Annotated in this window: 126 protein-coding genes and 1 riboswitch (2 of these 127 only partly in view); of the genes, 75 read left to right on the top strand and 51 right to left on the bottom strand. The window is 41.4% G+C overall.

Annotated elements, in window-relative coordinates; translation table 11 throughout:
* Positions 1–257 carry the 3' portion of a YuzD family protein gene (locus tag QUF78_RS25235; RefSeq protein ID WP_289326844.1) on the top strand. Its footprint begins 73 nt before the window's first position, so the window shows 257 of its 330 coding nt (coding positions 74–330); its start codon lies off the left edge, out of view; the stop codon is at positions 255–257.
* A gap of 95 nt (positions 258–352) precedes the next feature.
* Here the strand turns inward: QUF78_RS25235 and QUF78_RS25230 are convergent, their stop codons facing one another.
* A complete protein-coding gene (locus QUF78_RS25230) occupies positions 353–1,420 on the bottom strand; it encodes an NAD(P)/FAD-dependent oxidoreductase (protein WP_289314511.1) in 1,068 nt (355 codons plus the stop codon).
* 306 nt (positions 1,421–1,726) lie between these two features.
* Between QUF78_RS25230 and QUF78_RS25225 the strand changes: the two genes are divergently transcribed.
* Entirely contained in the window at positions 1,727–1,960 is a 234-nt protein-coding gene (locus QUF78_RS25225) for a YuzB family protein (protein WP_289314512.1), read from the top strand.
* A gap of 354 nt (positions 1,961–2,314) precedes the next feature.
* Positions 2,315–2,677, top strand: a complete 363-nt coding sequence (locus tag QUF78_RS25220; RefSeq protein WP_289326843.1) for a HesB/IscA family protein — start codon at positions 2,315–2,317, stop codon at positions 2,675–2,677.
* A 68-nt stretch (positions 2,678–2,745) separates the two neighbouring features.
* Here the strand turns inward: QUF78_RS25220 and QUF78_RS25215 are convergent, their stop codons facing one another.
* On the bottom strand, positions 2,746–3,387 hold the full coding sequence (locus QUF78_RS25215) for an SDR family oxidoreductase (RefSeq protein WP_289326842.1): 642 nt from the start codon (positions 3,385–3,387) through the stop codon (positions 2,746–2,748).
* A gap of 154 nt (positions 3,388–3,541) precedes the next feature.
* The gene (locus tag QUF78_RS25210) at positions 3,542–4,534 is read right to left on the bottom strand and encodes an NAD(P)/FAD-dependent oxidoreductase (RefSeq protein WP_289314514.1); all 993 of its coding nucleotides are present in this window, start codon (positions 4,532–4,534) and stop codon (positions 3,542–3,544) included.
* Between the two features lie 476 nt (positions 4,535–5,010).
* Between QUF78_RS25210 and QUF78_RS25205 the strand changes: the two genes are divergently transcribed.
* The 4 genes from QUF78_RS25205 (at position 5,011) to QUF78_RS25190 (ending at position 8,164) form a co-directional block, all read left to right on the top strand.
* Positions 5,011–6,228 (top strand): NAD(P)/FAD-dependent oxidoreductase, encoded by a 1,218-nt coding sequence (locus QUF78_RS25205; RefSeq protein WP_289326841.1) that lies wholly within the window; start codon positions 5,011–5,013, stop codon positions 6,226–6,228.
* A gap of 208 nt (positions 6,229–6,436) precedes the next feature.
* Positions 6,437–6,919, top strand: coding sequence for an NUDIX domain-containing protein (locus QUF78_RS25200; RefSeq protein WP_483313872.1), 483 nt, complete (start codon positions 6,437–6,439; stop codon positions 6,917–6,919).
* Between the two features lie 107 nt (positions 6,920–7,026).
* Positions 7,027–7,344: a YuiB family protein gene (locus QUF78_RS25195; protein WP_289326839.1), complete on the top strand. Its 318-nt coding sequence runs from the start codon at positions 7,027–7,029 to the stop codon at positions 7,342–7,344.
* A 127-nt stretch (positions 7,345–7,471) separates the two neighbouring features.
* On the top strand, positions 7,472–8,164 hold the full coding sequence (locus tag QUF78_RS25190) for a 3D domain-containing protein (protein WP_289326838.1): 693 nt from the start codon (positions 7,472–7,474) through the stop codon (positions 8,162–8,164).
* Positions 8,165–8,251: 87 nt separating this feature from the next.
* Here the strand turns inward: QUF78_RS25190 and QUF78_RS25185 are convergent, their stop codons facing one another.
* Together QUF78_RS25185 and QUF78_RS25180 are read right to left on the bottom strand one after the other, a co-directional pair.
* Positions 8,252–9,040: a cobalamin-binding protein gene (locus QUF78_RS25185; protein WP_289326837.1), complete on the bottom strand. Its 789-nt coding sequence runs from the start codon at positions 9,038–9,040 to the stop codon at positions 8,252–8,254.
* 9 nt (positions 9,041–9,049) lie between these two features.
* Positions 9,050–9,532 carry a divergent PAP2 family protein gene (locus tag QUF78_RS25180; RefSeq protein WP_289314519.1) on the bottom strand — a complete coding sequence of 161 codons (483 nt, stop codon included), beginning with the start codon at positions 9,530–9,532 and terminating at the stop codon, positions 9,050–9,052.
* Between the two features lie 276 nt (positions 9,533–9,808).
* Here QUF78_RS25180 and QUF78_RS25175 point away from each other — a divergent pair, with 276 nt between their 5' ends.
* Positions 9,809–11,314 carry a leucyl aminopeptidase gene (locus QUF78_RS25175; RefSeq protein WP_289326836.1) on the top strand — a complete coding sequence of 502 codons (1,506 nt, stop codon included), beginning with the start codon at positions 9,809–9,811 and terminating at the stop codon, positions 11,312–11,314.
* Between the two features lie 60 nt (positions 11,315–11,374).
* On the opposite strand, the gene QUF78_RS25170 is transcribed toward QUF78_RS25175, so the two are convergent.
* Positions 11,375–11,749 (bottom strand): YuzC family spore coat inner layer protein, encoded by a 375-nt coding sequence (locus QUF78_RS25170; protein WP_289326835.1) that lies wholly within the window; start codon positions 11,747–11,749, stop codon positions 11,375–11,377.
* A gap of 275 nt (positions 11,750–12,024) precedes the next feature.
* On the opposite strand from QUF78_RS25170, the gene QUF78_RS25165 reads away from it, so the two are divergent.
* From QUF78_RS25165 to QUF78_RS25140, 6 genes are all read left to right on the top strand, one after another.
* Positions 12,025–12,774: a GTP cyclohydrolase II gene (locus tag QUF78_RS25165; protein WP_289326834.1), complete on the top strand. Its 750-nt coding sequence runs from the start codon at positions 12,025–12,027 to the stop codon at positions 12,772–12,774.
* Between the two features lie 13 nt (positions 12,775–12,787).
* Positions 12,788–13,888, top strand: coding sequence for a bifunctional diaminohydroxyphosphoribosylaminopyrimidine deaminase/5-amino-6-(5-phosphoribosylamino)uracil reductase RibD (gene ribD, locus QUF78_RS25160; RefSeq protein WP_289326833.1), 1,101 nt, complete (start codon positions 12,788–12,790; stop codon positions 13,886–13,888).
* A 17-nt stretch (positions 13,889–13,905) separates the two neighbouring features.
* Positions 13,906–15,003 (top strand): FAD-dependent monooxygenase, encoded by a 1,098-nt coding sequence (locus QUF78_RS25155; protein WP_289326832.1) that lies wholly within the window; start codon positions 13,906–13,908, stop codon positions 15,001–15,003.
* Between the two features lie 15 nt (positions 15,004–15,018).
* Positions 15,019–15,582: a 5' nucleotidase, NT5C type gene (locus QUF78_RS25150; RefSeq protein ID WP_289326831.1), complete on the top strand. Its 564-nt coding sequence runs from the start codon at positions 15,019–15,021 to the stop codon at positions 15,580–15,582.
* Between the two features lie 132 nt (positions 15,583–15,714).
* Positions 15,715–16,107, top strand: coding sequence for a hotdog fold thioesterase (locus QUF78_RS25145; protein ID WP_289326830.1), 393 nt, complete (start codon positions 15,715–15,717; stop codon positions 16,105–16,107).
* Positions 16,108–16,229: 122 nt separating this feature from the next.
* Positions 16,230–16,949, top strand: coding sequence for an MOSC domain-containing protein (locus QUF78_RS25140; protein WP_289326829.1), 720 nt, complete (start codon positions 16,230–16,232; stop codon positions 16,947–16,949).
* Between the two features lie 55 nt (positions 16,950–17,004).
* On the opposite strand, the gene mnhG is transcribed toward QUF78_RS25140, so the two are convergent.
* The 7 genes from mnhG to QUF78_RS25105 are packed head-to-tail and all read right to left on the bottom strand — an operon-like array spanning position 17,005 to position 22,733.
* Positions 17,005–17,343 carry a monovalent cation/H(+) antiporter subunit G gene (mnhG, locus tag QUF78_RS25135; RefSeq protein ID WP_289326828.1) on the bottom strand — a complete coding sequence of 113 codons (339 nt, stop codon included), beginning with the start codon at positions 17,341–17,343 and terminating at the stop codon, positions 17,005–17,007.
* Positions 17,327–17,563 (bottom strand): Na(+)/H(+) antiporter subunit F1, encoded by a 237-nt coding sequence (locus QUF78_RS25130; protein WP_370017115.1) that lies wholly within the window; start codon positions 17,561–17,563, stop codon positions 17,327–17,329. Before QUF78_RS25130 ends, mnhG begins: the two co-directional genes overlap by 17 nt.
* A 47-nt stretch (positions 17,564–17,610) precedes the next feature.
* Positions 17,611–18,087 (bottom strand): Na+/H+ antiporter subunit E, encoded by a 477-nt coding sequence (locus QUF78_RS25125; protein ID WP_289326827.1) that lies wholly within the window; start codon positions 18,085–18,087, stop codon positions 17,611–17,613.
* A 6-nt stretch (positions 18,088–18,093) separates the two neighbouring features.
* Entirely contained in the window at positions 18,094–19,575 is a 1,482-nt protein-coding gene (locus QUF78_RS25120) for a Na+/H+ antiporter subunit D (protein ID WP_289326826.1), read from the bottom strand.
* Complete coding sequence (locus QUF78_RS25115; protein ID WP_289314532.1) at positions 19,568–19,909, bottom strand: Na(+)/H(+) antiporter subunit C; 342 nt, start codon at positions 19,907–19,909, stop codon at positions 19,568–19,570. Before QUF78_RS25115 ends, QUF78_RS25120 begins: the two co-directional genes overlap by 8 nt.
* Positions 19,909–20,331: a Na(+)/H(+) antiporter subunit B gene (locus QUF78_RS25110; RefSeq protein ID WP_289326825.1), complete on the bottom strand. Its 423-nt coding sequence runs from the start codon at positions 20,329–20,331 to the stop codon at positions 19,909–19,911. Before QUF78_RS25110 ends, QUF78_RS25115 begins: the two co-directional genes overlap by 1 nt.
* A complete protein-coding gene (locus QUF78_RS25105; protein ID WP_289326824.1) occupies positions 20,328–22,733 on the bottom strand; it encodes a Na+/H+ antiporter subunit A in 2,406 nt (801 codons plus the stop codon). The genes QUF78_RS25110 and QUF78_RS25105 overlap by 4 nt, the downstream gene beginning before the upstream one ends.
* 330 nt (positions 22,734–23,063) lie before the next feature.
* On the opposite strand from QUF78_RS25105, the gene QUF78_RS25100 reads away from it, so the two are divergent.
* Complete coding sequence (locus tag QUF78_RS25100) at positions 23,064–23,621, top strand: DUF5366 family protein (RefSeq protein ID WP_289326823.1); 558 nt, start codon at positions 23,064–23,066, stop codon at positions 23,619–23,621.
* 37 nt (positions 23,622–23,658) lie between these two features.
* Here the strand turns inward: QUF78_RS25100 and QUF78_RS25095 are convergent, their stop codons facing one another.
* Entirely contained in the window at positions 23,659–25,518 is a 1,860-nt protein-coding gene (locus tag QUF78_RS25095) for a transglycosylase domain-containing protein (protein WP_289326822.1), read from the bottom strand.
* A 285-nt stretch (positions 25,519–25,803) separates the two neighbouring features.
* Between QUF78_RS25095 and kapD the strand changes: the two genes are divergently transcribed.
* A complete protein-coding gene (kapD, locus tag QUF78_RS25090; protein ID WP_289326821.1) occupies positions 25,804–26,427 on the top strand; it encodes a 3'-5' exonuclease KapD in 624 nt (207 codons plus the stop codon).
* A gap of 40 nt (positions 26,428–26,467) precedes the next feature.
* Here kapD and kapB read toward each other — a convergent pair whose 3' ends face one another.
* Positions 26,468–26,854 (bottom strand): kinase-associated lipoprotein KapB, encoded by a 387-nt coding sequence (kapB, locus tag QUF78_RS25085; protein WP_289314538.1) that lies wholly within the window; start codon positions 26,852–26,854, stop codon positions 26,468–26,470.
* 178 nt (positions 26,855–27,032) lie between these two features.
* Here kapB and QUF78_RS25080 point away from each other — a divergent pair, with 178 nt between their 5' ends.
* From QUF78_RS25080 to QUF78_RS25065, 4 genes are all read left to right on the top strand, one after another.
* Positions 27,033–27,623 carry a peptidylprolyl isomerase gene (locus tag QUF78_RS25080; protein WP_098371439.1) on the top strand — a complete coding sequence of 197 codons (591 nt, stop codon included), beginning with the start codon at positions 27,033–27,035 and terminating at the stop codon, positions 27,621–27,623.
* 135 nt (positions 27,624–27,758) lie between these two features.
* On the top strand, positions 27,759–27,983 hold the full coding sequence (locus QUF78_RS25075) for a hypothetical protein (RefSeq protein WP_289314539.1): 225 nt from the start codon (positions 27,759–27,761) through the stop codon (positions 27,981–27,983).
* 197 nt (positions 27,984–28,180) lie between these two features.
* Positions 28,181–28,657, top strand: coding sequence for a GNAT family N-acetyltransferase (locus QUF78_RS25070; protein ID WP_289326820.1), 477 nt, complete (start codon positions 28,181–28,183; stop codon positions 28,655–28,657).
* Between the two features lie 39 nt (positions 28,658–28,696).
* Positions 28,697–29,311, top strand: coding sequence for a PH domain-containing protein (locus QUF78_RS25065; RefSeq protein WP_289326819.1), 615 nt, complete (start codon positions 28,697–28,699; stop codon positions 29,309–29,311).
* A 41-nt stretch (positions 29,312–29,352) separates the two neighbouring features.
* Here QUF78_RS25065 and QUF78_RS25060 read toward each other — a convergent pair whose 3' ends face one another.
* Complete coding sequence (locus QUF78_RS25060) at positions 29,353–30,210, bottom strand: manganese catalase family protein (protein ID WP_289326818.1); 858 nt, start codon at positions 30,208–30,210, stop codon at positions 29,353–29,355.
* Positions 30,211–30,353: 143 nt separating this feature from the next.
* Here QUF78_RS25060 and QUF78_RS25055 point away from each other — a divergent pair, with 143 nt between their 5' ends.
* Positions 30,354–31,109: a TraR/DksA C4-type zinc finger protein gene (locus tag QUF78_RS25055; RefSeq protein WP_289326817.1), complete on the top strand. Its 756-nt coding sequence runs from the start codon at positions 30,354–30,356 to the stop codon at positions 31,107–31,109.
* Between the two features lie 39 nt (positions 31,110–31,148).
* Here QUF78_RS25055 and QUF78_RS25050 read toward each other — a convergent pair whose 3' ends face one another.
* Positions 31,149–32,333, bottom strand: coding sequence for a MalY/PatB family protein (locus tag QUF78_RS25050; RefSeq protein WP_483313871.1), 1,185 nt, complete (start codon positions 32,331–32,333; stop codon positions 31,149–31,151).
* A 93-nt stretch (positions 32,334–32,426) separates the two neighbouring features.
* Between QUF78_RS25050 and QUF78_RS25045 the strand changes: the two genes are divergently transcribed.
* Positions 32,427–32,687, top strand: a complete 261-nt coding sequence (locus QUF78_RS25045) for a DUF1871 family protein (protein WP_289314545.1) — start codon at positions 32,427–32,429, stop codon at positions 32,685–32,687.
* A gap of 37 nt (positions 32,688–32,724) precedes the next feature.
* On the opposite strand, the gene QUF78_RS25040 is transcribed toward QUF78_RS25045, so the two are convergent.
* Positions 32,725–33,567 carry an alpha/beta fold hydrolase gene (locus QUF78_RS25040; protein WP_289326815.1) on the bottom strand — a complete coding sequence of 281 codons (843 nt, stop codon included), beginning with the start codon at positions 33,565–33,567 and terminating at the stop codon, positions 32,725–32,727.
* Between the two features lie 294 nt (positions 33,568–33,861).
* Here QUF78_RS25040 and QUF78_RS25035 point away from each other — a divergent pair, with 294 nt between their 5' ends.
* The gene (locus QUF78_RS25035; RefSeq protein WP_289326814.1) at positions 33,862–34,362 is read left to right on the top strand and encodes an Lrp/AsnC family transcriptional regulator; all 501 of its coding nucleotides are present in this window, start codon (positions 33,862–33,864) and stop codon (positions 34,360–34,362) included.
* The gene (locus tag QUF78_RS25030; protein WP_289326813.1) at positions 34,359–35,528 is read left to right on the top strand and encodes an aminotransferase; all 1,170 of its coding nucleotides are present in this window, start codon (positions 34,359–34,361) and stop codon (positions 35,526–35,528) included. The genes QUF78_RS25035 and QUF78_RS25030 overlap by 4 nt, the downstream gene beginning before the upstream one ends.
* 161 nt (positions 35,529–35,689) lie before the next feature.
* Here QUF78_RS25030 and QUF78_RS25025 read toward each other — a convergent pair whose 3' ends face one another.
* Positions 35,690–36,043, bottom strand: a complete 354-nt coding sequence (locus QUF78_RS25025; protein ID WP_289326812.1) for a helix-turn-helix domain-containing protein — start codon at positions 36,041–36,043, stop codon at positions 35,690–35,692.
* A 139-nt stretch (positions 36,044–36,182) separates the two neighbouring features.
* The gene (locus QUF78_RS25020) at positions 36,183–37,526 is read right to left on the bottom strand and encodes a sodium-dependent transporter (protein ID WP_289326811.1); all 1,344 of its coding nucleotides are present in this window, start codon (positions 37,524–37,526) and stop codon (positions 36,183–36,185) included.
* Between the two features lie 346 nt (positions 37,527–37,872).
* Here QUF78_RS25020 and yugI point away from each other — a divergent pair, with 346 nt between their 5' ends.
* Positions 37,873–38,277, top strand: a complete 405-nt coding sequence (gene yugI / locus QUF78_RS25015) for a S1 domain-containing post-transcriptional regulator GSP13 (protein ID WP_061143894.1) — start codon at positions 37,873–37,875, stop codon at positions 38,275–38,277.
* 194 nt (positions 38,278–38,471) lie between these two features.
* On the opposite strand, the gene QUF78_RS25010 is transcribed toward yugI, so the two are convergent.
* Positions 38,472–38,705, bottom strand: coding sequence for a DUF378 domain-containing protein (locus QUF78_RS25010; RefSeq protein WP_076368106.1), 234 nt, complete (start codon positions 38,703–38,705; stop codon positions 38,472–38,474).
* Between the two features lie 207 nt (positions 38,706–38,912).
* On the opposite strand from QUF78_RS25010, the gene QUF78_RS25005 reads away from it, so the two are divergent.
* The 3 genes from QUF78_RS25005 (at position 38,913) to QUF78_RS24995 (ending at position 42,371) form a co-directional block, all read left to right on the top strand.
* Positions 38,913–40,076, top strand: coding sequence for an iron-containing alcohol dehydrogenase (locus tag QUF78_RS25005; RefSeq protein WP_289326810.1), 1,164 nt, complete (start codon positions 38,913–38,915; stop codon positions 40,074–40,076).
* A gap of 147 nt (positions 40,077–40,223) precedes the next feature.
* Positions 40,224–41,570 carry a glucose-6-phosphate isomerase gene (locus QUF78_RS25000; protein ID WP_289326809.1) on the top strand — a complete coding sequence of 449 codons (1,347 nt, stop codon included), beginning with the start codon at positions 40,224–40,226 and terminating at the stop codon, positions 41,568–41,570.
* Positions 41,571–41,966: 396 nt separating this feature from the next.
* On the top strand, positions 41,967–42,371 hold the full coding sequence (locus tag QUF78_RS24995) for a YugN-like family protein (protein WP_289326808.1): 405 nt from the start codon (positions 41,967–41,969) through the stop codon (positions 42,369–42,371).
* Here QUF78_RS24995 and QUF78_RS24990 read toward each other — a convergent pair.
* Complete coding sequence (locus QUF78_RS24990; protein WP_289326807.1) at positions 42,368–43,360, bottom strand: potassium channel family protein; 993 nt, start codon at positions 43,358–43,360, stop codon at positions 42,368–42,370. The two genes, QUF78_RS24995 and QUF78_RS24990, sit on opposite strands and share 4 nt — an antisense overlap.
* Positions 43,361–43,624: 264 nt before the next feature.
* Positions 43,625–44,908 carry a glycoside hydrolase family 18 protein gene (locus QUF78_RS24985; protein WP_289326806.1) on the bottom strand — a complete coding sequence of 428 codons (1,284 nt, stop codon included), beginning with the start codon at positions 44,906–44,908 and terminating at the stop codon, positions 43,625–43,627.
* 169 nt (positions 44,909–45,077) lie between these two features.
* On the opposite strand from QUF78_RS24985, the gene QUF78_RS24980 reads away from it, so the two are divergent.
* Positions 45,078–45,287 (top strand): alpha/beta-type small acid-soluble spore protein, encoded by a 210-nt coding sequence (locus QUF78_RS24980; RefSeq protein WP_034310322.1) that lies wholly within the window; start codon positions 45,078–45,080, stop codon positions 45,285–45,287.
* 59 nt (positions 45,288–45,346) lie between these two features.
* Here the strand turns inward: QUF78_RS24980 and QUF78_RS24975 are convergent, their stop codons facing one another.
* Positions 45,347–46,132: a glycerophosphodiester phosphodiesterase gene (locus QUF78_RS24975; protein WP_289326805.1), complete on the bottom strand. Its 786-nt coding sequence runs from the start codon at positions 46,130–46,132 to the stop codon at positions 45,347–45,349.
* A 111-nt stretch (positions 46,133–46,243) separates the two neighbouring features.
* Between QUF78_RS24975 and QUF78_RS24970 the strand changes: the two genes are divergently transcribed.
* From QUF78_RS24970 to QUF78_RS24955, 4 genes are all read left to right on the top strand, one after another.
* Complete coding sequence (locus QUF78_RS24970) at positions 46,244–47,071, top strand: undecaprenyl-diphosphate phosphatase (protein WP_289326804.1); 828 nt, start codon at positions 46,244–46,246, stop codon at positions 47,069–47,071.
* A 376-nt stretch (positions 47,072–47,447) separates the two neighbouring features.
* Positions 47,448–48,770: an APC family permease gene (locus tag QUF78_RS24965; protein ID WP_289326803.1), complete on the top strand. Its 1,323-nt coding sequence runs from the start codon at positions 47,448–47,450 to the stop codon at positions 48,768–48,770.
* 149 nt (positions 48,771–48,919) lie between these two features.
* Positions 48,920–50,113: an MFS transporter gene (locus tag QUF78_RS24960; protein ID WP_289326802.1), complete on the top strand. Its 1,194-nt coding sequence runs from the start codon at positions 48,920–48,922 to the stop codon at positions 50,111–50,113.
* A 99-nt stretch (positions 50,114–50,212) separates the two neighbouring features.
* Positions 50,213–50,542, top strand: coding sequence for a hypothetical protein (locus QUF78_RS24955; protein WP_289326801.1), 330 nt, complete (start codon positions 50,213–50,215; stop codon positions 50,540–50,542).
* Positions 50,543–50,630: 88 nt separating this feature from the next.
* On the opposite strand, the gene QUF78_RS24950 is transcribed toward QUF78_RS24955, so the two are convergent.
* Complete coding sequence (locus QUF78_RS24950; protein WP_289326800.1) at positions 50,631–50,774, bottom strand: hypothetical protein; 144 nt, start codon at positions 50,772–50,774, stop codon at positions 50,631–50,633.
* Positions 50,775–50,918: 144 nt separating this feature from the next.
* On the opposite strand from QUF78_RS24950, the gene QUF78_RS24945 reads away from it, so the two are divergent.
* The 3 genes from QUF78_RS24945 (at position 50,919) to QUF78_RS24935 (ending at position 55,146) form a co-directional block, all read left to right on the top strand.
* Positions 50,919–51,782, top strand: a complete 864-nt coding sequence (locus QUF78_RS24945; RefSeq protein ID WP_289326799.1) for an STAS domain-containing protein — start codon at positions 50,919–50,921, stop codon at positions 51,780–51,782.
* Positions 51,783–51,985: 203 nt separating this feature from the next.
* Complete coding sequence (locus tag QUF78_RS24940) at positions 51,986–52,420, top strand: hypothetical protein (protein WP_289326798.1); 435 nt, start codon at positions 51,986–51,988, stop codon at positions 52,418–52,420.
* Between the two features lie 356 nt (positions 52,421–52,776).
* On the top strand, positions 52,777–55,146 hold the full coding sequence (locus tag QUF78_RS24935) for a penicillin acylase family protein (protein ID WP_289326797.1): 2,370 nt from the start codon (positions 52,777–52,779) through the stop codon (positions 55,144–55,146).
* A gap of 53 nt (positions 55,147–55,199) precedes the next feature.
* Here QUF78_RS24935 and QUF78_RS24930 read toward each other — a convergent pair whose 3' ends face one another.
* Positions 55,200–55,418, bottom strand: coding sequence for a hypothetical protein (locus QUF78_RS24930; RefSeq protein WP_289326796.1), 219 nt, complete (start codon positions 55,416–55,418; stop codon positions 55,200–55,202).
* Positions 55,411–56,034, bottom strand: coding sequence for a sigma-70 family RNA polymerase sigma factor (locus tag QUF78_RS24925; RefSeq protein WP_289326795.1), 624 nt, complete (start codon positions 56,032–56,034; stop codon positions 55,411–55,413). The genes QUF78_RS24930 and QUF78_RS24925 overlap by 8 nt, the downstream gene beginning before the upstream one ends.
* Positions 56,035–56,211: 177 nt before the next feature.
* Between QUF78_RS24925 and QUF78_RS24920 the strand changes: the two genes are divergently transcribed.
* The 3 genes from QUF78_RS24920 to QUF78_RS24910 all read left to right on the top strand — a co-directional run bounded on the left by QUF78_RS24920 (position 56,212) and on the right by QUF78_RS24910 (position 58,069).
* Positions 56,212–56,355, top strand: coding sequence for a YvrJ family protein (locus QUF78_RS24920; RefSeq protein WP_197281884.1), 144 nt, complete (start codon positions 56,212–56,214; stop codon positions 56,353–56,355).
* A 390-nt stretch (positions 56,356–56,745) separates the two neighbouring features.
* The gene (locus QUF78_RS24915) at positions 56,746–57,594 is read left to right on the top strand and encodes a GNAT family N-acetyltransferase (protein ID WP_289326794.1); all 849 of its coding nucleotides are present in this window, start codon (positions 56,746–56,748) and stop codon (positions 57,592–57,594) included.
* Between the two features lie 16 nt (positions 57,595–57,610).
* Positions 57,611–58,069: a DinB family protein gene (locus QUF78_RS24910; RefSeq protein WP_289326793.1), complete on the top strand. Its 459-nt coding sequence runs from the start codon at positions 57,611–57,613 to the stop codon at positions 58,067–58,069.
* Positions 58,070–58,348: 279 nt separating this feature from the next.
* Here the strand turns inward: QUF78_RS24910 and QUF78_RS24905 are convergent, their stop codons facing one another.
* Positions 58,349–58,834 carry a DUF2798 domain-containing protein gene (locus tag QUF78_RS24905; protein WP_483313870.1) on the bottom strand — a complete coding sequence of 162 codons (486 nt, stop codon included), beginning with the start codon at positions 58,832–58,834 and terminating at the stop codon, positions 58,349–58,351.
* 635 nt (positions 58,835–59,469) lie between these two features.
* Between QUF78_RS24905 and QUF78_RS24900 the strand changes: the two genes are divergently transcribed.
* Entirely contained in the window at positions 59,470–63,288 is a 3,819-nt protein-coding gene (locus QUF78_RS24900; RefSeq protein WP_289326791.1) for a bifunctional 2',3'-cyclic-nucleotide 2'-phosphodiesterase/3'-nucleotidase, read from the top strand.
* Between the two features lie 251 nt (positions 63,289–63,539).
* On the opposite strand, the gene QUF78_RS24895 is transcribed toward QUF78_RS24900, so the two are convergent.
* Positions 63,540–64,022 carry a TspO/MBR family protein gene (locus tag QUF78_RS24895; protein ID WP_289326790.1) on the bottom strand — a complete coding sequence of 161 codons (483 nt, stop codon included), beginning with the start codon at positions 64,020–64,022 and terminating at the stop codon, positions 63,540–63,542.
* A gap of 120 nt (positions 64,023–64,142) precedes the next feature.
* Here QUF78_RS24895 and QUF78_RS24890 point away from each other — a divergent pair, with 120 nt between their 5' ends.
* Positions 64,143–65,006, top strand: a complete 864-nt coding sequence (locus QUF78_RS24890) for a DUF4349 domain-containing protein (protein ID WP_289326789.1) — start codon at positions 64,143–64,145, stop codon at positions 65,004–65,006.
* Between the two features lie 52 nt (positions 65,007–65,058).
* Here the strand turns inward: QUF78_RS24890 and QUF78_RS24885 are convergent, their stop codons facing one another.
* The 4 genes from QUF78_RS24885 to QUF78_RS24870 all read right to left on the bottom strand — a co-directional run bounded on the left by QUF78_RS24885 (position 65,059) and on the right by QUF78_RS24870 (position 69,495).
* Positions 65,059–66,426, bottom strand: a complete 1,368-nt coding sequence (locus tag QUF78_RS24885) for an amino acid permease (RefSeq protein WP_289326788.1) — start codon at positions 66,424–66,426, stop codon at positions 65,059–65,061.
* Positions 66,427–66,740: 314 nt separating this feature from the next.
* Entirely contained in the window at positions 66,741–67,898 is a 1,158-nt protein-coding gene (locus QUF78_RS24880; protein ID WP_289326787.1) for an endonuclease, read from the bottom strand.
* Between the two features lie 206 nt (positions 67,899–68,104).
* Positions 68,105–68,452, bottom strand: coding sequence for a phage holin family protein (locus QUF78_RS24875; protein ID WP_289314575.1), 348 nt, complete (start codon positions 68,450–68,452; stop codon positions 68,105–68,107).
* 152 nt (positions 68,453–68,604) lie between these two features.
* Positions 68,605–69,495, bottom strand: coding sequence for a TetR/AcrR family transcriptional regulator (locus tag QUF78_RS24870; RefSeq protein WP_289326786.1), 891 nt, complete (start codon positions 69,493–69,495; stop codon positions 68,605–68,607).
* Positions 69,496–70,145: 650 nt separating this feature from the next.
* Here QUF78_RS24870 and katA point away from each other — a divergent pair.
* The 4 genes from katA to QUF78_RS24850 all read left to right on the top strand — a co-directional run bounded on the left by katA (position 70,146) and on the right by QUF78_RS24850 (position 73,686).
* A complete protein-coding gene (gene katA, locus QUF78_RS24865; protein ID WP_289326785.1) occupies positions 70,146–71,600 on the top strand; it encodes a catalase KatA in 1,455 nt (484 codons plus the stop codon).
* A 488-nt stretch (positions 71,601–72,088) separates the two neighbouring features.
* Positions 72,089–72,229: a hypothetical protein gene (locus QUF78_RS24860; RefSeq protein ID WP_289326784.1), complete on the top strand. Its 141-nt coding sequence runs from the start codon at positions 72,089–72,091 to the stop codon at positions 72,227–72,229.
* A gap of 1 nt (position 72,230) precedes the next feature.
* The gene (locus tag QUF78_RS24855; protein WP_289326783.1) at positions 72,231–72,407 is read left to right on the top strand and encodes a hypothetical protein; all 177 of its coding nucleotides are present in this window, start codon (positions 72,231–72,233) and stop codon (positions 72,405–72,407) included.
* Positions 72,408–72,492: 85 nt separating this feature from the next.
* The gene (locus QUF78_RS24850) at positions 72,493–73,686 is read left to right on the top strand and encodes a M14 family metallopeptidase (RefSeq protein ID WP_289326782.1); all 1,194 of its coding nucleotides are present in this window, start codon (positions 72,493–72,495) and stop codon (positions 73,684–73,686) included.
* Between the two features lie 443 nt (positions 73,687–74,129).
* Here QUF78_RS24850 and QUF78_RS24845 read toward each other — a convergent pair whose 3' ends face one another.
* Positions 74,130–74,456, bottom strand: coding sequence for a hypothetical protein (locus QUF78_RS24845; RefSeq protein WP_289326781.1), 327 nt, complete (start codon positions 74,454–74,456; stop codon positions 74,130–74,132).
* A gap of 274 nt (positions 74,457–74,730) precedes the next feature.
* Between QUF78_RS24845 and purT the strand changes: the two genes are divergently transcribed.
* The 10 genes from purT to rpsN all read left to right on the top strand — a co-directional run bounded on the left by purT (position 74,731) and on the right by rpsN (position 82,208).
* The gene (gene purT, locus QUF78_RS24840) at positions 74,731–75,891 is read left to right on the top strand and encodes a phosphoribosylglycinamide formyltransferase 2 (RefSeq protein ID WP_289326780.1); all 1,161 of its coding nucleotides are present in this window, start codon (positions 74,731–74,733) and stop codon (positions 75,889–75,891) included.
* 451 nt (positions 75,892–76,342) lie between these two features.
* A complete protein-coding gene (locus QUF78_RS24835) occupies positions 76,343–77,710 on the top strand; it encodes an alkaline phosphatase (RefSeq protein ID WP_289326779.1) in 1,368 nt (455 codons plus the stop codon).
* Positions 77,711–77,732: 22 nt separating this feature from the next.
* Positions 77,733–78,380 (top strand): DUF4352 domain-containing protein, encoded by a 648-nt coding sequence (locus QUF78_RS24830; RefSeq protein WP_289326778.1) that lies wholly within the window; start codon positions 77,733–77,735, stop codon positions 78,378–78,380.
* A 103-nt stretch (positions 78,381–78,483) separates the two neighbouring features.
* Positions 78,484–78,636 carry a YpzG family protein gene (locus QUF78_RS24825; protein WP_072272311.1) on the top strand — a complete coding sequence of 51 codons (153 nt, stop codon included), beginning with the start codon at positions 78,484–78,486 and terminating at the stop codon, positions 78,634–78,636.
* Between the two features lie 205 nt (positions 78,637–78,841).
* A complete protein-coding gene (locus tag QUF78_RS24820) occupies positions 78,842–79,222 on the top strand; it encodes a nucleotide excision repair endonuclease (RefSeq protein WP_289327401.1) in 381 nt (126 codons plus the stop codon).
* Between the two features lie 164 nt (positions 79,223–79,386).
* Positions 79,387–79,557, top strand: a complete 171-nt coding sequence (locus QUF78_RS24815) for a hypothetical protein (RefSeq protein ID WP_181762212.1) — start codon at positions 79,387–79,389, stop codon at positions 79,555–79,557.
* Positions 79,558–79,991: 434 nt separating this feature from the next.
* Positions 79,992–81,185, top strand: a complete 1,194-nt coding sequence (locus QUF78_RS24810) for a GTP-binding protein (protein WP_289326777.1) — start codon at positions 79,992–79,994, stop codon at positions 81,183–81,185.
* Between the two features lie 19 nt (positions 81,186–81,204).
* Entirely contained in the window at positions 81,205–81,354 is a 150-nt protein-coding gene (gene rpmG / locus QUF78_RS24805) for a 50S ribosomal protein L33 (RefSeq protein ID WP_034310390.1), read from the top strand.
* A 186-nt stretch (positions 81,355–81,540) separates the two neighbouring features.
* Positions 81,541–81,789 carry a hypothetical protein gene (locus QUF78_RS24800; RefSeq protein ID WP_289326776.1) on the top strand — a complete coding sequence of 83 codons (249 nt, stop codon included), beginning with the start codon at positions 81,541–81,543 and terminating at the stop codon, positions 81,787–81,789.
* A gap of 149 nt (positions 81,790–81,938) precedes the next feature.
* Entirely contained in the window at positions 81,939–82,208 is a 270-nt protein-coding gene (rpsN, locus tag QUF78_RS24795; protein ID WP_289326775.1) for a 30S ribosomal protein S14, read from the top strand.
* 479 nt (positions 82,209–82,687) lie between these two features.
* Here rpsN and QUF78_RS24790 read toward each other — a convergent pair whose 3' ends face one another.
* Both QUF78_RS24790 and QUF78_RS24785 read right to left on the bottom strand, forming a co-directional pair.
* A complete protein-coding gene (locus tag QUF78_RS24790; protein ID WP_483313869.1) occupies positions 82,688–84,340 on the bottom strand; it encodes an alkaline phosphatase in 1,653 nt (550 codons plus the stop codon).
* Between the two features lie 283 nt (positions 84,341–84,623).
* Positions 84,624–85,010, bottom strand: a complete 387-nt coding sequence (locus QUF78_RS24785; RefSeq protein WP_289326774.1) for a VOC family protein — start codon at positions 85,008–85,010, stop codon at positions 84,624–84,626.
* Positions 85,011–85,370: 360 nt separating this feature from the next.
* Between QUF78_RS24785 and QUF78_RS24780 the strand changes: the two genes are divergently transcribed.
* From QUF78_RS24780 to QUF78_RS24770, 3 genes are all read left to right on the top strand, one after another.
* Positions 85,371–85,640 (top strand): DUF1292 domain-containing protein, encoded by a 270-nt coding sequence (locus tag QUF78_RS24780; protein WP_289326773.1) that lies wholly within the window; start codon positions 85,371–85,373, stop codon positions 85,638–85,640.
* A gap of 226 nt (positions 85,641–85,866) precedes the next feature.
* The gene (locus tag QUF78_RS24775; protein WP_289326772.1) at positions 85,867–86,295 is read left to right on the top strand and encodes a cell wall hydrolase; all 429 of its coding nucleotides are present in this window, start codon (positions 85,867–85,869) and stop codon (positions 86,293–86,295) included.
* A gap of 147 nt (positions 86,296–86,442) precedes the next feature.
* Positions 86,443–87,909, top strand: a complete 1,467-nt coding sequence (locus QUF78_RS24770) for a PAS domain-containing sensor histidine kinase (protein ID WP_289326771.1) — start codon at positions 86,443–86,445, stop codon at positions 87,907–87,909.
* Positions 87,910–87,946: 37 nt separating this feature from the next.
* On the opposite strand, the gene QUF78_RS24765 is transcribed toward QUF78_RS24770, so the two are convergent.
* Entirely contained in the window at positions 87,947–88,939 is a 993-nt protein-coding gene (locus QUF78_RS24765) for an NADPH:quinone oxidoreductase family protein (RefSeq protein WP_289326770.1), read from the bottom strand.
* Positions 88,940–89,105: 166 nt separating this feature from the next.
* Between QUF78_RS24765 and QUF78_RS24760 the strand changes: the two genes are divergently transcribed.
* Positions 89,106–89,546, top strand: coding sequence for a peptidylprolyl isomerase (locus QUF78_RS24760; RefSeq protein WP_053348803.1), 441 nt, complete (start codon positions 89,106–89,108; stop codon positions 89,544–89,546).
* 100 nt (positions 89,547–89,646) lie between these two features.
* On the opposite strand, the gene QUF78_RS24755 is transcribed toward QUF78_RS24760, so the two are convergent.
* Entirely contained in the window at positions 89,647–90,585 is a 939-nt protein-coding gene (locus QUF78_RS24755; protein ID WP_289326769.1) for an oxidoreductase, read from the bottom strand.
* Positions 90,586–90,914: 329 nt separating this feature from the next.
* On the opposite strand from QUF78_RS24755, the gene QUF78_RS24750 reads away from it, so the two are divergent.
* From QUF78_RS24750 to QUF78_RS24730, 5 genes are all read left to right on the top strand, one after another.
* Positions 90,915–91,406 carry a DUF2975 domain-containing protein gene (locus QUF78_RS24750; RefSeq protein ID WP_289326768.1) on the top strand — a complete coding sequence of 164 codons (492 nt, stop codon included), beginning with the start codon at positions 90,915–90,917 and terminating at the stop codon, positions 91,404–91,406.
* A 10-nt stretch (positions 91,407–91,416) separates the two neighbouring features.
* The gene (locus QUF78_RS24745) at positions 91,417–91,638 is read left to right on the top strand and encodes a helix-turn-helix domain-containing protein (RefSeq protein WP_289314598.1); all 222 of its coding nucleotides are present in this window, start codon (positions 91,417–91,419) and stop codon (positions 91,636–91,638) included.
* Positions 91,639–91,845: 207 nt separating this feature from the next.
* Entirely contained in the window at positions 91,846–92,232 is a 387-nt protein-coding gene (locus QUF78_RS24740; RefSeq protein ID WP_289326767.1) for a DUF1259 domain-containing protein, read from the top strand.
* Positions 92,233–92,542: 310 nt separating this feature from the next.
* Positions 92,543–92,758, top strand: coding sequence for a hypothetical protein (locus tag QUF78_RS24735; protein WP_289326766.1), 216 nt, complete (start codon positions 92,543–92,545; stop codon positions 92,756–92,758).
* 239 nt (positions 92,759–92,997) lie between these two features.
* Entirely contained in the window at positions 92,998–93,147 is a 150-nt protein-coding gene (locus tag QUF78_RS24730; protein ID WP_289326765.1) for a hypothetical protein, read from the top strand.
* A 33-nt stretch (positions 93,148–93,180) separates the two neighbouring features.
* On the opposite strand, the gene QUF78_RS24725 is transcribed toward QUF78_RS24730, so the two are convergent.
* The 3 genes from QUF78_RS24725 to QUF78_RS24715 form a co-directional block, all read right to left on the bottom strand.
* Positions 93,181–93,447: a hypothetical protein gene (locus QUF78_RS24725; protein ID WP_289326764.1), complete on the bottom strand. Its 267-nt coding sequence runs from the start codon at positions 93,445–93,447 to the stop codon at positions 93,181–93,183.
* Positions 93,448–94,520: 1,073 nt separating this feature from the next.
* Complete coding sequence (locus QUF78_RS24720) at positions 94,521–94,679, bottom strand: hypothetical protein (protein ID WP_289314602.1); 159 nt, start codon at positions 94,677–94,679, stop codon at positions 94,521–94,523.
* A 373-nt stretch (positions 94,680–95,052) separates the two neighbouring features.
* The gene (locus tag QUF78_RS24715; protein ID WP_289326763.1) at positions 95,053–95,823 is read right to left on the bottom strand and encodes a TSUP family transporter; all 771 of its coding nucleotides are present in this window, start codon (positions 95,821–95,823) and stop codon (positions 95,053–95,055) included.
* A 215-nt stretch (positions 95,824–96,038) separates the two neighbouring features.
* Between QUF78_RS24715 and QUF78_RS24710 the strand changes: the two genes are divergently transcribed.
* Positions 96,039–96,821 carry a TrmB family transcriptional regulator gene (locus tag QUF78_RS24710; RefSeq protein WP_289326762.1) on the top strand — a complete coding sequence of 261 codons (783 nt, stop codon included), beginning with the start codon at positions 96,039–96,041 and terminating at the stop codon, positions 96,819–96,821.
* A 64-nt stretch (positions 96,822–96,885) separates the two neighbouring features.
* Here the strand turns inward: QUF78_RS24710 and QUF78_RS24705 are convergent, their stop codons facing one another.
* Positions 96,886–97,239 carry a hypothetical protein gene (locus QUF78_RS24705; RefSeq protein WP_289326761.1) on the bottom strand — a complete coding sequence of 118 codons (354 nt, stop codon included), beginning with the start codon at positions 97,237–97,239 and terminating at the stop codon, positions 96,886–96,888.
* Between the two features lie 184 nt (positions 97,240–97,423).
* Between QUF78_RS24705 and nagZ the strand changes: the two genes are divergently transcribed.
* Both nagZ and QUF78_RS24695 read left to right on the top strand, forming a co-directional pair.
* On the top strand, positions 97,424–98,665 hold the full coding sequence (gene nagZ / locus QUF78_RS24700) for a beta-N-acetylhexosaminidase (protein ID WP_289326760.1): 1,242 nt from the start codon (positions 97,424–97,426) through the stop codon (positions 98,663–98,665).
* A gap of 91 nt (positions 98,666–98,756) precedes the next feature.
* A complete protein-coding gene (locus QUF78_RS24695) occupies positions 98,757–98,945 on the top strand; it encodes a hypothetical protein (RefSeq protein WP_289326759.1) in 189 nt (62 codons plus the stop codon).
* A 193-nt stretch (positions 98,946–99,138) separates the two neighbouring features.
* On the opposite strand, the gene QUF78_RS24690 is transcribed toward QUF78_RS24695, so the two are convergent.
* The 3 genes from QUF78_RS24690 to QUF78_RS24680 form a co-directional block, all read right to left on the bottom strand.
* Positions 99,139–99,540, bottom strand: a complete 402-nt coding sequence (locus QUF78_RS24690; protein ID WP_289314608.1) for an SET domain-containing protein — start codon at positions 99,538–99,540, stop codon at positions 99,139–99,141.
* Positions 99,541–100,321: 781 nt separating this feature from the next.
* Positions 100,322–100,603 (bottom strand): hypothetical protein, encoded by a 282-nt coding sequence (locus QUF78_RS24685; protein WP_289326758.1) that lies wholly within the window; start codon positions 100,601–100,603, stop codon positions 100,322–100,324.
* 61 nt (positions 100,604–100,664) lie between these two features.
* The gene (locus QUF78_RS24680; protein WP_289326757.1) at positions 100,665–102,290 is read right to left on the bottom strand and encodes a M4 family metallopeptidase; all 1,626 of its coding nucleotides are present in this window, start codon (positions 102,288–102,290) and stop codon (positions 100,665–100,667) included.
* A gap of 467 nt (positions 102,291–102,757) precedes the next feature.
* Between QUF78_RS24680 and QUF78_RS24675 the strand changes: the two genes are divergently transcribed.
* The 3 genes from QUF78_RS24675 (at position 102,758) to QUF78_RS24665 (ending at position 106,393) form a co-directional block, all read left to right on the top strand.
* Positions 102,758–104,242 (top strand): amino acid permease, encoded by a 1,485-nt coding sequence (locus QUF78_RS24675; protein WP_289326756.1) that lies wholly within the window; start codon positions 102,758–102,760, stop codon positions 104,240–104,242.
* Between the two features lie 206 nt (positions 104,243–104,448).
* Positions 104,449–105,573, top strand: coding sequence for a CaiB/BaiF CoA transferase family protein (locus QUF78_RS24670; RefSeq protein ID WP_289326755.1), 1,125 nt, complete (start codon positions 104,449–104,451; stop codon positions 105,571–105,573).
* 295 nt (positions 105,574–105,868) lie between these two features.
* Positions 105,869–106,393 carry a hypothetical protein gene (locus tag QUF78_RS24665; RefSeq protein ID WP_289326754.1) on the top strand — a complete coding sequence of 175 codons (525 nt, stop codon included), beginning with the start codon at positions 105,869–105,871 and terminating at the stop codon, positions 106,391–106,393.
* Positions 106,394–106,494: 101 nt separating this feature from the next.
* Here the strand turns inward: QUF78_RS24665 and QUF78_RS24660 are convergent, their stop codons facing one another.
* From QUF78_RS24660 to QUF78_RS24650, 3 genes are all read right to left on the bottom strand, one after another.
* Entirely contained in the window at positions 106,495–107,670 is a 1,176-nt protein-coding gene (locus QUF78_RS24660) for an MFS transporter (protein WP_289326753.1), read from the bottom strand.
* A gap of 155 nt (positions 107,671–107,825) precedes the next feature.
* Entirely contained in the window at positions 107,826–108,128 is a 303-nt protein-coding gene (locus QUF78_RS24655) for an ArsR/SmtB family transcription factor (RefSeq protein WP_057278291.1), read from the bottom strand.
* Between the two features lie 51 nt (positions 108,129–108,179).
* The gene (locus tag QUF78_RS24650; RefSeq protein ID WP_289326752.1) at positions 108,180–109,283 is read right to left on the bottom strand and encodes a 5-methyltetrahydropteroyltriglutamate--homocysteine S-methyltransferase; all 1,104 of its coding nucleotides are present in this window, start codon (positions 109,281–109,283) and stop codon (positions 108,180–108,182) included.
* A gap of 83 nt (positions 109,284–109,366) precedes the next feature.
* Positions 109,367–109,468: riboswitch (SAM riboswitch) on the bottom strand.
* Positions 109,469–109,652: 184 nt separating this feature from the next.
* Between QUF78_RS24650 and QUF78_RS24645 the strand changes: the two genes are divergently transcribed.
* The 4 genes from QUF78_RS24645 (at position 109,653) to glpK (ending at position 113,365) form a co-directional block, all read left to right on the top strand.
* Entirely contained in the window at positions 109,653–110,090 is a 438-nt protein-coding gene (locus tag QUF78_RS24645) for a hypothetical protein (protein ID WP_289326751.1), read from the top strand.
* A gap of 160 nt (positions 110,091–110,250) precedes the next feature.
* A complete protein-coding gene (locus QUF78_RS24640) occupies positions 110,251–110,793 on the top strand; it encodes a glycerol-3-phosphate responsive antiterminator (RefSeq protein WP_289326750.1) in 543 nt (180 codons plus the stop codon).
* Positions 110,794–111,028: 235 nt separating this feature from the next.
* Complete coding sequence (locus QUF78_RS24635) at positions 111,029–111,853, top strand: MIP/aquaporin family protein (protein ID WP_289314617.1); 825 nt, start codon at positions 111,029–111,031, stop codon at positions 111,851–111,853.
* Between the two features lie 21 nt (positions 111,854–111,874).
* Positions 111,875–113,365, top strand: coding sequence for a glycerol kinase GlpK (gene glpK, locus QUF78_RS24630; RefSeq protein WP_289326749.1), 1,491 nt, complete (start codon positions 111,875–111,877; stop codon positions 113,363–113,365).
* A gap of 328 nt (positions 113,366–113,693) precedes the next feature.
* Here the strand turns inward: glpK and QUF78_RS24625 are convergent, their stop codons facing one another.
* The 3 genes from QUF78_RS24625 to QUF78_RS24615 are packed head-to-tail and all read right to left on the bottom strand — an operon-like array spanning position 113,694 to position 114,370.
* The gene (locus tag QUF78_RS24625; RefSeq protein ID WP_289326748.1) at positions 113,694–113,909 is read right to left on the bottom strand and encodes a hypothetical protein; all 216 of its coding nucleotides are present in this window, start codon (positions 113,907–113,909) and stop codon (positions 113,694–113,696) included.
* A gap of 4 nt (positions 113,910–113,913) precedes the next feature.
* A complete protein-coding gene (locus QUF78_RS24620) occupies positions 113,914–114,204 on the bottom strand; it encodes a hypothetical protein (protein WP_289326747.1) in 291 nt (96 codons plus the stop codon).
* 7 nt (positions 114,205–114,211) lie between these two features.
* Entirely contained in the window at positions 114,212–114,370 is a 159-nt protein-coding gene (locus tag QUF78_RS24615; RefSeq protein ID WP_289326746.1) for a hypothetical protein, read from the bottom strand.
* Between the two features lie 168 nt (positions 114,371–114,538).
* Here QUF78_RS24615 and QUF78_RS24610 point away from each other — a divergent pair, with 168 nt between their 5' ends.
* Positions 114,539–115,343, top strand: partial view of a glycerol-3-phosphate dehydrogenase/oxidase gene (locus tag QUF78_RS24610; RefSeq protein WP_289326745.1) — the beginning only. Its footprint extends 848 nt past the window's final position; only the first 805 of its 1,653 coding nucleotides appear in the window; its start codon is at positions 114,539–114,541; its stop codon lies beyond the right edge, outside the window.

Genomic DNA, 115,343 nt, shown 5'->3' with positions numbered 1-115,343 from the left:
CTTCAAAAGATACCTGTGAGTGGCTTGAAGCCGCTTTAACGAGAAAGTTTCCTGAGCAGAAATTCAAAATATCCTATATAGATATGTATAATCCACCAGAAACGCTGAAGCAAAAGAACTTTGCCGCGAAGATGATCGAAGAAGATTTATTTTATCCACTGGTCCTCATCGAAGGTGAGATCATTGCAGAAGGAAATGTGCGTCTCAAGAAAGTGGTGGAAACGATGGAAAAATACGGATATACGATGCTAGTGTGATATATAATGGAAGAAATAAGAAAAACTGACCCATGAATGAGCTGCATGCAGCTCATTGGGCCAGTTTATGGAAATGTAGCATGGATGGGTTGGAATCAACCGTTATGGTATTTATACATCCAGAGAATGCCTGATTTCATCAGGCGTGCCACTCTACCGGTGATTGGGCGATTTGCAACAAGACCAAAACCTTGTTTCTTCCCAAGGGAACCTAATGTTCCTTTTAATTTCATTGTAGGGAAGCTTTCCGGAAGTGGTTCATTTGCCCATTTCTTCACAAGGACTTGGACGATTTGTTCAGCTTGGGACTCCGCCAATTGAGCACTAGGTGCATGAGGCAGGCTCGCACAGTCGCCGACCACAAAGATGCTGTCATTATTAGGAAGGAAATGCTGAGGAGTCAGAACGGCTCTTCCTTGACGATCTTTTTCAATATCCATATCGCGGATGATTTTGCTTGGCTGAATTCCCGCTGTCCAGACGATGACGTCACTTTGAACGGCTTCGTCACCATTATAAAGAAGGTTTGGCTCAACTTTGGTTATATTTGAATGATGGATGATTTCGATTGTATGTTTATCGAACCAAGATTCGACAAAGGTACTTAATCTTTCTGGGAAAGCAGATAGTATATGCGGTCCACGGTCAAATAGCTTAACGTTCAAATCTGAACGGCTTTCAATTAATTCACTTGCTAGCTCAACACCGCTAAGTCCGCCACCAACGATAGAAACGGTTGCACCTGCACCCAAATTATTCAAAGCTGAATATGTGCTGCGTGATTTATCGATTGTTTGGATACTATAGGTATGTGTGTCTGCTCCAGGAATATTGTGGTATTTATCTTCACAGCCAAGGCCAATGACTAAATCATCATAAACGACAGGATCTTGGTTTTCTATAATGACCTGTTTATTTTCCATATCGATGGAAAGTACTTCTCCGTATACGTTCTTCAAGCGAGGATGTTCAGGAAATGCAACACGGATGTGCTGATCAGGAATGGTACCTGCTGCTAAAGCATAATATTCCGTTTTTAAGCAGTGATAAGGATTACGGTCGATAAGCGTGATGCTCACATTTTCAGGCAGCTGATTAGGCAGCAATCTTTGCAACATGCGCATACCACCATACCCACCACCAAGTATGACTAAATTCTTCATATGATTTTCCCCTTTATTTGATCTCTTGAAAAATTTGAAAAATGCTTCACTTGTATAACAAGTATCCAACTATAGGATTCCCCCAAATGAACCCTTTTAAAGTTTAATTAAATATATATACCCCAATTAGTAGTAAGAATAAAAAATTAGATAATTTTCTTTTTTTACGTACCCCGACAAAAGTATAACGAATATAAAAGGAAATCACAACCGATATCTTGAAATCAGCTTACTTTTTATGCGTAAATATTGACTGTAACTGGGAAAAGTAATAAGATGATTTGTTAGTAACTGTGAGGTGAAACAATGTACCCGATTATTGAATTTTGCGTAAGCAATCTAGCCAGCGGTGCTCAAGAGGCTCTGGAAAGATTGGAGAGGGATCCAAATTTAGATATCATAGAATATGGTTGTTTGGGATATTGCGGCAAATGCTCCAGTAACTTATATGCACTAGTAAACGGTGAAGTGGTTTCCGGCGACACAACGGATGAATTGGTAGATAAAATATATAAGTTCATTGATGAATTTGAAATGTAGTCATCAACGGCGAATAAAAAGGCTGCTCCTCTTGGGACAGCCTTGTCATTCCCTGTCCTTTTTGAAATGTCTCCAGCGAGTTAGAGGATTCTGGCTTCAGATGCCTGAGTACGCTGAAGTCCAAGTCCCCTTTAAATAGGATGCTTCATATTCCTTAAGTGTGAATCTCAAGAATCCTCCTTCTTGTTCCTTTGTTTGGTTGATTCTATATAGCCAGGTAATCCGTAAATGGGTAAAATAAGTGCGGGAATATGAGTTTTTTCAAGCTGGAAAATTGAGCGTGGGAAATTCTTTGGTATATACTATAAAGAGAAATAGTTCTATCTCACATATCTTAAGAAGGAGGGGTTTATTGTGAGTGAAGTTGTTCAAATAACGGAAGCTGCTGCTTTTCAGATAAAAGAAATGATGAAACAAAATGGTGAAGAGGGTTCCTTTTTAAGAGTGGCCGTTAAAGGCGGGGGCTGCAGTGGATTATCCTACGGAATGGGTTTTGAAGAAGAGCCCGGAGAAAAAGATAGCCAGCTGGAACAGTTTGAAATAAAAATCCTTGTTGATAACGGGGATGCCGATATATTAAAAGGAACGGTAATTGATTATAAACAAACGATGATGGGCGGAGGCTTTACGATCGAAAACCCAAATGCCATCGCTTCATGCGGTTGCGGGTCTTCCTTCAAAACGGCAAAAAACGCCGGTACGCCAGAGAACTGCTAACAAACTGGTTCATTTATAAAGGGGGGCACTTTAACAAGTGCCCCCCTTTTTCATGCTTATTTCCTATTTTAAATATTGTTAAGGGCTTCCTTGATTTGAAAGGTACCGCTGAAAATCTCGAATGTCTTATTGAACGTATTTTCCGCTGTGACTGATTGGGCAAGAACGGAGGCGACATCTGCTCTTGGAATGGATTTGTTGGCATGGTCCACTTTTTCTTCAGCAAAGATTTTTCCGACAGCTTGTTCATTTGTCAATGCAACCGGCCGGACAATCGTGTATGTCAGCCCGCTTGCTTTTAAATGTTCATCGGCATCATGTTTTGCTTCAAGATAATGGCGCATTCCTTCTTGGGCTTGTTCCGGATCATCAGTACCTACAGAGCTTAACATGATAAAACGTTCGATCCCTTTCTTTTTGGCGGCATCAACTAGTTTAATCGCCCCATTCTTATCCACAGCCGTCGTTTTATCCGGTCCCGTTTTTGGTCCAGATCCGGCTGCGAAAATGATGGCTTCCATGTTATCCACTGCTTTATCCACATTTCCCTCTAAATCTGCAAGAATTGGATGCCCACCGAGTTCTTTTATCGTTTGAGCCTGTTCCTCTTTCCGGATCATTCCGAATACATTCATTTGTGGATTTTTTGATAATTCCCCAATGATCTGCTTTCCGGTCGTTCCATTGGCTCCAGCAACTAAAATATTCATATATGTGCATTCTCCTTTCAAGTCTTCTCCTACTCTCTACCCTTAGAATAACAAGGTTAAGCACTGTGGATAACTAATGAAAAACAGTTATCCACAATCATGGAATTGGGGACAAAAAAACCCGGCTACGAAAGCCGGGTTTTTTTGCGTAATTTTAAAACATGGAAGAACTGTGCATTGGCTGGACTTTTGCTTTTGGGTCAATATATTGCTTGGCGTGATTGACGGCAGTGGGTGCCTCACCAAAACCACTTGCAATCAATTTGACCTTGCCATCATATGTTGCGATATCACCCGCTGCATAAATTCCTGGGATATTCGTTTCCATTCTGGAATTCACCAAAATACTGTTCTTCTGGATATCAAGTCCCCATTCCTTGATGGGACCAAGGGAGGAAACGAAGCCGTAGTTGACGATGACTGCATCTACCTCCATCGTCTCTGTATCTTCACCGTTTGTATCCTTGATGACAACTGTATTGATCCGGCCGTCTGTACCAATCAATTCTGAAGGTATGTAAGGAGTCTTTATTTCAACTTTTGAATGTTTAAGGTTTTCTACACTATGTTCGTGGGCACGGAATTTATCTCTTCTATGAATGATGCTCACTTTCTCGGCGATCGGTTCCAGCATAAGTGCCCAGTCCACTGCTGAATCCCCACCTCCGAATACCACCACTTTTTTGCCAGCAAAATGATTGAGGTCGTCGATGAAATAATGAAGGTTGCTGCTTTCATATTTTTTTGCATCATCAATTTCGATGCGGCGGGGTTGGAAAGCCCCATTTCCAGCTGTGATGATAATGGTTTTGGAGTAATGGATTTCTTTATCCGTCGTTAACTTGAAAACTCCGTCGGCTTGCTTTTCCACTTCTTGAACGGCTTGCTCCAAGACAACATCTTGTTCAAACTTTGCCATTTGTTCTTTCAAATTATTCACTAGCTCCTGAGCACGCACTTTTGGGAAACCTGCGATATCATAGATGAATTTCTCAGGATAAAGGGCCGACAATTGTCCGCCTAATTGTGGCAAGCTCTCGATGATTTTTACGGATGCCTGTCTCATACCGCCATAAAATGCAGTAAATAATCCAACCGGGCCTCCGCCAATGATGGTAATATCATAAACTTTTTCATTAACTTCCAACGTTATCCCTCCGATATACTAGGTTTGCTGAAATTTATTCTTTTATTTTAACATAGATGATCTTTTAAAAAGCGGAGAAAGATTAGAAAAGTGAGAAAGTTTTGACTATATATGAGCAGTCACATGATGAATACTGTTCACCCTCTTTTATAAGTGGGTAAAAATACTCTTTACCATGATTGAACATATAGAAAAAATATGGTCAGTAACCGGGTGAAAAGTAACGTTTTTTAGCTTTATTTTAACGCTAAAAAGTTCAGTTTGTTACTTGAAAAAGGTATGGAAAAAGACTAATATTTACTTAGACATCATTTGGTAAAATTTTTATGAATTTTTTATTACAATTACGAATTGTTACGTGAAATACGTCACAAATGTATAAGAGTGCTTTTTATAATGGAAATTAATAAGATACACAATAGATTTTAGTTATGGAAAGCATCACAAGAAAATATCGTAAAGGTGGACGAATACTTTTGAAAAAGCCAACTATCGTTGTTTTAGGAGCAGGTTATGGTGGATTGATGACCGTTACTCGCTTACAGAAGGCATTAGGTCAAAATGAAGCAGAAATCGTATTAGTTAACAAAAATGATTACCACTATGAAACAACATGGCTGCATGAAGCATCTGCTGGAACGCTTCATCATGATCGTGTGCGCTATCCAATCAAAAGTGTCATTAACGGCAGCAAAGTTAAATTCATCCAAGATTCTGTTTTGGAAGTGAAAACAGAAGACAAAAAAGTCATCCTTGAAAACGGCGAAATTTCTTATGATTACCTAGTGATTGGACTTGGACCGGAATCGGAAACATTCGGGATCCAAGGGCTAAAAGAATATGCTTTCTCCATCTCCAATGTGAACACTGCACGTAAAATCCGTGACCATATCCAATTGCAATTTGCTACGTACAGTTCTGAAGTCGAGAAGAATGAAGACCGATTGACGATCGTTGTTGGCGGAGCAGGATTTACGGGTATCGAGTTCCTTGGCGAATTAGCTAATCGTGTTCCTGAACTTTGTAAAGAATATGACATCGATTTCCAAAAGGTTCGTATGTACTGTGTGGAGGCAGCACCAGCCGTCCTTCCTGGCTTCGATCCGGAATTGGTGGATTATGCAGTTTCTTACCTTGAGAAAAAAGGTGTGGAATTCAAAATCGGTACACCGATCAAGGGGGCAACTCCTGAAGGTATCATCGTGGCAAAAGGCGAAGATGAAGTGGAAGAAATCAAGGCGGGAACCGTTGTATGGGCAGCTGGCGTACGTGGTAACTCCGTGATTGAGGCTTCTGGTTTTGAAGCTATGCGTGGACGTATCAAAGTGAACCTTGACATGCGTGCACCTGGTCATGACGATATTTTCATCGTAGGGGATTGCGCTTTGATCATCAACGAAGAAATTAATCGTCCATATCCACCAACTGCACAAATCGCCATGCAACAAGGTGAGGTCATTGCGAAGAACCTGACTAAATTGGTTCGTAACGAAAGCGACCTTGAAACGTTCACTTTCGAAAACAAAGGAACGGTATGTTCACTTGGTGAAGACAATGCGATCGGTGTTGTATTCGGCAAGAAAGTTACAGGTAAGACGGCATCATTCATGAAGAAAATGGTCGATAACAGAGCATTGTTAATGATTGGCGGAGCTTCCCTGGTTGCTAAAAAAGGTAAATTCAACGTCCTTTAATTTTTTAAATCATAAATAATGGCCATTTGGGGATTCCCTGAATGGCTTTTTCTTGGGTTCTCTCGATGAGTGTGCCATGAAAGCGGGGAGTATGCACCTTTCGTATGTGGAATATAATGGGGATAAGGATGACAGCTTTAAAATCATCGTATGTTCTTATGCGGTTTGGAGTTTATACTGCTTATAATGAATGTAGGGGAAGTGGCTTTTGGTGGAACGATGCAAAAATGTTTGGCTGGCAGTGTCCGGCCTTGTGATATCTGATAAAGGTGAGTGGCTTGTCGTGAACAAAAGGTATGGCGGATTGAAAGGGCAGTGGTCGCTTCCGGCTGGTTTTGTCAAAAATGATGAAACCGTTGATGAAGCTGTCGTAAGGGAAGTGTTGGAGGAGACGGGTATTCATACAGAAATCGAAGGTATTGTAGGAGTGAGAAGTGGAGTCATCAAAGGGGAAATAAGTGATAATATGTTAGTATTTTTACTTAAACCGCTCAGTTTTGAGGTCACCGCTCAATTGGATGAATTATATGAAGCTAAATTTCATGACCCTGAATTACTCGTGCAGGAGGGGAAGCAATCTTTACTATTGGAACAGCTTTTAGCGTTTAAAAAGGAAAGAATGCAGACGATGCTTGACGGGTTGAATCCTGGAGATCAATTTGGCTATACATCCTATAAATTATTCATGTGATTTGGGTAATTATCTTTTCTTCGGTATTATTTGGTATAAGTCGTTGACGTAGCAATTATTTTTTCAGTAAACTAAAGGTGTCGCTTTTAAGGAGGGTCAAGAATAACATGCCATTGCCTGTTTTAATTATCTCAATACTCTTATTTTTCATCCTGTTTTTCGGAATTGGCTTTTTGCTGAATATGCTCTTTCGTTCTTCGTGGATCATGGTCATCTTATTTCCAATCGTCTTCATCATCATTGTCAATGAAACAAAGCTAATAGAATATTTCAGAAATCCGGGAATATCATTTTCACATCTTGGAACGAACCTAACATCTTTACATATGGCAGATATCATGATTTTATCGAGTGGGCTTCTTGGCGCGATTTTAGCTGGTGTGGTCATTAGGGTTTTAAGGAATAAAGGATATCAAATGTTTTGAATTGGGAAGGGCCTTCATTAATGGAGGTCCTTATTTGTAAGAAAAAATGGTTGTTTTCATTCTTTATGAATACTTTCACTCGGGAAAGGGAACAAATATCCTTGTGAGAGGAGTGGAACTATTACATATGAAGATTGTAAAGGCATTATTTTTGAGGGTTGCTATTATCATATTATTTATCTTGGCCATCGAATCAACCTTAAATCATGTTTTTGGAGCTGAGTCTGACAATCATCTCTTTGAAGAGGCGATGAGACAAAATCGAATGCTTGGTCTCGAATACAAAGCCATCCATAGTGGTGGCCAAGTGGCAACGCTAGTGGCATCCGCATCCATGAGCAATGGTCCAACTACGATAGCGGAGGCAATCGAGCTCTCTAAATACCCGAAGCACGAAGTTTTGGCTACAGGATATACAGCAGGGTATGAATCAACCGGAAAGTTCCCGGAGAGCCCATCTTATGGAATCACTTATTCAGGGGTGAAGGTGAAAAGGGATCTGTTTTCCACCATTGCAGCTGATCTTGCCGTATTCCCTCTCGGAACCATCCTTTGGATTCCGGGCTATGGATATGGGGTTGTAGCGGACAAGGGTGGCGCGATCAAAGGCAATCACCTGGATCTATACTACGAAACGGTACAAGACGTGTACGAGAACTGGGGAAAGAAAACCCTTGAAGTATATGTTGTGCAAAAAGGGAACGGCGAATTATCTGAAGAACAGTTAAAAAAGCTGAACGAAACCAGGATCAGGCAGGTTTTCAAGCCTAAAATCGCTGAAAAAACATTGAACGATAATGTATCATCCTTTGCTTTTTAATGAAATGATGGATAAAGTCCAGCGAAGGTCAAAAGGCTGCCCCGAGATTGTGGCAGCCTTTTTGATATCACGTTCATTTGAAATCCCTTAGCCCAAGCCGTTGTATGCTTCAGGGTGAAGAGTCTTTGCCAATTTTGAAAGACCATCCAGTAAACGGGGGGAAGGCCGACAGTATAAGGGTTCTTCCATGATGTGGATATTGTTATCCCGGACTGCCTTCATATCGGTCCACCCTTTTCGTTTCTTGACAAGCGCCGGATTCACTTTTCGTAAAGGTACACCGACCCAAGCTAAGCAAATATGGTCGGGATCCTTTTTCCGGACCTCTTCGGAAGTGACTTGAATGCTTGCCATGTCCACATCTTCGAAAAGATTATATCCTCCCGCAAGAAGGCTGATCTCGGTTAACCAGTTAACTCCCCCAGGGCTGAATAAGGGATTTGGCCACCATTCCCAATATAGGGACGGCTTCGTTTCGATTTTATCGGCGACGTTTTTATATTGAAGGATGGCCTCACGGAATTTAGCAGCCTGTTCTGCTGCTTTATCATTAAGATCCGTGGCTTCGCCCAGGATCAGCAAATCTTTTGCTATATCTTCAAGTGATTGCGGATTGAAGATGATATGAGGGAGGTTCCGTTCTTTTAATCCTTCAATATTTTTTTCCATACCCGGTACACTCAGGGAAGCGAGCACCAAATCGGGTTTCAGTGATTCTACATGATCGATATCAATCGATAAATCGGGCCCCACCTTAGGAAGGTGCTGTATGGTTTCGGGCCAATCGGAATAGTCATCGATAGCAATCAGCTGATCTTCAATCCCTAGATATGTGCAGAGTTCCGTATTGCTGGGGCAAAGAGAGATTATTTTCAAATTGACCACCTACCCTTGAAAGATGAAAAAGTGAAGTGCCAGTGCAATGAAAACTCCGGTCAAGGCTCCGAAAAATACCTCGATTGGCTTATGGCCCAACAGTTCCTTTAATTGTTGCTGTTTCTGCTTTTCTGCTTTTTTCTGCCAGTTTTTTGCTTGCTCGACAAATGTATTGAAGTCCGTGACGAGCTGGTTCAAGACGGCTGCCTGTTCTCCTGCCTGCCGTCTCACTCCTGTCGCATCGAACATCGTGATGATGGCAAAGATCGCGGCAACGGCAAATACAGGAGAATCCATTCCGGTTTCAATCCCTACTGCTACTGTTAGAGCTGACACGGCCGCAGAGTGGGAGCTGGGCATACCGCCTGTGGAGTTAAGAAGTGACCAGTTAACCTTACGAAAAGCTATGAAGTGGATGGGCACTTTAATGAATTGAGCAAAGAAAATGGCAATCAATGCTGCAATTAAAGGGAAGTTGAGAAATAATTCCAAGAGTATCAGCCTTCTTTCTAGTTATGAGTAACGATGAAATCCATATATGGGTAAATAAAAAATCCTGCTCGGTACAAGGCCCTTATTATTATTAGTTCAATTCGGTCCTGTCGATTCCCTGCTGGTTATAAGTAAAATATGATCTTTCTTATACTATTACTCTAAAGTCACCCATTCTAAACAATATCCCTTGTTATTATTATTTTAAGGGGCCTTATTCGAAAATTTTGGAAAATTTCGTTATAATGAAGGTAATCGAATGAAGGAGGTAGCAGAATGTTTACAGTTAAAGATTCCTTGAATATAGATTTGATTGATGAATGCCTGATTCTAGGCATATTTGACAAACCCGTAAAATTCACAGGCATAGGGAAAGAAGCCGATGAACGATTGGACGGTCAGTTAACAGAGTTAGTTAAAGCGGGAGAAATCTCTTCCAAGAAAAAATCAGTAGTTAAAATACATACATTAGGTAAATTAGGCGTAAAGAGATTGATTTTTGTAGGGTTGGGCAAGGAAAAGGAGCTTTCCTTTGAAACGATGCGCGAAGCGTTGGGGAAAGCCCGTAAAACGATTAAAGAATCCAAGCTTACGACGCTTTCGATTGCTTTGGATACATTCACGACTGAAAACCTGGATGCATTGGATGTAGCCCATGCTTGTTCAGAGGCCTTTGAACTTGCTTCCTATAAATTTGACGGATACAAGCAAAAATCGAACCAGGTCGAAAAAAACATTGAATCGATTACGGTTTACAGTGAATCGGATAATGAAGAGGTCGGGGCCGCACTTCATGTAGGCAGAATATTCGGAAGGGCGACGAATTCAGCAAGAACATTGGTTAACACACCAGGCAATTTGTTGACTTCCACGGATATGGCGGAATATTCATCTGCCTTGGGTGAACGATATGGCTTTGAAGTGGAGATCCTGGAGAAGGAAGATATGCTCAAGTTGGGTATGGGCGCCCTCCTTGCTGTCAATCAAGGTTCAGTCGAGCCTCCGAAAATGATCGTCCTGAAGTATCAAGGTAAAGATGAATGGAAGGATGTTATCGGGTTGGTCGGTAAAGGCATCACATTCGATACAGGTGGATACTCATTGAAAACGAAGGCCGGAATCGTTGGAATGAAGACGGATATGGGCGGTGCGGCAGCTGTTTTAGGTGCAATGGAAATTATCGGGGAATTAGGACCGGATCAAAATGTCGTGGCTGTCATTCCGTCCACTGATAACATGATCAGCGGTGATGCATTCAAGCCAGATGATGTGATCACTGCCATGAGCGGCAAGACGATAGAGGTATTGAATACGGATGCGGAAGGCCGGCTTGTTTTGGCGGACGCCATGACTTACGCTAAACATCATGGTGCTGACTATCTTATTGACGTTGCTACTCTAACGGGTGGTGTCATAACGGCTTTGGGCATGGATATGACGGGTGCGATGACCAATGACACGGAATTCTATGAACAAGTGGTCAAAGCCTCAGAGGAGGCCGGGGAGCCCATTTGGAGATTGCCGATTACTGAAAAGGATAAAGAGCGGGTACGCAATAGTAAAATAGCCGATTTGAATAATTCACCTGGCGGGGCAGGGCATGCGATCATGGGTGGGGCCTTCATCGGCGAATTTGCCGAAGATACTCCATGGGTCCATCTGGATATTGCCGGAACATCCACAACCTCGAGCAGCTCCGAATTGTGCACGGCGGGGGCTACCGGTGTCATGGCACGAACGCTTGCACTATTGGTTGAGACCTTTGAAACGAAAACGAGATGAACCCAAAATATCCGAAGCCGAAAAAAGGCTTCGGTTTTTTTACCAAAAAGGTGTTGGACGTTATACATCCCTCCATTTCAAGCTGACGATGATATGACAATTTTCTTCCTCTGCTTTAGGATAGAAATCAAAACGGATCCCATCGGGGTTATACGTGATATCAGGTTCGTTCTTAATTCCTAACTTTCGGATCATATCGATCACGACACTCATTTTCGATGCTTGGGCAGCAGTCATCAGCCGGTTTGAAAAAGGCTTGGATGTGGCTAAAGTATCCATGACTTTTTTTACATCAAGCATTAAAGATTGTGATGTCTTTGCCGATTTAACTAGCTGATCTGGATTGGTTGCCGAGTATGGACGGAATGTTCCTCCCCGCTCCCGATTCATATCCATTGCCCCGGCGTGAGGTGGAAATAGGATGGGGTCATACAAAAAATAAGGGAAATCCTCCAAAAGGTTTCCTTCCTTTCCTTAAGTCTGTATATAGACACGTTTTCGTTATACGTTAAAATATGTATAAAGGCCAGCCGATATGATAGCGGTTTGTGAATGACTTTCTTTTGCAAAAAAACTTCTTGAAAATTATGATCAAAGACACACTATTATTTGTAAACTGCTTCATTGACAGGTATAGTGTATAGTAATATACTTACTTACCTAAAGTAAGGAGAAGGCACACTATAAATTATAAAATAGGTGATGTTAACATGAAAATAACCCAGCAAACAAAAGACCTTTTAATAGATAAAATGAAAATCCTCAAAACCCCGGGAAAGGCGGATATTTGCCTTGTGGGGCCAGTGAACCTGCCTGTCGAACAAGGCGATTTCTCAACGGTTTTCCAATGGTATACGTGGCTCCAGCTTGATGGCATGGATAATGACAAGGAAGCGGTGCTTGAATCGCTTTCGGAAGCTAACCTTGCTTTTGGACAGCAATCCTCCGTATTGGTGTATGGAGATTTTGAAAAGTCGGGGGATGCACTCGTCCGGATGCATAGCATCTGTCACACAGGTGATATCTTCGGCAGTAAACGCTGCGATTGCGGCTACCAGCTCCACCAATCGATGAAGATGATAGCCGAGCATGGGTGCGGGGCCATTTTTTACCTTGCGGACCATGAAGGAAGAGGGATCGGCCTGTTTTCCAAATCTCTTGCATATTTGCTTCAGGAGGAAGGGTATGACACGGTAGAGGCGAATCAGGCGTTAGGATTCGAAGACGATACGCGATCTTACGAGGGAGCCATTCGAGTGTTGAGGGAACTGCGTGAGGAGCCGGTTACTTTAATTACGAATAACCCCAAAAAGTTGGATGCCCTTATGAAGCATGGACTTGCGGCAAAGGACCATATCCCACTTTGGGGCGGTTTGACGGAAGATAATAGCTTCTATCTGGATACAAAGGTTAAGAAGTCAGGACATATTCCCCACAAGAAGCCAACTTTGATTGTATAAGGAGAGCCATAGTATGAATGATGATCAATATTACATGAAGCTGGCATTGGATTTGGCGGCCAGTGCTAAAGGAAAGACGAATCCAAATCCAGTGGTCGGTGCAGTCATAGTTAAGGACGGTGTGATAGCCGGTACAGGAATCCACCGTAAAGCGGGTGAGCCGCATGCTGAGGTCCATGCTTTCAAAATGGCGGGTGAGTATGCAGAAGGTGCAACGCTATACGTGACTCTTGAGCCGTGTTCCCATTATGGTAAGACACCTCCTTGTGCAAATTTAGTGAAAGAATCAGGTGTCCGGCGGGTTGTGGTGGCTACACAAGATCCCAATCCGGAAGTTGCAGGAAGAGGGATATCCATCATTAGGAATGCGGGCATTGAAGTGGAAGTTGGCGTCCTGGAGAAGGAAGCGCAAAGACTGAATGAGCGTTTCATTCACAATATGTTGACGAGCCGTCCATTTGTCATTTCGAAGTATGCGATGACCCTTGACGGAAAACTTGCAACCCACACAGGCCATTCAAAATGGATAACAGGAGAAGAATCCCGTCATTCCGTTCATTTGCTGCGTGATGAGGTGGATGCCATTCTCGTTGGTATTGGGACTGTTTTGGCCGATGATCCATCACTGACGACAAGACTTCCGGAGGGCGGAGGGGAAAATCCGATCCGAATCATTCTAGACAGTGAATTACGTGTTCCGATGGAAGCCAATGTTGTCCAGGTATCAGATGCGAAAACCATGATCGTAACGCATGATCAAGCACCTGCGGGAAAAATGGCGGCTTTACGTGAAAAAGGAGTCGAATTCATTCTCGTCCCCAAAAACGATACGGGCCTGAATTTAAGGACCTTGATGGAAGAGCTGTATAAAAAGGGGATTACGGATGTCTTGCTGGAAGGTGGAAGTGAAGTGAATGCCTCTTTCCTAAGGGCGGGGCTCATCGATAAATACTTGATTTATATAGCTCCTAAACTATTGGGTGGGAGAAACTCACTAACACCGTATACTGGAATGAATGTAGATACTATGGATGAAGCGATGGATGTTGCCTTCTCTGGCGTGGACACGTTTGGTGAAGACATACGCATAACGGCTTATCCTAAATTAAAATAGACAACAGGTGAAGAGGCATGTTGGTTAAATCAGATGTATGCATAGTCGGATCAGGACCAGGAGGAGCGCTGCTAGCTTACCTATTGGCCAAGCAGGACATTTCAGTCGTCCTGCTTGAGAGGCATTCTGAAGTTGCCAGGGAGTTCCGGGGCGAGTTCCTGAACGATGAAGGAGAGGCCATTCTTAAAAAGCACGGTTTATTCGAGGACGTGGAAAGGCTTGGCTTGCTTAGGATGGAACAAATTGAATATTGGAATGACGGCCAACTATTTAAAAGAATTTTCCCGGAATTTCCTATAGACCATGTTGGGATACATGTCCCTCAAAATCATCTGCTTACAGCTATATTGAATGAAGCTGAAAAGCTGGATTCTTTTCAATTGATGATGAATACGAGGGTTACGGACCTGATTCAGAATGAAATGGGCCGGTTTACGGGTGTCAAGGCTCGAAAGGGCGGAAATGATCTGGAAGTGCAAAGTTCATTGGTAATCGGAGCGGATGGCAGATTTTCCATGGTTCGAAAAAAAGCCGGGATACCAGTCGTGATTAAAAATCATGGCTATGATTTACTGTGGGCAAAGATTCCTGCTCCAGAAGGATGGAAGCCATCGATCAAGATGGCATTGGTCAATGGCTCCCAGGTTGCCCTCTTCACTCAGGCTGGAGGTTTCATCCAAATTGGATGGAATATAGAACATGGGTCATTTCCCCATTTGCGAAAACAGCCATTTGATCCATTCATTGAAGATTTACTTTTTGCATTTCCTGAATTAAAAAAGGTCGTGTGTGAAAATATCAGCTCTTGGCATGACTTCATTTTATTGGATGTTTACAGCAGCTACTGTGAAACGTGGACAAAGGATGGTGTTGCATTATTAGGTGATGCAGCCCATACGATGACACCTACAGGTGCATTCGGACTCAATTGTGCCATGAAAGATGCCGATATATTAGCCGAGCTTATTCAACGATGCATCATGCAGGGGGATATTGGATTCCTTGGATTAAAAATGGCTGAACCGGAAAGAAGAGCCGAAATTGAAAGATTACAGGCCATTCAGGTGGACAAGGAAATTTCCTTCGCATCACAGTTTGCCGCCGCTTATGTTTAAAGAGGAGTGAAAGATATGAAATTCGGTTTTGATATTGACGATACCCTTATTAATTTGAGGGAGTTCGCGTTCCATCTTTATAATGAAAAGCTTAATAAGAACATAGAGTTAACGAAATTCAAAGCATTAAAGACAATAGAGATCCATGAAGCTTTCGGGCTTGATAAAGAGGCTGGGGGCAAGATGTGGAACAGCCTTGCCGAGGAAGTGTATTATTCATCCTGTCCAACCTTCGAGGGAGCGGTGGAAACGCTGCAGGAGCTTGAACGAGATGGTCATGAGATCTATTACATCACCGCTAGAAAATCGGAGCATGGTGAACGGACGAAAAAATGGTTGATTGAAAACGGCTTTCCGGTTAAGGATGACCATTTTTACTGTGGTATGAAGGATCATGAAAAAATTGATACGATTCGCAAATTGGAATTGGATTATTATTTTGATGATAAACCGGCAGTCCTGGAAACTTTATTGGATATTCCAACGAAAGTGTATGCAATTGATAACTCCTATAACAGGGAATTGGATATCCCAAGACTGACAAACTGGTTTGAATTAAAAGAAATTCTCTCGAAATAATACAATTCACATTATTGAAGGATGACTTGATAGACTTGGGTCATCCTTTTTTTGTATACTATTATGAATAGTGATTCACTTTTTCTGAATCATTCGTTGTAGGAAAAAACATAAGAGTTGGGGGTATTGGGGATGGAGAGAAATATTGAAAATTCGTTGATAGGCACGCTTGGGATAGACATGAAAGAAAGCGGTGACGGGAAAGTCATTGCGACGATGCCGGTGGATGAACGTACCAGGCAGCCATATGGTTTATTGCATGGGGGAGCGTCCGTTGCCCTTGCGGAATCCGTTGCAAGTTTTGGCGGGATGCAGCTTGTAGACAGTGAAAAACAAGCTGTCGTGGGCCTTGAAATCAATGCCAATCATGTAAGGGGCGTCCGTTCCGGTATTGTTACCGCCGAAGGGAACATCATCCATCGCGGGAGGACGACGATGGTATGGGACGTGAAAATCCGTGATGAAGAGGATAATCTTATCTGCATTTCACGCTGTACATTGGCCGTTATCGACTTACCGAAGTGAATCAGGGAACGATCGCTTTGAGGTGACGTAATGATTTTACAGCCGGTTCACTATTTTGATTCTACAGTTTCCGGTTTACGTATAATATGGCAGTAGACTATTGTATGAAAAGGAGTTATTTTATGCTGGTTGGTCATATACAGGAAATCACCCGTCATCCTGTAAAATCTTTCACTGGTGAACAGGTACAGAAAACAAGGGTGATGGATTATGGACTATATGGAGATCGCAGTCATGCCTTTAAAGACAAAAATGGGAAGTTCCTGACGATAACCCAAGTCCCGGAGATGGTCCGCTATCAAGCTGTTTTTTCTGGTGAGGAAACACTTGACCAATATCCGGAAATAAAAGTGAAGACCCCTTCAGGAAACGTGCTGACATGGGGAGAGGAAGCCTTTCGGGAGGAAATGGAACGGTTGTTAAATCAGGAGGCAACATCCGTTGTTTATCCGCCAGCACATATCCCGTTCGGTGCGATTGAAGAAGAAAACATCCTGCTAGTCAGTGATGCCTCGATTGGCGAATTGTCGAAGCTTTGGGGAAGAGAAGTGGATGGCAGAAGATTCAGGCCCAATTTGGTGCTATCTTTAGAGAACAAAACGCCCTTTTTAGAAGAGCGATGGTTCGGAAAAAGGATTCTGATCGGGGAAGATGTTGAACTGGAAATCAAAAGGCATTGTGAGCGTTGTATGATCATAACAGTTGATCCAAGCGATTCCCATAGAGATCCATCACTCTTGAAAACTGTCGTCAAGGAAAGGAACAATCATTTTGGTGTATACGCCTCGGTCATACGAACAGGTGAAATCAGTTTAGGGGACCAGGTATATTTAAAGGATTGAGACAGAAAAGAGCTGCTCCTGTTAAACAGGGCAGCTCTTTTGCAATGGCAGGGAATCACCGGATTTTCTTTAAATCATCCTGGACACTCCGATCCCACATTTTAACGCCTGAATGGTAAGCCGAGCGATTGATTAAATGCCCGGCAACTGGGCTGGTCATGAAGATGAAGATGATCGCGAGCACGACCCGGAAATCGAAATGGCTATGCTTATAATAGAAATATAACAAGGTGCCAATCAGGATGAACATGATCCCAAGTGTCGAGCTTTTTGAGGCAGCGTGATTTCTTGTATAGACATCGGGCAGCCGGATGATTCCGAAAGCCGAGACTAAAAAGAGAAAGACCCCCATTAATAGGAATAGGGCTGATAGGATTTCAACGATTGCGGTCATCTTCGATAATCTCCCCTTTCTCAAGGAATTTGGCGAACGCGACCGTTCCTATGAAAGATAGGATTCCGAGCAGTAGAATGGCTTCCAGATAAGCGCTTGTATCCATGACAATGGAGGCAAGTGCAACGATTGCTATTAGGTTTATTCCCATCGCATCGAGTGCGACGACCCGATCCGGTACGGAAGGCCCTTTGATTAAACGGTATAAGAATCCAATCATGGAAAGCGAAACACCGAGCAACGCGATTTTAAGTATTAGATCGAACATTATTTGCTCACCTCCATGATCGCCTTTTCGAATGTATTTCTAATGCTGTCCACGGCTTCATCCTTATCGGCAATATCCATCGCATGGATATAAAGAATCCGATTATCCTCCGATACTTCAACGACAAGTGTTCCTGGTGTCAGTGTAATTAAATTCGATAGTATCGTAATTTCCCAATCCTTAGTCAGCACAGTCTCGAATGCGAATATGCCAGGTCTCATATCCAGACTCGGTTTAAGCACGACCTTAAGGACGCTAACGTTGGAAAGTATGAGTTCCCTTGCGAATATGAGCAGTAATAGAACGACGGCATTCACCCTGTTCAGGTAAAAACGATCATTGAAAAAATGACGGAAGACGAACATGATGCCGAGCCCCAATACATATCCGATGATAAAAGTGCTCCCGTTAAACTCATTTTTCAAAAACATCCAGATAACCGCAAGGAACACATTCAGTAAAATTTGGAATGACATCAGGCACTACTCCTTTAAAACCGCTTTGATATATATATCGGGATTCATTAATGTATCTGCAGCTTGTGTAATGAATGGGTAAATCGATTCTGTTCCTACTCCGAATAAAACGGAAATGATAACAAGGAGGACGGCAGGAACCAGCATTTTATTTACCGTATTATTAGATAAGGCATAATCAGCTTTTGGAGTTCCCCAGAAACCATTCATGAATATTTTCATAACCGAGTATAGGACCATCAAGCTTGAAATCAAGACAACGGCCATCCCAAAGTAGGCACCTTTTTCTGCAGCTCCCTGAAGAATCAGGAGTTTGCCGGCAAATCCGCTGAACGGTGGAATTCCCGCCAATGATATGGCAGCTATGAAGAAGGTCCATGCAAGTGCAGGGTATTGCTTGATCAAGCCACCCATATCACGTAAATCATCCGATCCGCTGATTTTGATCATGATGCCAACCAGCAGGAAGAGCGCAGCCTTGATAAGCATGTCATGAATGATATATATAATGGAGCCTGATAATGCCTGCCCATTCATGATCGAGATGCCGAAAATGATAACCCCGACGGCGATGATGATATTGTAAATGATGATTTTTTTAACATCCCAATAAGCTATCGCTCCTATGACACCGATGATGATGGTCAAGATCGCAAGTATCGCAAGGAAAGTATGGGTGAAATCCTGGTCATGATAAAACATGAGTGTATAGGTCCTGAAAATGGAGTATATCCCTACCTTTGTCAGCAATGCCCCGAATAGTGCGATCACTGGGATGGGTGGAGCATAATAGGACCCAGGCAGCCATTGGAAGAGCGGGAAAATGGCTCCCTTCAAACCGAAGACGATCAAGAAGCCAATTGCTATCACCGAGATGATTCCAGGCTGGTTGACTTCCGCTATCCTCTTGCTGATGTCCGCCATGTTCAATGTGCCAAGAACTGAATAAAGGTACGCCACCATGATGACGAAAAAGGAAGAGGAAAGCACATTGACGATGATATACTTCAATGATTCCCTCAGTTGTACTTTCGTCCCTCCCAGTACAAGCAGCACGTAAGAAGCCATCAGCATGACTTCAAAGAAGACGAATAGATTGAAAAGATCCCCCGTAAGGAAGGCACCGTTTACACCAATCAGCAAAAATTGAAATACAGGATAATAATAGTGTCTTTCACGTTCTTCACCTATGGAGTAAAACGAGTAAATCAGTATGGCCAATCCAATGATATTCGTGGTCAGGACCAACAGTGAAGAAAGCATGTCTGCGACGATCACGATTCCGAACGGGGCATCCCAGCTACCGACACCGAGAGTCAAGATCCCTTGAGTATGAACCGAGAACACTAGATAAAGGGATATAACGATTCCGAAAAGAGAGGAAAAAAGAGAGATTCCTCTTTGTAGCTTAATTTTTTTTACAAAGAAAATGAGAAGTATGCCTGTGAAAAGCGGCCATAAAACAGGCATGAAAGTAAGATTATTCATTCGCTTCCGTACCTCTCATTTCTTCCATATCATCAGTTCCGAGTTCCTGGTAGGTCCGATAAGCAAGAACCAGCAGAAATGATGTGACTCCGAAACTGATGACGATGGCCGTCAAGATAAGCGCTTGCGGAAGCGGATCAACATAGGTTGTAACATCATCACTTAGCAATGGAACGGAACCGCCTTTCAAACCGCCCATCGTCAAAATCAAAAGATGGGCGCCGTGACTGAGCAGCCCAGTACCGATTATGATTCTTAAAATGCTTTTTGAAAGCATTAAATAGGTCGCACACATAAATAGTATTCCAATGACAATGGCCATTAAAAGTTCCATTATTCACTCTCCCCTATCGTTTGAATAATGGTCATCGTTACACCAACAACCACAAGATAAACACCCAGATCAAAAAGTACCGCAGTATGAAGCGAGATGTGCCCAAGCAGAGGCAAATCGATATATTGATATACATGTGTCATGAGCGGCACCCCGAACACTAACCCGCCGGCAACAGTCAGGCTTGATATGAACAAGCCTGAACCAATCATTAACTTATAGTCAATCGGCAGGATGCCTGTGACGGTTTTAATGTCGAAAGCGAGCAACAGCAGGACTATGGCGGCTGATGTCATTAAGCCGCCGACAAACCCGCCTCCTGGCGAATAATGCCCCCCTAAAAAGATGGCTACTGCAAAAAGCAGGATAACAAAGGCGGCGACCTTCGTAACCGTTTGGAGAATCAGGTCATTTTGCTTCATGATTTATCTTTCCCCCCTGTCAAACGCAATTTGATCATCGCGAATATTCCAAGCGCAGCGATCGAAAGGACAGTGATTTCAAACATCGTATCAAGTCCGCGGAAGTCAACGAGAATGACATTTACGACGTTCTTTCCGCCTGCTTCCTTATAAGCATTTTCAAGGTAGTAACTTGATATGGAGTCGAATAGTTTATTGCTATGTGCCGATAAGGCAATCAATGTAACCATGACTCCTACACCAATGGATATCAGGGCATTATTCAACCTGAATGTCATCCGTTCTTCCTTTCTGCTTGCCATTAACGGAAGGTGGAAGAAACAGAGCAAAAACAGTGATACAGAAATCGTTTCGATGACAAGTTGAGTCAGGGCTAAATCCGGTGCCCGCAACAAAACGAAAAATAGGGAAATCGTATAACCGACCGCTCCTAAGATGATAATGGAAGTCAAACGGGATCTTGCAAACAGAATGGCGATCGAGCCAATCACGGTAATCGCCGCTAATACCCATTCATATAAGCCGATCGGAGCTAAATTTCCTGTATCCAATTTAAATGCATCCTTCCAATAGAGCGTAAAGCCCAATGAAAGAATGAAGAATAGGAATATCGAAAGCAAATATGTACGGATCGAACCTGTCATTAAAAATTTCATGACGGAGGATGCCGAGCGTTCGAGCCCTCTTAGCCCGTTATCATACAGAGCATTCAGGGATAAACGTTCAGGCATCCACTGATGGATCTTTTGCCACTTCGGAAACGTCTTGTATAAAATGATTCCAAATGCAATGATGCCGACCGTCATCCATAATTCGGGTTGGAATCCATGCCAGAAGGCGATATGGACTTGGAAATCCGGACCCACCAAGCTTGGCTGAATGCCAGCTACCGCCGGTTCAATGATTGACGAAGATAGCAAGTTTGGAAAAATGCCGAAAATGATCACCAACGAAGCAAGGATTATTGGAGAAATCAACATCCCGATCGGTGCCTCATGGGGTTTCTTGTCCAATAGGTTTAACTGAAGTTTGCCTGTGAAGGGTTTGAGCACGACAATCATGCTGTATATAAAAGTGAATACACTGGCGACCCATGCCAGCACAGGAAACAGCGTCCCCCATGTCTCCATATTGAAGATATTCAGTTCCAATACATCCACCATGCTGGCCAAGAACATTTCCTTGCTTAAAAAACCATTGAAGGGTGGAAGGCCAGCCATTGAGAAAGCACCTATGACGGCGACGGTGAAAGTAATCGGCATCAACTGCATTAATCCGCCAAGCTTTCTGATATCACGCGTACCGGTTTCATGATCAATGATGCCTGCAACCATGAAAAGGCTGCCTTTAAAGGTCGCATGATTAATCAAGTGGAATACAGCTGCAACCGTGGCTGCCAAGTATATATTTTCCCCTAAAGATTCATAGTGGAGTGCCGCCGCTCCAAGCCCCAAAAGCGACATGATCAATCCGAGCTGACTGATGGTGGAAAAAGCGAGAATCCCCTTTAAATCTGTCTGTTTGATTGCAGAGAATGAGCCCCAGAACAGGGTGATCAATCCGGCAATCGAAACTAGCCAGAACCATATTCCGGATTCTGCAAAAACAGGGCTTAATCGGGCAACCAAATAAATTCCGGCCTTGACCATTGTAGCGGAATGAAGGTAAGCGCTGACTGGTGTCGGAGCTTCCATCGCGTCAGGTAGCCAGATATGGAACGGGAACTGTGCGGATTTAGTGAACGCACCAAGCAGCACAAGCAAAAGGGCAGGAGTGAAGAGCGGGTGGTCCATAAGTTCCCCACTTTGTGCTATCAATTCACGTATGCTGAATGTGTTCCCCATAATGGCAAGGAGAATGATGCCTCCAAGCAGGCTTAAGCCTCCAAACACAGTGATCAACAGGGATTTCTGCGCCCCATAACGTGAACGCTCCCTTTCATTCCAATATCCTATCAATAAAAATGAGGATAAACTCGTGAATTCCCAAAACGAATAAAGGACAATCAGATTATCGGAAAGGACGACGCCCAGCATCGCTCCCATGAAAAGCAAAAGGAAGACGTAAAATTGGTTCAGCTTTTCTTTCTCTTTCGATAAATAGAAAACCGAATACAGAACGACGAGTGAACCTATCCCTGTGATAAGCAAGGCGAACAAAAGCCCTAGTCCATCCACATAGAAATCAACATGAATTCCGAGAGAAGGAATCCATGCAGCCCTTTCTGTAATGATATCCCCTCGTTTGGTCAAGGAAATGAAACTTGAAAAATAGGTGAAAAGGAGAATCGGTAAAATCAATACAAACCAACCTGTATGTATTTGTCGAAATAGTTTGTATAATATTGGTACAATAAGTGCTAATAGAAACGGTGATAATACCGCCCAATGAAGTAAAGACATAAACTCCCCCCTTTTTAAAACGAAGTCATTCGTCTTATTATGCTTTTTTCACGCAATCCTAGACGTTAGGAAATCTTCGTTGATTATGAATTTTTTTATCGAATACTTGTCTCGCTTAAAAGTATAACGCAATTTTTGTGGGTTTGCATGGCTTTAAAAACAGTGAAGGCCGACTAAAATGGAGTTTTATATATAGGTAGAAAAGGAGAGGAAATCGACCTGAAAAATTTAATTTAAAAGTTTTTCAAGGGTGAATTAGTAGAGTATCCATTGTGAAATGGTGGATTATCTAGCATAATATAGGATAAAAGATACATGGATGGAGAAATCATGAAAAACACATATTTACTTAGCTACCTTCCAATCATTTCAATCCTATTGTTCAGCCTCTCCTTTGCCATTTATGGGGAAATGCAGATGCTCAAGTTATTTGGGAATTTGGGAATCTACCAAGGGATGCTGGAGTTTTTTTCTGAAGCGGGCATTAAGCTGGCGCTGCTGATCGTATTGCTGCTATTATTCTTTATGGTTTTTGCCGCATTGAAGTTGATTTCCGATACTATATTGGAGCTGTCCTTATTATTCTTTTCCAAAGATTCGGAAGGTAAAGCACTGAACAGTGTAAGAAGGGGGTCTGTCATTTATGTCATTGGCGGTGCCTGTTCATTGTTCAGTGTCCAATTCATCATCGGGCTTGGTTCTATCTTTATCGCAACGAATGTCGTGGCCTTAATTTATTTTGTCAATAAGTTAAGCCCGAGCCTGAATTTGTCCAGGCTTGTCGGATTGGTTTTCTTTCCAATCTTCGTTTGGGCTGCCTTGATTTCAATAGTCGCTTATGCGGGATTGAAGCTTTATAACAGCGTTATTGCAAGTCTTCCCATATAGAAAAAAAAGAAGGTGCCATCATGGCACCTTCTTTTTTTCACTCGGCAGTCTGGCTGATATCTTTCCAAATCAGTACATGGGGTGTATGTGAATAAATGGATTGCAGATTGGATGGCTTGTCCCTCCCAATCCAAACGCCTGTTGTATAGTTTGCTGTCAGGCCGACAAACCACATGTCTTTCACATCATTGGTCGTACCGGTTTTCCCGCCGATATAATCTGTGGGAAAGTAGGCTTTGCGGGCTGTCCCGGAAAGCGTTGTTTCATGGAGAAGTTGCCGCATCTTGGCTACGGTGCTTTTGTTCCATATCTCCTTGGAGTTGTCGTTCCATTTATAAAGGACTTCACCTTTTTGATCAGTGATTTTAATAATGGCCCGCGCTGGCTGATAGTTTCCGTCATTGAAGGAAGTATAGGCATTTGTCAGTTCAAGGGGACTCATGCCATATTCGAACCCGCCTATGGCCGAACTCGTATGGTGGTCTTTTTTGCTCACTTTTTTAAAGTCGAAAGCTTCCAGGTACTTGAAACTAGTCTCCATACCCGTCTTTTCAAAAAGCCTTATGGCGGGTGTATTATAGGATTGAGCGAAGGCTGTCCTTAGTGTGACCATCCCATAACTGTCACCGCTATAATTCTTTGGGCAATAGCTATTGCTGCAATAGCTCGCTCCACTTACAAGCTGATTGATGTCAGCACCCGTTTCTTCAATATAGGGAGCATAATCGAGAAGTGGCTTTATGGCTGAACCTGGCTGCCTATAACTTTGGTATGCCCGATTGAAAGAATTTTTTTTATAATCCTTTCCCCCAATCAAAGAGACAAGCTCGTGCGTATGATGCTGTATAACCACTAAAGCTCCTTCGATATCATTGACACCGATTTTTGATTGTACAGCAGTCTTGGACTGGGTTTGCAGCTTGGTATCGAGTGCGGTATGGATGGTTACACCGGAATTCAAAAGCTTTTCGACCTTTTTATTCAGTTCTACTTCCGCCTGCTGACGTATATCGACATCAGGACTTTGCAGAGATTTGGTGAGACCTTCAGAGGATGCCACCAGGTTTTTCAATTCCTGATGAACATACGTCACGTAATCGGGATATAAGTCGACCGAGGTGGACAAGTCTAATTTAATCGTAGTTTTGATGAGTTTTTCATACTCGGTCTGTTCTAAATCACCTTCGGCTACCATTTGTTTCAGTAATCTCTCCTGCCTCTTTTTCGTCTCATCAAAATGTTTAAGAGGATTGTAGTTTTCGGGATTATTAGGGATCGCTGCAAGGAAGGCAAGTTCCGCTTTGGACAACTCCCCAGTCGGTTTACTGAAATAATACTGGGAGGCAGCTTCAATTCCATAGGCTCCATTACTGAAATATATGGCATTCAAATATAGCTCCATGATTTCCGGTTTTGATTTTTTTCGCTCTAACTGATAGGCGTAAAGGATTTCACTAAGTTTTCGGTTATACGTCCTATCATGTGAAAGGTAAGCATTCCTGGCCAGTTGCTGGGTAATGGTACTGCCGCCTTGTTCGATTGTTTTATTTTGTGAATTGATAAGAAGCGCCCTGCTTATGCCGGATAGGTCAACGCCTGCATGATCATAAAATTTCTGATCCTCTGTAACGATGAACAGGTTTTCCAGGAAAAGGGGGATGTCTTCAAGTTTTAGGTAGGTCCTTTTTTCACCAGTGGAAATTTCACTGATGACCTTTCCATTTGCAGCCTTCATGTAACTGGTCTGAGACAGTTCTACCGAATCAATGGGAATTCGCTCGTCAAGTACATGATAGGGAGATTGCGCTAAGGACCATTCCTGATAGGAAAGGAAAATGAAAAGGATCAATACGGGAACTAAGAGGGAAATCGTGATATAACCAAGGCACTTGCGCATAGATCAACTTCCTAACTAATATATTTTTAGTATGTTCTAGGGAAAAATGACTGGATGAAAGAAAGAATGGTACTTTTGGTTCATTCATCCATCCATCATAATCCAATTAAGGTAGACAATAAAGAGTTTTGGGTAAATTAGGTATGACGGCAAAATTCCTATCTGAATGGTGTATTACGATCCAATTAAAAACTTTCTAAATCTTCTGTTATAATATTCTCATGAGAAAATTAAATCCAATTTTTGTTTATACGTGATGTCATGAAAAAGAAGGGGGTCATAAAAATGGAGGAACAACAGCAATATGTATTCATTGATTTTGAATTTACGATGCCGGAAGGAAAAGCCAATCCATCAGGATTTTATCCAGAAATCATTGAGGTTGGTTTAGTCACAGTCATTAATGAGAGTATTCAGGAACAATACTCATCTTTTGTTAACCCATTGAAATTTCCAGTCCTAACGGGAAGATGCAAGAAGTTCTTGAACATTACCCAAGATCAGGTGGACCGTGGGATTTCATTTGAAGAGTTGGTTTCTTTATTGAAGAAAATTGATGAGCAGCACCCGACGACGATTGTGACCTGGGGAAATATGGACATGAAGGTACTTCGCCAGAACTGTCAGAAATCAGGACTTGATTTCCCTTTTTCAGGGAAACAAACGGATCTTTGCATGGAGTATAAACGCTTTTTCGGAGATCAAAACCAAACCGGACTTTGGAAGGCTGTACAGGCCTATGGCAAAGAAGGGACAGGCAAGCATCACAGGGCGCTGGATGATGCAATCACGACATATAATATCTTTAAGTTAGTAGAGAAAGATAAAAGTTATATGCAAAATCATGAACCGACGACAATTGGCGAGCGCATTGATTTATCAAAGGTTTTGAATCATTTAGCGTTATAAAAGCCAAATCATCTACTACTGATTTGGCTTTTATCATGCTTTATTTGAAATAGTCCGCCGCTAAATCCTCAAGCAACTGTAAGCTTTTATCATTCCACTCTGTGTGTGCTTCGCTTAAGGTGCGTTTCATTTTCTCGACAGCTTCTCTTAAGGACTCCTTATACTCAGGAATCTCCTCTTCAAAGATCCTTACCATATTCTTCGGTACATTGGTTTGCTCCCGGAATGCAAGAGCGCGCCGCTGATGGAACATGGACACTTCCGTTTGCTTCGGGTTATGAAGATCTCCCTGCATGGGATGCTTTAAGACAGCCAACACTTTAACAAGATATGCAGCAGGTCTGATATCGGTAATTTCCCCGATGTATTTTCCAGTTTTATATATGGCGGTAACCTTATCGCCGATTTTAAAATCCTGTTCTGACATTTCCCTACCACCCTTCTTTTAACTTCCTTCATGATACATAAGAACAACGATTTTTTACAGCGATTTTGTTCAACTTCGCAAAGATGCTTTTTTCACGAAAATCGTGTAAAGTGTACAAATGAAGATGGAAAATGGCAGTTAAGGCCATTTTATTTAAAACAGAAAGAGGGTATGTACAATGACAAACTTTCCACAATTAACAAGTGAAGTTTTGGAAAATGAAAAAGCGGTCATCATGCAAACGACGATGGGCGATATTAAAATTAAACTATTCCCTGAGCTGGCTCCGAAGACAGTGGAAAATTTCTTGACCCATGCTGAAAACGGCTACTACGAAGGAATCATCTTCCACCGTGTCATCAAGGATTTCATGCTTCAAGGCGGAGATCCGACAGGAACTGGAATGGGTGGAGAAAGTATCTGGGGAACTCCATTCGAGGATGAGTTCTCTATGCAATTATTCAATTTGCGTGGAGCTCTTTCCATGGCAAATGCAGGCCCGGGAACAAACGGCAGCCAATTCTTCGTCGTACAAGCCCAGCATGTAGACAGCAGAATGGGTGAGCAAATGAAGCAAGCCGGTTATCCGGAAGAAATCATCAGCGCTTATATGGAACAAGGTGGCACACCATGGTTGGATCATAAACACTCTGTTTTTGGTCAAGTGGTTGAAGGCATGGACGTTGTTGATACGATTGCTAACGTAGAGACAGTTGCGGGAGATAAACCAGCAGTGGATGTGGTCATTAAAGGGATCACCATTTTATAAATTAAAGGGAAGCGAGGGGCTAATGGCCTCTCGTTTTTTTTAGGTTTTAGTGGATAAGGCCCACTAGTGGATTGTTCTGGTAATTGATATAATGGGATAATGCAGTTTAATTCCCTATCAGGAAGGATGTATCGGATGGACTTTCTCAATCATACTTTACTAGGTTTGTTTCTTTACTTTCCAGAAGACAAGACTGAATATATCTCGGCTGGCATAACTTGCTTCATCTTTTTGGTTGCAGCGGTTTTTACGATGAGGGCAATTATAAGATATTCAAAGAAGGAAGAAATGAAAACCAAGCAATTTGAAGATGAAGTCACTAAAAGGAACCGGCGTATAAAGGATGATACCATTACTTGATCCCGGAAGAGGCGGGTGCATCGCGAGAGGTCCTGCCGTTTTTTTATTCCATGATTATTGATTATCTGAATATGAATGGTATTATGTTTTGTTAGAAGGTTGTAAAGGACCTGGATGAAGAATAAAATGTTCCCTTATCAGCATAAGCATTTTATACTATAAGCAGAGAGAGAGAAATTTTGGGGGCGTAAATAGTTATGCAAATCGTAGCGAAAAGAATGATTGCGACAGATACGGTCAAGAGTTTTTTCATTCAGCACTGGGAGACGACTCAAGTCGTTTTTTCAAGAGGCTTGTTTCATTATGCGGAACTTGAGGGTTTTGGAGTGATGGACGAGAATGAAAAAATCACGGGGTTGGGAACATACAAATTATCCGACCATGTATGTCAGATCATTTCTTTGAACAGTGAGCATGAGAATCAAGGAGTGGGCTCATCGTTGCTTTATGTGATGGAAAATATCGCTAAGGAAAAAAATTGCCATACTATTAAAGCGATTACAACGAACGATAATTTACAGGCATTGAAGTTTTTTCAAAAGCGTGGTTATGTCATTTCGGAAATCGTTAAAAATGCAGTTGAAGAATCACGGAAAATAAAACCTGAAATACCATTTTACAGTTTTGAAGGAATTCCGATCCGAGATGAGATAATACTGGAGAAATACTTATGATAGGGTGTAATTACCTGAAATTTGATAGGGGGAATGGGAATGTTCAAGAAAATTGCGGCTGATGCCCTTGGTCTTAGTGATATTGGGAGTGTGATTAGCCCTGCCGATTATGACAAGGTGGATGCAGATGATTATATCATGCATGAAGATGAGGAAAAAATTTATTTCCTGATTAAATCGAAAACCGATGAGTACTGTTTCACGAATCAAGCGTTCATACATTTGGATGGCACGAGTGCCATAAGCAAAAAGCGTACACTTACTAGATATAGCTACAGCCAGTATAATATTTCCAACGTAACGCTTGAAACGGCAGGGACTGTTGATTTGGATGTGGAAATTAAATTTTCGATCGGTGCAAAGAGTTTCTCCATTGATGTCCATAAGAAATTCATTGAAGAATTAAAGGATTTGTTCAAAACACTCGTGAAAATATCGGAAATTTGCCATGAGAATGAATTTGCCCTTCAATATGCACAGCAAAGTGTAAACCTTGCTTCTTCCACTTTGAACCAGGTTCGTACTGAAGGAAGCCAAATGGCTGCAAGTTTCAAGGACATTAATTCCGCAGCTTTCGAATGGTTGATGGATAGCCGGAAAAAGTACCATGTGAAAGATTTTGGCTATGTTTTTGAGAAATATATCAATAATTAAAACAAGAAGGCGAACACAGAATGATGTGTCCGCCTTCTTTTTTAATTGTTCAAATCACTCAATCCAGGACTGTGTTCATTTGGCATATCTGGCATTTCTGGGACCGGGGATCCATTTGGCGGCTCGGTAACAGCAAGTTTTCCGCCATTTCGACTCGGTGTTTCCCCTTGGAAAACTTCGCTGATTTGAGTTTGATCCAGCCTGAAATTGAATTGGGCATTATGGTAGCCTAAATCCACATATTTGCGGCATTCAGGATATTTGTTCAAATCATAATTAGGTACGGGGAAGATTTTCCCCCAGTCCACCCCGAGGGTTTCCAATGCTTTGGCAAATGCATTTTGATGGGCATTGTCACGAACCATTAAAAATGCCAATGTTTCACGCATTGTTTTATTGGAACTCATTTCATAAATCCTCGACTTTTGCAGGACCCCAGTGGATTCAAGCATGACATTATTCAAAAGGTTCGCCACAAGATTACCGTGATCATAAACCCATGAACCATTCCATGGATTGCCGCCAGCATCGACGGGGAGGGAAGCTTTCGCACCGATGATGAAATGATGGGGGTTTGCGCCACCCCGGATGACATCATCCAATGGGGCACCATCGATACCGGCATTTCCGGGCATATCCCCGCCAGCATCATTTAGCAGCTGGTTAATGGTTGATTGGACAAGTTCAACATGGCTTAGTTCCTCTAAGAAAACACCACGGATTAAATCACGATATTGTTTAGCCTTGCCGCGGAAGTTGGCGCTTTGGAAAGAATACTGCATCATCGTCCGCATTTCACCGAATTGCCCTCCTAGTGTTTCCTGAAGTACTTTTGCTGCATTCGGATCAGGCTTATCGGGAACGATCATATTTATTAAATCTTCTTTATAGAAATACAAATAAAAGCCCTCCTAAAAATAAATATTTCTAATTTAGCTTCTGTTATCTGAATTAAATTATTCCTAAGGTAAAAAATACCTTTATGGAATGGCGGGAAGAGAGAAATACTAGAGGGAAGAACGATTTTGAAAGGATGTTGCACATGCTATCCAATCAGCAGCTTAAAGAATTTCAACAGCAATTGCAGCAAACGAAGCAAGAGTTGAAAGAGCGATTAAATGATCAAGGCGACCACGATTTAAGAAGAAGCATGGAGGATTCGACAGGTGAGTTATCGAATTACGATAATCATCCCGGCGATCAGGGAACCGAGTTATATGAACGGGAAAAGGATTTGGCCCTTACCGAGCATGATCGGGATGAAATAAGGGATATTGAAAGAGCGCTTTCTGCCATCGAGGCAGGTGAGTATGGAAAATGCGAGGTTTGTTCAAAAGAAATACCTCTTGAACGGTTGAATGCCATCCCTACCACTACTTATTGTGTCGAGCATACCCCGTCACAAGAAACTTCGGACAATCGGCCGGTGGAAGAGGAAGTGCTGGGACCCCCATTCGGAAAGTTTGATTATGATGACCGGCACGAATCGGTTGCATATGATGCGGAAGATTCATGGCAGGACGTTGCCAGCTTTGGAACATCTGAAACGCCTTCCGATTTTGTGAATCCACCAAATGATTACGAAGATATGTATGTCGAGTCCGAAGAAAATATCGGATATGTCGAAGATTATGAAAATTTCGTTGGTGTGGATATATACGGTAAAGAGATAACCGTTTACCCTAACTCGCAATATGAAGAATTGAAGGAAGAACTTTTTGAAGAAAATATTCAAACCCCGTTTGGGGATTTGCCACGTTATGAGCATGATCCTTATGTAGATGAAGAGAAAGAATGAAAAAAAGAACCAGGTTTCTAAACCTGGTTCCTTTTTTATTTATGGAAAAGCCAATTTCAAACGGTTTAGCCCTTCCATCATCATGCTGCGTGAACAACCGAGATTCATTCGGACGAAACCTTCTCCGCCAGGTCCATATTTTGAACCGGGCTCCAATGCGAGCTTCCCTTGATGAATCAGCCGTTCCTTAATTTCCTTGTCGGTCAATCCAAGGTCACGGCAATCAATCCATAATAGGTAAGAAGCTTCTGGATGCATGACATGCAGTGAAGGAATTTCAGCAGCAATGAATTCCTCTGCCACTTTTATATTCTCCTCAATGTAGCCAATCATGTCTTCCAGCCAATTCAAGCCCTCTCGATACGCGGCTTCCATAGCTGTTAAGGCAAAGATGTTAAGACCATGGAAGGCAAGCTTCGTTTGGGCCTTTTGCAATTGCTTCTGCAATTTTTCATTACTGGCGATCAGGAATGAAGCTTGAAGGCCGGCAATATTGAATGTTTTACTTGGGGCCATTAACGTAACGGTTATGTCCGCTAATTTTTCCGAAAGCGAGCCGATCGGATAATGCCTCGAAGTTTTATGGAATAAGTCAGCATGTATCTCATCACTGACGATGACTACATCATATTTTTCACATAGCTCCCCGATTCGCAAGAGTTCGTCCTTAGTCCAAACGCGTCCGCCAGGGTTATGTGGACTGCAAAAAAGGAATAGTTTCACTCCGCCTTTCAGTTTGTCCTCAAAATCCGTGAAATCAATCTCAAAGCGATCCTTTTCTATGATAAGGGGACTATTGACCACTTCCCGATCATTATTTTTGATCATATCAAAAAATGGAGTATAGACGGGAGATTGTAACAATATTTTATCGCCCGGGTTCGTGAATGCTTGGATCGTTGTACCGATCGCTGAAACGACGCCAGAGCTGAATGAAATCCACTCTTTTTCGATTTGCCAGGAGTGCCGGTCTCTAAGCCAGCTTTGAATTTCGGTGAAAACCGTTTCTGAAGGGACGGTATAGCCGAAAATTGGATGATTCAAGCGTTCCATTAACGCCTTTTGAATGCCCTCAGGAGATGGGAAGTCCATATCGGCAACCCACATTGGTAGAATATCCTCGCGCCCATACAATGATTTGAGCGAGTTTTTATCCCATTTTGCTGACCCTGAATTTTCCCTGTTTATGTGTTCTTCAAAAATTGACTTGTTCAAAATATACACCACCGAATAATAATTTGTCGTCTTCGCGAAAAGCCTGTTGTTATGATACTATGATATCATGTTCTGTGAAAATATTGAGCAGGTGATGAAGATATGGATACACAGCAAATGAATTTAGCGTTGGTTGCCGTTTTGCAAGAGTGGGATCCCTTCCAAATAGGTTGGGATTTATATGAACCGGAAATTGCAGATACAGTCGTGGCAATCCGGGATATAGATGACCCAAAGGAACTGGCGGAAAAAATAAAATCCATTTACGAGTTCGCGTTTGATGAATCCGTTCAGATGGAAAAATGCCTGGAAGTTGCACAGAAGCTGCTCATCATAAAAAATGATGCCAGCTGTTCGATCTAAAGGTGGATAGGGTGTACCCGAATAAGGGTCACCTTTTTTAAGATGGGGTGGCTACTCCAAGAAACCCCTTAATTAATTGATACACTTCTTCCGGTTTCTCCTCTGGGAGGAGGTGCCCAGTATCCTCAATGACAACAAGCTCGGAATTAGGCAGGTCATCATGGAGCCTTTGGCCAATATTCAATGGCACCACTCTGTCATGCCTTCCCCAAATAAGCAGGCAAGGTGTATGGATATCACTAAGGTCCTCCTTCAGCAAATCGACTTCCTTATCTCGAAGCATTCTCCCCAAGGCACGGAAAATATCATGATTCTTTATGAATGGCCCCAGATAACCCTGCCGCATTTCATCGTCAATCATGGTCGGGTCATGGACGACATTTTTCAAGTTCTTTTCGATACCTGATTTTTGTAAATACCGTTTTATCCCGAATGAAAAGAAAGGCAGGTAACTGACCATTTTCATTTTTTCCGAATAGCCGGGCTGATAGCCTGAACCGGCAAGCAGAATGGCGTGGTCGACAAGATCAGGATATGATTTGATGAGCTGCAGGGAAATCTGCCCGCCCATGGAATGGCCGATGAGACTGAATTTCCTGATATTTTTCCCCTCTAAGAACAGAACGACGGATTTAGCAATGTTCCGGAATGAATATGTATATCGATAATCTTTTCCGCTTTGACCGAAGGGAGGGAGGTCTATTGAAATCACATTGAATTCCTTGATCAAATAGGGTACTAATTTACGGAAACTGAAGCTGGATGACAAAAAACCATGAAGTAGTACAAGGGTGGGGAGTGAATCATCCATTCGGTCATATTCAAAATAGATTTGCATATCATCCACCCGTTCCACGCCTTTGATTGTATGACTTTCCATATAGATCCTCCTCCGTTAAAATGAAAGTCCATGTTAACCTGAATATCCCAAAAAAGGTCCTTTAATACTGTTGCATAACAGTAATTGTAATAATAACGATGAAAAAAGACAATTACTATAACAGGTCACCAACCAATTTTGATATAATAGTGTAAGTTTATCCTGACAGAATAGGACTTATTAATTTATATTGTCATATAGGATTGTAAAAAAGTCTAATAAGGTAATTCGTGAGACTATCTGCCAGCCAAACATCACATCTAAATTAGTGAATTCCAAAAGGGGGTTTTTCCAATGCACTTGAATGAAGAGGAATTGGAAGTCTTGAGAATCATTGAAAATAACAGCCGGATTGATCTGAAGGATTTGGCTAAAATGACCGATCTATCAGAAGTGGACATTGAAATCACATTGAAGAAATTAGAAGATATGCGGGTTATTGTACGTTATTTAACCGTCATTAACTGGGCAAAAGTAGATGAATACCATGGTGTCACAGCCATGATTGATGTAAAAGTCACTCCAAAACGCGGTGTCGGTTTCGATGAGGTCGCAAAAAGGATTTACAAATTCAAAGAAGTCCAGTCCGTTTATCTAATGTCAGGGGCCTATGATCTTTCAGTCATTGTCGAAGGACGTTCGATGAACGAAGTGGCAAGCTTTGTTTCAGAAAAACTTTCGACACTGGATTCCGTCATTTCTACGACGACTCACTTCATTATGAAAAAATACAAGCACGATGGCACGATTTTTGATCAAACTGAAGAAGATAAGCGGATAGTGGTGTCACCATGATTAAAACGAGTTATGTTTCAAGAACGATTGCAGAGCTTAAGCCATCGGGTATCCGCCGCTTTTTCGACCTGGCAGCCAATTTGGAAGGGGTCGTCTCACTTGGTGTGGGTGAACCGGATTTCGTTACATCTTGGGCTGTAAGGGAAGCAGCGATCAATTCCTTGGAGGAAGGGTATACCTCTTATACGGCTAATGCCGGATTATTTGAATTAAGGTCGGAAATCAGCTGGTATATGGAAAAGCAGTTCCATGTTTCGTATAGACCAGAGGATCAAATCATTGTCACGGTCGGGGCAAGCCAGGCTCTCGACATTGCTTTGAGGACCATCCTGAATCCAGGCGAGGAAGTCATAGTCGTTGAACCTTGTTTCGTCGCTTATGCACCGCTTGTGACCATGGCCGGGGGAATACCGGTGACGGTCCAAACTTCAAAGGAAGATGACTTTAAGCTGACTCCCGAGCAACTCGAAGCGGCGATCACCCCTAAAACGAAGGCCGTTTTAATCTGTTCGCCGAATAACCCAACGGGCACCCAGCTTGGGCAGGAAGAATTAGTGATGCTTGCTGACATCGTCAAAAAGCATGATTTATTGGTCATTTCCGATGAAATCTATGCCGAACTTGCTTATGATGAGAAATTCACCTCCTTTGCTGCCATTGACGGCATGCTTGAGAGGACAATTGTCATCAATGGGTTTTCGAAAGGGTTTGCGATGACTGGATGGCGTCTTGGGTTCGTTTGTGCACCTAAGGAAATTTCTGAAGCGATGCTTAAGCTTCATCAATATGCGATGATGTGTGCGCCGACCATTGCACAGCATGCTGCCTTGGAAGCTTTAAAGCACGGAATGCAGGATGTGGAAGAAATGCGTCGGAGTTATCGGAGAAGACGAAATTATATCGTGAAATCATTTAACGATATGGGTTTGGATTGCCATAATCCTGGCGGGGCTTTTTATGCTTTTCCGTCCATCGAGAAAACGGGGATGACTTCGATGGAATTTGCTGAAAAACTTCTGACGGAAGAACTTGTAGCCGTTGTACCGGGAGATGTGTTCGGGGAAAGCGGTGAAGGTCATATCCGCTGTTCCTATGCATCTTCCATGGAACAACTTCAAGAAGCGCTTAGTAGGATGGAACGTTTCATGAAGAACCATTGCCAATAAAAGCAAAAAAATAGGGATCCGGCCTTTTCAAGCAGCCGGATCCCTTTCCATAGGGGGAATTAGAAAAAAGAGTTAATCTAATGGATTAACATAGAAAGTGTTAATCATAGTATATCCAGCACTCTGAAAAAAAATACACATACTACGACCATTTTTTTGAATTAGGCTTTTGTATTATATAAAGTATGCATAACATTCAGAATTTGTTCTTCGCTAAAATCTTTAGCTGTTCTTAGAATGAGCTTTGTTTTTTTTGTTCCAATTTCTTCAATGAGCTTTTTGATGTCCTCGTCCACATCAGAAGCGTTCCCGGTTGGGGTATCCTCCAGGAATTCTGAAGCTGGAATGTCAAGAACGGTGGAAAGCCGTAAAATGGTTTGTGTATCAGGAATCGATTCACCGGATTCATACTTTTCTATCTTCTTGGTGCCGATTCGTAATTTTAAAGCCAGTTCCTGTTGAGTGAGGTTATGATTTTCTCGGTATTGCCGGATATTCTTCGCGATATTTGACATAGTCAGGCACTCCTTTTTCAGGAAATATTTTAGTAATGTAATTATTTTACCATATTATAACTTAAAGAGAAGTAATTGATTATGTAGGTTTTGTGAAAAAAATGCCGTCTCGAGATATATCGAGACGGCATTTTGGATGTTAAATGAGATTGATTGACTTAAGGAATACGAGTATGATCATGATCGGCACGATGTAGCGAATCAGGAAGTACCAAAGTTTAAAAAGTGATCGGCTGGAATCTGCGCCAGATTCGAACTCCCTTTGGACCTCGATCCTTTTCATTTGATAGCCGATGAAAAGGGATATGAACAAGGCGCCGACTGGCAGCGCGATATTGCTTGTCAGATAATCAGCGAAATCGAATATGGATAAATTGAAAATCTTCACATCCGAAAGCACCCCAAATGATAATGCGCTTGGAATCCCAATCAGGAACACGAGGATACCAGCTATCCAAGAAGCCTTCTTCCGCTTTGCAGTATCACCTTTGATCATGGCTGCCACAACGATTTCAAGTATCGAGAATGACGTTGTAAGGGTGGCAAATAATAATAAAATGAAGAAAATGGCCATGAAGATCCCGCCAAGCGCCATTTCATTAAAGACGGCAGGCAATACGACAAATACCAGTCCAGGCCCGCTTGATGGGCTGAAGCCTAGTGCGAAAACAGCCGGGAAGATGACTAAACCTGCCAACAAGGAAATGAAGATATTCAGTCCGACTACCGAAAAGGCCGATTTTGTAATATCCTCATTTTTACTTAAATAGGATGCGTAGGTTACCATCACTGAAACACCAACACTTAGCGCAAAGAAGGATTGGCCAAGTGCCAATAGGATCGTTTCCCCTGTTAAAGCGGAAAAGTCGGGCTTCAAGAAGAATTTCACACCCTCCATTGCTCCATCCAGAGTCAAGGAACGGATTAGAAGAATGATGAAAAGAATGAACAATGAAGGCATCATATATTTATTCGCTTTTTCAATTCCCTTGGATACGCCACCTTGCACGACCCAAATGGTAAAGACCATGAATAATAATTGAGCGATTACCGTTTCATAAGGATTGCTGATTATCGCATTAAAGAAGTTTCCATATTCCTCTTGGGTTAAGTTTGAGAGGGAACCTGTAAAGCTTCTTGCTAAATAAGAGATGATCCAGCCTCCAACCACACTGAAGAATGAAAGCAGAATGATGGAAGCGACGACACCGCCGTACCCAATCAAAACCCAAGGCTTTCCTGGGGCGATATGTTTATATGCGCTGATGGCATCTTTCTGTGCATTGCGGCCAATTGTGAATTCTGCAATTAATATGGGTGCACCGATAAGCAGGGTGAACAAAATGAAGAGCAGGAAAAAGACCCCTCCACCATTTTCCCCAGTCATATATGGGAGCTTCCAGATAGCACCCAATCCAATAGCGGATCCCGCGGCTGCCAGGATAAACCCAAGTTTTGAAGTCCATTGATCTTGTTTTGACATGATGGAAAAACTCCTTTAGATGTAAAAAATATCTAGCTGTAAATTACTTTCTTTAAAACATTTTCCCATCTTACTATGTTTATGAGGGATTGGATAGTGTTTCAATATTACAATCTTTAGAAAAATGAGTAAATATCTTAAGGGGAAATGAGGTTATTTGCAAATTTTTAGGATAAGTTATTAATAACGATCTTATGATATTTATTATTTCCAAAAAATAAACATATTTAATGAGTAAAATCCCAAAAAGTATGGTATACTTAACTTTGATTATTTTCCAATTATGTGATATAATTTTTTATTGCGTGAAAAGACGAAAAAATATATATAAAATAGGAGTGTTACCATGTCTGAAAAATTCGAAATTGGTGCGGTAGTTACTGGTAAAGTTACTGGTATTCAACCATACGGTGCTTTTGTTGCTCTAGATGATTCAACTCAAGGTTTAGTTCATATTTCTGAAATTACTCACGGATTCGTTAAAGATATCAACGAACATTTAAAAGTGGGCGATGAAGTAAAAGTTAAAGTGCTTTCCATCGATTCAGCTGCTGGAAAAATCGGCTTATCGATCCGCGCTACAGAAGAAGCTCCTGAGCGTACTGAAGCTCCGAAAAAAGCTCCGAAAAAACGCCAAGCATCTGTTAAAGCGACATCTCACATCGAATCTACTGAAGGTTTCAACACATTGAAAGACAAACTTCAAGAGTGGATTGAACAATCTCAACGCGAAGACTTAATCAAAAAATAATTTTGTGAACCGGCAGATCCTTCGATCAGCCGGTTTTTTTTGTCCATTTTCATGATCGCATGAAGATGTCCAGACCTATCTTGCCGCTTATTGATGGTAGACAGGCATATGAATTAAATAAAGCCGGGTCATGTGTTTACCATGGTCCGGCTTTATTTTATAGAACTTAAACAAATGTTCATGGACTTAGACTTTCAACGAGTAGGTTTGGTTTCAGGCTCCCTGGAAATTTCAGGACTTGGTTTAAAGAGAAGACCAAGATTAATGAGACCGGCAATTCCAACCAATCCATAAACGATGCGGGCCATTCCTGCATCTTGCCCTCCGAAAATTGAAGCGACCAAGTCAAATTGGAAAAAACCTATTAATCCCCAGTTGATTGCCCCGATTATAGTAAGAACAAGTGCAGTTCTTTGTATTCCACTCATTGTACAGCCTCCTTTTTTGAGAAAATCAGTTCTTTACTTATCATGCTTTTTCAACATGTAAATATACATCCTTATAAAAGATCCGGGCGGATATTTTGTATTTATATGGAACATTGGTCATAATGAAAAGAAAAACCAGCCATTGGCCAAGTGGGCAATTTTATGGCCACAGATGGGGTCAATGAGGCACTAAAGGAGAGAAATCCATTGGAAAATTTCACTTATAAAAATCCTACTAAAGTAATTTTCGGGAAAAATCAGCTTGAAAGTTTAAAAACTGAAATTCCTGCTTATGGTCATAAAGTTTTACTTGTTTACGGTGGAGGAAGCATAAAGAAAAATGGCCTATATGATAAAGTGGTCAACGCATTGAAGGTGATTGATGCAGAGGTACACGAACTTTCCGGAGTTGAACCGAATCCACGCATCTCAACAGTCCGGAAAGGTGTGGATCTTTGTAAAGAACAGGGTATCGACTTTGTCCTTGCTGTTGGAGGCGGAAGCGTTATTGATGCTACAAAGGCAATTGTTGCAGGTGCTAAATATGAGGGGGATCCATGGGATCTTGTCATTAAGAAGGCACCAGTGGTAGAGGCGCTTCCATTTGGAACGGTGCTGACTTTAGCTGCAACCGGCTCCGAGGCAAATTCGGGCTCAGTCATAACAAACTGGGAAACGAAAGAGAAATATGGATGGGGAAGTCCATTGGTATTTCCTCAATTCTCGATTTTAGATCCCGAAAATACTTTTTCGGTGCCTAAAGATCAAACGGTATACGGAATGGTCGATATGATGTCACATGTGTTCGAAACGTATTTCCATCCGGAAACGCATGCACCCCTTCAAGACCGTTTCTGTGAATCGCTGTTATTGACCGTGATTGAAACGGCACCTAAACTATTGGAAGACCTAGAGAATTATGAGCACCGGGCTACTATCCTATATGCAGGAAATCTAGCCTTGAATGGTTCGCTTGGGGTTGGCTACAGTGGTGATTGGGCAACTCATAACATTGAACATGCCGTTTCAGCCGTTTATGACATCCCGCATGCCGGAGGATTGGCCATCTTATTCCCAAATTGGATGAAACATGTGCTCCATGAAAACGTCGCACGCTTTAAACAGGTTGCAGTCCGAGTGTTCCATGTGGACCCGGAAGGTAAAACGGATGAGGAAGCTGCACTTGAGGGCATTGAAAGGCTTAGGGCGTTTTGGAGCAGCTTAGGGGCGCCGACCAATCTTTCGGATTATGGCATCGATGACTCACAATTGGAAGTCATGGCTGATAAAGCGATGAGCAGAGGGGAATTTGGACGATTCAAAATCCTGAACCGCGAGGATGTCCTTGCCATTTTACGGGCTTCATTATAAATCAAGTGAAATGATCATTTCTCCCATCTTGTCAGGTGGGAGATTGCTTTGAACGCATTATTCGTTATTTACTTGATCGATGTCTTGATTATGAGAATTACATCAGATAAAGTGAAAGGGAAACTTAAAATTAAAGGAGGAATTTGAATGGCCCATATTCGTTTCGATTATTCAAAAGCCCTACCGTTTTTCGGGGAGCATGAAATTACCTATTTACAGGATGCTGTAAAAGTGGCACACCATTCTCTGCATGAGCAGACAGGGGCAGGCAATGAATATCTTGGCTGGCTTGATTTACCCGCCAATTATGATAAAGAAGAGTTCTCAAGAATCAAAAAAGCAGCCGGAAAAATAAAAGAAGATTCAGATGTGTTGCTGGTTATCGGAATCGGTGGATCATACCTGGGAGCACGTGCGGCAGTCGAGATGCTTCAACATAGTTTTTATAACATTTTGCCATCGGACAAAAGAAATACACCGCAAATTTTATTTGTGGGTAATAATATAAGCTCTACATATATGCAGGACGTAATGGACCTATTGGAAAATAGGGATTTCTCGATCAACGTCATCTCTAAATCCGGTACGACCACTGAACCTGCACTTGCCTTCAGGATTTTCCGGAAATTGCTGGAACAAAAATATGGGGTTGAAGAAGCTAAAGGCCGCATTTATGCGACCACTGATAAAGAAAAGGGCGCATTAAAAACGGTAGCAACGGAGGAAGGTTTCCAAACTTTCGTCATTCCTGATGATGTTGGCGGACGTTACTCGGTCTTAACGGCAGTAGGGCTGCTTCCGATTGCGGTCAGCGGGGCGGATATCGATCAAATCATGGAGGGAGCCGAGCAAGCCAGGGTGGAATTCAGTTCTTCCGAGCTAGCGGATAATCAGGCATACCAATATGCGGCGGTTCGAAATATCCTTTACAATAAAGGGAAAACCATTGAAATGCTGATAAACTATGAGCCTGGACTTCAATACTTCTCTGAGTGGTGGAAACAATTATTTGGAGAAAGTGAAGGAAAGGATCAAAAAGGGATCTTCCCTTCATCCGCTAACTTTTCGACTGACCTGCATTCATTAGGGCAGTATGTTCAGGAAGGGCGACGTGATCTTTTTGAAACGGTCATCAAAGTGGAGAAAGCCCGTCATGAAATTTCAATTGAAAAAGCGGGAAATGATTTGGATGGTCTGAATTACCTTTCAGGTGAAACGGTGCAATTCGTAAATAATAAAGCATTTGAGGGTACTTTGTTAGCCCATACGGACGGCGGCGTTCCCAATCTGATCCTATCGGTGCCTCAGCTCGATGCTTATACATTTGGCTACCTTGTATATTTCTTCGAGAAAGCTTGTGCAATGAGCGGTTACTTACTAGGGGTAAATCCATTTGATCAGCCTGGAGTGGAAGCATATAAGGTGAACATGTTTGCACTTTTAGGCAAACCGGGTTATGAAGAGAAAAAAGCGGAGCTCGAAAAGCGCTTATAATAATAAAAAGGCATCAAGCTGGAATACATCCAACTTGATGCCTTTTTTTTGGTTGAACGCCAAAGGGTAAAAATAAACATATTCGATACTGGCATCGAAAATGAAAGTGGGGGCTAAGTAGTATCGAGGAGCTAGAGAAACCGAGAACGGTTCCCCGGTCCGCAAGAAGCCTGCCTGCCGGATGGAAAGAAGAGCAGCAGAAGATCCGGAAATTACGACTGGAGGAGGAGAAGGGAGCGGCGAAGCTGAAATAAAAGCGTAAGGAAAGCTTGGAAATCAGTGAGGAAGCCAATCTTCCTTTATGCCTGATCAAGGGAACAATAGAGGCATTCCAGGGGTTTTTTTAAAGGCCTTTTGGTTAAGCTAATAGAAAATTAGCGAAAGAGGTTTTTTACAATGATTAAAATTTCTTCTGAGTTGGAAGGGAAAACATTCGGTTTGTTCGATTTGGAGACGAAGTTAAAACCCGAAGGCTATGTGATAGGCGGAGGATGGGATTATGACCACGGGACTTTTGATTATAAGATAGATGACAGTGATGGATACCAGTTCTTGCGAGTCCCTTTCAAGGCTGTTGATGGTTCACTCGATAAGGATGGGGTAATGGTCGAATTTTTACAGCCGTTTTTGTTATCTCATAAGTACGAGGACGGTATTGACGGTGAAGGAAATATCGGAAACCTCTCCGCTTCCTTCAACCAGTTTGCTGAGCCGGAAAATCCGGATGCCGAATTTCCGGAAAACTATATCTCATATGGAAAAACGCTTGTCCGTGATTTGGAAAAGCTTTTATTACATTAATCTTCAATGATGAGCAGAGTGTCATTAAGATGTATGATTACATCTGCAGGGGGCTTGATGAAAGTCTTGCCCCCTGAAATGATGCCAATCAATAAAATGTCCTGATCAAATAGCTTGACGCCCAGCTGTTTGAACGACATTTCCACCCAGTCATTCCGGATGGGCAGCTGTTTGATGTTCAATCCATCCCAATCATTTTGCTCTTCTGCATCCGCAATGATCCCTTTCGATAAGCAATCCTGCATATATTCACTCGCGAATTTATTCGTTTCCACTATACCGTCCGCTCCTGCTCGTAAAGCATTTTCCTTTTGTTCATGCGTTAATATCTCCACAAGGCAATACACATGCGGATTCAGCCCCTTCACGGCCAATAATGTTAATATCGAGAACATATCCGTTTGCAGCTCGTCTTGCTTGAGGTCAGCTGTGATAAGTACGCGTATGGCTTGTTTTATATTAGCTTTCTGCAAAACGGAATCCAATGTAGCTTTTCCTTGGACAAAGTGGATATTCGTTCTTGGAAGCGGATGCTTTTGCAGTGTATCATCTATAAGGACGATGGATTGATGATGTTTACGATCATGAATGTTTTGGATGATTCTCTTGGAACGGCCATTCCAGCCTACAATGATGATATGACCGCCGCCGCCGAATACTTTCTTTCCTGTAAGAAACTGCTGTTCATTGGAAATGGACATTTTAGCAATGTACGCAAAATAAGAGGTGATCAGGCCGGCTCCCGACAAAATGAGGACCATTCCAATGATTTTCCCAATATTTGTAACGGGAGTGAAATCTCCGTAACCCACCGTTGACATAGTGACGATTGCCCACCAGATGCCATCAAGTAAAGTAGGGAATCTCTTCGGCTCCACAATGTGGATCAAGACCCCGAATGAGAGTAAAAATAATGCGATGATAGAAAGCAATCTGATGAAACGCGGAATTCTGGGCACGGCGCTGATGTATGGGCCGATTCGAATCATGTTTCTCACACCCCCTTAACTGTTCCTTTTAGTATGGTCAAAAAAGGCTTGGCTCATAAGGGAGCGGAGAGACAAACTTTGAATGATGAATTTCGGCAGATTACCTGGAAAGTTGCGGCTGAAATGATAAAAGCCTTCCGGACAATGCCGGAAGGCTTTTTGGCTGAGTCACGTATCCAGAACTGGACTTCATGCTCGATATTTGATTATATGTCCGTTTGCGTTTTGGTATTCCAAAAGTTTAACGATAGGCTCAATCTGTTCTTAGACCCTTCTCCGTACGTTAAAATTATCACTGATGAGCAGCCAGTTTTGAGGGAAGGCCAAGCCGAGCTTCCAATAACTCATCCCCCTTAGGTTCAGCTCTTTGATTAAATCGAATTTTGCCTGAATGGATCTGGCATCCTCAAACCACACCTCATGCTGTTTATCCTCAATAGTATAGTTGAAGTGCGGGGCCTGTGCGGTTTCATCATACTCGATGGAAACATTATTGGCCGCCGCAATCTGGATGGCCTGCTGCGGACTCACGGCCTTGGCGGTGGATCCCTGTACAAAAGGCAGGGTCCAATCATAGCCATATAGATTCTGCCCCATCAGGATCTTATTGGAGGGAATATCGGTGACGGCATATTCGAGAACATCCCGAACCGGTCCAATAGGGGACACGGCCATTGCAGGTCCTCCGCTATATCCCCATTCATAAGTCATGATGATAACGAAGTCGACGATTTCACCATGTGCTTTATAGTCATGTGCCTCATACCAACGGCCTTTTTGCTCAGCACTTGTTTTAGGGGCAAGTGCCGTGGAAATGAACCAGCCTTCTTTCTTGAATCGATCCCTGGCTTTTCGGAGAAATTGATTATAGGCCTCTTTATCGGCCGGCCTTAAAAACTCAAAGTCAAAGTGAATATCCCGGAATCCATATTTCTTTGCCGTTGTAACGATATTGTTCAGGAACTTATTCTGAACGGAAGTATTCGTCAAGATGATTTGCCCGAGCTCATCGCTGAATTGGTCATTTTCCTGATTCGTGATCACCATCATTAAAACATTTTTATTTTCTCTGGCGATGGCAGGGAAGTCATCGAGCAAAGGCTCTTTTAAAGAGCCGTCACGAAGCGACTGGAAGCTGAATGGGGCTAAATAGGTTAAATAGGGCCCAGCTTCCCTTGCAGCCGTTACAAGGGCCGGTGCGACCGTCGTACCCCTAGGCTCGACATAACCGTTGAATTCGGCGGTCTTTTTCTTCCGTGCCGGAATATAGAGCCGATATCCAACTGATAAGACTTGATTTTCAGGAATGCCATTTATTTTTGCCAACTCTTGAAAAGGGACATCAACCTTTTGGGAAATGGAATAAAGACTATCACCCGGTTGAACGAAATAATAGCTGCCGACTATTGGAATGACAAGGGCCTGCCCCGAAACAAGGTTAGTTGGGTTAGGAATCTTATTCGTTTCCACGAGCCTGTCAACGGTTACGCTGTACGTCTGGGCGATGCCATATAACGTCTGGCCTGGCCTAACCACATGTATTTGCAATTCTTTTCCCTCCTACTGTACTGAAAGTTTCCTAACAGTTTATGAACATAAAAAGAAAATCATGATAAAGAGCTTTGGATTGAAGGGCCGTAAAGAAAAAAATACAATAAATTGGCAATAATAATTTAAGCCTAAAATGCTAATTAATATTAGTAGGAGGTGAAAACACATGGCAAACAACAATAACAGCAATCAACTTTTAGTATCTGGTGCAGAACAAGCTCTACAACAAATGAAGAATGAAATCGCTAGTGAATTTGGTGTAAACCTAGGTGCTGACACTACTTCTCGCGCTAACGGATCTGTTGGTGGGGAAATCACAAAACGTTTGGTTCAAATGGCTGAACAACAATTAGGCGGTTCAAACTTTTCTCGTTAATTAATTGAATAAATATGGATTGAAAGAGAAGGGGCATCGCTCCTTCTCTTTCGCATTGTTCAGCTAGTTGCCTGCCAAGCCTTTAAAATCTTGATTGCCTTTTCAGGGAAATCGGTCATGATAACATCGACATCCAATTCTGCAAGCTTGACGATGTCAGCTTCATCATTGGCGACCCATGGCCGGACTTTGTATCCAAGTTTTTTCGCTTTTTCACTAACTGCCGGGGTCAGGCTGTTTTTATCTGGATGAAACCCAGATTCTTTTTTATCACGTAAGATTTCTTCGAAATTTTCAGGAAGCCCCTCGAACAATAATGCACGTTCAAGTTCCGGGGCAAGCACCTTCACTTTTTCAATGGATTGATGGTTGAAGGAAGAGAGGATCACCCGATTTTCCATTCGATATTGCCGAATTAAATCAATGATCTTCTGTTCAATCCCTTCGTAAGCGAGCTTATCCGTTTTTATTTCGATATTCATCAATAAAGCATTTCCCTTTGCCCAGTCGAAAACTTCCATTAAAAAAGGAATCCGTTCCCCAAGGAATTCCTTGGAAAATTTGCTCCCGGCATCTGCCGTTTTCAGCTGTTGTGACGAATGATCTTTTACATAACCACTAAGGGTGGTCGTTCGATCAAGTGTTTCGTCATGGATGATGACCAATTCCCCGTCAGAACTGAGGTGGACATCGAACTCGATCCCCTCGGCACCGATTTCTGCCGCCTTTTGAAATGCTGCCATGGTATTTTCAGGATGCGTCCCCTTGGAACCCCTATGAGCGAAAATCAGTATGTTTTGCAAAATCATCACTTCCCCTTTAAACTTAATCTTGAACCCTATCATACATGTACCCGTAAATTGTTTCAGCAATGTTTAATAGACAATATTTTAAACAACGAGTAAAATACAAATGATATTTCCATAAATAGGTGTTCGAATTATGAGGTGAATAAAATGAATATGTGGGAAATTTTTGTTGCAGTTATTCTTGGTCTTGTAGAAGGATTAACTGAATTTGCTCCTGTATCGTCTACAGGGCATATGATTATCGTCGATGATTTATGGCTGAATTCGAAAGAGCTTTTCGGGAGTGAAGTGGCCAATGCGTTCAAGGTGGTCATCCAGCTTGGTTCGATACTCGCGGTAGTCGTGCTCTTCTGGGGACGATTCATGGACTTGCTTGGTTTAAGGAAGCTGAAAGGGACATCCGCTGTGAAGGGCCCAAGGCTTAATCTATTGCAGATCCTTGTCGGATTGCTACCGGCGGGCGTCTTAGGTCTATTATTCGAAGATTACATTGATGAAAATCTATTTACCATGAAGACGGTTATCGTCGGGTTGTTCTTGGGCGCATTTTTGATGATTGCTGCGGATAAATTCCGTCCAAAGCTGACTGCAGAAACGGTTGACCAAATCACTTATAAACAAGCTTTCGGTGTAGGGTTAATCCAATGTTTATCTCTATGGCCGGGATTCTCCCGTTCAGGTTCAACGATATCAGGCGGTGTGCTATTAGGGATGAGCTATCGGGCTGCTTCCGATTTCACGTTCATCATGGCAGTGCCGATCATGGCTGGGGCCAGTTTGTTGAAAATCGTGAAGTACTGGGATAATTTCACGCCTGAAGTTCTGCCATTCTTTATTGCAGGTTTCATCAGTGCATTTATCTTTGCGTTATTCTGTATCCGCTTTTTCTTGATTTTAATCAATAAAGTTAAATTGACTCCTTTTGCCATCTACCGGATTGTCTTGGCGATTGTGCTTCTATTCATTATTTGGTAATGCGAAATGAAGCTTGAAAGTGGAGTGGAACCACCCCGTTGATTTGGGGTGGTTTTTTTGCGTTCCTAGAAAAATGCTGGAATCCCACAAAAATATATAACGAATGATAATTGTGTTTTGTGATTTTTAATTCGTGATTATTGAGATAAATAACGAATAATCTTTTGTGAATAAAAAAATATTCGGCTTTTAGCGTAGTTTCAGTCATATTTAGTAAAAAAAATATAAATGTAATAAAGCGCCCTGAGCGTAGTAATACCAATGTGTCTGAGTTTTTATTGGAATATTCAAATGATTACATAAACTATTTTCGTATAATTTATATGATATAATTTTAGTATAAAATAAGTACATGTGTACACCTGGGGAGGACATCATGGGAAATGACCAATTGAAGAAAACGATTGGCTTTTGGGTTGGAACATCTATTGTAGTTGGTACAGTTATCGGTTCTGGTATTTTCATGAGACCTGGTGACGTGCTTGAGTTAAGTGGTAACTCAACTATGGCCTTATTAGCTTGGCTGATAGGCGGTCTGATTACCCTGGCAAGCGGATTGACGATTGCGGAAGTGAGTACACGGATACCTAAAACGGGTGGCTTATATGTTTATATGGAAGAAGTGTACGGAAAAGCATGGGGATTCCTATGCGGCTGGGTTCAAACATTGGTATATGGACCTGCAGTCATGGGTGCCCTCAGTTTATACTTCGGAATATTAATCGCAGGAATATTTAATATCGCTTCAGATTACACTTTGGCAATAGGGATTCTGACGATCGTATTTATAGCAGGCATGAATCTGCTGGGGACAAAATACGGCGGTATGATACAAACCTTATCGACCGTTGCTAAATTGATCCCCATCATTTTCATAGCCGTGTTCGGTATCGCACAAGGTGATATGCCTGTATTCAATATCAATAGTGAAGGTTCAATGAAAATCAGTATGGCCGGTGCGATTTTGGCTACGCTCTGGGCGTATGATGGCTGGATGAATGTCGGCTTCATGGCAGGGGAAATGAAAAACCCGCAGAAAACGTTGCCGCGAGCGATCATAACGGGATTAGTCGTGGTCATGGTCTCATACTTAGCTGTGAACCTTGCCATGCTTCATGTATTGGGAGCAGAGGGAGTCATAGCTCATGGAACGAATGCAGCGAATGTTGCGGCAACGCTTCTATTTGGTGAATTGGGCGGGAAATTGATATCAATCGGAATAGCGATTTCCATTTTCGGTTGCTTGAACGGAAAACTCCTGACCTTTCCGCGCATAACCTTGGCGATGGCGACTGATAAAATGATGCCTGGCCATAAACAAATCGGGAAAATATCGCCCAAGTTTAAAACGCCTGTAAATGCAACGATATTACAAGTGTTCATTGCAATCATCATGATGGTTGCAGCAGACCCTGACAAACTTACCAATATGGCCGTATTCTCTGTCTTCTGTTTTTATGGATTAGCCTTCTTTGCGGTCTTCATCTTACGCAGAAAAGATCCGGAAGCGAAAACTTATAAAGTTCCATTTTACCCATTGATTCCCATTGTAGCGATTGCTGGCGCAATATATATTGTTTTAAGCACATTAATCCAAACACCTTTAAATGCCCTGTACTCGGTGATCATCCTCATTATAGGAATGCCTGTGTACTGGCTGCTTAAAAAAAGTGAGCGGAATGATAAACGGTCATATTAATGAAAAACCCTTCACTCAGTGCAGTGAAGGGTTTTTTTTAGGATTGCTGGAACTGAACTTTCCCTTTGGCCATAAGTGGCGAAATAGACAACTCAGGAAGTTCGTATTAACATAGGGGGAAAGTTTAAAAGTGAAGGGTCTGAACATAAGTGAATTATATCGAGCCTGCTGGTAAATCATTCAGGAAAACAATCTTGGCTTTATTTCTTGGTAGCTTTGTAACGTTTGCCGATCTATATAGTACCCAACCGGTCATTCCGGTATTCGCAAAGCAATTCGGAGTCTCTCCTGCTATGGCAAGTCTTACATTATCTTTCGCAACGGGGACGCTTGCCATTTGTTTATTGCTAGTTTCCTTTTTTTCAGAAAATATCGATAGGAAAAAAATAATGGGGACGGCGCTCACTTTGTCTGCATTGTTATCCATATGTGTCAGCTTCATCCAGGATGACCTATACATCCTTATCGCGATACGGGCGATTCAAGGAGCCGTGCTTGCAGGCTTCCCGGCAATTGCGATGGCTTATATCAATGAAGAATTTCATCCGAAAAGCCTGGGCTATGTGATGGGTATCTATGTGAGCGGTTCGAGTATCGGCGGATTGGCTGGCAGGTTGATTGTCGGGGTGCTGACCGATCATTTCTCATGGAACATAGCGATTGGCAGCCTTGGAGCTTTAAGTTTGATCATCAGTCTGGCTTTTTGGTGGATGCTCCCGCCTTCGCAGCATGCAGTCCGCGTACGAGTCTCATTGTCGAGAATAAAAACCTCCCTCATTAATAACTTAAGGAATGGCAGACTAGTACTCTTATTCGGTATGGCCTTCCTATTAATGGGCTCGTTTGTTACCGTTTATAACTTTGTGGGTATACCTTTAATGGGACCGCCATATCATTTATCACAAACATTGATTGGCTTCATTTTCATCATCTATCTTGTGGGGACATTTAGTTCTACATGGATGGGGAAGCTTGCCGATCAATATAGTCGGAGGCTTGTACTTCTTATCGGAATCGCAATCATGCTGATGGGGGCCCTTTTAACCCTATTGGATCCACTATTGCTGAAAATAATGGGGCTTGCCCTGTTAACATTTGGCTTTTTTGGAGCTCATTCAATTGCGAGCAGTTGGGTTGGAAGTTTAGCCGATAAAAGTGAAAAAGCACAAGCATCCGCATTATATCTCCTGTTTTACTATGCCGGATCAAGTGTAGTGGGGGCATCAGGCGGTTTATTCCTGATGAAGTTCGGTTGGGTAGGGGTCATCTCGGCAGTATCCATTTTAATCCTCCTGGCTGCTGCTTGTGCCATGATGGTTGAAAAAGTGAAAATCGTTAAATAAAATGATCTTTTCTATCATGATTTTCCGGAATCCTGAATATAATCTAGTGAAAAAGGATATTGAATAATAGATTGATAAGAGAAGAGGGTAATAGATAGAGTGAAACGAAAAGTAGTAATTCTCATTGGGTTAATAGCCGTATTAATTATTTTATTCGTTGTATACTTAACAAGTCCTGGCAGATTGGAAAAGGTGGAGATTGTTGAAAAATACTATCCTCATTTCTCCGATGGCAAGGCAGTCGGTTTTAAGACGAACGAAGTCATTGATGTGACGGAGACCGAAGAGGGATCCAATTGTGCAATGAAATTCGACAATGGGAAAACGTTGGAAATTGATTGTGACCGTTATTTAACATACAAAATTGATGAAACAGTCTATATTACCACTGAAGGGAACCATGTGAAGGAGATTCGGAGAAAAAGATAGTGACAGGAAGAACTGAGTTTGCTTAAATAACAAACTCAGCTCTTTTATTTATCCATTCAAAAACCCAGACCACATTGGACTGGGTTTTTCATTTTGTATCTTTGTTTTTACTTTTATCCTTTTTGTTACGCCGAATTACATCCAATATTCTGCGGCTGTTATTTTTACTGTTTATGAGTTCGACTAAATCGCTCATGTTTTCAGATTCAAAGTCTTTTTGATCCTTTTTCATGGTAATCCCTCCAAGTCATATATCATAATACCCTTATTCAGAAAAGGGTAAACGTCTATTATCATATTGGTAATAGAAGGTTTTATACCCACAACCATTAACTATTTGATAAAATGTGATAAAAGCCCTTTATGGGAGGTCTACATGGAAGAATTAAGAATGATCGGTGAAAAAATTGAAAAATTTAAATATATCTTGGTGGAGCATATCGAGTTGTTCGAAGAAGATGGCCCGCTCTATGATTTTGAAACCAGTAAAAAGGTAAGGTCAGAGCTTATTCAAATCCATGCAGATGCCCTAATCCATGGAAAGTCACAAGCGATGGAACGTATGAAAATAACGGGGATGGAAATAGGAAAGCGCGTCGTGGATATGGGTATTCCTTTAGATAAGAATATTGAGGAAGCTCAGCTGGTACGTAATCTTTTCTGGAGTTTCATTGAAGAAGAAGTAAGCAACCGCTACTACTCCATTGAAATTTTGCTAAAGGCAAGCTCGATAATTGATGCGATCCTGGACCAATTCATACACTGTGTGAGTATAAGTTATGTGAATCATTATAAAGAAATGGCAAGAATGGCAAACGATTCTTTGCAGAAGATAAAAGAGAACCAGGAAGTCATGGAAGAATTGGCCACTCCGATCGTACAGACCGTTTTAAAGGATGTCCTGCTCTTACCATTGATCGGGCGCATTGATGATTGGAGAATGGAGCCGATGCAATCGACTGTACTGCAAAAATGTGCAGATTTGAATGCGGAAGTATTGATTATCGATCTCTCCGGGATTACCTTTACGAAGGAAAGCAATATGCTCTCCCTTTTAGATAAACTAGTGGGGGCACTGGCGTTGATGGGTACGGAAACGATGTTTGTCGGTTTTACCCCTGATGTGGTGAAAGAGATAATCAAACTCGATTTCACTAATCAGGTAAAAGCTTTTCTATCGTTCAGGGAGGCTATGGAATATCTGTTTAAACAAAGAGGGCTGGCTCTTCAGCCGGTATGATGGGGGGTATCCTTTTCAGGGTATCTTTTTTGTATGTAATGAAGTTCCCAAAAAAAATTAGCGAATCCTGTGGATATACCTTCATGGTATAGTGAAATGGCTGAGGACGGACATGTTGCATTTGCCATTTAGATAATGAATGGATTTAATATACAAGAAAAAGAAATAGGACATGTAAAGCGTAAAAGGAGGGTGGATGAATAGTGTTTTTCAAGAAAAATGAAGAACTGGATCATAATGAAAAATGGTATTGTATAGGAATCATGACGGATAATGGGTTGGAGGATGAAGAATATGATGTTTTGTCAAAACGCATCCTCGACTCGGTTCAAAATGTGACGGTCATATCGGATTTGATAAGGCTGGAATGGGATCGGGAAAAATTGCAGGCCTTGAACGAACGTTTTCAGGACCATTCATTTTCTGACCCATGTTTTATCATTAATGAATTCATACCTGAGGATATAAAAAGGGCAAGAAAACTTCTTGAGAAAAACAATAAATGGAAGCGGCTCTTTGGTTTCCTCTCCTTTGAATACATGGAAGCCGAGACGAAGGCAGCCCATGACTTCGATAAGGCACTCTTTTATACGGATGATGCGGATAAAGTGATTGAATACATAATTGCAAATAGCTAGAATCCCCTGACGCACCGATACTTTGTATCGGTGTTTTTGGATTTGACAATGTTTATCGGAGCATATCGCGGTAGTAAATCGACCTTGACAGGTAATAATTCGCCCTTTTGCGAGATAATCGGTCATTAGGCGGGATAATTCGACCTACGTGGTGTAATAATTCGACCTCGTGCGTAGTAATTCGACCTTCCTCGGAATAATCTGACCTTACGCGGTAGTAATTCGTCCTTGCCCCTTTCCAACCTTCTGGAAATAAAAAGAGAGAATGTCAGGAAGATGGTAGGAAAGGTGGGTGGAAACGCGGAATATCTTAAATAGAAAGAAAGAGAGTTTTAAGGGGAGAGGGAGATGTGTCGATGGAAGTTGCCGTACCTCAGCAAAAGCCAAAATCGAAATGGAAAAGACGGGCGCTATGGAGTTTTGGAATCCTGATTTTACTTTTGCTGTCTGTTTTGATTGCTGCAAATGTATTTCTTTCAAGATCCTTGCCCGAAACAAAGGGGGAAATATCGCTTCCAGGCCTTTTGAAACCGGTTACGGTAGTGAGGGATTCCAGTGGGGTACCGCATATCAAAGCAGCGAATGAACATGATTTGTATTTAGCCCAAGGGTATATCCAAGCACAGGACCGTTTATTTCAAATGGATTTAAGCAGGCGTCAGGCCTCAGGAAGATTGAGTGAAGTGATTGGTGAGAAAACCGTCAAAAATGATAAATATTTTCGTACACTGGGGTTGAGACGGGCGGCTGAAGCCTCTTATGCTGCATATACAAGTAACGGGAAAGAAGCCCTGGATGTGTTTGCCGAAGGGGTGAATCTTTATATCGATGAACTGAAGCAGAATGGGAAATGGCCGGCCGAGTTCACTTTACTTGGATACAAACCAGAGCCGTGGACACCAGTCGATTCGCTGACCATCGGTAAATATATGGCCTTTGATTTAGGCGGGAACTGGGAAGATCAGGCGTTTAGACAGTATTTACTGCAAACGTTCCCAAAGGAAAAAGCGTATGATTTATTTCCTGATTATCCAAAGGGCGCTCCATATATCATCAGTAAGGAAGAGCTGGATATTGAAAAAAGTTTTGCAGGGGCTGTTATTCCTTATGAATTCAACGGCAGCAATAACTGGGTCGTTTCAGGCAAGAAAACGGATTCCGGTCAGCCGTTATTGGCGGATGATCCCCATCTGGGATTAGCTACACCGTCCGTTTGGTATCAAATGCATTTAGAGGCCCCGTCAGTCAATGTGAGCGGTGTTATTTTTGCCGGGATTCCGGGAATCATTCTCGGTCATAACGAAAAGGTCGCTTGGGGTGTGACCAATGCAGGTCCGGATGTTCAGGATCTGTATATTGAGAAGAGAAACCCGGAAAACCTGAAAGAATTCGCCTTCAAAGGTAAATGGGAAAAAGCACAAATCTTGGACGAACCGATCAGGGTGAAGGATGGTAAGACACTTGACTATAAGGTGACTGTTACCCGCCATGGACCGGTTGTTTCCGAGTTTGCCGGGAAAAGCGGAAAAGATACCGTCCTTGCATTAAGGTGGACGGCACTTGATCCTTCTGCCGAGCTTGAAGCGGTGCTGAATATGAATAAAGCCGGAAACTGGAAAGAATTCGAAAAGGCCCTTTTGAAGTTCGAAACCCCGGCACAGAATTTCGTCTTTGCCTCAGTCGATGGGACCATTGCCTATAAGGCGAATGGGAGAATCCCAATCCGGAAAAAAGGCGATAGTATGCTGCCAGTACCTGGCTGGACGGATGAATTTGAGTGGAAAGGCTACATTCCGTTTGATGAACTTCCAAAAACGGTCAATCCGGAAGAGGGATTCATTTCGACAGCGAATAATAAAGTCATCTCGGATGACTATCCTTACCACATCAGCAATAACTGGGCACAGCCCTACCGTCAGATGAGGATACAGGAGTTTTTAAAAGCCAATAAAAAGCTTACGACCGAGGATATGCAAAGCCTGCAAATGGATCAGCTGAATCTGCAAGCTAGAGAGTTTGTCCCTCAATTTCTAGAGGTATTGAAAGGTCCTTCGGGAAAACAGGAAGAACAGGCACTCAGGATTCTTAAGAAATGGAATCAAATTGATTCCGTTGATGAAGCAGCGCCACTGATTTTTAATGTCTGGATGAAAAAAATAGGGGAAGTTCTGCTTACGGAAGAAATACCGGAGGAAACCCTCAACCTCTTTAATGGAAGGCGTTCAGCCATTGATGAACTGCTGCGGCGGGCACTGGACGGTAAGCCGGGTCCTTGGATTGAAGAGGCAGGCGGACTGGAGCAGGTACTCGCCAAGTCGTTACAGGAGACGTTAAAGGAGCTGGAAGAATCACAAGGTGACGATATAGCTGATTGGGAATGGGGTGACTATCATCAGGTAAGGTTTAACCACCCGCTATCAAGTGTTGCCCCGTTAAATTATTTATTTAACAGCGGCGGCGGATTGCCGGTCGGCGGCAGCAGTGTAACTGTACAGGCAGCGGCATTTTTAGATGACGGAACTGTTAATCATGGTGGCTCCTGGAGGTTTGTCATCGACCTATCCGACATGAACCAGGGGTATCACCTCGTTGGCCCGGGGCAATCAGGTAACGTTAAAAGTGAGTGGTACCACGATCAGCTTGATGATTGGGCAGAAGGTACTTATCACAAAACGGCATTAGACGATCCAAAAGGTGATAGACTGACATTGAATCCATCATACTGATATTCAGAAAAAAATTACCAAGTCCAGCATGCTGCTCTGGACTTGGTAATTTTTCATTGTTTTTGCTTAGTCAGGAATTCTGCAAGGAATTCCTCGAAATTAGGTGCCTCGATTGCTGCAATTTTTTCATATGACTCAATGATCTTGAGTTTAATCTCTTGTTCCAGATCATTCCGGTCTTGATAGTTTGTGTTTTTTAACGATTTTTTTATTTTAGGATTCAAAGAATCGATAAGATTCACCAATTCTTCTTTTGAGAGTTTTTTATCCACAATGGCTTTTCTCCTTTCTATTATATACCTCATCCATATAGTGCTTTCGAAGTTTTTTTAGAGCTTGTTTACGGATGCTTGAGATATTCTGTGGCGACTCATGGAAATAGGCAGCAATTTCCTTGTTGGATAGGCCGTAGGAAAAAATCATGGTCAGCACCAGGGTTTGTTTGGATGTTAACGTCTTCAAGGCTTTTATCATCTCTTCATCACTTATGTGTGAAGTTAGATCATTCGTTTCTCCCATCTTTTCAAGTTGAACGTCCAAAGTGCCGATTCGATCGATCATTCCGCCAGTATCCCTTGGTGTCGCATCAAGTACCATTCGATAGCGTTCCCGCTGCTTCCGTGCCCTTTTATCAAAGTCAACGGAGAAAAAGTAAATTAAGGAGCACATGTATTTGTATACCTTAGCCCGGTAATAGAAAATTTTGAAAGTCTCGTTGAGTTGGCAAATGTTGTGTGAAGAAGGGGAATCAAGAGTTTCGGTAAAAATCTTTAAATGCTCTGGGTTCTGTAAAAATACTTGAATGATCGGTTGTTCAAAGAAAGATGAGTACTGTTGTTGCAGAAATTCCAATGAATGAGAAAAAAAATGAGAAGTTAATTGGTTCATCGCTATCCCTCCTTTAATTAATAAAGTGATGGACAAGGGGAATAAATCAATTATATACGAACATTCGTTCTTTTATCCATAAATCAATAGTGCTAGATTGTTTTTTTAAAACAAGTTTCACTTTAGATATCAGATACAAGAAAAGGGGTGAAGAGGATGATGATTGAGGATGCTACTATGTGGGTGTCATTAGTTAGCGAATTTGGCTATCCATTCGTCGTTTCTATGTTTTTGCTCTTCCGCTTCGGTAAACAATTAAAAGAACTGACAACGGACGTAGAGAACTTAAAAAAGTCCGCTCACAAAACGAAAAAACGATAACCTCAGGACGTAATGTGCTAGGTAGTAAAAACCGAATTTCGGGTTCTGTTCAATAAAGGGTCCGGAATTCGGGTATAAAGAAACCGGTACATTGGACCATTAAATTCCTCCTTTAAAGTCAAATAAAAAAATAATAAACCATTATTTGGAATATAGCACAAAATGGGTAAAAAATAATCCTCAATTGGAATCATTTTACTGCTATAATTCATCCGTCAATGGAATTAGATAGGAAATCCTCCCCTCATACGATTTTAGTTTTATGGATTAAAGTGAAAATACTTTTAAAAAAACAACATTCATATATAAACTTATGTAAATAAGCGGCATCCAAGTAAAAGGATGCTGCTTTTCTTATTTTTTGGTAATAAACTGATAGTATGGAAAGGGGTGACAATTTTGAATGAAATACAGCTAGAAGATATTCGGATTCTACAGCATGAATGTGAACGGGAGGATTTTACATTAAAGCTGAACTGGGAAACACTTCGCAGTCGAAATGGTGTGAATAAGAATGACTTTCTTCACTACGATGGAGTAAAACTTGTTGGTTTTCTTGGTCTTTACGATTTTGGAAACAAAGTGGAGATGTGTGGGATGGTACACCCTGATTTTCGGAGGCAAGGCATTTTTACAAAGCTGATGGACGAAGCTATAAGGAGTGCCGTGGAGCGCAACTATAAGTTGATCATCTTGAACGCACCTTCCCAATCCCATTCAGGGACAGGATTCTTGAAACAGCTCCCATGTGAGTTTTCTTTTTCTGAGTTTCAAATGAAATGGTCTCAAACGGAACTGGATGATTATGAGGATGCAGTCGTTCGCCCTTCACGGAGAGATGATGAGGAAACGGAAATTCAGCTGGATATTCAGTGTTTCCAATTTACGAAACAAGAGGCGAAGGATTATTATCAGCGCATCCTATATGAGGATACTCTGAAAACCATGATGATTGAAAAGGATGGCCGCGCGGTCGGTAAGATCCGTGTTGATCATTCAGACCGGGAAGCGTGGATTTATGGATTTTCCATTTTGCCGGAATACCAGGGAAACGGACTTGGCAGAAAGGCATTGAAAAAGGTTGTAGCCGAACAATGCCAGCTGGGATATGATATTTTTCTCGAGGTCGAGGCGACTAATGAGCATGCTTTAAGACTCTATGAATCTTGTGGATTCAAAACCATTCAAAGACAGGATTATTATCTATATAAAGGGAAGCGGTGCTTTAACGTCAAATAGTGTTGGGGGAAAAGGGATGTTGACATTATTCACTTATAACTGGCAGGTGCGAAATGAGTGGTTCAAGTGGTGCAGATCCGTACCGAGTGAGGAACTGAAACGACAGCGTACTGGCGGGATGGGCAATATTTTAAGGACGCTCGCCCATATAATCGATGTCGAATGCAGCTGGATCAGGGCCATACAAGGGAAGCCGGATGTCGGGATTGATTTAGACGCTTATAATACGATCGAGAAAGTGGAGGAATTATCCGGACGTTATCATTCAGAGATTTTGGACTATTTGAACTCGCATTCAATTGATGGGAAGGAAGAAATGATTCAGCCATCCTGGATGGAGGGGACATACCAAAAAGGCAGGATACTGCGCCATCTCATAGCACACGAAATTCATCATATAGGCCAGTTGTCCATCTGGTCGAGGGAGATGGGAATCGAACCGGTTTCCGCCAGTTTATTAAATCGGGATTTATAGGTTTTCATGTTTTAATAACTGGTTACCAGTTTTTTTTGAAAGGAATTCTGCAGGTTTATTCAAAAAAGGGGATTATGGAGGGAGGACAAATCGGGGAATCCATATTGGGTATAATGGTCGTTTCACCGGCACGCCTTGGTCTGGATGGGACAGGTTAATTCCTAATATAAGAAATTTTTCGTCTTAACGCAGTAGAGTTATAACATATTAAATAAAAAGGATTAGCGTATTAGCTTAATCCTTTTTATTTATTTGTCATATACATTAATATTTACGCACTCAAATTTTTGTTAATTTTGGCTTATGTGTCGCTGGTTTAATGTATGTAGTTAATAACCGGCGTGAGATTGGTCCAACAATCAGTAACTGTGATGGTAGCGCCACGATAAAGTTTAGACCAACTGTTTTAAGGTAAGCTGTGACAATTGAACCCTCGATTCCTATCATTAGCCTCGTTAAAATAACCCCATATACTGACATAATAAGGACCATTATAGGGACCATACAAAAGGCGATTGCAATAATAAAGTTGGTTTCTTTCGATTTATCATAAGGCAGTGATAATGCAAGTTTACGCGCCTTCGGTTCAACTATTGACTCTGCAATAAAAGCGACGATAAATGTTACCACAAATTGAATCACTGCAGCCCCTATTGTAAACGATGAAACCCCGTGTAAAGCTGTGTTGTAAACTGACATAATAAGAACCATTCCAAAACACATAAAAAGTCCAAAGATTATGCCTTCCTTTTTATTACTAGGCAAATAAAAACATCCTTTCTTTTAAGCATAAATGTAATTATATATGCCGAAAAATTTTTACATAAGTGACATTTTTATGACTTTTATTTTAAGTTATTTTAATTACATTGTTGTTTTGATGAAACCTTGTTTATAGAGGCTTTGCAAAAAAACGAATTAGAAAATTGTTAGATATAGAAAAGCATAAAGAATAATAACGAATTTAATTTGTTTCAATGAGTTTGATGATTCATTAGATTCCCGGTACGCATTTCATTATCGATCGGGAGTATGCTGGGGTGATTGCCTTGGTCCTATTATTATCAAGCGGATTAACTGCAGCGGCGCTTCCGGTTTCACTGAAGTAGAGAGCGTCGAAGAAAGAAGGAACGATCTTGAAATCCATACGATGTAAGCAGGCTGGCTCATGTGCATGGGTCAGCCTTTTATTAAAAAGCACCTTTCTCCCTAAGGATTCCCTCGGATTCGGTGACGGTTATATATATTTGAAGGAAAAACGATCCATGTTCAGTGAATGGAAATGGATAAATAGTACCAATTATTCAAAATTCTTAATATTAAGGTAAATTGTGACGCGATTTCGACAAAATCATGTTATATTATTCTAGCATTTTACAAAAATAGAAGGGTTGTGAAGTATGTCGTTCAAGATGCATGTTAAAAAGATGCTTGCCCCGATTCTTGCTGTAAGTTTGATTACAGCCCCATTTACCGTCCCGGGGGAGACATCCGCCAAAGGGTCTAATAAGAAACCGGTCGCGACTAAACCGTTCATCATTACAGCTCCTGCCGTTAATTACACAAATGGCACCAAGGCGACTGTAACGGTCACACCGAAAAAAGGGAACAAAGGAAATGAAACAGTTGTCTTCCAGTTAATGAATGGGACGAAGGTCATTTCACAGTCAGCCGTTGAGGCGGATATTAAATCGGCCCAAAAGTTCTCTGCATACTTCAATACGTATAAAGCGGGTTATTGGGTCAAGGTATCGGTTGTCTCCAAGTATAACGGCAATACGATTAACTTCGGCAACAGCCTGGCAACCTCCGTTTCTGATGCACCATTTGAACTAAGGATCATGGAGACGACAGATATACACACTAATCTAGTGAGCTATGATTATTATAAGGATGCCGTATCGGACTCCGTCGGCTTTTCCCGCACGGCATCTTTAATCAAACAGGCACGAAAAGAAGTGAAAAATAGTGTTTTAGTGGATAACGGCGACCTTATTCAAGGGACCCCCCTGGGTACGTACAAAGCGAAAATAGCGCCACTGAAAAAAGGTGAAGTCCATCCTGTCTATAAAGCGATGAACTTGCTTGACTATGATGTCGCTACATTCGGCAATCACGAATTCAATTATGGTTTATCTTATTTGGACGAGGCCATCAACGATGCGGACTTCCCTTATGTGAATGCCAATGTTTATAAAAAGGATAAAGACAATAATCCAAAGAATGACAAAAATAAATATACCCCTTATAAGATCGTCACGAAAAAAGTAAAGGATATCAATGGAAACGAGAAATCAGTAAAAATAGGCTACATTGGGTTTGCCCCTCCGCAAATCATGGATTGGGATAAAGCGAATCTTGACGGTAAGGTCGTTACAAAAGAAATCGTCACGACTGCAAATAAATATGTACCTGAAATGAAGAAAAAGGGTGCGGATGTCATCGTGGCGCTCACTCATTCCGGGTTTAATGGCGACACCAAGAATACCGAGGATGTCATCTATTCATTAAGCAAGGTATCCGGCATCGATGCCATCACGTTCTCCCACACACATAAAGTCTTTCCGGCACAAGATGAGGCGTCTTTAGACAGCCTATTTAAAGATAGCCAAGGAAAAATCCTTAAAGGCGTGGATAATAAAAAGGGCACCATCAATGGTGTACCAGCCGTTCAAGCAGGATATGGCGGCAGTAATCTGGGGATCATCGATCTTGATATCCAGAATATCAAAGGGAAATGGAAGGTCGTTCATTCCGATTCATCAACTCGGGCAATCAACGACAAAGTAACAGGAAAAAAAGCAGCTGAAGATGCATCTGTCGTCAAAGCCGTTAAAAAGGATCACGAAGAAACGATCAAGTATGTCAACACGCCAATTGGAACGACTACAGCTCCAATCCATAGTTACTTCGCCCTTGTGCAAGATGATCCTTCTGTACAGGTTGTGACAAGCGCGCAGAAATGGTATGTGGAAAAATATATCCAAAGCAATCGCCCTGAATACAAAGACTTGCCTATTCTCTCTGTAGGAGCCCCTTTCAAAGCGGGGCGCAATGGAGTCGAGGAATTCACCGAAATCAAAGAAGGCGGACTGACCATTCGCAGCGCCGGCGATTTATATTTATATGATAATACCTTGAAGGCAATCAAGATCAAAGGGTCCGTGGTTAAAGAATGGCTTGAGATGTCTGCCGGGAAATATAATAAAATTGATCCTGCCAAGTCTGAGGAACAGGAATTGCTTAATGGAAAGTTTGCCGTCTATAATTTTGATGTGATTGACGGCGTTACGTATCAAATCGATGTCACCAAGGCTCCGCGCTATGATGAAAAAGGGATAAAAGTGTCGGATTCAAGCAGGATTGCAGATTTGAAATATAATGGAAAACCAGTGGACCCGAATCAAGACTTCATCGTCGTGACGAATAATTACCGTGCTTCGGGCGGAGGAAATTTCCCGGGAGTGAAAGGCAGCGAATACGTAGTTGACTCTGCGGATGAAAATCGCCAAATCTTGATGGATTACATTACCCAAGAGGGTGAGATCAATCCAACTGCTGATAATAACTGGTCAATTGCCCCGATTTCAGGCAAGGTGAACGTTACTTTCACCTCATCACCAAAGGGTGCGGAATATTTAAATGAAGACAGTCCAATTTTCTATACAGGTAAAACCGATGATAAAGGCTTTGGCATTTACAAATTCAATCTTGGGAAAGAAAACGTTAAGGTGCAATTGCTTGGAATCAATGATCTTCACGGCCAGCTGGATACCACTTCTGATTTTGGCGGTATCAAACAAGGGCGTGCTGATTATTTAGCTGCGCACATGAAGCAGCGTAAAGCTGAAAACCCTGAAAATACACTTTTACTATCAGCAGGGGATGCTGTTGGGGCAAGTGCTCCCGTTTCCTCTTTGATCCAGGACAAACCGACGCTACAGTTTTTGAATAATATGAAATTCGATGTCGGAACTGTCGGGAACCATGAGTTCGACAAAGGGGTAGAAACCCTTATGGCTCAAATCAATGGCGGAAAGTCGCCCACATCTGATGTGGTATTCGATAAATTGAACTTTCCGTATGTGGTTGCCAATGTCGTATATAAAGACACCAAAAAACCCATTTTGGACCCTTACGTCATAAAAAAGGTAGGCGGGGTTGATATCGGGTTCATAGGTGTAGTAACGAATGCCACACCTCAAAAAGTAAGTCCGGATGGCATTAAGAATGTGGAATTCATAGAACAGGCACCTGCGGTAAATAAGGCGGTTGATGAGTTGAAGGAAAAGGGCGTCAAATCCATTGTGATCATCTCGCATGACCCAGGCACTGAAAAGGAAGGGGTCATCACAGGCGAAGTGGCTGATCTTGCCAAAGCCGTGGATGATGAAGTCGATGTGATCTTAGCAGGAGATAATCATGCAAGGGTCAACAACTATGTGGATAATAAATTGATTGTACAAGCTTACTCTTATGGAACGGCTTTTGAAGATGTTGATTTGGAAATCGATCCAAACACAAAGGATATTGTCAAAAAGTCAGCTGAAATTGTCACGGTTACACAAGATGGCATCACACCCGATGCCGGGACGACGAAATTCATTAACGACTATTTAGACATGTTCCCCGAGTTGAAAGCCCCACTTGGGACAACGGATGAGAAAATTTTAAGAACCAATGCCTATACACAGGAAACTGCACTCGGTAATTTAATTGCCGATTCAATGAAAGCAGATTTGAATTCCGATTTTGCCTTCATGAATCCAGGTGGAATTCGTGCAGATATTCCAAAGGGGGAAGTCACTTTTTCCGATTTAGCGAAAATCCAGCCGTTCGGAAACGTATTGGTTAAGCTCGAACTGACTGGAGCCGAAGTGAAAACGCTGCTTCAACAGCAATGGATCGTTGAAGGATCTCCGAAAACTTTGCAAATTTCTGGACTGAGCTACACAGCCGACTTCAGTAAACCTGTCACCGAACGTGTCACCTTATTGAAGAAAGCGGACGGGACACCGATCAAGGATACCGAAACATACACGGTCGCCGTCAATGATTTCATGGCAAGCGGTGGTGATAACTATACCGTCCTGAAAGGAAAAGAGCGTGTATTTGGGCATGCTGATTTGGAAGCTTTCGTTAACTATGTGAAAGAAACCTTCAAAGGCGGAAAGATCACGGCAGAAATTGAAGGCAGAATTACGAATATCAATAATTAATTGAGGTTTACTCGTGAGTAAAGCGGATTTACTCGTGAAAATTGAGCATTTACTCGTGAGTTAAGAGGGTTTACTCGTGAAAATTGAGCATTTACTCGTGAGTTTAGAGGGTTTACTCGTGAAAATTGAGCATTTATTCGTGAGTTAAGCGGGTTTACTCGTGAAAATTGGACATTTACTCGTGAGTTAAGTGAATTTACTCGTGAACCTAAAAGAGAGCGCTCCTAATACAAGGGGCGCTCCTTTTTTGATCAATTGTTTCTGAAGATGGAAAAGTTTAATCCCAATGCAAAGGTGACCCATGCGATATAGGGAATCATCGCTAAACCTGATGTACGGTCTATTTTATAAAACTCGAATGCCGTTAATGTAATCAAGGTCAGCAGTGCAGCCATTTCAATAAATGCTGTTCCGCGCAAACCCCATTTGAAGAATAAAAAAGACCATAAGAAATTCAACCCTAGTTGAGTATCGTAGAGGAGTTCAGCTGACTTCGATTTTTTTTCTTTGGATGCAATGCGATATTTCGCTATTCCCATAATCGTATAAAGGCCGGTCCAAGCAACGGGGAAGGTCCAGGAAGGAGGAGCAAAAGCAGGTTTCTTGAGTTTGTCATAAATTTCTTTTGAATTCCTTGTGGCGAATATCCCTACAAGTGAACCTCCGACCACAGGTACCAAAACACTTTTAGCTAATTTTCCGTAGTTCATCATGCAATCATCTTCTTTCTTCATTGTTTGGATGTTCTTAATACCTTTACCTTTTCATCTGAAAATAAAACATGCCCTTTAATCAAGAAGTGTAACTTTCTTCCAATTTTTACGTCGGTACTATTAAGAAAAGGGGGAATACCGATGAACCGTAAAAAAATGATGCTTTTGTTCAGTTTGTTCCTTTTACTTGCTGCATGCAGCAGTAATGAAAAAGATGATTCAGCATCGGAATCACAGGATGAAAAGGCGAGCAGTAAAATGGACGCTTCCTTTTCTGAGAATAAGGAGCCGGAAGAAGTCGTGGAAAAAGAAGGGGTGACGGATGAAAGAAAGGTCATTCATCAAGCCCAGCTAGAGTTGAAAGTGAAGAACCTTGAAAAGGCACAAATGAAGATTGAGAATAAGGTGGATGAATATGGCGGATATGTTGTCGAGTCCAATGTATACAGGGAAGATGAAGAATTGGTGGAAGGAACCATCACTGTTCGGATCCCCGAGGCCCGTTTTCAGGATTTTCTAGCCGATAGCGAGGGCGAGGCTTCAGAAGTGGTCGGAAGGAATGTTACAGGACAGGATGTGACGGAGCAATATGTAGATTTAAAAGCAAGGTTGAAGTCAAAGAGGGCTGTGGAGGAAAGGTTACTTGCATTCATGCAGGACGCTAAGAAGACGGAAGATCTGTTGAAAATATCATCTGATCTTGCCGTGGTTCAAGAAGAAATAGAGCAGCTGACCGGGCAAATGAAGTATCTTGAAAACCAGACTTCATATTCAACGGTTACAATCACGTTCATACAGGACCGGATTGTTGTACCGGGTCTTGATAATAAGGAATTGAATACATGGGAGAGAACGAAGAAACAACTTGCAACGAGTGCGAATCTATTACTTAAAGCGGGTTCGGGAATCATTGTTTTCATAATAGGAAACTTGCCTATCCTCATTATTTTAGGCGGAGCTGGAGCGGTGGTCCATTGGGCGCTGAAAAGAAGGGGTAAAAGGTAAAGGAAGAAAAAAAGAGGGTGCCCAAACAAATTCGTTTGGCACCCTCTGGCATTTATCTTTTTCGTTTATGCAAACCGGTCACATAATACAGGACCACTAACAGTAAGATCCAGATCGGACCAACGATTAGAGCGATTCTTGTATCTGCTGAAAAGCCGAGTACAACCATTACGAATACTAAAAAGGCTAGAGTGAAATAAGAAGTGAATGGGAAAAGAGGCATTTTGTAACCTAAGCCTTGTTTTTCCGCCGGACTCATTTTTCGTCTAGACATAATCTGTGTGACAAGTATGGTTCCCCATGTCCAGAGTGCACCGAATGTGGCGACACTTGTCACGTAACTGAAAACTTTATCGGCTTCCATGTAGTTAAGGTAAACACCGAAAAGAAGCACGACAGCCGAAACGATAATGGCAACGCCAGGAACGCCCGACTTTGTTGTACGTTCGAAACTTTTTGGTGATTCACCTTGCTGCGCTAGGTTGAATAACATTCTTCCCGTACTGAAGATCCCGCTGTTACAAGATGATAGGGCCGCTGTCAATACGACAAACTGAATGATTCCTGCTGCGCCTGGTATACCAATTTTATCAAACATCATAACGAATGGGCTGTTTTCTCCATTCATTTGATCCCATGGAGTGATCGATAAAATGACTGTCAGAGCTAAAACGTAAAAAAGTAAGATTCGATAAAAGACGGTATCGATGGCTCTTTTTAGAGATTTTTCAGGATTTTTGACTTCACCTGCGGTTACACCGAGCATTTCAATTCCCAAATAGGCGAACATGACCATTTGGAAAGAGAGGATGACACCGGAAATCCCATTAGGGAAAAATCCGCCATGTTCAACAAGGTTGCCGAATCCAACCGCGATTCCGCCGTTCCCCAGTCCAAAGATGATCATCCCGAAGCCAAGAACGATCATTAGGATGATCGTAACGATTTTAACTAGTGCGAACCAAAACTCCAATTCACCGTAAGCTTTTACAGCAAGAAAGTTAATCGTTGTCATGATGGCAAGTGCGGCTAACGCCCAAGCCCATTGTGGAGTTCCCGGGAACCAGAATTGCATATAGATTCCGACTGCCGTAATTTCGGCCATACAGGTGGCAATCCAAACGAACCAGTAATTCCAACCGGTTATATATCCGGCAAGAGGGCCGACAAATTCGCTTGCATAGCGACTGAATGAGCCTGCGACAGGATTTTTTATCGCCATTTCCCCTAGTGCCCGCATGATAAGGTAGATCATAAGCCCGCCAATTGCATAAGAAATAATGATAGCTGGGCCGGCTAGTTTAATCGCAGATGCCGAGCCGAGAAATAAACCGACTCCAATGGCTGCGCCAAGAGACATTAATGCGATATGTCTTTCTTCCAAACCTCTATGCAGTTGAGATTCTTTGGAGTTTTGCATAATTTTCCCCTTTTCTTTGTTGGAGTGAAGTTTTCTCTATCTAGCATTTTATCACTAGTAGAGCTGAATACATATTATTTATTGATTTTTCACATAATATTACAACTAAATAATATATTTTAATAGGGAGATTGTAAAGCAAAAAATGAAAACGCTTACCACGAAGGGGATCTTACCTGTTTTCATTATATAATAATCTTATATAACTAAATGGAATGTTATTTAAACAAAATATAATTATGTGATTTTTCCAAAAATTTAGACTATTTCCCGATGAAAAGCTGTCCCAATGTAAAGGAACAGCTTTTTGTTTATCATTGCCAGATGGCGGAGGCCCATTCCGGATGATCTATGAAAGGGTTGCGATTATGTTGATATTCATTATAAATGACCTCATTTCGGTTACGCTCGAAGGCATCTACAGGGTCCTGTTCATTCCATTCCAGTAAGACAGCCAATTTACCATGATACGGGGCTGTACCATTGTTCACTTGATTATTTAGCTCTAAATTGACTTCCCCTGAATCGCCCTCGTAACGAACCGCCATATAAAACAGCATTCGGGCGACATCCCCTTTGACACTATCGCGAGGTTCCCAAGAATCCGAGTCATAGTAATTTCCTTTCGCTTCGGTGTGTTCAGAACCTCCATTATCGAAGTCCAGGTTGTTTCTTGTACTATTGACGGACGCATCAGTCGGCCGAAGGTGATGTAGATCGGTGCCAGGTCCTAAAGTGGTGCCAAAATCGCCATGTGATTTTGCCCAGACATGTTCACGGTTCCAATCATTGACACCAGATCCGTTTATTGTTTTTCCTTGAGAACGCCCTGTATAAAGAAGAATGACATTATTGGCGTTATTCGGGTCCTCATCGGTTTTCCGTAAAGCGTCCCAGACATTTGTATACGATATTTCCGTATGGTCATCGATGATTTCATGGAGGGAACTTTTTAAAGAAGCCCCTGATTTTCCGCTGGCTGATTCATAGTATGAGCCGACCCCGGGTGTCTCCGGTTCTGGTGAATCATTCCCTAAAACCATGGCAGAAACATCTTTTAAGCCTGGATGGGTGAAATATGCACTCAGTGCACCGGTTACGGTGACTTTTTTTCCTTTTAAGGAAGGATTCGATTTCAACCCAAATTCAGGTCGAAAGGAAGATGGGATCTGAACATATACCATATTGGCAATGTTTGTTTCCGCGGAACTTTCTGCTAAGGCTATGGCATAATCATTTGGATAGCTGTTCGTGACTACGGTGTTAGCAGAGGTGGGCTGTCCCACTACATAGCCACTGACCGTTTTAATCGTGCTGTCTTGATTTGCAATGGCTTGGGAAACGGAGAAAGGAGATGACAAGCTGCCATCGCCAGCCGCGGCTAGTGAAGGGGTGCCGAAAAGTGCGGGAATAAAGAATGCCAGCACGAGTAAAATGGACAGGATAAGTCTTGGTTCATGTTTTGTGAACATGTCATTCCTCCATAAATCGATTCATACCCACTTCCAGAAAAGTCAGCATGTATATGTAAAGTTATGGATAAATGGTGCCTTCTCCTTCTGGATTGTCAAAAATGAGAGAATACAGCTAGTGAGGGTTAGCGAAATTTAGGGAAATAGCCCGGGAAATATCGAAGGCCGTTATGGAAATGACATGGATACGAAAAACCGTCAGCATCCTACTGACGGTTTTTTTTACTCTTTTTTATAAGAAGGCTTTGAATGAAACTCAATAGAAATGATCCGATTAAAGCTCCCCAAAAAGAATCTATTACAAAGCCACTCACTACATAGGAGGTGATTTGAAATGTGAAGGCATTGATAATGAAAGAAAACAACCCGAACGTCAGGATGGTGATCGGCAATGTGATAAGTTGCAGAATGGGTCTAACCAGCAAGTTCATGATTGATAATATAAAAACCGCCAGCAGGGCTGTACCGTAAGATTTGATCGTGATGGAGTCGAGAAGCCAGTCAATAACGAGCAATACCAGCCCGTTGATAAGAAAGCGCATTATTATGTTCATGAAAAACTCCTCCTGAAGTCACTTTACTACAAGTCATTATACTAAAATTTCATGAATTTCAGTTATATGTTTGCAGAATTGTCACAAAAAAGAGGGATGCGGATATGTACTCCCCCCGGAAAAGAAAAGGACCCTTTTAGGGTCTTATTCCATTAGTTGATGGCAATGATCTTTTCGAATTCACTTAACTCCAATGTGTTTTTCAGCTTTGGATTGGTGTTTAAGGAAAGCAGGGCACTTTCGATGAGAAAGGTTCGCGGATCACTGTTTTGTAAAAATTCCTCTTGGATAAAGTGAATTAATTTTAAGTTTTTCACCCGTTCAGCTTCATCATCTTGACATAGCTTCAAGATCATCTTTTTTAGGTCGTTTGCAGAGTGCAGTAGTGCTGTATGAAAATCCTGCTGTGTATTGAAGCACTCCGGCAGCCATTGCTTGATTTGATCGGGTTCTAAAAGCTGTACGCCAGACTGGCTAACATCTTCGAAAATGGTTTTGATCCGGTCCACACAATAACGGATAACTTCAGTAGGGTTGAAATCGGGCTCTTTAGCCAAGGCATTAAAATGAATCGTTTGATGCATCATCCCCGAGTAAAGAATGGCACAGTCCAAAATATAGGGTTTTTTCTCAGCGCCGAAAATATCCAGAAACCGTTTTGATAGCCAATGTATATGCTGGAATTTAGCATGGGTTATGAAGTTCTTAAGTTCGGTATCATTCGAAATCATTACTTCTTCATATAAGGAAAAGAGTTTATTACTTTTATTGGAGTGCATTTGCAATTCGGATTGTTTGATGAATATTTCAATATCTCCAAGGTTTTGCCCAATCAGCAATTCATTCCGCTCTTTTTCTAATTTTTCTAGGGTAGTCAGGAAGACTGCCTTAAGCAATTCGCTTTTAGAAGAAAAATAGTTATAAAATGTTCCTTTTGAAATGCCGCTATAATCCAAAATGTCCTGAATGGATGTTGCTTGATAACCCTTTTCGATAAATAATTGGTGTGCATATTTAACTACCTGTTGTTTCCGCTCATTCATTTATATCACCCTTACTCTTATTGGACGGTCATTTTAACGTAATAGTATCTTATTTTCTATACGAATACAAACCAGTATGTTTACAATTTCTCTAGCAAAATAAGGGGGATGTCCTCATATGGATACCTTGTTTCAGTCAATTTTTTTATAGGAATTCATGGATTTTTGAAATTCAAAATGTACGTGAATGGATCAAGTCTGATGAAATCGGGAATCAACAAAATGCATCCTTCTACACTTTATGTAAATAAAGGCTAATGAAGTGAACAAAGTCACAGGAGAATCATCTGGATTGTTATAAAATAAATAGAAGGAACCAGGTGCAGCCGCATCGTATCAAGAAAGCATCTATCTCTCATTCTCGTTTACTATCCCATTAGTAGGAGAAATGATAAAAACACTTATTACGAAGGAATATTGGGCATGAGGGTCGTATACCATTATTAGGAATATTAATTTGTTTATATGTTGTACAACCAACATTTATAAAGTACGAGTAATCCATATTATGGGTATGTTTTGGGGTGAAATATTAATGGTGACTTAATGAATTGATTATTATATTAAAATTATTATAAATAAGTATTGATTTTTTTCTGAGAAGCTTTATCATTATATACATAAATAATAATGAAAAAGGTGGTTCAATAATGACGAACAAGAAAAACCTTACTACAAGCTGGGGAGCACCAGTTGGAGATAATCAAAACTCAATCACTGCCGGCGAACGCGGTCCTGTACTCATTCAAGATGTACACTTGTTGGAAAAGCTAGCCCACTTCAACCGTGAACGTGTGCCTGAACGTGTAGTTCATGCGAAAGGTGCCGGTGCATTCGGTACTTTCGAAGTAACGAACGACCTTTCTCAGTATACGAAAGCTAAACTTTTCAATGGTGTAGGCAAGAAGACAGATCTTTTTATCCGTTTCTCTACAGTAGCCGGTGAATTGGGATCTGCCGATACAGTCCGTGACCCGCGTGGATTTGCCGTTAAATTCTACACGGAAGAAGGAAACTACGATATCGTCGGTAATAATACGCCTGTATTCTTTATTCGCGATGCGATTAAATTCCCCGATTTCATTCATACACAAAAAAGAGATCCTAGAACACATTTGAAAAACCCGACTGCAGTTTGGGATTTCTGGTCACATTCACCAGAATCCTTACATCAAGTAACGATCCTGATGTCCGACCGGGGCATTCCTGCTACACTCCGTCATACACATGGTTTCGGAAGCCACACATTTAAATGGGTGAATGATGAAGGGAAAGGCGTTTGGGTGAAATACCACTTCAAAACAGAACAGGGCATCAAAAACCTTGATGTGAATCTAGCTGCAAAACTAGCAGGTGAAAACCCTGATTACCATACGGAAGACCTTTTCAATGCCATTGAAAAAGGGGACTTCCCTGCATGGAAATTATATGTTCAGATCATGCCTTTGGAAGATGCGGATACATACCGTTTCGATCCATTTGATGTAACGAAGGTATGGTCTCAAAAAGATTATCCGCTAATCGAGCTTGGCCGTATGGAATTGAACCGAAATCCTGAAAACTATTTTGCAGAAGTGGAACAAGCCACGTTCTCACCGGGGACGTTCGTGCCAGGAATTGAAGCTTCCCCAGATAAGATGCTTCAAGGACGTCTATTTGCATATGGAGATGCACACCGTTACCGTGTAGGCTCGAATCACAACCAGCTTCCGGTTAACCGTCCGAAAGTCGAAGCGAACAACTACCAGCGTGATGGCTTCATGCGGGCGGATGACAATGGAAAGGGATCTGTTTATTATGAGCCGAATAGCTTTGGCGGTCCTGCAGAATCAACGGAAAATAAAGTCACTCCTTTCGAGGTGACTGGAAAAGCTGCACAAGTGGGTCATAATAGTGATGATCACTACACTCAAGCAGGTGACTTATACCGTCTATTGAGTGCGGAAGAGAAAACTCGCCTTGTCGAAACGATTGTGGGCGCAATGAAACCTGTTGAATTGGAAGAAATCAAGCTTCGTCAAATCAGCCATTTTTACAAAGCCGATCCGGAATACGGAACGCGCATAGCTGAAGGTTTAGGCTTGGCGGTACCACAAGAAGCGTAAAATATGGAACTCCCAATCTATTTTTAAAGCAAAAAGGCATCCATTCATGAATGGGTGCCTTTTTTTATACCGGGATGTCCTGTTCATCAGGAAGGCGATGATATTCTGACCTTGACCCCAAGAAATAGGACGCCAAAAAGGTGTGCTGCAAGTTGATGAATTAAAGCCATCGTTTTATAAAGCGTGGAACAAGGTATCACTGACACCCAACAAGTTCGGTATGAATATATAGTTATAAATGTTCGTAAAGGAAGTAATGCTTTCAGATCAATAGGGGGCTGGGTACTTAGTTTATCGGTAAAGGGTGGAGTTAATGACAAAAAGAAACGGGTTTTAGTAGGCAGTCCAATTTACCAGAAACCACATATTTTACAAAAGCTTTTACTCTAACTTGAACGCTTGGATGTGGAGGGAATGGAGATTGGCCATTTTTTCATTGATGACAATGAAGATGAGCGATCAAGAAAATCCGGTTATTGACTTTTGGAATGAAACCCATTACAAGGAGGATGAACTCTGGTGCGCTCACCAGTACTATCGGCCGTTCCAGGTCAGGTAACGTGAGTGGTTTGAATGCAAGTGGAACGATAGGCCGCAGCATAGCGGGAGATTTGGAGAAATGTTTTTGAAATGCCTCACAAGTTATCTGACATCCGCTTGAAGCATCTGGGCTGGGTCAAAGAAGAAGATCGGATGGCGAAATTCAAAAGATATCAGGGATTGGATCCTGATGGTACCTATGGGAGTACCAAGCATTATTTAAGCATTCCGAATGATGCCCCCAATTTGAGGAGTGAGGATCATTAATCATGAAGTCCCTATCATGATGGCACGGGTGCTTTGGCAATAATTAAATCGAATCAGCATACATTTGGTTAAGAGGAGGTGCAGTATGGACGTTTTTGTGAGGCAGAATGATTCCTTGTGGTATTATAGCCAATTATTCAAGGTGAATTACCAACTTATCATTGATTCCAATAGTGGGATTGATCCACTTGCGCTTATGATAGGACAGCAAATCAAGATTCCTGGCTTTACGACGACCGCGCATAAGATTAGGCAAGGGGATTCTTTATGGGCAATTGCCAAATCACGTAATCTTTCATTGGACGCCCTATTTTTGGTTAATCCTAATCTCAACCCGAATGCCCTGCAAGTTGGTCAAACGATTTCTGTGCCATTAAGGATAACATGGAGGCTAGTTCAAGGAAACCAGGAATATGATTATGAGATGATGGTGACTGATGTAAGACGTTTGAAAAATATCTATCCATTTATTAAAACATCCCCAATTGGAGACTCGGTGCTTGAAAGGGATATCCCCGAAGTGCTGATTGGAAATGGTAACAAACGAGTTCACTATAATGGTTCCTTTCATGCCAATGAGTGGATTACGACACCTGTGGTCATGACCTTTTTAAATGATTATTTACTCGCAATCACGAATCAGGCTGACATCCGCGGTCTATCCATGTTTCCTTTTTATCAACAGACGATGTTATCGGTCGTTCCGATGGTGAATCCGGACGGAGTGGAGTTGGTTCTGAAAGGCCCGCCTGCAGATGAGTCATTGAAAGGTCAGCTCGTGGAATGGAATAATGGCAGCGAAGACTTCTCTGGCTGGAAAGCCAATATCAATGGAGTGGATCTGAATGATCAATTTCCCGCCAAATGGGAATTGGAACAAGCGCGCAATAATGTAACGGAGCCAGGTCCGGCAAACTATCCTGGGGAAGGCCCACTTACGCAGCCTGAAGCGATTGCAATGTCAGAGTTGACAAGAAAACGCGATTTTGGCAAAGTCCTTGCTTTCCATACCCAAGGAGAGGTCATTTTTTGGGGGTTCGAAGATTTGGAACCACCCGAGTCCGAAACGATAGTCAATGAGTTTGCGAGGGTCAGTGGATATGAGCCTGTCAAATCCGCCAATAGTTACGCAGGGTATAAGGATTGGTACATTCAGGATTGGCGAAGGCCAGGATTTACCGTAGAGCTGGGCAAAGGAACCAATCCCCTTCCTATATCACAGTTCGATGAGATTTATCAGAAATCGCTTGGGATTTTCTTAGCAGGGCTATATATGTGAATTTTGACCATATGAAAAAGCTCAACTCCGTTTCCTGGGGTAGAGCTTTTTAGTCTTATAAACTATTAGACTTGAAACGATGAGGGCTGCTGCAAAGAATAAGTAAAGTTATGCTTTACTTATCGATTGCATGATTAACTCGCTTTAAGCCTAAAAAGTAAGGACGTTCTCCAGTTTTCGTCTTAGTAATAATGCAGCCCCTACCAAAAGGAATTCTAATAGTTTTACGGTAAGGAAGTTTGTCTCCCTTAGCGCTAGTATTGGCCCCACCTACGCCAGATACTTTGACAGCCACGCATGCCATCCAACCTAATTTCATTATAATAGAAAGCGCTTACATTTACAAAAACATTCGTATTGCAAATTTCGACATTCGCATAAGTGTCCCTTACCAGTAGGAGGAGAATGGGCATATTACTGATAAGGGCCCTATAAGATTCAGGTTAATCTGTAATGAATTCCTGCAACTTTTGCGTTAGTCCACCATTGCCGAATTTAATGAACTTTGTTTTTCCGGCATCTTGTTCAGGGGTAGAAGCGAATTCCAAAAAGGCTAATAAGTTGATCCGGCGGTAAAGAATATGGACAATGCCATATTCATAGAACCAACGATCGATCGTGTTGTAAACCCCTCTATTCAGTCGGTATTGCTGCTGGCACCAGTGGAAAAATATTCTGTCCGGCAGATTTAGGTACTCCATATCTTCTAAGCCCCCATTTTGCTTCTCATTCATGATAGGGGAAATGGTCCGTAGCGATTCCTTTTGCATAGTGCAATCCTCCCTCATTGATAAAAACGAAAAAACCCCTATTCTTGTTGAATAGAGAGCCTCCAGTGAACTAGTCAGCTTATATATGTTCCTTATATAAAAGTAGTATAAAATACATTAATCCTATTTGTTAAGTTGGTATTTAAAATTATTGAAATAGATATGTTTACTTTATATTTTCCGGGAAATTCGATTGAAAATACGAATAAATATTTATGTTTATTAGTTATAGTTCGTATATAATGATTTTAAAGGTATGAGGAGGAGAGACTGAATGTATAAATCAAAAAAGATTTTATTATTGGGCTCGGGTGAATTGGGGAAAGAGGTCATACTTGAAGCACAGCGGCTTGGTGTGGAGACCATTGCTGTAGACCGCTATGAACATGCCCCTGCCATGCAAGTCGCTCATCGCAGTTATGTGATCGATATGCTGGATGCGGAACAACTAAGGAAAATTGTAGAAAAAGAACAACCCGATTTGATTGTGCCGGAAATCGAAGCCATTGCTACATCTGAATTAGTCAAGTTGGAAGAGGAAGGCTTTCACGTCATTCCGACGGCAAGAGCGGCTAAATTGACTATGGATCGTGAAGGAATCAGGAGGTTGGCTTCCGAAACCTTGGAGATTCCGACTGCAGCCTACAAATTCGCTGATACCTATGAAGAATTTGTCCAAGCTGCCAAAGAAGTCGGATTTCCCAATGTAGTAAAACCGCTGATGAGTTCTTCAGGGAAAGGGCAAAGTGTGTGCCGAACGGAAGGTGACCTGGAAGAGTGCTGGAAAATTGCCATGGAAGGCGGCCGGGTTCAAAATGGACGGGTGATCATTGAAGAATTCATCTCTTTTGATTCGGAAATTACGCTGCTTACTGTCCGAGCCGTAAACGGTACCATGTATTGTGCTCCCATAGGTCACATTCAGCAGGGCGGGGATTATATTGAATCCTGGCAGCCGCATAATATGACAGAAGCGCAAATAGCGGAAGCTAAAAGAATTGCCCATGCCATTACAGATGAACTTGGAGGGTACGGATTATTCGGGGTTGAGCTTTTCCTCTCAGGGGATAAAGTCTATTTCAGTGAAGTTTCCCCACGTCCTCATGATACGGGGCTAGTGACATTAGTGACTCAGAATCTGTCGGAGTTTGCCCTGCATGTTCGAGCGATACTTGGATATCCGATCCCGGAAATCACGCTGATCACCCCAGGTGCTAGCCGTCCATTAAAAGCGCAAGATGAGTTATCGGAATATTCTATAGTCGGTGTTGAACAAGCTTTGGCTTTACCGAATACACAAGTGCGTCTTTTCGGAAAACCGGTTACCAAGGTAGGGAGAAGGGTTGCTGTCGCCCTGTCATCTGCCGATTCAATCGAGGTGGCGAGAGTGAATGCGGCCCGTGCTTTGGAATGTTTAGAGATAGTAGAGAAATGACAGTGAAAAGCGCTTCATTGAATGGAGCGCTTTTTCATATAGCATGACCTCCATAACCAGGCCTCCGACAGAGTTCTATAAGCGAAAATAAAGCATCCTGATTGGATGCTTTATTTTCTTTTCTCCATTAATTTTTTAGCACTTTCAAACTCCTAACAAATCACTCTGATTTGAAGACGTTGAATGAAAAGAATTTGGTTCAAGATCACTTACCCACGCTGGTGTTAACTAAATCTTTATCATTCCTCTAAAGCCTGTAAAATGACCCCACTACTGATGATTTTCATGAATAACCCACAACTTCATAAAAGCGGCATGCAATTCCGAGTCAAGCTGCCTTTACTTTGTCTTAACAATTATCCTGCTGCATTTTTACATAGCCTTGACATTGAGTTCATTTTCTTCACCTATAGTTTAATTAAAGAGAAAACATTAATGGGAGGTCATTCATTTGAATCGCACATGGAGTAAAAAGGTTTTACCCATCACACTCGTTTCTGCATTAGCATTTGGAAGTTTATCATGGTCCGCTACGGATCGTGTTTCGGCAAAGGGGAATTCAAAAAAAGAACCCGAAATCAAGAACGTGATTTTCCTGATCGGTGACGGCATGGGTGTTTCCTATACCTCCGCTTACCGGTATTTAAAAGATAACCCTGGTACGAAGGTGGCAGAACGGACTGAGTTTGATAAATACTTGGTTGGCCAGCAGATGACCTACCCTGAAGACGCTGCACAAAATATAACGGATTCAGCGTCGGCAGCAACGGCAATGTCTTCCGGAGTGAAGACTTATAACGCTGCCATTGCAGTGGATAATGATAAATCAGAAGTCAAAACCGTATTGGAAGCAGCGAAGGAAAAAGGAAAAGCGACGGGATTGGTTGCCACTTCTGAAATCACCCATGCTACACCTGCATCTTTTGGCGCCCATGATGAAAATCGGAAAAACATGAATTCAATCGCAGACGATTATTATAATGACTTAATCAAGGGCAAACATAAAATTGACGTCCTCTTGGGCGGTGGGGAATCCAATTTTGTCCGTCCGGATGTCAATTTGGCGAAAGCCTTCGAAAAAGACGGTTATAGTTATGTGACAGATAAAAATCAAATGCTTAAGGACAAAAATGAGCAGGTCCTTGGTTTATTCGCCTCTGAAGGACTCCCAAAAATGATTGACCGCCCAAGTGAAACGCCTTCTTTGGAAGACATGACAAGTTCGGCGATTAAGCGTTTGAATAAAAATAAAGATGGTTTCTTCCTTATGGTCGAAGGAAGCCAAGTCGACTGGGCAGGACATGATAATGATATCGTAGGTGCAATGAGTGAAATGGAAGACTTTGAAAAAGCATACAAAGCGGCCATAGAATTTGCGAAGAAAGACAAACATACCTTAGTGGTGGCTACTGCGGATCACTCTACAGGAGGATTCTCTATCGGAGCCAAAGGAATCTATAACTGGTACGGTGAACCGATCAAGGCAGCCAAACGCACCCCTGACTTCATGGCGGATGCCATCGTCAAAGGCGCCGATGTTGAAAAAACGTTAAAGCAATATATTGATCAAAATGAAGTGAAGCTAACTAACGATGAAATCAAAACGGTAACAGAAGCTGCCAAAACAAAAAATGTGACGAAAGTCGATAATGCCATTGAAGCCATATTCGATAATCGGACCAATACTGCATGGACTACCGGGGGACATACGGGTGAAGATGTACCGGTCTACGCATACGGGCCATATAAAGAGCGTTTTGCCGGGCAGGTCGATAACACGGATCATGCCAAAATCATCTTTGATCTATTAAAGAAGTAATAACACTTCAGGGAGGGATTCAATGAACAGACTGATGATTGGTGCCCTGTTATTAACGGCATTTGGTGCTCTTAATACCCAACCAGCTTACGAAGAAGAAACAACAGCTAAAGAAAAAACAGAGGAAAGTGCACGACCACTGGTAAAAAAGGATGTCTATGTTCCGAATCCACAGCTTCCTGATGATATAAACTTGAACCAGATCGGTCAGAACGTTTCCGATGCAAAAGGCGAATTAACTTTGAAGGCCTATAAAAAAGTGAATGAAACGTTGAATGTTGGTCCGATCGAGGTTAAAGTCAAAGAAATGAAAGTGATGCATGCCACTCCGGATTACAGCATGATCGATTTCTTCCACGGCTATACGCATGATGAAGATTTCGATATCGTAAAAGTGAACGTGGAAATCAAAAATAATACGGATAAAAAAATCAAGTTTTCCCCAGTTGCTTTCCTTGAAACGGACAGCGGAGAACATCTGACATGGGAAGATGAGATTTACCTGGAAGAACTTACTGGTGAAATAGAAGGAAACGGTTCAAAAAGCGGAAACATCGGTTTCATTCTAAATGATGGAAACATAAAGGGAATATCCCTCATGACAAGTGATGCGGTGGATGAAGAAGGGGAAGTCCTTGCAAAAGGCAAGTCAGCTGAATTCGCTTTTTAAAGAATATGTATAAAAGCCTTGGAAAAATAAAATACTAGAACAAGTGATGGGGATTTCTATCACTGGACGGAATATTCAAATCCTAATGATGAGGTGATACAGAATGAGCTATAAAGATCAATTAGATCCACATTCTCAAAAGTTTCACCATAATTGGACAAGACCTAAGCGTTCAAAATCTCAAGTTAATGGCCATACGCAAGAATCGCAAACAAACATTATACTAAGAAGCAATGCAAAGGCTCACAGGTGGTAAAGGATATTCCCGACAAAGAAGGAGGCTCTTAGCGAGTCTTCTTCTTTATATTTAAAATAGTTCATCTAAACCAATCAAGGCATACATGGCTTTTCATTGATAATTATGATACCATTTACCTTTAAGATTAAAGTGATGAGCTTGGCGTGAAACTGGAGTTTCGATCCCGATTGAAAGTTTCACCTTATACAAATAGAGGACGTGAATTGTAATGATTAAAATTGAAATCCCTGCAGCGGATATAAGCATCAAACAAAGAAAGCAAGTTATAGAAGGAGACGAAGCCGTCATTCCTGAAATTTACGGGTTTATCGATTTTCATTTGATTCCCCGTGATAAAGGCGGCATCATCTTGTTTTACAATGAAAACGATGTGCTGATTTTTGTCGGGAAAGCACGTAAATTAAGACAAAGGGTCAAAAAGCACTTCGAGGATAATGTTTCTCCAATTAAAGAGCATCGTAATGAAGTCAAGAAAATTGACATTCTTATAGTCGAAGATGCCATGGAACGTGAAATCTATGAAACGTACATGATCAATAAACTTCATGCTAAATACAACGTCGACAAAGTGTTTTATAAATAAGAAGAACCTATGAAAAGCTGACTGCATATGCACTCAGCTTTTTGTGTGCGAACTTAAGTTTACATATGTACAAAAATAATTTCGTACATTTACAGCTGCTCCATGTTAGGTTAACAATGTTGGTTTATATTTAGAGTATTCCAAAACATTTCAGGAGGAAGCTATTGAAGAAAATACTTTGTAAAAAGGTGTTAGTTATCTCAATCGGGACAGTGATTGCCTTTGGGAATTTAACGTGGTCCGTGTCACAAGCTTCTAAACTGGCGAAACAGAGAGAGATTGAAACTTTTGAACAAAAGACAGTAAAATCTTCAGGGTGGGAAATGGCGGAATAAGCACAGTAACCAATAATTTTTTTCTCGATTTACAACAAAGAAATAGAAAAATGTATTGGATAATGAAACATTGTTGATGATCAGCAGCTTGTCAATATGGAAGTAAAATAAATGATAAAACTGTAATGGAGGTTCATTACACATGATGTTATGTGTGATTGGGCTTCCATTTAATTTTTGTTTTTAGTTTTAGGAAGAATGTCAGCACCTTTCATTTATCCGTGATTGCCCATGCTGAGTATTGGGTGCAATGGTTGATTACATATGTTCAGGAAGAGTATTCGAGAGGTAATTTTGAAAAAAGCTTGCAAATAGGAATGATTACGTTTTATTATTAAAGAGTGATTTTTCATGGAGGTTAACTTTTTCGTTTAAATCGTAATGATTTTGATTTGTGAACAAAAATAATAAATCAGGTAAGGGAGTGACAAGGGATGGAGAAGGAGAAAATTCCCGTTACGGTATTGAGTGGATACCTTGGTGCGGGAAAGACGACGCTTTTGAATCATATACTTGAAAATCGCAATGATCTGAAGGTTGCCGTAATCGTTAATGATATGAGTGAGATCAATATTGATGCTTCGCTGGTCAAAAAGGGAGGGTTTACCCGGACGGATGAAAAACTTGTGGAAATGCAGAATGGCTGCATTTGCTGTACGCTTCGTGAGGATTTAATGATCGAGGTGGAGAAATTGGCGAAACAAGGGGACATTGATTACATCGTAATTGAATCGACGGGGATAAGCGAGCCGGTACCTGTAGCCCAAACCTTCTCCTATGTTGATGAAAGCATGGGAATTGATTTATCGGAATATTGCCGGCTGGATACGATGGTCACCGTTGTTGATGGGTATAACTTTTGGCAAGACTTCACTTCCGGAGAAACACTTATTGACAGGATGCAGGCAACTGATACTGCGGATGGCAGGGAAGTTGTCGATCTATTAATAGATCAGATAGAGTTCTCCAATGTCATCCTGTTAAATAAAATCGATCTAATGGATGCTGACGCCGTGGAGGAACTGAAAGCGGTTCTTCATAAGATGAATGCAGATGCGAGGATCATCGAAACGGATCATTCCAAGGTGCAGCTAAAGGAAGTATTGAATACTCATTTATTTGATTTTGAAAAGGCAAGCCAAGGTGCAGGCTGGATAAAAGAGTTGAATGAAGAGCATATCCCTGAAACCCTTGAGTACGGGATTTCATCCTTCGTTTACAGAAGGAAATTACCCTTTCATCCATCACGGCTGATGACGTGGTTAGAAAGTTGGCCGGTGGAAGTGGTGCGGGCAAAGGGCTTCCTTTGGCTGGCATCAAGAAATGATATAGCCGGATTGTTATCGCAAGCAGGACCGTCATTAACGATTCAAGCAGCCGGTAAATGGGTCGCAGCTTACCCTGAGGAAGAACAGCTCCAAATTTTGCAGGAAGCACCTGAATTACTGGAACGGTGGAATGCGGTATATGGTGACCGGATGACGGAGCTGGTTATGATTGGCATCGAGATGAATCAAGAGGAGATAGAACGTGAACTAGATCAATGTTTACTGACTTCAGCAGAGTTGCAGCAGGATTGGTCTCTGTATGAAGATCCATTACCTGCATTTACGGAAATAGTCCATTAAAATTTAGGAGGAAAAAAACATGAGAGTGAACATTACTTTAGCATGCACTGAATCAGGGGACCGGAACTATATCACAACGAAAAATAAGCGGAATAACCCGGACAGGATCGAATTGAAAAAGTACTGCCCGCGTTTAAAGAAACATACGCTTCACCGTGAAACGAAGTAATTTCGAGATTTAAATCGTAATGATTATGCTTTATGAAGAGATTGGATGTAAAAGGAGGGAAGTTCATGTTGGAATGGATCATTATTGGCGGAGGCATTCAAGGTACGACGATGGCTGCATTTTTACTAAAGTCTTATCCAGGCCCGTAATAAGGGATCCATTCCACCTGACTTACATAAAGCGCTGATGAATCAAGTTAAACAGGGATTATTGCGTGTGATGGATGTTGAAGTGATAAGCGCTGTGTGGAGGGATGGGCATATTAGCCTCAGGGATAAAAATGAAAAGGTTATTCAACAAACAGGGACGATCCTTTTGGCGACCGGCTTTAAGTCATCAATGCTTGGGAAGGATTGGCTAACGCCAGTCATCCAGTCGCATGGTTTACGCTGCGCGGAATGTGGTTATCCGATTGTATCGCAGTCATTGCAGTAGAGACCTGGTTTATATGTCACGGGAGCATTGGCTGAACTTGAAATGGGCCCGATATCCATGAATATATCGGGAGCAAGGCAGGCAGCGGAACGGATTGTGAACAGTTATAGGATTAATAAAATCATTATGTTTAAAAAAGGAGAATATAAATGGCGAAAAAATCCAAGGTGGTAAAAGCACAAAAACAGTTGGCAATGGTCGAAAAATATGCAGAAATCCGTAGGGAATTGAAGGAGAAAGGTGATTATGCTGCATTGGCCAAACTCCCGCGGGATTCTTCGCCGACAAGGGTCCACAATCGTTGCGGAGTAACAGGGAGACCGCGTGGGTATATGCGCAAATTCAACATGTCCCGTATCGTTTTTAGGGAACTTGCACATAAAGGGCATCTGCCGGGTGTCAAAAAGGCAAGCTGGTGAAGCGTGGTGATGAAAGTGATTAGGGATGAAAGTCTTTCATTCACTAGAATCAAGTCCTAGTAATACAAAGAACAGTCATAAAAAAGGGAGCCCTAGTATGGGCTCCTTTTTGAAGATCCAGATTGCCGCATGGCTAAACCCTTTTTAGCCCGTAGTTGTTACCAAACCAAGATTATGGCGGACTTTATCATAAAACCATAGCGATGTTCAGGAACCAATTGGCTCAAAGCCACTCCTACATCACCTTAGGTATGATTTCTATCTGAATTTTAAAGCAAAGTGAATGGAACGGAAGGTGCAGACTCCTGCGGGAAATGCTCCCGGACCGCCCGCGGAAAGCGAGTGCCTGGAGTGGACAAATTGTACTAATCAAAAAAAACTTTAGGCAAACTCGATTTTCATTGAGTTTTGCCTAAAGTCGGAGCCCTTGTTAAAACAGGGACTCCTTCCATTCGCTCATCATTATAAAGAAGTGATGCTTACTTGACTGCCTTTAATGCTTGTTCAGATATATAGAAGTCTTTTCCATTGTAAACGGTGATCGCATTTATTTTCTTTTGCTGTGTAGACTTAGAAGTCTTCATGATAACGATATTCTTATTTGCAGGCAACTCCACTTTTTGCTTACCCTTTTTTGCTACGAAAACTGGGTTATTCGGGTCAGACACATCAATACGGGTTGAATATCCCTTTTTCTCAAAGGAATCTTTAGCATTCATGTATAGTTTATTCGATAACTTTTGTAAATCAAACCCCATGAATTGGGCCATCTTTTTAGCGAGATCTGTATTCTCCACTAATCCTGTCGGTTTTGAAGGGCCATAAGAATACATGAATACGTCTTCTCCTGTATGACCGCCTGTTGTAAAGCCAATGTTGGCACGGTTAGCAAGCATCTTTGTCATGTCAGCCCCTACGTTTTTAGAAGAGGATAGTTTTGCTGATTCTTCAGCTGTCAGATCATTAAGTCCATAAAGGGCTGCAACTTCCTTTAGATTGGATTTATCTGATTTCAACTTACTTAAAGCTCCTTCAACTGTCATCTTCGCTTTCTTTAATGGATCGATGTAGGCTGAAACGGGTGTTTCCGGGTAAGAGGAGTTCGTGTTTAAGTTACCCATTGTAATTCCGCTGTTCCCATGGTCCGTTACAGCAATAACCATCGTGTTTCCATCTTTTTTTGCAAACTTAAGTGCCTCGTCCACGGCATTATCAAAAGCTAAAGTATCACTGATCATTCCGATTGTGTCGTTTCCGTGAGCAGCCCAGTCAATCTTGCTGCCTTCAACAAATAGGAAGAAGCCGTCTTTATCTTTTTTCAAGGTTTTAAGGGCTTTATTGGTCATTTCTGCTAAAGTGGGCTCACTTGGCTTTGTTGTTTCACGATCAAAATCATATGCTAGGGCACTTGGTGCAAAGCTTCCCCAAATTTTATTAGATTTAGAGTTTAACAGCTCATCTCGGGTTTCTACAAAGTCATATTTGCCATCATCAAGCACTTCCAAAAGGTTTTCCCCATCAATTCTTGCATTTTTTGTTTTACCTGGTGAAAGGGATTCCTTGCCCCCTCCCAAAACCACGTCAATGCCCTGATAAACCTGTTGTTCCGCAATATCAGCGTAATTGCTTCGATGTGTCACATGAGCTGAAAAGCCTGCGGGTGTAGCATGCTGGATTTCAGAGGTAGAGATGATGCCAGTTGCCTTTCCCGCTTGTTTCGCCCCTTCCAATACGTTGGCGACTGGTTTATGGGCATTTTTCGGATTAACCGGATCGAGCCCTGGAGAATTGACGATGGATGGCAGGACACCAACAAATTTATCATTGGATTTATTTCCTGTCGCAAGCGCTGTTGCTGCAGGAGCTGAGTCTGTAATCGCTGATTCAGCTGAGTATGTACGCATACCACCAGCCAGCATTTCGTCCATGGCCAGATTATCGCCTTTATACCATCTTGAAAGGGTTGTGGCACCTGTACTTGTTCCGTCCATAACCATCATGATGACGTTTGTTGGTTCTTTTTTCTTGTCTTTTGCCTGAACATCTTCCTTCATTGCTGAAATACCCAGTGATGAAAGGGCTACTGTACCCGCTAACGTAATTCCTGCTACCTTTTTACTCATTTTCCCCAAAATGCATACCTCCAAAAATATACTTGATACATCTAAGGATATATGGGATATATTAAGAAATTCCTTCATTTAAGTAAAGAAAGGTTTTTTATCTGTAAAATTTGATTTTCTCGCTATAAATGAAATGAATGTACCATTTGAAAGCGCGACTGTTATTTATCATGGAAAAGCTCATGGGAAATGGACTGAAGTGTTATTTTTGAAGGCCGTTCAGAAGGAATAGCTTAAGAGTGAACGTTAAAAAAGCAGAAATCCCATGGACTCTGCTTTTTTAGTATGCTAGTTACCTTTGGAAAAATTCAATCCACTCTTTTTCTGGTCCATAAACGTAGAAATAGCGATAACCATTTGGAAGTGTGACGATTTCCTCCTCAATAAGCTCGGTGTTATCCAAGCTTTTGATCCGGGCATATTCTTCTTCGATATCATCCACGGTAATGGCAAAATGGTGGATCGTTGCTTCGGATGGCAGTGTGTCGCTATATCCTTGAATCAATTCTATTTCTGTTTCGTCCGACTCTTCGTAACCCAGGAATGCCAGTTCGATTACCCCATTAGTATGAGGCATGCGTAATTTTAATTTTAAATCCAGCACATCTTGATAAAAGGCGATGGATTTTTCAAGATCTTTTACAACGATGCCAATGTGATCGACCCTTTTCGCAGCCAAGAAAACTTCCTCCTTCATTATGTTCATGTGCAATATGCTGATTAATAGTATGTATAACATTATTCGGAATTAAATTACATTTTTATAGCCTTTTTTAGATAATATTTAAAATAATGTTAATGAAGAGGAATTATTGGTGAATATTGAAAGGTGAGCTGTGACGTTATGGATGATATTTTTTATTTTTTTTCATAATATTGTCTATTCAGATTCGAGGTATAAAATTATTGTGTTTACATTACATTATGTTGGAAAGAATAGAATTTATATTTTTACAAGGCAAATATTTGTTTCTATATGGATTAGTCGATATACTATGGAAACAACACCATTATTAATGGATATGAGAGGAGAGGTAATATGGGAAAAATTCGTGAAGGTGAAGTTTTCACTCTTTCTGATGATAATGATGAAGGCCATGAAGTTGAGGTTTTAGGATCATTGGATGTAGAAGGAACGGAATATGTAGCGGTAGGTTTGCTTGAGGATATTGAAGAGGATACTGAAGAAGATATCGATATTTTCTTTTTCAGGGTCGAAGGCGAAGGTGAGCTGCTCGATATCGAATCGGATGAAGAGTTCGAAAAGGTATCATTGGCGTTTGAAGCCGCATTTGAAGAGAAAGAATGATGGGACAAGATAAAAGACGGCACAATATGTGCCGCCTTTTTTATATGTATAAGAAAGTATTGGCCCCGCCTTCGCCATATACCATGATAGCCACTCGTGCTATCCAACCTTACTTAAGTATAGGATTGTATTATTGATGGGACATGTACGCTATATGAAGATTTTGTTAAAAAACGGAGCATTTTACCATCTCCAAGGCATAGGATAAAAAAGTGGAGGTGATAGGATGGCTGTTGTAAAGCACACTGATGCCGATATTGCTTTATTGGCAAGGTTGCTTAGAGCTGAAGGCGAGGGCGAAGGCGATCAAGGCATGTTGATGATCGGGAATGTAGGGGTGAATCGGATCAGGTCGAATTGTTCCGATTTCAAAGGGTTAAGGACGATTCCAGACATGATTTATCAGGAACATGCCTTTGAAGCTGTGCAGAAGGGGTATTTTTATCAACGAGCAAGGGATAGGGAAAAAAGGCTTGCACGCCGCAGTGTAAGTGGTGAAAGGCTATGGCCCTCGAAATTTAGCCTATGGTACTTCAGGCCACCGGGAGATTGTCCGGCAACCTGGTATAATCAGCCTCTGGTTGGGCGATTCAAGCTTCATTGCTTTTATGAACCAACAGGTGCAGAGTGTCAAAATATTTATAATACATTTTAATGAAGAGGCTGAACCTTATGGAGGTTTAGCCTCTTTGTGCATCAATCCCTAAATGGTAAATATCATATGATAAAACTGGCAAATGATTTACTGTTACTGTAAAATTGAGACAGTAAATTTCCGGATAAGAAAGGAATAAAAAAATTGATGAGTAAAGAGCTTATTAATTATGGACAAGGGCAAATGGGGGAGCAGTCGGAGGATAATACTTGGAAATTCAGGTCTTTCATGGAGAATAACCCGGACGCCATTTCCATTGTTGATCTGAAAGGTAAGACTCTTCAAGTAAATGCAGCTTTTGAAGAGTTTTTTGGTTGGACGAATGATGAGCTCATTGGCATGCCATTTCCCATTATTCCTGAATTCTTGAAGGAATCAGTCAAAGGATTGCATGACCAGATTAGGGCTGGGGTACAAAAGAAAGGCTTTGAAACGGTCAGGCAAAGGAAGGATGGCCGGTTAATCGATGTGAGCATCTCCCTATTTAATATCCGGGATAAAGAAAATGAGCCGTGTGCACTGGTCTTCGTTTATCGGGATATCACGAATCAAAAACTTGCTGAAGCTGCCTTGAAGGAAAGTGAACAAAGGTATCGCAGTTTAGTGGAGGTGTCACCTGAAGCGATTTTTGTGCATCGCAATGGGATCATAGAGTATATGAATCCCATGGGGGCAAAAATGCTTGGGATGGATAGTGTGGAAGATATTATCGGTAAATCAGTTTTTCAATTCGTTCACCTGGATTCCCGGGAAAGTGTACAAAAAAGAATCGAGATAATGAGGGACGATTATCAGGCGGTTGGTTTACTGGAACAAAAGTTTATTCGACTTGACGGACAAGTATTTTATGGAGAAACACTCGGGCTTCCGATTATTTATAAAGGTCAGCCAGCCATACAGGTATTCTGCAGGGATATTACGGAGCGTAAAAAGACCGATGAGCTGCTCTGTAAATCCAATATGTTATCAGCGGTAGGACAGATGGCTGCGGGTATCGCACATGAAATAAGAAATCCATTAACTACGGTAAAAGGATTTTTACAATTATTAAGGGAAGACCCTGAGCAAAAGGACTATCTTGAAATGACGGTCAGTGAAGTTGAGAAAATCGAAATCCTGGCCAATGAATTTTTAAGTTTAGCAGAGCCTGAAGCGAAGGTTTGTGAATCGATACGGCTTAACGAAATATTGGATAGTGTGATTACGTTAGCCGAGTTTCAAGCGATATTGAATGATGTTGAAATCATCAAGGAATTCAATACGGATTTGGCATCAGTCATTGGCGAACCGAATCAGTTAAAACAAGTATTCACGAATGTCGTCAATAATGCGATAGAAGCCATGCCGAATGGCGGCAAACTTCATATACAGTTAAACCATGAGGGCGCCTCCGCAATGATCCGATTCATTGATCAAGGTTGTGGAATCTCAAATGAGCGCATGAAGCATATAGGTCAGCCTTTTTATAGCACCTCGGAAAAAGGAACAGGGTTGGGGCTCATGGTCAGTACTAAAATCATCCATGAACATAATGGGGAAATTCATTTCAGCAGCGAAGTGGGAAAAGGGACGATTGTAGAAATCATTCTCCCAATCAACGAAAGTTCACAATGAAAAGTGACGAGAAGCCATGCTCTCGTCACTTTTTGGATTATAGCTTAACGATCGTTCTGCCTCTTGCTTCCCCTTTTAATAGGGTAGGAAGGATGTCAGGCAATTCATCAATTGTAATTTCCTGTTGAACGAGCTGTTCTAAATGCGTAAGTTTAAAGTCGGTGGCAAGGCGATGCCAAACTTTCAATCTTGTATCCATCGGGCAATTGACCGAATCGATACCAAGTAAATTAACGCCTCTGAGGATAAATGGAAAGACGGTGGCAGGAAGGCTTGTACCAGCCGTTAATCCACTGACCGCTACAGATCCGCCATACTTGATTTGGCTAAGGACCGAGGCTAACGGTTCACCGCCGACGGGATCTACCGCCCCGCTCCACTTCTGTTTGCCCAGTGCCCGCAGCTTGCCATCATATACATCTTCACGGGATATAATAGTCGTCGCACCGATTTCCTTCAGGTATCCATGTTCCGATTCTTTTCCTGTACTCGCTTCAACGGAATAGCCTAGATTGGAAAGGATCGAGACAGCGAAACTGCCAACCCCGCCAGTTGCCCCAGTGACGAGAACGCTCCCTTGCCCAGGAGTAAGGTCATTTTCTTCCAGGCGCTGAACCGATAAAGCTGCAGTGAAACCAGCCGTTCCGATGATCATCGCCTCTTTCATTGTAAGGCCATCAGGAAGCGGAACGATCCAATCTGCAGGAACACGGGCAAATTGACTGTAGCCGCCGGATTGTGAAACGCCAATCCCATAGGAGGTCGCAATGACTTCGTCCCCTTTTTTAAAGCGGGAATCCTCAGATGAAACGACAACACCAGCCATATCAATTCCCGGAACGATCGGATAGCTGCTGACAATGTTTCCATTTGGAATGCTGGCAAGGCTATCTTTATAGTTCACACCGGAATAATGAACACGGATGAGCACATCCTCTTGCGGCAGATCATCAACTGATAGTTTCTGAATGTTAACGGTGAATTGATCATCTTGCTTGTTCACGACTAATGCATCAAATTGCTGTATCATGGTTCGTTCCCCCTTTTATAATGAATCTATCCAATTATATAAGAAAAAACGTTGTGATGTATAATGATACAAATCGAAATAAGTAGTGCTTGCTTTTCTTTCTGCTTCTAAAAATGTTACTATTAGATTTGATTCAGTTCAGTTCATATTAAAGGAGATGTTTTACATGGCTAAAAAAGGATACATACTTATGGAAAATGGAGAAAAGATCGAATTCGACCTTTTCCCGAACGAAGCACCGAACACAGTTGCCAACTTCGAAAACTTAGCAAACACAGGATTTTATAACGGCGTAGTCTTTCACCGTGTCATCCCTGGTTTCGTAAGCCAAGGCGGAGATCCAACAGGTACAGGTGCAGGCGGAAGCGGCACACAAATCAAATGTGAAACAGTAGGAAACCCTCACAAACATGAGGCAGGCAGCCTATCAATGGCACATGCCGGAAAAGATACAGGCTCAAGCCAATTCTTTATCGTGCACGCACCACAACCGCATCTTAACGGCGTTCACACGGTATTCGGTAAAGTGACATCTGGACTTGAAACAGCAAAAGCTATGAAAAATGGCGACAAAATGGAAAAAGTCGAAGTTTTTGACGCTGAATGATAGAAGTGAAAAGAGGGGGCATTATGCCCCCTCTTTTTTTTTCATGTTCATGGGCAGCAGACTTAACCTCTAAGCCCGCTTTAATGGGGGAGCATTTTAGTTAGGTTGGCGTAATGCTTTCAGTGAAACGATAGTTGACCTCTGTCATGGATTCCGAAATATCCCATAATCTTTTCGAAGTTTCTTCATTATATAAGGTATCGATGATATCGTCTTTTCTAGGAAAGCCTTTTCTGCTTTTCTTGCCATCGGGACCGATATACTCCCCGCCTGTTAATGTAGGTTCCGTTGCGGCATAAAGAGTGGGCAATGCGCCCAGATTTGCGGGCTGGGTGATGGTTTTGGAAAGAAAGTGGACAAATTTATTCATGGGCTTGCCAGATCCGCGTGACATGAGATTGGTATGGGCAAGGCCCGGATGACAGGCAATGCTAATCGGGTTTGCATCATGCTGGTTGAATTTGTTCTGTAATTCGCGGGCAAAGAGAAGATTGGCCAGCTTGCTTTGCGCATAGTATTTCATTGGTTTATAACCGTTTTCACCATTTAGATTTTCGAAATCCATGAATCCATTGTTGGCGGCCAAACTACTCAACGTGACCACCCGCGATTTTGGAGTAGAAAGAATACGCGGAAGCAGGAGGCCTGTCAAAGCAAAATGACCGAGATGATTGCTGCCGAATTGTAGCTCGAAACCATCCTTCGTCTTGCTGTAAGGCGGAATCATCACACCTGCGTTATTGATAAGGACGGAGAGTGAGTCATAGTTTTCCTTATATGAATCAGTAAAATGCCGAATGCTGCTTAAATCACTTAAATCCAGCTGCATAACGCGTACATTTGCCTTAGGGTGGACCGAGATGATTCTATCGACCGCCTTTTCACCCTTTGAAGCATTCCGGACGGCAAGAATGATTTCTGCCCCCTTACCGGCCAGTGTAAAAGTCGTTTCGAAGCCGATTCCACTATTAGCACCAGTGATTACAATGGTTTGCCCCGATAGATCTGCCATTTCTTCGCCAGTCCACTTTTCAATCATCCAATCACACCTTTCCACACATTCTATACCTATCATATACCCAAATAATTCCTATATGTCACATTCCATGGCGGGAATTAAGTGTTGTACTTTTTTTTTTGCAATTTTAAAGGATATTGTTGATTTTATTGGTGAACTAACAGGGAAGTTTAGTTGCACAAGTTATAAATTGAATGGTTTAAAGTTATAGAGCATTTCGCTGTAATGAGGAATGCTTTTTATCATGTCTATAAACAATAACAATGTAATTATAATCAATAATATTTTATTGTAAAACAATAAAACATGTGTTAAATTCAACTTGACAATAAATAAATGAGGTGCTTTTTATGAAACCAAGTTCAACACTCTTTTTAAAGGTAGCTGTTATTTTTATCGGCATTCCTGTTCTTGCTTTGTGTCTATTTTTGTTGCCTCAGATAGCGAATGAAGCAAATGAAGTAGCAGAAAGAGGTTCAGATTTGGCTTATGTGGTATATGGAATTTTAATGGTTATGTATGTTTCGGCAATCCCATTTTACTTCGCTTTGTATCAATCTTTTAACCTTTTAAGCTATATTGACAAGAATCAAGCTTTCTCGGAATTATCTGTAAGAGCCCTAAAGAAAATCAAAAACTGTGCCATCACAATCAGTGCATTGTACGTGGTAGCTCTGCCACTCGTCTATATCATGGCGGAGATAGATGACGCACCGGGTCTCGTACTAATCGGAATGGGTTTGATTTTTGCTCCCATGGTGATTGCGGTCTTTGCGGCTGTTCTTCAAAGACTTTTAAAAGAAGCCATCGATATAAAATCAGAGAACGACTTAATAGTCTGAGGTGAATAACATGGCAATAATAATCAATATTGATGTGATGCTGGCTAAAAGGAAAATGAGCGTAACAGAACTTTCGGAGAGGGTTGGAATAACAATGGCTAACCTTTCTATATTGAAAAATGGAAAGGCAAAAGCGATTCGACTATCCACGTTAGAAGCGATTTGTAAGGCTTTAGACTGTCAGCCGGGAGATCTTTTAGAATACAAAAGTGACGAGTACACTCAAGAATAATAGGCAACAAATTTCTTCAACTAATGGGTGGTTTAGTTCAAAAAGGGAGGTTGCTGCGGCAGCCTTTTTTGTATGGAACTAACGTGGCAGGTTAGTTTGAATAAGATATAAATAATTTTCATAATTTTTATTTCAAAAGAGCTGCATAGCCGTTTCGAATCTATTCATTAATTCATATCCTATTAATACTAGGGAGGAGATGAATAGATGGCATCTAATGATGAATTAATTTGTCAAGAGTTTGCAAGAATTATCGGCGGCCAAGAAGGGTTTGCGGGTGGAAAATGTGTGACAACCATAAATCGAAATGAAATAAAAGCAAAAATTTTAGGAAAACGTTTTAGAGTAACCTCTTCTTTCTCATTTGAATCAAGAGATAATAAGACTGGACGAGCATTGTGCCTAGGTAGGGTAGCACTCTTGCAAAAAGAAGTCGAGAATTTTGTTGCTTCCATTCTTAAACAAGGAATAATAGCTTCATCCATACACAATGAGTGGCTTTTTGATAATCCGAATTTGGTTTACGTTAATATCGAAGCTGTTGATGACCCATTAGTTTTTGCAAGGAAAGTAAGAAAAGCGTTAAGGAACTAATGGATTTCTCACTAGTGGTAAACCGGAGCTGTCATAAAAGGCAGAAAAACAGTTATAAACTGAATTATAACGAACATAATAAACGGTATAAACCCAGTTTGGTTGACGGGTGAGTTAGCTGAAAATTAGAGCTTCCTCCTTAAGATGAGTTTTGGTTTGTGTGTACTCTCATCATACTGAGGGGCTCTGTTTTTTTCAAAGCCGATATTTAATGCTCTACAGGAATGCTAACGGGGCAGGTTAGTTGAATAAGGTAATATTTGGATTAAGATGGATATAAGTGGAAAAGTTAATAACAAGGGGTGATTTTTTGGAGAAAAATATTGGGGATGTAGATTTTTTTAAACAAGTAGTAAAAAGACTTTGCAAAAAAAACAATATTTCCCCTCAGAAACCTAAATTTGAAATCATCGAGAACGTAATGGTTATTAGCATTAAGAACCATTTAAAAGATGGAGTAGACTTAGATTGTTTTAATATTTTAAACCTTATTTACCGAAAAATTGGACCTTTAGAAGAGAGCTGAACAAACAAGAAATAGAATTATTGAGGCTTATGCAGAGTGTCAAGGCATTTTATATTGATTATAGCAATGAAATGAATACCATTTGGCGATGAATTATTTTACTAAGTTTTTAATGTTTTTACTGATATATGCAAAGTTAGAGTACACTAATAAAGTAATAAGGTTTACTTCAGTAAAATAAGGTATATTATATTTGTTGAATAGATTTTCTTTAAAGACATGAAAAGTAGGTGAACAAAGTGGGAAAATATCAATTGGATTACAAAAGTCAGGTAGCTGTGACAAAGTTTCATGAAAAACAGACGCCTGCCAAATTTGATAAAAAGCAGCATCTTGAAAAAATACGTGCGGAGTATTTGAAAAAGAAGCAAAAACAAACAGATAAATAATATGAATGAAAACATAGGAAGACTAAAATCTCCCTATGTTTTTCTTATTCGAAGTTCCTTTTTCAATTGATGATAGAGTTTATTATTCCCATAAATTTCAGATTCGGTGACAAAAAACTCGACATCAGATATCCATTCCTCACTAAAAATTTCAGTAGCAGAATCAATAGACCAGCCGTTATTTTGGATACACCAGTAATCACCAGCAGAAATTTTTAAAACATTTGGATACTCACTTGGCTTAGGTAGCTGAATAAAAAGATAAGTCTCGATCTTTTCAGCAAGATACTTTCTCAACACCCCACACTCAAAGAAAGTCAGGGAATACCAATGCGCTGAATTTACTTCTAATAACTTAAAGGTAAACCAATGAGTAAACCTATAAAAAACCTACTATATCAACGTTTATAGGTTAAAATGTTTACAGGTTTACGCAATTATGGAATTATTTATATAAATAATAGATAGATGATGAGTTAGAGCTAGCCTTAGACAAAATTAGCTTATCAATCATCATTAGAAAGTTTGACAATCGCTTAGAATGGTTTTCTGAACACACAAAGCTGATTAATAAGCATAGATGGAATGTAGCAAGCTACCAGCGTTTAGCTTAATAGCTTTATTGCTAGTAGTTTTCTTACCACAGCTAAACATTTCTGATATGTCCAATAAAAAATAAAGCAACGCATTCCAATATAGAAACGGCTGCTTTAATTCATACTTTCGATTTTACGCTTGACGAGTTTTTTATAAAAATGGTTACGGTTTTGGTTACGTTTCTAAATGGTTGTAAATCAATTCTAGTCAATTGCGATAGTTAATAAACATTGTATTCATCGTAAGAACTTATATAGAATAATTTAAAATAATTGGAAAATATACCTCAATTAAATAAACTGCAATCTATTAAATTGTTGATATATCAATGTTTCTAACGTATTTTTTGATGAATTTATAAACTTAGTTACGTTTTTGATTACGTTTTTCCCAATTTTCTGTATATGGTGCAAACAAACACAAGAAAATAGGTAAGTTATTCATCGTTCAAATATATACAGGCTATTTTTTCAAACCTCTTCCTTATGCAACTAACGCATGCGTTAGCTGAAGATCGGAGCGTCTTTAAGGCAGCTTTTTCTTTATGCAACTAAAGGGGCAGGTTAGTTCATAAAAATAAGGGTTACCCAATTAATGTAGCTTACCTTTTGCTATATTTATTTGTTTATTTCTTTAGCTAGATATTCACATGGCTTGAGGTGGTCTTTCAACCAACCGTGCTTATATCATTAAGTTTTCAGCATCTCCATCAAATCGGAATGAGGGATGTAAAGTGTTTAATTTTGAAGCAGAAAAAAACCACTCAGAGTGGTTTTTTAATCGCGCATTGCTCCTGCCTCTCGGGAAGTCATTGCACCTTGTCCTTCGCTTACATCTTTTTGAATTTCTTGTTTTACTTTTTGTGCATCAGTTCCGGAAAATTCCGGTTTCATAATAGAACCCAAATTCTCTTTAGCTTGTTGATCCTTTTGCATATAAGTCCTCCTCAATTTATTGTTTAACAATCTTATTATTTACAAAAGAACACTCTTTATATCCCGAGGATTTGAGCGAATTTCCCTTAAAGTAAAGGGGGCTTTCGTAAACAATCGGGTTGCTGTGGCAGCCCCTTTTCGACTAACGGGGCAGATTGGTTAAAGAAGTATTTCACTAAATTCAAGCCCTATTAATCACCTAATAACACTATAAATAGAGCGGAAAGAATATTAGACTTTGCCAAAAATTTTATTTTGAAATTCAGAAGACCACAATAAGTGGTCTTTTTCATTTGTTCAAATATCAATATTAATGTTTAACAAAGCATTTTTCAGATGTATGCAGTTCTTGCTGTGGCCGGAAATTTCTATTTTAGCCACCCATTAAGTAATCGAATATATTTTTCATGATCAGAATGACGGTAACTATGATAAATAATACTCTTACATATGCCACTCCCTTCTTAATGGCAAATTTTGAACCTGCCAATGCTCCTGCTATCATGGAGATCCCCATCGGTATTCCATAGGAAAAGTTGACGGTATCAAGAAAGATGAACATGATCAGTGCTGCCAGATTACTTCCGAAGTTTAAAAATTTTGCGTTTCCTGCAGAGTGCAAAAAATCAAAGCCAATCATTAAAAAGGCAAACAAAATGAAAGATCCCGTTCCAGCCCCTAAAAATCCATCATAAAAACCAATGGAAAATATAGCGAACGTAAATAGTGCTGCCTTATACCATGTAAGCCTTTGGTAAGTCGATTCTTGTCCCCAGTCCTTTTTTAAAAAGGTATAAATGGCTATAGCTAGTAAAAGAACTAAGATCAGTGGTTTTAATAGTTCGGGTGAGACGAAATTGACAACCCAAGCACCTAGCAAGGATCCCATGAAAATAAGTGGGAAAAGTTTGGATACCAATCGAAAATCAACCTTACCTGAGCGAATGAAGGCAATGGTACTTGTTAAAGATCCCATGGAACTTGCCAACTTATTCGTTGCGATCGCTGCTGAAGGGGAAAGTCCTGAAAATAATAAAGCAGGTATGGAAATCAGGCCACCGCCGCCAACTACTGAATCAATGAATGCTGCCAGAAAGCCGAAAAATATCAGCAGCAAGAGTGTTGAAATTTGTATATCTTCCATTCAAGATACCTCCGTAAACATTGGCATTATGGCGGAATCCTTGCTTTTTCTGTAGCCATAGCCCAAAGTATTTCTGTTAGTCACTATTTAAATAGTAACTAACAAAAATCGTTCTGTAAATAAGAATATGATGCATACCTTTTGAAATCGAATAAATTTCGATAAGAGATTTGGTATGATAGGCATATAACTTACTTAAAGCACTAGGAGGTACTATGCAAGATATCATTCAAAAACTACAGTCTCTCGGATTTAGTCAATATGAAGCAAAGGCTTATGTTTCTTTAGTTCGCCAAGGTCCAACCAGTGCCTATCAAGTAAGCAAGGAATCAGGAATTCCCAGGGCACGTATCTATGAAATATTAAATGGACTTCAAGAAGAAGGAGTCGTATTAAAAGAGGAAATCAATGACTCGATACAATATTCACCATTACCAGTCGATGTGTTTTTGGAATCCGTCCAATCGAAATGGAAAAATACCTATCAATCCATCAGTCATACACTAAAACAATTCGAGAAAATCGAGCCGATGTCCGACAATCGTGTAATGACGCTAAAAGGTGAGGGGCATATCCTATCCTTCTGTCGTACTTTGATTCAAAAAGCCGAGAAAAGGGTGGTGGTTTCCTTATGGGACAAGATGTATGGGAAACTTGAACAAGAGCTTAAAGGGGCAGCCGCGCTTTGTACTTTCAAGGGGATTGCATTTCAGGTTGAAAACCCATTATCAGGTATAGATATACATCGCCAAACCAGTTATGTGGATAATATCGGAGAGAACAAATGGTTCATCCTATCCATTGATGGCAAGGAGACGATTTACGGGCCTTCTTCGGAAGCGAGAGAAACGGCGTTTTACACAGATGACCCCATTCATATCAATTTTCTCGAAAATTACATTTGGCATGATATCCTCGTTAACCGCTTAGTTAAAAAGGATGAGGAAGATGCCGAGAAATGGATTTCGAGGGAAAGAGACCAGTTTTTCTCCCTATAAATTTGAAAAAAAGCTGATACCCCCTTATGTAGGGAATATCAGCTTTTTATTTTTTGTACCAGAGTCATTCGGACAAAAGGGTTTTAGGAAATCTAATCGCCGTGGGTAAGCTTGATTTATCTCGATAAGACCTGTAAGACACAATCGTATGGTTATGGGCTTGAACATCCAACTGGAGAATTTGAGAGCTCTTCATTTCCAAATAGTACGTAACATCTTCTTTTTGTAAGTGGTAAAAAGAAATGGGTATCCCTAAAAGGTTCTTGCTGATTAGTTTTGTTTCAGGCTGATTGATGATGTGCGCACTCAATTCCGCTATCGTAACGGAAGTTGTTCCTGTAATTGCTGTTATTTTTTGTTTTGCATAATCGACTGCATGATTTAAGGTAACGGCAATATTTTTCAAGATTCCGTTCATGGGGGGCATCTCCTTTTAATTAGGCTATGTTTGTAGTATGGTACCTGGCTAATGCTTTATGCAAAAAAATCCTCAATGATGATATAGAATGGTCCATTTATGAACATGATTAAGATAGTGTGCCGCAAAATCAATAAAAGGGCAATTAAGGAAGGAAAGAGAAAATGTCAATGAAGGTTAAAGCATGAAGAAAAGAAAAATATATATGGGCCTGCTTTTCATCGCAATGCTCGCTTTTTCAGTGGTGTTCATTCAGTTGAATATGGATGCGAATTCTAAAGTCGAAAAAGGGAAAGACGTCGATGCCATTACGGATAGCCATGAGAAAATAGAAAAAATGCTCGGAGAAATGACGCTTGAAGAAAAAGTTGGGCAGCTTATGATGGTCGGTTTCAGGGGAACTGAAAAGAGCAGTGAAATTACGGAGCTTATTGAACAAAAACATATCGGGGGCGTCATTTATTTTGACCGCAATATGAAATCACCTGAACAAGTGGCTAAGTTATCCAATTCGCTTCAGCAAACGGCAGATCAAAGTACACTTTCGCTTCCGCTGATGGTGGCCGTCGATCAGGAAGGCGGGAACATAATCCGGATGAGGGAACGGGTATCGCCACTCCCTTCGCAACAGGACCTTGGGAAAAATGCATCTGTGGAAGACATGTACAAGGTGGCAAAATTGAATGGAGCAGAACTGGGTTCCATGGGGATTAACATAAATTTCGCCCCGGTACTTGATCTATCGAAAACGGATGAGCGCTCATTGGGAAAAGATCCGGAAAAGGTCTATCAATACGGAAAGAAAGCCATTCAAGGCTTGAATGATGTATCCATAACGGGTGCATTGAAGCACTTTCCCGGAAACGGACGCAGCGAAATCGATCCGCATGTCGAAACATCGTCCGTGGAAGCAAACCAACTTGATCTGGAAAATTCGGATATTTATCCTTTCAAGCAAATCATAAGTGAAATGGATAACCAAAAGTTTTTCGTGATGGTGACCCACATTAAATATCCAGCCTATGATAAAGAAAAACCGGCAAGCCTTTCAAAAGTCATTATAGAGGACCTGCTTCGGGGGAAACTTAAATATGAAGGGCTTGTGGTCACGGACGATTTGGAAATGGGAGCTGTGAACAAGTATTTCTCCTATGAGGATATGGGGAAGCAAGCAATCCTTGCAGGAGCTGACTTATTACTCGTCTGTCATGAATATTCCCATGAGCTTGAGGTATATAACGGATTACTAAAAGCAGCAAAGACAGGGGAAGTTCCGATGGAAAAGATTAACGAGTCAGTGAAAAGAGTTTTGACATATAAACTCTTCAATATGAAGCAAACGAAGGCTGACCCGGATCAAGCTGAAAAAGTGGTGAAGAGTCCTGAAAGCATGAATTATATTGAAAGTCTGAATTTGGATAAATAAAAGGGACACCGCACTCTCAATAGGATGCTTTTGTTTAATTCTGTAGATAGAGGGAATACTATATATGACTAACTTGAAGGAGGAAACTCACATGCCATCAAACAAAATGCTTGGAACCGTCCTGATAGGAGCTGCCGCATTTCTAATGCGCAATAAGAAAACTCGTGAAAAAACCATGACTCAAATAAAAACACTGGCCACACCAGAAACAATTGACAAGGTTAAGAGCCAATTCCAATCAATGACTAAATCAAAATCAAGTAACCCATCCGTACGTTAAGGTAAAATGACCACCCCATTAAGTTGTTCTTAATGGGGCGTTTTTTATTGCTTAATATCCAACAATTAAAACGATTAAAATCCAGCTGTGAATTCATCAAGCCGGTAAAAGGAAAATGAAAAAGCACCCGTTGCTTTCGAAGACCTTTGACAGGTCTTTCAAAAGCACAAGTGCTTTCATGAATGTTCAATGATCATTCAGCTACATCTTCACCGTCATCTTCTTTATTGAACCAAAGCGGATCCTCATTATCGACTTCACCATTATAATTAATCAGGATTTCTTCTCCTGCTTTTATGTCGGTGTAAGCAAAGAAATCAAACGTATGATTCTTAAAGTTTATGTCATACGTAGCGTTTGGGGTATAAGAATGATTAAACAGCATGCCATAACCTAAAAGCATGGCAGTATGGTTAATTCCATATTCAAACGCATAATCAGCAAGCAATGTTTTCTCTATGAAGACATGCTCCTCGTTTGGGTAAGCAATGACAGGTGCTTCATGTAAAAGCTCACCTTTTTTAATGTCCTGTGTTGCGAATACGCCTCTATTGAACTCACCATCACTGAGTGTGGAAGTTTTAACTTCAATCATGTTCGTCACCTACTTGTTCTATTCAATATAGTCCAGATCATCTAAGCTTGACAGTTAATAAGGAGAAAAGCAACTATTTTACGGAATTAATCATTTTCTCATTTAAATGACACTAATGTATTTATTGAGGCTTAACCTTTATTTCATAGGTTATACGTAGGACTTAATAATTCACGAGAAGGACAAATCAAAATTCCGGACGGTCGAAATATACGAAGTCTGGTTATCTTTTTTTCCTTTTTATTATGATGTATCGGAAAATCCATAGTTATTCTAAAATCCAAACTCACGAGTAAGTGCACGAAACTCACGAGTAAGTGCGCCAACTCACGAGTAAGTGCGCCAACTCACGAGTAAGTGCTTCAAACTCACGAGTAAATGCGCGAAACTCACGAGTAAATGCACGAAACTCACGAGTAAATGATTCAAACTCACGAGTAAGTGCGCCAACTCACGAGTAAATGATTCAAACTCACGAGTAAATGCACGAAACTCACGAGTAAATGCGCTAACTCACGAGTAAATGCACCAACTCACGAGTAAATGCACCAACTCACGAGTAAATGCACGAAACTCACGAGTAAATGATTCAAACTCACGAGTAAATGCACGAAACTCACGAGTAAATGCACCAACTCACGAGTAAGTGCGCCAATTCACGAGTAAATGCACGAAACTCACGAGTAAGTGGGCCAACTCACGAGTAAGTGCACGAAACTCACGAGTAAATGAGCGAAACTCACGAGTAAATGCACGAAACTCACGAGTAAATGCGCGAAACTCACGAGTAAGTGCGCCAACTCACGAGTAAATGATTCAAACTCACGAGTAAATGCGCGAAACTCACGAGTAAATGCGCGAAACTCACGAGTAAATGATTCAAACTCACGAGTAAATGCACGAAACTCACGAGTAAGTGCGCCAACTCACGAGTAAATGCACGAAACTCACGAGTAAATGCACGAAACTCACGAGTAAGTGCACGAAACTCACGAGTAAGTGCACGAAACTCACGAGTAAATGCACGAAACTCCGTATAGCATGGATATTCATTACAGTACATACGAAAAAACACCTCCGCTAAAAGTGAAGCTAGGGAGGTGTCGTTCATATAGGTAAATCCCTTAATTCACTCCGACAGCTGTAAAGGCATTTTTGACAGCTGTGACTTCGGCACTGGTTGAACCGTATAAATCAGCTGCAGCTTGTACGACTGCCGCTTTGGCTTGTGAAAAAGTTGATGAGGAAGTTAAATAAGTCGTGTTTGCCCGGTAAAAGATTGTCCCAAGTTTATCGATACCGATCCCGGAGACGGTCACGCCATGGTGAGTGCCGCCTGCAGAGATCAAATAGGCTGCCTTATTTATGATTCCGCTGTTCGTGTGGACTCCGCCATTATCACCCGTACCCGTATAACGGTTCGAATAATGGTCAGGGTCACCATTCAATGTTGGGTTAGCCATTGAACGGAGTGCATCACCAGAAGTTTTAGGTGTGTAAATATCTTCTCCAATCAAATAATCCGCTTTGGCACTTTGATTCTTAAATTCGACCACTGTGCCAAAAATATCAGAAATCGCTTCATTCAAAGCACCAGATTCATATTGATAGGTAAGATTCGATTCAGTGGAAGTCACAGCATGCGTCAGTTCATGTGCAACGACATCCAGACCGCCTGACAATGGGATGAACGTCGTGCCATCTCCATCACCGTAAACCATTTGGGTGCCATCCCAGAAAGCATTATTGTATCTCGAGCCATAATGAACGGTTGATTTCAGGATGGTTCCATTTCCATCATAAGAGTCCCGTCCAAATGTGGATTTGTAATAATCATAAGTTTTACCCGCATAAAAATGAGCATCTACAGCAGCTTTATCTGTAGAAGTGGTAAAAGCATTTGTTGTGTTGGAAAAGAGTGTACCAGGTAATTTTGAACGGTTATTGGCATTGTAAGTGAAAATGCCTTTGCCGCGTGTATTGTCTTGTAAATAGTAATTACCGTTGGATAAGGTAGTGTTCAACGACACGGTGTTGTTTAATACGCCTGTGCCCGTTCCTACGGAATTGGTTCCCGTCACTTCATCCAGGGTATTATATTTATTCAGTATTTTCCCCGTTTTGACTGAGATGAAATAATTATGATTTCCTGGTTCCGGACTTAAGAAATTCAAATTGACTTTATATACATAATCCGCCTTGCCTTCATTTGCGTATACATATAGCTCAGATTCAGGGGATTGTTCATAGGCAGGAGTGAACCCCAGATCTGCTTCCGCTATTTTAATAGCTTCTGATTTACTGATGCCTTTTTTAGCCTTTTTCCCTAATTTCGTGTTTAGATTGGCTTCGACCGTACCGGATACGACCGTTAAAACCCCTTTAGCGTCAATCAATACTGATTGTGTAGAATTCCATACAGGTACCCCTTTATAGGTTTGTTGCAATCTAAGGACGGTATTGCCAAGTTCATCCTTGCTTTCTTTCTGGATAATGAAGGAGTCTTTCGCCTTTTGCTTTTCTAGCTTGTAAGACTTTTTGTTTTCGTCAAAAAAGGTAAGAATGATATCTTCTGCCGTTTGCTTCGATGGGTCCGTAAGTTTCCCAGACTTGAATTCTAGCGAATCCTTATGCTTATTATACTTTTCAACACTTAACACATTTTTTGCCGCTAAAGCTTCTTGATGGGGAATAGCAGAAAATAATAGACCGATGGATAGTGCAGTTCCTAAAAATACCTTACCTTTCATAACACTCAACTCCTTCATGAGAATACCTCATTTTTACATTTTATTCATATATTATCAAATGGAGAAAACACGCAAAAAATATGACAATTAAAGGAATAAAATGGAGAAAAATGGTTTTTAATAGAAATATTCTTTCGGGATATTCTTCTAGTAATATTTGGAATGTATTTAAATTGAATCAAATGAATAAAAAGTGCAAAAAAACTTGGCATAAAGTGCAAAAAAACGTGGCGTAAAGTGCAAAATGTTTTGTCTATTAATGCGTTTTTTCTGTTAATTTGTTGAATATTGCGGTTTTGTAAATCTGGCATGAAAATTGCATATAAATTCAGGTAGGGAATTCAGGAAGGGTTCAGAAAGGAATATTCGAATTGTAAATTAGGTCTATTTGAAAGTCTATGAAATAGGAAAATTTATTAAATGGATTTCCCCATACATGTAAGCGCTATAGAAAGGGATGAAAATTTATGATACCAAAACAAGAAAATGACGTCTTTCAGCATCCTCCACAGCAAGAAGGACAAGAATTAAAGCGCGGTTTAAAATCCCGACATTTAACGATGATTTCCATTGGAGGGGCAATCGGCACAGGGCTGTTTCTTAGCAGCGGGGCAGCCATTCATACAGCTGGGCCAGGCGGCGCATTACTTGCTTATGCCTTAGTTGGGGCAATGGTTTACTTCGTTATGACAAGCTTAGGGGAACTTGCAGCCTTTATGCCGACAAGCGGATCATTCAGTACCTATGGATCGAAATTCGTCGATCCGGCATTTGGGTTTGCCTTGGGATGGACGTATTGGTTCAATTGGTCGATGACCATAGCGGCAGAGTTGGCAGCCTCAACAATGATCATGAAATTTTGGTTTCCGAATAGTCCATCATTGTTGTGGAGTTCATCATTCTTGGTGCTCATTTTCCTATTAAACTATTTATCGGTTAAAGGGTATGGTGAAGGCGAATACTGGTTTTCCTTCATAAAAGTTACAGCCATCGTTATTTTTATAATCGTTGGGATATTAATGATTATCGGCATTATGGGCGGCGAAGCAGTAGGATTTAAAAACTTCACCGTCGATGACGCGCCATTCCCGGGTGGGTTCATGGGTGTCTTCATCGTGTTCATAGCGGCTGGCTTTTCTTTTCAAGGTACTGAAATCGTCGGCGTGGCTGCCGGTGAAAGTGAAGATCCTGCACGGAATATACCAAAGGCCATAAAAAGTGTCTTCTGGAGAATCCTGCTTTTTTATGTATTGGCAATCTTTGTGATAGGACTTCTTATCCCTTATACAAGCTCAAGTTTACAAGGGGATAACGTCATGGTAAGCCCGTTCACGCTCATATTTGAAAAGGCTGGAGTGGCCTTTGCAGCTTCACTTATGAATGCGGTCATTTTAACAGCGGTGTTATCAGCAGGTAACTCTAGTCTGTATGCATCTACGCGTATGCTATATTCCATGGCAAAAGATGGCCAAGCACCGCGTATTTTTGCAAGACTTAATAAACGAGGGGTACCGGTTGCAGGAATGATTTTGACATGTTCCATCGGTATGCTAGCCTTTTTAGCTTCCGTATTCGGTGATGGTAAAGTGTATATTTGGTTAATGAATGCCATTGGAATTACAGGATTCATCTTTTGGCTGGGCATTTCCATCAGCCATTATCGTTTCCGAAAAGCATTCATCGCTCAAGGCCATTCATTGGAGAAGCTGCCATATAAGGCATTATGGTTCCCGATAGGTCCGATCTTTGCCATTGCAATTGGCTTGATCGTCATCCTGTCCCAAAATATCCAAGCCTTTTTCTCCGACCAGATTGACTGGGGCAGTGTTATAGCCGCGTACCTAGGAATCCCGCTTTTCCTTGGTTTATGGTTGGGCTATAAACTGGTAAGAAAGACAAAATTCGTTAAAATTGATGAAGTCGAGTTTGACTTCGACAAAAAATACGAATGAACAAGCTTAAAGTAAAAGCCGGACAATTTGTCCGGCTTTTACTTGTTTTCTATAGGCTCATTATCAAAAGCTAGGAAGCTGATTCCTAGCTTTATATTTTTGTTAAATGGAAATTTATACAAATCTAGTGGCAGGTGTTATATGGTAATCGTAAACTCTGCTAAATTGCATGTACAGAACGACGGGGAAAGCTTTTAATATTTCCAATGGAAAGGGAAGGTGCACGGCTGATGACCTTATTGACTCATTTAAATGTATTGGACTTTTCAACGTTACTGCCAGGCCCATTTGCCACTTTGATGCTAGCGGATTTAGGAGCGGACGTTTTGAAAGTAGAGAGGCCGGGAGCAAAGGATTCATGGGGTGTGAACCAATATCTTAACAGATCGAAGAAGTCGATCACACTTGATTTAAAACAATCTGAGTCCATCGAATCCGTAAAAAATCTAGTGAAGGAATACGATATCGTCATTGAACAATTCCGTCCAGGTGTCATGGAACGCCTAGGACTGGGGTATGAGGCATTAAAATCGATCAATCCGAAGCTGATTTACTGTTCCATCACTGGCTTCGGCCAGACCGGTCCCTATAAAGACCGACCGGGACATGATATCAATTATATTTCGATTGCAGGCTTATCAGGCTATTCCGGTACGAAAAAGGACGGCCCGGCAAAAAACGGAACCCAAATAGCAGATCTTGCCGGAGGCTCACTGCATGCTGTTATCGGTATATTATCTGCAGTCATTCATAGGGAAAGAACAGGAGAAGGCCAAGCCATCGACATCAGCATGACCGACTGCAGTTTTGCCTTGAATGCCATATCCGCACCTCTGAATTTACAAGGGGGCCTCGAGCTTGAACCAGAAAAACTGATGTTAAACGGAGGTTCCTTTTATGACTTTTATGAAACGAAAGATGGACGCTATTTTTCGGTAGGAAGCCTTGAGCCTCCTTTTCGAAAAGCATTATGTGAAGCGATCGGTGCACCCGAATTGTATGAACTGAGCATGAAAAGCAATGAAGAAAGCGGAATCAGGTTTAAAACGGCCATCCGACTTGCTTTCCTCGAAAGAGATTTTCATGAATGGCAGGAAATATTCGCTGATTTCGAGGCCTGTGCAGAACCAGTGCTGACCTTCACTGAAGCGGCCGAACACCCCCATTTGAAGGAGAGGGGAATGATTGTCGAGGTACCTGACGGAAAAGGAAATGCCCAGAAGCAAATCGCATGCCCGATTAAAACATCGGTTTTCACCCCTGAATATAAACATGCAGGCTTGAGGGCAGGACAAAACAACGCAGAAATTCTTCGCACCCCCAATCGCTAAATAATGATGTAAAGGCTATCACTTTTCCGGATTTTTTTGAAAAGAGATAGCCTGTTTTTTTTGAAGGGCGAAATAAGTTGGAGTTAGGTCGAATTAAGAAGGAAACAGCCGAATTAAGCTGGAAATAGCCGAATTAAGCAGTGGAAGAACCAATTGTTCTCTTAACACTGACGGAAAGAAACATACTACTACTGTGAAAATTTACTAGTTATAACTATTTTGGACAGGGTATCAGAGTAACATCCCAGTAATAGGGTTTTTGAGAAAATTGCTCTGGTAAGGAGGGTTGATTAACATGTTTGGTCTCTCTGATATCATTAAATTTCTATTTTCCTTTTTTTTGATCTTGCCGATCGTTACGCTGATACATTTGAGCGGGCATATTTTCTTTGTTACGATCTTTGGGGGATCAGAAAAGAAAATCTTGATCGGTTGTGGTAATAAACTTTTCGCCTTTCGGAACATAGAGGTGAGGAAATATTATTTTTGGAATGGGACTTGCGAGTTCAAAGGATTGAAACATGATAATCGATTGACGAATATGCTGATTTATTTAGGGGGGGCTATCTTTAATTTAGTCAGCATGCTGATCATATATAGCTTAGTGTATCAGAATATCCTGGATAGCTCGGTAATCTGGTATCAATTTATCTATTTTTCTTTCTATATTATGTTTTTCTCCTTGTTTCCGATGTATTTCTCTGACGGGTCGCCCAGTGATGGGAAGGCTGCGCAATTGGCATTGAGGAACAAACTGGAAGATAGGGTGACGGATGATATATTTGTGAAGAAAATGGATGATGAAGATAGCTGCAAGTAAAAAGGGGGCGTGCTGGTGGGCGTTCTTTTTTTGTTGCTTTCAGCTTTAGGATTTATCATAAGGCTAAAATCTAGCCTTATGATGAATGTTTATATAACGGTCTAGGATTTTATGGACTGTGCTATTTTACTGCTTGACGATGAACTTGAAAGGACCAGAACAATGACCATGGCAATGGCAACCCCCGTTGCACCGATCCAGGTTATGGAAGCAAGGGATACATGTTCTACAGCAACACCGCCAATCCCAGCACCGGCAGCCATGGCCAATTGCATCATCGACTGATTGAGACCGAGCATGACTCCTGATGATTCAGGCTCAAGGGTGGCTAAATGATATTGCTGTGTCGGCCCTGATGACCATGCCGCGAACGACCATAATGTAAGGATTGTCAAAACGCCAATCAATGAATTTGTAACGATGGACAACATGATGATCATCACAATATGCAGCGCCATACCGCCGATTAGTGTAAATGATACACCCCATCGATCCGTACTATATCCGCCAAACTTTGATCCAATCAGGCTGGCGATTCCGAATATAAGCAAAGCTGTGCTAAGTAGTGCGTCACTTACCCCTGATACAGTTAGCAGGTAGGGAGATAGGTAGGTATAAGCAATCGAGTATCCGCCTAGCCAGAAGAAGGTTATCGATAATCCAAGGGCAACTTTCCTTTTTTTTAGAAGCGCCAGCTGTTGGAGAAGAGGTACCGGTTTATCCCCTTTGGTAGGCGGAATGGTAAAGAATAAAACGATCATGGCAATCAGGCCGAATAGGGCGATTCCGCCAAAGACAGATTTCCATCCGAATGCATCCGTCATGATTCTTCCAAGAGGTACCCCAATGATAAGGGAAGCTGTAAACCCCATGACCACTGTCGCGATAGAACTAGCTTGTTTGTCTGGCGGAGCAAGCTTAGCAGCAATATTCAAAGCGGTGACAACAACCAATCCTGCACCTAGAGCCATGATTATGCGTGCAAATAGAAACGGTCCAAAGCCTGGTAATAGGAAGGCAAGGAGATTGGCGACTACGAATAGTCCAAGTGAGTACAACATTAATTTTCGTCTATCTAAACTTGCTGTCAAAGCCATAAGAATGGGGGTACCGATTGCGTAGACAAGGGAGAAAATTGTAATGAGCTGTCCTGCGGCTGCAAGGGTCACTCCAAGAGAATCCGCAATCTTATCTAAAATCCCGGATATGATGAATTCGGATGTTCCAACTAAAAAACTGATAATCGCCAACATGTAAATTTTCCATGTATTAAGCAAATAGATTCACTCCTCATTAATGATTTATGGTTATATGCAAAGACATATCGGAATATGTTAATATGTATGAATAAAAAAATAAACATATCGTGAAATGTCGAATTGTTAAAAGGAAAATAAAACCTAACCCACTAAGGCAGGGATCAGGTTCATTTTCATACTTCTTCTTTCAAGAAATCAGTAATTTTTGAGATTGCATCTTCATCTCGTTTGTAATACGTAAACTTTCCTATCCGCTCCGTCTTGATCAATCCTGCTCTAAGAAGCATCGAGAGGTATTGAGAGGCCGTGGATTGGGTCATGTTTAATTTTTCTGTAATCTGACTTACACAAACGCCGGTTTCCTTCATATCTATTCCCTCATGAGGGGTGAAGTGGAGTTCAGGCGCCTTGAGCCATTGTAAGATTTGCAACCTGGATTCATTGGATAATGCTTTAAATATCTCGATTGTTTTCATACATTTCATTATATCGAGAATTATCGATATGTCAAATGATTAATAAAAAAATCATTCCCATACTTCTTTTGCTACATCAACGACGAACTTCAACTTTTCCCACTGCTGTTCTTCCGTTACCTTGTTGCCGTGATGGGTGGAAGCAAAGCCGCATTGCGGGCTTAAGCATAATTGTTCGAAAGGAACGAAGCGCGAGGCTTCTTTAATACGTGCCTTAACAGCTTCCTTGTCTTCGATTTCTCCATTTTTTGAAGTGACGACCCCTAGAACGACACGCGCCCCGCTATTTGGAATGTATTCCAATGGTTTGAAATCCCCTGAGCGATCATCGTCATATTCCAAGAAGAATCCATCCACTTTTTCTTTTGCCAATAATGTTGGGGCAATACGGGCATAGCTTCCTTCAAATGCCCATGTCGACTGGTAGTTTCCACGACAAAGGTGGGTGGTGACTACCAGGTCTTCTGGTTTGCCTTCCAATGCGCCATTAATTACACGCAGTGCTAAATCAATTAATTGTTCCCTCGTATATTTTCCCTCTTTGAACTGGAAATCCGGAGCTGAAAGCCTGGCAATATATACATCATCCAATTGAAGATAACGCACTCCTGCATCATAAAAGGCTTTCAAAGCATGCTGATACGCTTTGACGATATCATTTGCATAGTCTTCGATATCAGGGTAGACGTCTTCATTTTGAACACCTACAGCAAATAATTGATTGGGACTTGGAATGGTTTGTTTGGCCACGGCACGTCCGTCCACAATTTTGTTCAATTCAATAAAATCACGAATGAAGGGATGTTCAGGATTGAATGAAACCTTTCCGGTATTGCGAACGTTATATCTCTCTGTATCCACACCATCGAAAGTGAGTCCTTTTTCAGTAACATATCCCTCGATTCCATTTAAATGTTCGAGGAAGTCAAAGTGCCACCAGGTCCGTCTGAACTCACCATCCGTCACAGCCTCTAATCCAACTTCAATCTGTTTATCGACAATCCGATTGATTTCTTCGGTTTCAACTTCACGAAGTCGTTCCGCTGAAATTGTACCATCCTTAAATTGCTTTCTGGCAATATGTAAACGTTCCGGTCTTAATAAACTCCCGACGTGGTCCGCCCTAAAAGGCGCTTTCGTTAATGTGATTGACATGTTGCATTCCTTCTTTCCTTTTATAAAATAAAAAACCTCTTCTTAAAAATAAGAAGAGGTGTTGGCAGCATAGCTATTTACTCTTCTTATCTTCAAGTTTTTACACTTCTGGAATTAGCACAGTACATGATTAGTCTGTTGCTGAGGCATCAAAGGGCCAGTCCCTCCACCTCTCTGGATAAGAGTTGTCTATTAAATTAATTATGACTATACAGGTAGTTTTTACAAAGGTCAAGGGTTGAAGGTTGAAGATTTAGAATATATCGATTATTAACTCGGGAAATGTTAACTGCATCCGTGAACCCAGCATATGTTATAACCGACGTTCCTTATGAACTGTGATATTGAAAGTTGGAGGGGAATACCAGGATGAATGCATTCGATCCATCCAATATATTTGGAAATGGCATACCGATAACGGTAACTGCAGCTATGATAGAGAGAATCATAAAGATGAAATCATCTGATCAGGATATTAAAGTCGAGATTACGCCAAAGCATATAGTGCTTTCCGGAACGACGGAAGTGAAAAAAATGATGTTTAAGAAAAACGTAGCTTTCAGGATTACATTAAAACCGGTTCACGTGGAAAAAAGAACGATCTCATTTGAATTAGTGGAAATGGAACCGATTGACAGGAGTTTCATCAACCAAAGGATATTTAACAGACCGCCATTTTTTGAATTTGAAAATAGAATGATCAAAATGAATGTTGGTGCTTGGAACATCGTTAGAAAAATCCCGGTCGGCACAATTAAATCATTTGAACTTGTCGATGGTGCATTGAAAATGAAACTTTCTTTATGATGGATCGTTTTTAGCCGCAATATATAAAGGGGATGCCAGGTATGTTAGTGTAAGGATGGATAGGGTGGCAATTCATTAAAATGTGTTTGAAAAACCAAGCTCTTTAAAATATACTGAATTACTAAAAGTTTTAGTTTTTCCAGAGATAAGGGGGAAAATAATGAACCAGAAGATTTTGCCTGCTTCGGCAAGCATGAAGGATTTCGAAAGATTCTTAGAAAGTTCCTATGAAATAGGCGTGTTTCTTGATTTGCATATATCACAATTGAAAAATGTAAGTATGATGGCAAAGCAGCATAATAAGAAAATGATTTATCATGTCGATTTGATCCATGGCATAAGAAGTGATGAATATGCGACAGAATTCATTTGTCAGGAGTATAATCCATATGGGTTGATTTCGACTAAATCAAACGTTATTTTGAAAGCGAAGCAAAAGGGGGTCATTGCCATCCAGCGAATCTTTTTAATAGATTCGCATGCGCTGGAGAAAAGTTATAAGCTGGTGCAGAAAACCAAGCCGGATTATATCGAAGTTTTACCGGGCGCTATGCCGTGGATGATAAAAGAAGTGAAGGAACGACTACAAACACCCATTTTTGCAGGCGGTCTCATACGTACTTCTGATGAAGTCCTGAACGCCCTTGATGCTGGAGCGTCGGCAATCACCACTTCCAAAACTGAATTATGGGATATCGTCTAATAGGGTAGAACGAGGAATTTGAAAAAAATTACAGAAAAATAGATTAATTTTTCACAAAATAATTGACAGCGTTTTCACAACCTAGTATATTTTACATTACAAGTTAATATATGTGACGGAGACTAGGAGATTCACAACAGATCTATTCATAATTTTTTTATGAGGATAGTTCTGCTGTGAATCTCCTTTTATTTGTTTGCAAGGTTTTTAAATTATCAGGGGAGGGGTTTTATTCATGACTCCATTTTGGGGAGAAGTAGTAGGCACAATGATTTTAGTTTTATTCGGAGCAGGTATTGGAGCGGGTTCATCCTTAAAGGGATCTTATGCTAAAGATGCCGGTTGGATCGTTATCACGATTGCGTGGGGACTGGCTGTCACCATGGGTGTTTTTGCAGTGGGATCCATAAGCGGGGCGCATTTAAATCCGGCGGTCACAGTAGGATTTGCCATTATTGGAGAGTTTCCATGGAGTGATGTACCTGGTTACATCGTTGCCCAAATGATTGGCGCAATCCTGGGGGCAACTCTAGTATTCCTGCACTATTTACCACACTGGAAAGCTACTGATGATCCAGGAACGAAGCTTGGTGTGTTTGCGACTTCACCTGCTATCCCACATACATTTTCAAATCTATTAAGTGAAATGATTGGAACTTTCATCCTTATTCTTGGTTTATTATTCATAGGTGCCAATGATTTTACAGAGGGTCTGAACCCATTCGCTGTCGGTTTATTAATTGTCGTGATTGGGATGTCACTCGGGGGAACGACAGGATATGCCATAAACCCGGCCCGTGATCTCGGGCCCCGCATCGCTCACTTTTTGCTGCCGATCCCGGGTAAAGGCAATTCGAATTGGGGCTATTCATGGATTCCGGTAGTTGGACCGATTGTTGGGGGTTCACTTGGTGCCGTTTGTTATAAAGCATTCTTTTTAGGGGATATAACAGTAGGATTTTGGTCTGTTTTGGGTGCAAGCTTGGTACTATTGGTATTAGCCTATGCATTTGGGAAAAAACAGTCACATGAATTGGAAAGCAGGAATATCGCTAGTTAATAAAAAGGAGGGGCATACACTATGGAAAAATATATTTTATCATTAGATCAAGGAACAACAAGTTCGCGGGCGATTTTATTTAACAAAAAGGGGGAAATCGTCCATTCCTCCCAAAAGGAATTCACGCAGCATTTCCCTAAACCAGGCTGGGTCGAGCATAACGCCAATGAGATTTGGGGATCGATCCTGGCAGTGATTGCCGGTGTACTATCGGAATCCGGTGTAAAGCCAGAGCAAATTGCTGGTATCGGGATTACTAATCAGCGTGAAACGGCAGTCGTTTGGGATAAGGAGACAGGTACTCCTGTTTATAATGCGATTGTATGGCAGTCAAGACAAACAAGTGAAATCTGTGATGATTTGAAGGAAAAGGGACTTAATGATTTATTCCGGGATAAAACGGGATTGTTGATAGATGCATATTTTTCCGGAACGAAAGTGAAATGGATCCTCGATAATGTGGAAGGGGCACGACAAAGGGCGGAGGAAGGCAAGCTGTTATTCGGTACCATCGATACTTGGCTAATCTGGAAGCTTTCAGGAGGCAAGGCTCACGTAACGGACTATTCCAACGCATCTCGGACATTGATGTACAATATTCATGAACTGAAATGGGATGAAGAACTGCTGGAGATATTGACTGTACCGAAGTCGATGCTGCCGGAAGTAAGACCATCATCCGAGGAGTATGCACGTACGGTCGAGTATCATTTCTTCGGCCAATCTATTCCGATTGCCGGAGCAGCCGGTGATCAGCAGGCTGCATTATTTGGCCAAGCCTGCTTTAATGAAGGAATGGCCAAAAATACGTATGGCACAGGCTGTTTCATGCTCATGAATACAGGGGAAAAGGCTGTCAGTTCCGACCACGGACTATTGACGACCCTTGCTTGGGGATTGAATGGGAAGGTCGAATATGCACTGGAAGGCAGTATATTCGTAGCTGGCTCCGCAATCCAATGGCTGCGAGATGGTCTGCGGATGCTTCATGATGCCAAGGATAGCGAAGCCTATGCAAAACGGGTGGAAAGTACGGATGGAGTATATGTAGTGCCGGCTTTTGTAGGCCTTGGAACTCCATATTGGGACAGTGAAGTGCGGGGAGCCGTTTTTGGTTTGACGCGCGGTACCTCCAAAGAACATTTCATTCGTGCCACACTTGAATCACTTGCGTATCAAACGAAGGATGTCCTTGATGCAATGGAGGCGGATTCAGGAATCGAGCTGCAGACATTGAGAGTGGATGGCGGTGCAGTCAAGAATGACTTCTTAATGCAATTCCAAAGTGATTTATTACGGGTGCCTGTCGAAAGGCCGATCATAAACGAAACTACGGCATTGGGGGCTGCGTATTTAGCGGGACTTGCTGTCGGGTATTGGAAGGATCAAGAAGAAATTTCTCGGCAATGGGCGGTGGACAAAACCTTCAAACAATCCATGGCAGAGCAAGATAGTGATAAATTATATGAGGGCTGGAAAAAAGCTGTACACGCTGCAATGGCGTTTAAATAAAAAAACAAGGTGAATTCTTTCTCAAATGAGCTGGAGTGTGCTATACTGAAATCAAGTTAATAACTCGGCCGGAGAACAGGAGAGACCATGAATGCGTTATCGTGAATTCGATAATGTGCATTTATGGTCTCTCTTTTTTTGTTTTTAAAGGCAGATTAGGGATATTAATATCTATATGAATGAGAAACTATGAGAACAAATGAATCATTTGAATATAAGCGAACTCACGAGTAAACAGCGCGAATTCACGAGTAAACGTGCAGAATTCACGAGTAAACAACACGAACTCACGAGTAAACTTGCAGAACCACGAGAAAACAGTGCGAACTCACGAGTAACAGCACGAATACACGAGTAAACTTACAGAACCACGAGAAAACAGTGCGAACTCACGATACACGAGTAAACTTACAGAACCACGAGAAAACAGTGCGAACTCACGATACACGAGTAAACAACACGAATTCACGAGTAAACAGCGCGAACTCACGAGTAAACAACACGAACTCACGAGTAAACTTGCAGAACCACGAGAAAACAGCACGAACTCACGAGTAAACTTGCAGAACCACGAGAAAACAGCACGAACTCACGATTAAACAACACGAATTCACGAGTAAACAGCGCGAACTCACGAGTAAACGTGCAGAATTCACGAGTAAACAACACGAACTCACGAGTAAACTTACAGAACCACGAGAAAACAGTGCGAACTCACGATACACGAGTAAACAACACGAATTCACGAGTAAACAGCGCGAACTCACGAGTAAACAACACGAACTCACGAGTAAACTTGCAGAACCACGAGAAAACAGCACGAACTCACGAGTAAACAACACGAACTCACGAGTAAACTTGCAGAACCACGAGAAAACAGCACGAACTCACGAGTAAACTTGCAGAACCACGAGAAAACAGCACGAACTCACGATTAAACAACACGAATTCACGAGTAAACAGCGCGAACTCACGAGTAAACGTGCAGAATTCACGAGTAAACAACACGAACTCACGAGTAAACTTACAGAACCACGAGAAAACAGTGCGAACTCACGAGTAAACTTACAGAACCACGAGAAAACAGTACGAATACACGAGTAAATAGCGCGAATTCACGAGTAATTCAAGCTACACGACAATAGAGAGCATTACTTAAAGGAGGAGTCAGGGATGAGGTTTTCAAATATATATCGGGAAGAAACAATTGAACTTCTGAAAAAGGAAAAATATGATGTAGTTGTCATTGGTGGGGGAATTACCGGTGCAGGAATCGCCCTGGATGCAACTACCCGTGGGATGAAAGTGGCATTGGTTGAAATGCAGGACTTTGCGGCAGGTACTTCAAGCCGCTCGACAAAACTGGTCCATGGCGGTTTAAGGTATTTGAAGCAATTTGAGATAAAAATGGTTGCTGAGGTTGGTAAAGAGCGGGAAATCGTTTATGAAAATGGACCGCATGTGACCACGCCGGAATGGATGCTGTTACCGATGCACAAAGGAGGCACCTTCGGGAAATTCAGTACTTCCATTGGACTCCGTGTATATGATTTCCTTGCAGGTGTTAAAAAAGCAGAACGCAGGAAAATGCTTTCGGCAGATGAAACACTAAAGCGGGAGCCCCTCGTTAAGAAAGAGGGACTGAAAGGCGGAGGCTACTATGTCGAATATCGGACAGATGATGCTCGTCTGACGATTGAAGTAATGAAGGCAGCTGTCGATAAAGGTGCAACGGCGTTAAATTATACAAAAGTAGATAAATTGTTATATGAAAATGGAAAGGTGAACGGCGTCCAAGTTGCCGATTTACTTTCAGGTGATGCTTATGAAATATACGCAGACAAAGTTATTAATGCAGCAGGTCCATGGGTGGATTCCATCCGTGAGAAAGATCAATCGAAAAAAGGGAAAACGCTGAAGTTATCCAAGGGTGTTCATGTGGTCATCGACCAATCGAAGTTCCCGTTGAAGCAGGCGC

Source organism: Peribacillus sp. ACCC06369, from assembly GCF_030348945.1.
In the GTDB taxonomy this organism is placed as follows: Bacteria; Bacillota; Bacilli; order Bacillales; family DSM-1321; genus Peribacillus.
This window is presented reverse-complemented; position numbering and strand designations above follow the sequence as displayed.

Coding starts and splice junctions, on each gene's coding strand:
- QUF78_RS24650 (WP_289326752.1), bottom strand. CDS start 109,283: ATGTCAATCACATTAACGAAAGCGCCTTTTAGGGCGGACCACGTCGGG.
- purT (WP_289326780.1), top strand. CDS start 74,731: ATGTATAAATCAAAAAAGATTTTATTATTGGGCTCGGGTGAATTGGGG.
- QUF78_RS25070 (WP_289326820.1), top strand. CDS start 28,181: ATGCAAATCGTAGCGAAAAGAATGATTGCGACAGATACGGTCAAGAGT.
- QUF78_RS24965 (WP_289326803.1), top strand. CDS start 47,448: ATGGGAAATGACCAATTGAAGAAAACGATTGGCTTTTGGGTTGGAACA.
- QUF78_RS25045 (WP_289314545.1), top strand. CDS start 32,427: ATGGATACACAGCAAATGAATTTAGCGTTGGTTGCCGTTTTGCAAGAG.
- QUF78_RS24945 (WP_289326799.1), top strand. CDS start 50,919: ATGGAAGAATTAAGAATGATCGGTGAAAAAATTGAAAAATTTAAATAT.
- QUF78_RS24890 (WP_289326789.1), top strand. CDS start 64,143: ATGAACCGTAAAAAAATGATGCTTTTGTTCAGTTTGTTCCTTTTACTT.
- mnhG (WP_289326828.1), bottom strand. CDS start 17,343: ATGACCGCAATCGTTGAAATCCTATCAGCCCTATTCCTATTAATGGGG.
- QUF78_RS24810 (WP_289326777.1), top strand. CDS start 79,992: ATGGAGAAGGAGAAAATTCCCGTTACGGTATTGAGTGGATACCTTGGT.
- QUF78_RS24935 (WP_289326797.1), top strand. CDS start 52,777: ATGGAAGTTGCCGTACCTCAGCAAAAGCCAAAATCGAAATGGAAAAGA.
- QUF78_RS25055 (WP_289326817.1), top strand. CDS start 30,354: ATGCTATCCAATCAGCAGCTTAAAGAATTTCAACAGCAATTGCAGCAA.
- QUF78_RS25195 (WP_289326839.1), top strand. CDS start 7,027: ATGCCATTGCCTGTTTTAATTATCTCAATACTCTTATTTTTCATCCTG.
- QUF78_RS24830 (WP_289326778.1), top strand. CDS start 77,733: ATGAACAGACTGATGATTGGTGCCCTGTTATTAACGGCATTTGGTGCT.
- QUF78_RS25030 (WP_289326813.1), top strand. CDS start 34,359: ATGATTAAAACGAGTTATGTTTCAAGAACGATTGCAGAGCTTAAGCCA.
- QUF78_RS24850 (WP_289326782.1), top strand. CDS start 72,493: ATGGACGTTTTTGTGAGGCAGAATGATTCCTTGTGGTATTATAGCCAA.
- rpmG (WP_034310390.1), top strand. CDS start 81,205: ATGAGAGTGAACATTACTTTAGCATGCACTGAATCAGGGGACCGGAAC.
- nagZ (WP_289326760.1), top strand. CDS start 97,424: ATGAAGAAAAGAAAAATATATATGGGCCTGCTTTTCATCGCAATGCTC.
- QUF78_RS24740 (WP_289326767.1), top strand. CDS start 91,846: ATGGCATCTAATGATGAATTAATTTGTCAAGAGTTTGCAAGAATTATC.
- QUF78_RS24690 (WP_289314608.1), bottom strand. CDS start 99,540: ATGATTGAAGTTAAAACTTCCACACTCAGTGATGGTGAGTTCAATAGA.
- QUF78_RS25225 (WP_289314512.1), top strand. CDS start 1,727: ATGTACCCGATTATTGAATTTTGCGTAAGCAATCTAGCCAGCGGTGCT.
- QUF78_RS24855 (WP_289326783.1), top strand. CDS start 72,231: ATGCCTCACAAGTTATCTGACATCCGCTTGAAGCATCTGGGCTGGGTC.
- QUF78_RS24845 (WP_289326781.1), bottom strand. CDS start 74,456: ATGCAAAAGGAATCGCTACGGACCATTTCCCCTATCATGAATGAGAAG.
- QUF78_RS24765 (WP_289326770.1), bottom strand. CDS start 88,939: ATGATACAGCAATTTGATGCATTAGTCGTGAACAAGCAAGATGATCAA.
- QUF78_RS25040 (WP_289326815.1), bottom strand. CDS start 33,567: ATGGAAAGTCATACAATCAAAGGCGTGGAACGGGTGGATGATATGCAA.
- QUF78_RS25230 (WP_289314511.1), bottom strand. CDS start 1,420: ATGAAGAATTTAGTCATACTTGGTGGTGGGTATGGTGGTATGCGCATG.
- QUF78_RS25025 (WP_289326812.1), bottom strand. CDS start 36,043: ATGTCAAATATCGCGAAGAATATCCGGCAATACCGAGAAAATCATAAC.
- QUF78_RS25095 (WP_289326822.1), bottom strand. CDS start 25,518: ATGCGCAAGTGCCTTGGTTATATCACGATTTCCCTCTTAGTTCCCGTA.
- QUF78_RS24970 (WP_289326804.1), top strand. CDS start 46,244: ATGAATATGTGGGAAATTTTTGTTGCAGTTATTCTTGGTCTTGTAGAA.
- QUF78_RS25165 (WP_289326834.1), top strand. CDS start 12,025: ATGAAAATAACCCAGCAAACAAAAGACCTTTTAATAGATAAAATGAAA.
- QUF78_RS25075 (WP_289314539.1), top strand. CDS start 27,759: ATGGACTTTCTCAATCATACTTTACTAGGTTTGTTTCTTTACTTTCCA.
- QUF78_RS25000 (WP_289326809.1), top strand. CDS start 40,224: ATGGCCCATATTCGTTTCGATTATTCAAAAGCCCTACCGTTTTTCGGG.
- QUF78_RS24950 (WP_289326800.1), bottom strand. CDS start 50,774: ATGAAAAAGGATCAAAAAGACTTTGAATCTGAAAACATGAGCGATTTA.
- QUF78_RS24710 (WP_289326762.1), top strand. CDS start 96,039: ATGCAAGATATCATTCAAAAACTACAGTCTCTCGGATTTAGTCAATAT.
- QUF78_RS24705 (WP_289326761.1), bottom strand. CDS start 97,239: ATGAACGGAATCTTGAAAAATATTGCCGTTACCTTAAATCATGCAGTC.
- QUF78_RS24755 (WP_289326769.1), bottom strand. CDS start 90,585: ATGATTGAAAAGTGGACTGGCGAAGAAATGGCAGATCTATCGGGGCAA.
- QUF78_RS25140 (WP_289326829.1), top strand. CDS start 16,230: ATGCTGGTTGGTCATATACAGGAAATCACCCGTCATCCTGTAAAATCT.
- QUF78_RS25100 (WP_289326823.1), top strand. CDS start 23,064: ATGAAAAACACATATTTACTTAGCTACCTTCCAATCATTTCAATCCTA.
- QUF78_RS24770 (WP_289326771.1), top strand. CDS start 86,443: ATGAGTAAAGAGCTTATTAATTATGGACAAGGGCAAATGGGGGAGCAG.
- QUF78_RS24685 (WP_289326758.1), bottom strand. CDS start 100,603: ATGTACTGTAATGAATATCCATGCTATACGGAGTTTCGTGCATTTACT.
- kapB (WP_289314538.1), bottom strand. CDS start 26,854: ATGTCAGAACAGGATTTTAAAATCGGCGATAAGGTTACCGCCATATAT.
- QUF78_RS24670 (WP_289326755.1), top strand. CDS start 104,449: ATGGAAAGGGAAGGTGCACGGCTGATGACCTTATTGACTCATTTAAAT.
- QUF78_RS25065 (WP_289326819.1), top strand. CDS start 28,697: ATGTTCAAGAAAATTGCGGCTGATGCCCTTGGTCTTAGTGATATTGGG.
- QUF78_RS24635 (WP_289314617.1), top strand. CDS start 111,029: ATGACTCCATTTTGGGGAGAAGTAGTAGGCACAATGATTTTAGTTTTA.
- QUF78_RS24695 (WP_289326759.1), top strand. CDS start 98,757: ATGCCATCAAACAAAATGCTTGGAACCGTCCTGATAGGAGCTGCCGCA.
- QUF78_RS24990 (WP_289326807.1), bottom strand. CDS start 43,360: ATGATTCGAATCGGCCCATACATCAGCGCCGTGCCCAGAATTCCGCGT.
- QUF78_RS24895 (WP_289326790.1), bottom strand. CDS start 64,022: ATGAAGAAAGAAGATGATTGCATGATGAACTACGGAAAATTAGCTAAA.
- QUF78_RS24665 (WP_289326754.1), top strand. CDS start 105,869: ATGTTTGGTCTCTCTGATATCATTAAATTTCTATTTTCCTTTTTTTTG.
- QUF78_RS24920 (WP_197281884.1), top strand. CDS start 56,212: ATGTGGGTGTCATTAGTTAGCGAATTTGGCTATCCATTCGTCGTTTCT.
- QUF78_RS24880 (WP_289326787.1), bottom strand. CDS start 67,898: ATGTTCACAAAACATGAACCAAGACTTATCCTGTCCATTTTACTCGTG.
- kapD (WP_289326821.1), top strand. CDS start 25,804: ATGGAGGAACAACAGCAATATGTATTCATTGATTTTGAATTTACGATG.
- ribD (WP_289326833.1), top strand. CDS start 12,788: ATGAATGATGATCAATATTACATGAAGCTGGCATTGGATTTGGCGGCC.
- QUF78_RS24900 (WP_289326791.1), top strand. CDS start 59,470: ATGTCGTTCAAGATGCATGTTAAAAAGATGCTTGCCCCGATTCTTGCT.
- QUF78_RS24825 (WP_072272311.1), top strand. CDS start 78,484: ATGAGCTATAAAGATCAATTAGATCCACATTCTCAAAAGTTTCACCAT.
- katA (WP_289326785.1), top strand. CDS start 70,146: ATGACGAACAAGAAAAACCTTACTACAAGCTGGGGAGCACCAGTTGGA.
- QUF78_RS24995 (WP_289326808.1), top strand. CDS start 41,967: ATGATTAAAATTTCTTCTGAGTTGGAAGGGAAAACATTCGGTTTGTTC.
- glpK (WP_289326749.1), top strand. CDS start 111,875: ATGGAAAAATATATTTTATCATTAGATCAAGGAACAACAAGTTCGCGG.
- QUF78_RS24910 (WP_289326793.1), top strand. CDS start 57,611: ATGTTGACATTATTCACTTATAACTGGCAGGTGCGAAATGAGTGGTTC.
- QUF78_RS25125 (WP_289326827.1), bottom strand. CDS start 18,087: ATGTCATTCCAAATTTTACTGAATGTGTTCCTTGCGGTTATCTGGATG.
- QUF78_RS24800 (WP_289326776.1), top strand. CDS start 81,541: ATGAATCAAGTTAAACAGGGATTATTGCGTGTGATGGATGTTGAAGTG.
- QUF78_RS24640 (WP_289326750.1), top strand. CDS start 110,251: ATGAACCAGAAGATTTTGCCTGCTTCGGCAAGCATGAAGGATTTCGAA.
- QUF78_RS24760 (WP_053348803.1), top strand. CDS start 89,106: ATGGCTAAAAAAGGATACATACTTATGGAAAATGGAGAAAAGATCGAA.
- QUF78_RS25115 (WP_289314532.1), bottom strand. CDS start 19,909: ATGGAACTTTTAATGGCCATTGTCATTGGAATACTATTTATGTGTGCG.
- QUF78_RS24750 (WP_289326768.1), top strand. CDS start 90,915: ATGAAACCAAGTTCAACACTCTTTTTAAAGGTAGCTGTTATTTTTATC.
- QUF78_RS25105 (WP_289326824.1), bottom strand. CDS start 22,733: ATGTCTTTACTTCATTGGGCGGTATTATCACCGTTTCTATTAGCACTT.
- QUF78_RS25190 (WP_289326838.1), top strand. CDS start 7,472: ATGAAGATTGTAAAGGCATTATTTTTGAGGGTTGCTATTATCATATTA.
- QUF78_RS24875 (WP_289314575.1), bottom strand. CDS start 68,452: ATGAACATAATAATGCGCTTTCTTATCAACGGGCTGGTATTGCTCGTT.
- QUF78_RS25175 (WP_289326836.1), top strand. CDS start 9,809: ATGTTTACAGTTAAAGATTCCTTGAATATAGATTTGATTGATGAATGC.
- QUF78_RS25080 (WP_098371439.1), top strand. CDS start 27,033: ATGACAAACTTTCCACAATTAACAAGTGAAGTTTTGGAAAATGAAAAA.
- QUF78_RS25035 (WP_289326814.1), top strand. CDS start 33,862: ATGCACTTGAATGAAGAGGAATTGGAAGTCTTGAGAATCATTGAAAAT.
- QUF78_RS24775 (WP_289326772.1), top strand. CDS start 85,867: ATGGCTGTTGTAAAGCACACTGATGCCGATATTGCTTTATTGGCAAGG.
- QUF78_RS25215 (WP_289326842.1), bottom strand. CDS start 3,387: ATGAATATTTTAGTTGCTGGAGCCAATGGAACGACCGGAAAGCAGATC.
- QUF78_RS25150 (WP_289326831.1), top strand. CDS start 15,019: ATGAAATTCGGTTTTGATATTGACGATACCCTTATTAATTTGAGGGAG.
- QUF78_RS24975 (WP_289326805.1), bottom strand. CDS start 46,132: ATGATAGGGTTCAAGATTAAGTTTAAAGGGGAAGTGATGATTTTGCAA.
- QUF78_RS24675 (WP_289326756.1), top strand. CDS start 102,758: ATGATACCAAAACAAGAAAATGACGTCTTTCAGCATCCTCCACAGCAA.
- QUF78_RS24925 (WP_289326795.1), bottom strand. CDS start 56,034: ATGAACCAATTAACTTCTCATTTTTTTTCTCATTCATTGGAATTTCTG.
- QUF78_RS24885 (WP_289326788.1), bottom strand. CDS start 66,426: ATGCAAAACTCCAAAGAATCTCAACTGCATAGAGGTTTGGAAGAAAGA.
- QUF78_RS24680 (WP_289326757.1), bottom strand. CDS start 102,290: ATGAAAGGTAAGGTATTTTTAGGAACTGCACTATCCATCGGTCTATTA.
- QUF78_RS24870 (WP_289326786.1), bottom strand. CDS start 69,495: ATGAATGAGCGGAAACAACAGGTAGTTAAATATGCACACCAATTATTT.
- QUF78_RS24715 (WP_289326763.1), bottom strand. CDS start 95,823: ATGGAAGATATACAAATTTCAACACTCTTGCTGCTGATATTTTTCGGC.
- QUF78_RS24655 (WP_057278291.1), bottom strand. CDS start 108,128: ATGAAAACAATCGAGATATTTAAAGCATTATCCAATGAATCCAGGTTG.
- QUF78_RS24720 (WP_289314602.1), bottom strand. CDS start 94,679: ATGCAAAAGGATCAACAAGCTAAAGAGAATTTGGGTTCTATTATGAAA.
- QUF78_RS25110 (WP_289326825.1), bottom strand. CDS start 20,331: ATGAAGCAAAATGACCTGATTCTCCAAACGGTTACGAAGGTCGCCGCC.
- QUF78_RS25010 (WP_076368106.1), bottom strand. CDS start 38,705: ATGAGTGGAATACAAAGAACTGCACTTGTTCTTACTATAATCGGGGCA.
- yugI (WP_061143894.1), top strand. CDS start 37,873: ATGTCTGAAAAATTCGAAATTGGTGCGGTAGTTACTGGTAAAGTTACT.
- QUF78_RS25020 (WP_289326811.1), bottom strand. CDS start 37,526: ATGTCAAAACAAGATCAATGGACTTCAAAACTTGGGTTTATCCTGGCA.
- rpsN (WP_289326775.1), top strand. CDS start 81,939: ATGGCGAAAAAATCCAAGGTGGTAAAAGCACAAAAACAGTTGGCAATG.
- QUF78_RS25155 (WP_289326832.1), top strand. CDS start 13,906: ATGTTGGTTAAATCAGATGTATGCATAGTCGGATCAGGACCAGGAGGA.
- QUF78_RS25120 (WP_289326826.1), bottom strand. CDS start 19,575: ATGAATAATCTTACTTTCATGCCTGTTTTATGGCCGCTTTTCACAGGC.
- QUF78_RS24780 (WP_289326773.1), top strand. CDS start 85,371: ATGGGAAAAATTCGTGAAGGTGAAGTTTTCACTCTTTCTGATGATAAT.
- QUF78_RS24860 (WP_289326784.1), top strand. CDS start 72,089: ATGAAACCCATTACAAGGAGGATGAACTCTGGTGCGCTCACCAGTACT.
- QUF78_RS24980 (WP_034310322.1), top strand. CDS start 45,078: ATGGCAAACAACAATAACAGCAATCAACTTTTAGTATCTGGTGCAGAA.
- QUF78_RS25130 (WP_370017115.1), bottom strand. CDS start 17,563: ATGATTGGATTCTTATACCGTTTAATCAAAGGGCCTTCCGTACCGGAT.
- QUF78_RS24745 (WP_289314598.1), top strand. CDS start 91,417: ATGGCAATAATAATCAATATTGATGTGATGCTGGCTAAAAGGAAAATG.
- QUF78_RS24645 (WP_289326751.1), top strand. CDS start 109,653: ATGAATGCATTCGATCCATCCAATATATTTGGAAATGGCATACCGATA.
- QUF78_RS25145 (WP_289326830.1), top strand. CDS start 15,715: ATGGAGAGAAATATTGAAAATTCGTTGATAGGCACGCTTGGGATAGAC.